Raw genomic sequence first — 102202 nt, 5'->3', positions numbered from 1 at the left:
GAGGGGGTGGTGGCGGGTGAGGTGGTGGAGGTGCCAGGCGCCGTCGATTTTGGGGGCCAGGACGGTGTGGAGGCGGTCTTCGGTGAGGTTGGTCAGGGTGGTGTCGTCGAGGGTGCCGGCGGTGTGGAGGACGGCGGTGAGGGGGTGGGTGGCGGGGAGGGTGTTGAGGAGGTGTTGAAGCTGGTCGGGGTTGGTGGTGTCGGTGGCGGTGATGGTGATGGTGGCGCCGAGGTTTTCGAGTTCGGTGCGCAGTTTCTGGGCGTGGGGGTGGTGGGGGCCGGTGCGGCTGGTGAGGTGGAGGTGGCGGGTGTGGTGGTGGGTGATGAGGTGGCGGGCGAGGTGTTGGGCGAGGGTGCCGAGGCCGCCGGTGATGAGGACGGTGCCGTCGGGGTCGAGGTTCCAGCCCGCCGGGTCGGCCGGGTCCGCCGGATGTGCCGGGTCGGTCGTGGCCGCCGGCTGCGGGTAGGTGGTGCCGGTCGGCTTTGCGCCGGTGGTGGCTGCGGCGCGAGCCAGGCGCGGGGCATGGGCGGTGCCGCGGCGCAGGGCGATCTGGTGTTCGCCGGTGGTCAGGGCGGTGGCGAGCGCGCTGGGGAGGCCGGCGGCCGACGCCGGGTCGCGGTCGGTGTCGAGCAGCAGGATGCGGTCGGGGTGCTCGTTCTGGGCGGTGCGCACCAGCCCCCACTGGGGGGCGGTGGTGAGGTCGACGTCCTCGCCGGCGATGCTGACCGCGCCCGCGGTGAGCACCGCGAGGGTCACCTCGGCCCAGCGGGGCTCGGCAAGCCAGCGTTGCAGGAGCGCTAGGGTGTCCGCGGCGGCGGCCCGCGCCAGTGCCGGAACCGCCGCGGGGTCCGCGGTCGTGTCGGTCGTGTCGGTGGGCGCCGCGGCGGGAGCGATGACGACCAGGCCGGGCACCGCGGAGCCGGCGTCGATCCGGGCGGCCAGCTCGTCGAGGTCGGCGACGAGCTCGACCCCGCGACCGGCCGAGCGTAGCGCCGCCGCGACCGGGGCCAGGTCCGGATCGGCGACCGGGCCGACGAGTGCCCAGGGACCAGCGGATGGCCCCGCGATCCCCGGGCCGACGCCGCCGGCTGTGGAGCCGCCGGCTGTGGAGCCGCTGGTCGAGGAACTGCTGGTCGAGGAACTGCCGGCCGGCACGGCTGGGAGTTCGGGCCAGGTCAGGGCGAACAGCGTGTCGCGCCGGGGCCCGGGCGCCGAGCGGATCTGCTCGGCGGTGACCGGGCGCAGCGCCAGGCCGGCGACGGACACCACCGCGGCGCCGGTGCCGTCCACCGCGGTGAGGGCGATCTGGTCGGGACCGCTGACCCGAAGCCGGACCCGAAGCCCGGTGGCGCCCGAGGCGTGCAGCCGCACTCCGCGCCACACGAAGGGCAGCCGGGTGCCGCCGGCGGCTCCGCTGGCGCCGTCACCGTCCGCGGAGCCCGCGGAATCCGTCGTGCCGTCGAGGGCCGCCGCGGCGTCGAGGGCCGTCGCGGCGTCCGGCAGGCCGGTCAGGTGCAGCGCGGCGTCCAGCAGCGCCGGGTGCAGCCCGAAGGCCCCGGCGTGGTCCACGGCGTCGGCGGGCAGGGTGACCTCGGCGAGCAGGTCCTCGCCGTCCCGCCAGGCCGCGCGCAGGCCCTGGAAAGTCGGGCCGTAGGCCAGCCCGGCGGCGGCGAACGAGGAGTAGAGATCACCGGTGTCGACCCGGACGGCGCCGGCGGGCGGCCACGCTGTCGCCCCCGCGGCGGCGTCCGTCCCGCCGTCCGCCGCCTCCGGGGCGCGCAGCACCCCGTGGGCGTGGCGGGTCCACTGCGCCTGCGCGGGCGCGTCCTCGGGCCGCGTGTGGACGCTGACCGGCCGGCGGCCACCGCCGTCGGCGGCGCCCACGGTGAGCTGCACCTGGATCCCGCCGCGTTCCGGCAGTACCAGCGGCGCCTCGACGATCAGCTCCTCGACGACCGGCACGCCCGTCTCGTCACCGGCACGCACCGCCAGCTCCACCAGGGCCGTGCCCGGCAGCACGACCGACCCGAACACCACGTGGTCGGCCAGCCAGGGGTGAGTGCGCAGCGACAACAGACCGGTGAACACCGCCCCGTCCGAGTTCGCGAGCCGCACGGTGGCGCCGAGCAGGGGATGGCCGGCGGAGCCCAACCCGAGCCCGGCGACGTCGCCGCTGGGCGAGGTGGACGAGGCGTCCAGCCAGAACCGCCGCCGCGCGAACGCGTAGGTCGGCAGGTCGACGTGCTCGTCGCCGGACCCGGCGTAGACCGTCGCGGCGTCGAGGCCGGCCCCGCGTACATACGCCTGCGCCAGCGAGGTGTGGAACCTGGTCAGTCCGCCGGTGTCGCGGCGCAGGGTTTCGGTGATGGCGACGGGGCCGGGGAGGTCGGGGGTGGTCTCGAGGGTCTCGGCGAGGGCGGTGGTGAGGACGGGGTGGGGGCTGATCTCGATGAACAGGTCGTGGCCGTCGCCGAGCAGGGCGCGGGTGGCCGCCTCGAACAGGACGGGCTGGCGCAGGTTGGTGTACCAGTAGTCGGCGGTGAGGGTGGTGGGGTCGATCCAGTCGGCGGTGACGGTGGACAGGATGGGGATGGCGGCCGGCTGGGGGCGGATGGGGGCGAGGGCGGTGAGCAGCTCGTCGCGGATCGCCTCCACCCGCGCCGAGTGCGAGGCGTAGCCCACCGGGACGTCCCTGGTGCGGATGCCCTCGGCCCGCAGGCCGGCGACGAACTCGGCCAGCGCCTCGTCGCTGCCGGCGATGGCGGTGCTGGTGGGGCTGTTGAGGACGGCGACGGACACCGGGGCGGCCCCGTCACGGAAACGGGCCAGCCGCTCGCGGATCTCCTCGGCGGGCAGGTTCACCCACACCACCGCCCCGGGGTCGGGCAGCGCGCCGAGGATCTTTCCACGCAGGGCGACGACGCGGGCGGCGTCGTCGAGGGTGAGGGCGCCGGCGATGTGCGCGGCGGCGATCTCGCCCTGGCTGTGCCCGACGACGGCGTGCGGGCGCACCCCGTGGTGCTGCCAGAGCCGGGCCAGCGCCACCAGCACCGCGAACACGGCGGGCTGCGAGACGTCGACGCGGTCGAGGGTGGGCGCGCCGGGCCGCTGGTGCAGGACGTCGAGCAGGTTCCAGTCGACGTACGGGGCCAGGGCCGCGGCGACGGCGTCGATGTGCTCGGCGAAGACCGGGCTGGCGGCGAGCAGCTCGCGGGCCATCGCCGGCCAGGCGGTGCCCGCCCCCGGGAAGACGAACACGGTGGTGGCGGTGGTGTCGGCGACGCCGCGCACGATGCGCGCGCCGGTGGTCGCGCCGTCCGGCGTCGCCACCCCGGCGATCACATCCACGCCGGCCGCCTCGGCCGGCTGGCCGGAACCGGTGGCCAGGGCGGCGAGGCCGGCCCGGAACCCGGCCGGGTCCTCGGCGACGACCACCGCGCGGTACTCCAGCGCGGCCCGGGTGGTGGCCAGCGCCCGGCCGACGTCGACCGGGACGAGCCCGGGATGCGCGTCGACGAACGCGCCCAGCCTGGCCGCCTGCCCGCCGAGGGCCTCGGCGGTGCGCGCCGACAGCACCCAGGGCAGCGCCCGGCCTCGGACGGCGGGGTCGCGGCCCGCGGCGTCGTCCTCGGCCGCCGTGTCGTCGGGCGCGGTCGCCGCCGGCGCGGTCTCTCGGGCCGCGGTCTCTCGGGCCGCGGTCTCTCGGGCCGCGATGTCTCGGGCCGCGATGTCTCGGGCCGGGAGGTCTCGGGCCGCGGTGTCGGGCGAGGCGGGCGCCGGGCCGGCGGCCGCGTCCCCGATCGTCGGGATCGGGCCCTGTTCGAGGATGAGGTGGGCGTTGGTGCCGCTGATGCCGAAGGCGGAGACGGCGGCGCGCCGCGGTCGGTCGGGGGTGGTGGGCCAGTCGACGGGTTCGGTGAGCAGGGCGACGGTGCCGCTGGACCAGTCGACGTGCGGGGTGGGCGCGTCCACGTGCAGCGTCTTCGGCAGCCGGCCGTGGCTCATCGCGCCGATCAGTTTGATGATGCCGCCGACGCCGGCGGCGGCCTGGGAGTGTCCGATGTTGGATTTCAGGCTGCCGAGCCAGAGGGGTCGGTCGGTGGGGCGGCCGGCGCCGTAGGTGGCGAGGATGGCCTGGGCTTCGATGGGGTCGCCGAGGGTGGTGCCGGTGCCGTGGGCCTCGACGGCGTCGACGTCGGCGGGGGTGAGGCCGGCGGCGGCCAGCGCGGCGCGGATGACCCGCTGCTGGGACGGCCCGTTCGGCGCCGTCAACTGACTGGACGTTCCGTCGGAGTTCACCGCGCTGCCGCGGACCACCGCGTGGATGCGGTGGCCCAGCCGTTGGGCGTCGGACAGCCGCTCCAACACGAGCAGACCGACGCCTTCGGCCCAGGCGGTGCCGTCGGCGGCGGCGGCGAACGGCTTGCACCGCCCGTCCGGGGCCAGCCCGCGCTGGCGGGAGAACTCCACGAACATGCCGGGGGACGACATGACGGTGACCCCGCCGGCCAGGGCCAGGGTGCACTCCCCGCCGCGCAGCGCCTGGGCGGCGAGGTGGATCGCGACCAGCGAGGACGAGCAGGCCGTGTCCACCGTCACCGCCGGGCCCTCCAACCCCAGCGCGTAGGCGACCCGGCCCGACGCGACCGAGGTCGTGCTGCCGGTGAGCACGTACCCGTCGACCCGCTCGGGGGTCGACTGGTGCAGCCGCGGGGTGTACTCCTGGGCGATCACCCCGGCGAACACCCCGGTCGCGGAGCCGCGCAGCGAGACCGGGTCGATCCCGGCGCGTTCCACGGCCTCCCAGGCGGTCTCCAGCAGCAGGCGCTGCTGCGGGTCGGTGGCGAGGGCCTCCCGAGGGGAGATCCCGAAGAAGTCGGCGTCGAACTCCGGGGCGTCGTGGAGGAACCCGCCGGAGCGGGCGTAGGTCCGCCCGGGCCGGTCGGGGTCGGCGTCGTAGAGCCCGTCGACGTCCCACCCGCGGTTCGTCGGGAACGGGCCGGTGACGTCGAGTCCCTCGTCGACGACGCGCCACAGGTCCTCCGGCGAGCCCACCCCACCCGGAAAACGGCAGCTCATCCCGACGATCGCGATCGGCTCGCGACGGGCCGCCTCCTGCTCGCGCAGCTGCTGGCGGGTCTGGTGCAGATCGGCGGCGACCCGGTTGAGGTAGTCGCGGAGCTTCGCTTCGTTCGCCATGTGCGGTATCAGCCTTCTCGATGCGCGGAGTCGGGGCGGACCGGAGAGCACGTGCTGCCGGGCGCGGTGCGGGGGGTCACGGCGGCGCGTGGCCGGCGGGGGACCGGGCGGCTCAAGAGATTCCGAGCTCCCGATCGATGAAGTCGAAGATCTCGTCGTCGGTGGCGCCGGCGATCTGCTCGGTCAGCAGGGCCGCGTCGGCCTCGTCGTCGTCCGCCGCGGTGCCGGCCGGCGCCGCGGCGTCCGGCACCGCCGCCAGCAGCGCCCGAAGCCGGGCCACCGCGTCGGCGCCCTGGGGCGTCGACGCCGCCGGGCCGGTCAGAGCCGCCTCCAGCCTGGAGATCTCGGCGTCCAGGTCGACCGGGGCGGACCGATCGTCTAGGGACCGCCCGTCTAGGGACCGATCGTCTAGGGACCGCTCGTCTAGGGACCGCTCGTCTGCGAACAGGGTGTCCCGCAGGTGAGCGGCCAGGATCGTCGGCGTCGGGTGGTCGAACAGCAGCGTCGTCGGCAGGTGCACGCCGGTCTCCCGCGCGAGCCGGTTGCGCAGCTCGATCGCGCTCAGCGAGTCGAAGGCGGACTCCAGGAAGCCGCGATCCGGCCGGATCGCCGCCGCCGAGGCGTGGCCGAGGATCTCGGCCGCGGTGGTCCGGACCAGGGTGAGCAGCGCCCGGCGCTGCTCGTCGGGGCCCTGCCCGCGCAGCCGTTCGACGAGGGCCGCCGCCCGGTCCGCCGCCGGCGTGCCCGCCGCGCCGGCCGGCGTCGCCGCGTCGGCCGCGGCGGCGCCCACCGTCCCGTCCGAGCGGGCGGTGGAACGCTGCGACGGCACGTGGACCAGCCCGCGCAGCAGTCCGCCGCCGGCCGGCCGGGCGGCGCCGGCCGGGTCCAACCGCGCCGGGACCAGCAGCGGTTGCGCGCCGGCGCCCGCCGTCGCCCCGCCGACGGCCAGGTCGAACAGGGCCAGGCCCTGCGCGGTGGACATCGGCGCGATGCCGGTGCGTGCCAGCCGCGCCAGGTCGGCCGGGGCGAGCTGCCCCGCCATCCCCCCGGCCTGCGCCCAGTGCCCCCAGGCCAGCGACACGGCCGGCAGCCCGGCCGCGCGCCGGTGGTGGGCCAGGGCGTCGGCGAACGCGTTCGCCGCGGCGTAGTTGCCCTGCCCGCCGTTGCCGAGCAGCCCGGCGACGGAGGAGAACAGCACGAACGCGGCCAGGTCCAGCCCGGCGGTGGCCTGGTGCAGCAACCAGGCCCCGTCCACCTTGGGGCGCAGCACCCGGTCCAGCGTCGGGTCGTCGAGCGAGGTCACCACCCCGTCGGCGAGTACCCCGGCGGTGTGCACGACGGCGGTGAGCGGATGGTCGGCCGGGACCGCCGCGACCAGCCGGCGCACGTCGTCGGGGTCGGCGACGTCGGCGGCGACGACGGTGGCCGTCGCGCCCGCAGCGACGAGCGCGGCCCGCACGGCCTCGGCGTCCGGGGTGCCCGGACCGCCGCGGCTGGCCAGCAGCAGGTGTCGCACGCCGTGGTGGGTGACCAGCCGGCGGGCGGCGAGCGCGGCGAGGGCGCCGGTGCCGGTGATCAGCACCGTGCCCGCCGGGTCGAGCGGCGCGGGCAGCGTCAGCACCAGCTTGCCGGTGTGCCGGGCGAGGCTGAGCTGGCGCAGCGCCTGCGGTGCGTGCCGGACGTCCCAGCTCGTCGTCGGCAGCGGGCGCAGCGCCCCCCGGGTGAACAGGTCCGCGAGGTCGGCGAGCATCTCGCCGATGCGCGCCGGGTCCACGTCGAACAGGTCGAACGCCTGGTAGGAGCCGCCGTGGAGGTCCGCGGCGACGGCCGCCGGGTCCCGCAGGTCGGTCTTGCCCATCTCGATGAACCGCCCGCCCGGCGCCAGCAGCCGCAGCGAGGCGTCGGTGAACGGCCCGGCCAGCGAGTTGAGCACGGCGTCGACCCCACGCCCGCCGGTCGCGGCGCGGATGCTGTCGGCGAAGTCGAGGGTGCGTGACGACGCGATGTGGGTGTCGTCGAGACCCTGCCCGCGCAGCACCGGCCACTTCGCCGGGCTCGCCGTGCCGAACACCTCGACGCCCCAGTGCCGGGCGAGCTGGACCGCCGCCTGCCCCACCCCGCCGGTGGCGGCGTGCACCAGCAGCGACTCGCCGCGGCGCAGCCGGGCCAGACCGGCCAGGCCGTGGTAGGCGGTGAGGAAGGCGACGGGGACACCGGCGGCCTGGCTGAACGACCAGCCCGGCGGGATCGCCGTCAGCAGCCGGCGGTCCGTGACCGCCAGCGGGCCGAGCGTGCCCTGGACCAGGCCCATCACCCGGTCGCCGGGTGCGAGGTCCGACACCTGCGCGCCGACCTCGACCACGACGCCGGCGCCCTCCGCGCCGATGCGCGCCCCGCCGGGATACATCCCCAGGCCGATCAGCACGTCGCGGAAGTTCAGCCCGGCGGCGCGCAGCGCGAGGCGGACCTCTGTCGGCGCCAGCGGCCGGTGCGCCGCCGGCTCGGCCAGCAGAGCGAGGTTGTCCAGCGAGCCGGCGGCGGTCACGTCGAGTCGCCAGGCGTCGGTGCCGGCCGGGGGGAGCAGCGCCGGCTGCGTGCCGAGCGGAGCCAGCACCGGCACGCGGATCTCCCCGTCGCGCACCGCGAGCTCGCTGTGCTCGGCGGGCCGCGCGGCGAGCAGGGTGAGCGCGGCGCGCACGGCGTCGCGCGAGGTCGCCCGGCCGTCGACGTCGAGCAGCGCCACCCGGTCGGGATTCTCCGTCCGCGCGCTGCGGACGAGCCCCCACACGCCGGCCGCGGCGAGGTCGGCGACGTCCTCCCCGGGGCCCGCCGCCACGGCCCGCTCGGTGATGATCACCAGGCGGGACTCGGCGAACCGCTCGTCGCGCAGCCAGTCCTGCAACAGGTGCAGGGCCGAGCGGACCGTGGCGTGCGCCGCCGGGACCGGATCGGGGTGCTCGGCCGCCGACGTCCCGGCCACGGTCGGCCGATGGATGACCAGGGCCGGCACCTGGCCGTCGGCGCCGATCGCCGCCCGCAGCGCGGCCAGGTCGGGGAGGATGTGCAGGTCTGCCAGCTCGGGTGGCGCCGCGCCCGCGCCGCCGTCGGGCGCCGCCAGGTCGACGGGTCGCCGCGCCCCGAGCACCACCCAGCCGGCATCGTCGCCGGGGGCGCGGTTCGCGTCGGTGTCGGCGTCGGCCGTGGGCACCGCCGGCCAGTCCAGCCGGAACATCGCGTCGCCCCCGCCGCGCCCGGCGACCGCCCGGCCGGCGTCGGCCAACACCTGCGTGGCCACCGGGCGCAGGGTCAGCCCCCCGATCGTCACCACCGGCGCGCCGGCCGCGTCGGCGACGGCCAGCCGCGCCGTGTCCGGGCCGGTCGGGGAGACCCGCACCCGAACCGACGTGGCGCCGCGCGCGGCCAGCGTCACGTCCTGCCAGGCGAACGGCAGCCGGATGCGGCCGGGGTCAGCGTCGGCCGCCCGGTCGTCGGCGCCGTCGGCGCCGGCCCCGGGCAGCAGTCCGACGACGGCGTGCAGCGCCGCGTCCAGCAGCGCGGGATGCACCTCGAACCGATCCCGCCCGCCGGCCGCGTCCGGCAGCGTGACCTCGGCGAGCACGTCGTCCCCGTGGCGCCAGGCCGCGTGCAGCCCACGGAAGGCCGGTCCGTACTGGTAGCCGTCGCCGGCCAGCCGCGGGTACAGGTCCGAGACGTCGAGCGCGACCGCGTCCGGCGGCGGCCATGCCCGCGCGGGTCGCCCGCCGCGGCGCCTCCGGCCGGTTCGGCGCCGCCCCCGCCGCGTCGCCGCCGTCGTCGGTGCGCAGGAAGCCGGTGGCGTGTCGCTGCCACGGGCCCGGGGGGTCGGTCTGGTCGGCGACCGGGCGGGCGTGGACCGTGACGGCCCGGCGCTCGGCCCCGTCCGCCGCGCCACCACCGGCCTCATCCGCCGGGGCCACCAGGACCTGGACGTCGACCGCCCCGGACGCGGACAGGGCCAGCGGGGCGGTGAGCGCGAGCTCCTCCACCCGGTGGGCGCCGCAGTGCCGGGCGGCGGCCAGCGCCAGGTCCAGCAGCGCGGTTCCCGGTAGCAGCACCGTGTCGCGCACGGCGTGGTCACCCAGCCAGGGCAGCGCGACCGGGTCCAGCCGGCCGGTCAGCGCCAGGCTGCCGTCGGCCAGGTCGACCGCGCCGGTCAACACCGGGTGCTCCGGGCCGCCCGCCGCCGTCTCGGTGCCCACGCGGGCCGACGTCCCGGTCGGGGTGTCCAGCCAGTAGCGCTGTCGCTGGAAGGGGTAGGTGGGCAGGGCCGTGCGGCGCGGCCGGCGGCCGGTGAACGCGGCCGACCAGTCGACGGTGACCCCGTCGGCGTGCAGCCGGGCCAGGGCGGTGGTGAACGAGCGGACCTCCGGGCGGTTCGCGCGCAGCAGCGCGACGACCCTCGGCGCCGGTTCGGCGACTGCGTCCGGGGCCGGTGCGGCGTCGGCGACGGTCTGTTCGGCCAGGGCCGAGAGCACCGCGTCCGGGCCCAGCTCCACGTAGTTGGTGACGCCCAGTTCGGCCAGCGTGCGGATCCCGTCGTGGAAGCGGACCGTCCCCCGCAGGTGGCGCACCCAGTAGTCCGGGTCGGTCAGCTCGGCGTCGGTCGCCACCCGTCCCGTGACGTTCGAGACGACGGGGATCGTCGGCGGTCGCAGGGTCACCCCCGCGACGACCTCGCGGTACTCGGCGAGGACCGGGTCCAGGTGGCCGGAGTGGAACGCGTGGCTGACCCGCAGGCCGCGCACCCGGTGGCCGGCGTCGCGCCAGTGCCGGCCGATCTCCTCGACGGCGTCGCGGTCGCCGGAGACGACCACCGAGCGCGGCCCGTTGACCGCCGCGATGCCGATGGTCCCGGCCGCGCCGGCGAGCAGCCGGCCGATCTCCTCCTCGGTGCCCTCCAGCGCGGCCATCGCGCCGGTCGCGGGCACGCTCTGCATGAGCCGGCCCCGCGCGGCGACCAGCGTGGCCGCATCCGGCAGGGAGAGCACCCCGGCGAGGTGGGCGGCGGTCAGCTCGCCGACGGAGTGGCCGATGAGGTGGTCGGGGCGCAGCCCGTAGGACTCCACCAGCCGGTACAGCGCGACCTCGAGCGCGAACAACGCGGGCTGGGTGAAGGCGGTGGCGTCCAGCTCGTCGGCCGCCGCCGACCCGGGCTCGGCGAACATGAGCTCCCGGACGGACCGACCGACCGCGACGTCGAGCTGCGCGGTGACCTCGTCGAGCGCGGCGGCGAAGACGCTCGACGCGGCGTACAGCTCCCGCCCCGCGCCGGCGCGCTGGCTGCCCTGCCCGGTGAACAGCAACGCCGTGCGGCCCGCCGGCCCGGCGACGCCCGACACGACGTGTGCGGCCGTGTCCCCGGCGGCGAGCGCCAGCAGTCCGGCGCGGTGGCGCTCCGGCCCGTCGCCGACGACGACGGCCCGGTGCGCCAGCAGGGTCCGGGTGGTGGCCAGGGCATGGCCGATGTCCGCCGCCGAGGGGCCGCCCGGCTCCCCGGCCGAGGCGGCGACGTACTCGGCGAGCTGCGTCGCCCGCGCCCGCAGCGCCGACTCGGAGTGCGCGGAGAGGACCCAGGGCAGCACGTCGGAGGCGGTCTCGGCGGTCTCGGCCGGTTCGCCGTCCGCCGGTCGCCCGTCCACCGGCGGGCCGGAGTCGGGCTCGGTGACCTCCTTGGCGACCTGCTCGGTGATCTCCTCAGGGGCCTGTTCGAGGATGAGGTGGGCGTTGGTGCCGCTGATGCCGAAGGCGGAGACGGCGGCGCGCCGCGGTCGGTCGGGGGTGGTGGGCCAGTCGACGGGTTCGGTGAGCAGGGCGACGGTGCCGCTGGACCAGTCGACGTGCGGGGTGGGCGCGTCCACGTGCAGCGTCGCGGGCAGGCGGCCGCGCCGCAACGCCTCCACCAGTTTGATCACGCCGGTGACCCCGGCGGCGGCCTGGGTGTGGCCGATGTTGGATTTCAGGCTGCCGAGCCAGAGGGGTCGGTCGGTGGGGCGGCCGACGCCGTAGGTGGCGAGGATGGCCTGGGCTTCGATGGGGTCGCCGAGGGTGGTGCCGGTGCCGTGGGCCTCGACGGCGTCGACGTCGGCGGGGGTGAGGCCGGCGGCGGCCAGCGCGGCGCGGATGACCCGCTGCTGGGACGGCCCGTTCGGCGCCGTCAGCCCGTTGGAGGCGCCGTCGGAGTTCACCGCGCTGCCGCGGATCACCGCGAGCACGTGATGCCCCAGCCGTCGCGCGTCGGACAACCGCTCGAGCACCACCACGCCGACGCCCTCCGCCCAGGCGGTGCCGTCGGCGGCGGCGGCGAACGGCTTGCACCGCCCGTCCGGGGCCAGCCCGCGCTGGCGGGAGAACTCGGTGAACATGCCCGGTGTCGGCATGACGGTGACCCCGCCGGCCAGGGCCAGGGAGCATTCCCCGCCACGCAGCGCCTGGGCGGCGAGGTGGATCGAGACCAGCGAGGACGAGCAGGCCGTGTCCACCGTCACCGCCGGGCCCTCCAACCCGAGGGTGTAGGCCACCCGGCCGGAGACGACCGAGGTCAGACTGCCGGTGAGCACGTAGCCCCCGTAGCCGTCCGGCGCCTCGACGAGCCGCGGGCCGTAGTCGTGCGGGGTGACGCCCGCGAACACGCCGGTCGCGGTCCCCCGCAGGGTGACCGGGTCGATCCCGGCCCGCTCCAGGGCCTCCCAGGACGTCTCCAGCAGCAGCCGCTGCTGGGGGTCCATCGCGGTCGCCTCCCGGGGGGAGATCCCGAAGAAGTCCGCGTCGAACTCGGCGGCGTCGGGCAGGAACCCGCCGTGCCGGGTGTAGGAGGTGCCCGGCCGGGTGAGGTCCGGATCGTGCAGGGCGGTGAGGTCCCACCCGCGGTCGGTCGGGAACGGCCCGATCGCGTCGACCCGGGCGGCCAGCAGGTCCCACAACTGCTCCGGCGAGCGCGCGCCGCCCGGCCAGCGGCCGGCGGCCGCCACGATCGCAATCGGCTCGTCGCCCGATCGGACCGGGCCGCCCGGCGCGGTCGCCACGGCCCCCGTGGCCTGCTGGCCGGTGCCGGTCAGCGCCGCGCGCAGGTAGCCGGCCAGCCGTCGCGGGGTCGGGTAGTCGAAGGTCAGCGTGGTCGGCAGCGCGACCCCGGTCGCCGCCGCCAGCCGGTCGCGGAACTCCACGGCGCTCACCGAGTCGAACCCGAGGTCGGCGAAGGTCCGGTCCGCCTGCACGCTGCCGGCGGCGTGGCCCAGCACGATCGCCAGGCTCGCGCCGATCGCGTCGAGCAGCACCCGGTCGGCCTCCGGCCCGGCCAGCCCGGCCACCCGGCGGGCGAGCGCCGAGCTCGGGGCCGCGTCGCTCGCCGCCGAACCCGCCGTGGCCGTCTCCGCCGCGGCCGATCCCGCGCCGGCCCGCGCGGCGGTGCCGTTCAGGGTGGAGCCGTCGTGCGCGCGCACCGGCGGTGTGCCGGGTCCGCCGTCCGCGTCCGCCGGCGCTTCGGGCGCCTCCACCTCGAAGGTCCGGCGCTGGAACGGGTAGGTGGGCAACGGGACGCGCCGCGCCCGCGCCGGGTACGCCGCCGCGAGGTCCACCGCCCCGCCGGCGACGTGGACCTCGGCCAGCGAGCGGACGAACCGGTGCAGCCCACCGTCGTCGCGGCGCAGCGTCCCGACCACCGCGGCCGGTCCCGCGGCGCTGCCCGAGGCCGAACGCGCCGCGTCCTCGACGATCGCCCGGATCCCGCCGGTCAGCACCGGATGCGGGCTGACCTCGATGAACGTCCGGTGGCCGGCGGCCAGCGCGGCGCGCACCGCCGCGTCGAAGCGCACCGTCCCGCGCAGGTTCGCGTACCAGTAGCCGGCGTCGAGCCGGGAGGTCTCCAACGCCTCGCCCGTGACCGTCGAATAGAACGTGACGTCGCCCGCCCGCGGCGTGATGTCGGCCAGCAGGTCCAGCAGCGGCGCCTGGACGGCCGCCACCTGCGGGGAGTGCGAGGCGTAGTCCACCGGGATGCGCCGCACGTCCACGCCGTCCGCGGCGTAGCCGGCGATCAGCTCGTCCAGCGCGGCGGGGTCACCGGAGACGACGGTCGACGACGGGCCGTTCACCGCCGCCACCGCCAGCACGCCGTCCGGGCCGCCCAGCCGCTCGAGCACGGCCGCCACCGGCAGCGGGATCGACGCCATCGCCCCGGTGCCGGCGAGCTCCGCCAGCACCCGGCTGCGCCGGGCGACCACGGCCGCAGCGTCCGCCAGCGTCAGCGCGCCGGCCAGGTGGGCGGCGGCGATCTCGCCCTGGGAGTGCCCGATCACCGCGTCGGGCCGCACCCCGTGCGAGCGCCACATCGCCGCCAGCGCCGTCATCACGGCGAACAGCGCCGGCTGCACCACGTCCACCCGGTCCAGCGGCGGCGCGCCCGCGGCCCCGGCGAGCACGTCGGGCAACGACCAGTCGACATGCGGGGCGAGCGCCTCGGCGCAGGCCGCGATCCGCTCGGCGAACACCGGCGAGGTCGCGAGCAGCTCGCGGGCCATGCCGGCCCACTGCGACCCCTGCCCGGGCAGGACGAGGACGACCCCGCCGCGATCGGCGGCGCCGTCGGGCGGGCCCGTGACGAGCCCGGCGTCCTGCTCGCCGTCGCGCAGCCGGCGCAGGGCGGTGAGGAACTCCGCCGGGCTGGTGCCGACCACGACCGCCCGCCGCTGGAAGGCCGTGCGGGTGGTGACCAGGGAGTGGCCGACGTCCACCGGGTCGAACGCCGGCTGCGGCGCGGCGGGGTCGGCGGCGTCCGTCCCGTCCACCGGCTCGGCGTGGCCGGTCAGCGGGTCGTGGCCGGTCAGCGGGTCGTGGCCGGTCAGCGGGTCGTGGCCGGTCAGCAGGTCGTACAGCCGCCCGGCCTGCGCGCGTAGCGCGGCCTCGTCGCGGCCCGACACCGGCCACGGCAGCGCCTGCGTCGGCTCGTCCGGGGCCACCGTGCCCGGGGCCTCGGCCGACGGCGGCTCGGTCGGCGCTGTATTGGTCGGCGCTGTAGTGGTCGGCGCGGTCTTGGCCGGCGGGGGCTCGGCGACGATGAGGTGGCAGTTCGTCCCGCCCATCCCGAACGAGCTCACGCCGGCGAGCAGCGGCCGGTCCCCGGCCGGCCAGGAACCGTGGTCGGTGTGCACCCGCAGCCGTAGCTCGTCGAACGCGATGTCGGGGTTGGGGGTGACGAAGTTGAGGCTCGGTGGCAGCTCGCGTCGCGAGATCGCGAGCACCGTCTTGAGCAGGCCGACGATCCCGCTGGCACCCTCGAGATGACCGACGTTCGTCTTCGCCGAGCCGACGAGCAGGGGCGCGTCGGCGGGCCGCCCGGCACCGAACGCGCGGCCCAACGCGGCGGCCTCGATCGGGTCCCCGACCGGGGTGCCCGTCCCGTGCAGCTCCACGTACTGGATGTCGCGGGTGTCGACGCCCGCCGCCCGCGCGGCCTGGCGCAGGACCCGCTCCTGGGCGTCCGCGCTGGGCAGGGTCAGCCCGTCGGTGGCGCCGTCGCTGTTGACCGCGCCGCCGCGGATCACCGCGTGGACGGTGTCGCCGTCCGCGAGGGCGGACGAGAGCCGCTTGAGCAGGACGATTCCGCCACCCTCGCCGCGCACGTACCCGTTCGCCCGCGCGTCGAAGGTGTAGCAGCGGCCCTCGGGGGACAGCGCGCCGAACCGGCCGGCGGCGTCGGTGCTCTCCGGCACCAGATTGAGCTGTACGCCGCCGGCGAGCGCGAGGTCGCACTCGCCCCGGCGCAGGCTGTCCGCCGCGAGATGCACGGCCACCAGCGACGACGCCTGGGCGGCGTCCACCGTCAGGCTCGGGCCGCGCAGGTCCAGGGTGTAGGAGACCCGGTTCGCGATGATCCCCCGGCTCTGCCCGGTGAGGGTGTGCCGGGTGACGGCGTCCGGACCGGCGCGCAGCACCCGGGTGGCGTAGTCGCTCGTGATCGCGCCGACGAAGACCCCGGTGCGGCTGCCGGCCAGCGCAGCCGGGGGCAGGCCGGCCTCCTCCACCGCCTCCCAGGCGAGTTCCAACACCAGTCGCTGCTGCGGATCGAGCTGCGCGGCCTCCCGCGGCGCGATGCCGAAGAACTCCGGCTCGAACCCGTAGACGTCGTCGAGGTGGGCACCGGAGGCGGCGCCGAGCCGGCGGGGGACGGCCGGGCCGCGGTCGACCGCGTCGCCGCCGGCGCGCAGCAGGCGCCAGAACGCCGCCGGGTCGGGCGCCGAGGGCAGCCGGCACGCCAGCCCCACCACCGCGATCGGGTCTCCCGCTCCCCGGGGGGTGTCGTCAGCGTTCGCGGACACGGCTGATCCACTGCTCATCGCTGGGGCGCTCCTCGTCGTGAACGTTCAGACCCCGACGCGCCGCCCTCGGACGGCACATTTCTCGGGAACGCCTGCCAGCGTAGGAGCACGGACTAACAACTGACTTTAGATCCGCTAAAGGTAATGTCCGTAGTCGATGCGGCGGATTTCCGGGCTGCCGTGAAAGCAGCTTGAGGCGACGGAAAATCATGGCGGACCGGACCCTATGCTCCGGAATCTGGCCGCGTCCTGGTCGCGATTCCGGCCGGCCTTCAAAAGAATTCCACGGCCGGTGTACCGCCGTTTTGCGGACGGTCGTCCGGCTGCTCGCGGTCAACGCAGGGCGGGGCGGCCGGCACCGTGCCGGTCGCCCCACCCGGGCGGGCGTGAAGCCTACCCGCTCAGCGCCCCCACCGTGTCCAGGGGTTTGCCGCCGTCGGACGTGCCGCCCAGCACGTACACCCGGCCGTCACCGCCGGTGGTCGCGGCGGCGTCCGCCCGCTTCGACGCCGCACCCGTGGGCCCGGAGGTCCACTGGTCGTCGTCCGGGGAGTAGACCTGCACCGCGTCCGTGACGTCGCCGCCGGCGTCCCGGCCGCCGACGACGTAGACCCGCCCGTCCGGCCCGGTCGCGCCGGCCGCCCGGGTCACCCCGGTCGGCAGGTCGGACACCTGGGTCCACGATCCGCTGCCACCCGTACCGGGCGTGTAGGCGTACACGTCGGACGAGGCGCGGGCCGCCGAGCCGCCGCCCGCCGCGCTGCCACCGGCGGCGAGGACGCGGCCGTCGGGCAGAGCGGTGAGGGCCGGCGCCTTGACGGGCGTCGGCGGCGCGTCGGCCGTGGTCCAGCTCGCGGCGTCGGGGTCGTAGATCGCCAGCGTGTCGCCGTCGAGGACGTAGATCTTCCCATCGGTCGCGCGGGCCGCCCGCGGCTCACCCATCGGCTTCGGCAGTGCCGTCCCGCTCGTCCAGCTGTCACTGGACGGCGTGTAGACCTCGACGGTGTCCGTCGGGTCGTCCGCGGCGCCGGAACGGCCACCGATCGCGTAGATCCGGCCGTCCGTGCCGGTCGCCGCGGCGAGATGCGTCCGCGGGGTCGGCAGGTCGGCCGCGTCCGTCCAGGCGTCCTTCTTCGGGTCGAAGACCTGGACGGTGCCTACCGGCGCGGCGGCGGCGCCGGGCGCCGCGGACGGCGAGCCGGTGCCGCTCGGCGTCACCGACGACTCGTTGGTGGGCGAGGTGGCGGTGGGTGAGTCGGCGGTGGGTGAGTCGGTGGAGGGCTGGGTGCCGTTGTCGCCGGGCGGGTCGTTCGGCGCGTTGGACGGCGGGCCGACCGTCGGTTCGTCGGTCAACGCGCCCGGAATGATCGTCGAGTTGGTGGTCGGACCGCCCGCGGGCGACGTGGTCGGCGCGGTCGGCGACCCCGTCGGCGTCGAGGTCGGCGTCGAGGTTGAGGGCGAGGTCGACGTCGAGGTCGGGGAAGGGGAGGTGCCCGCCGGGCTCGACGGGGAGGCGCTCTGGGTGGGCGAGCCGGTGGCCGAACCCGGCGCGCCGCCGGCGCCGCCCGCGCCACCGGCGGTCTCCTGCCCGCCGATCGCATAGATCCGGCCGTCACAGCCGGTGGTGGCCGCGAGGTGGGCGCGGGGCGCGGGCAGCGCGGTGACGGTCTCCCAGCTGCCCAGCGGGCCGGCCGTCGACGGGTAGGAGGGGCAGTAGCCGCCCGCGGGGCTCGCGGTGGTGGGGCTCGCGGTGGTGGGGTTCGCGGTGGTGGGGCTGCCCGTCGGCGCCGGGCTGCCCGGGGCGCCGGTCGGTGTCGCGGTGGCGCCCGTGCCGAGCAGACCGGGCGAGGCGAGCGCCGCCGTCAGGGTGGCGGCCAGGACGAAGGTGCGTGAAGTGCACCGACGTGACGTGCGGGACCAACTCATGGGTTCCCCCCTCTTCAGGCCCGCGTCCGCGGACCCGACCGACGGGTGGATCGCGTGGATGGCGTCGCGGGGCCGGACGGCCTGGGCGACCGGCGGATCGGGCTTGTCATGGCCGTGGGGACCAGCCGGGTGGGCAGGGGCGTCCGTGCACAGGATAAACACGTATTGTGTTCCCTCTGCTTCAGAATGTAATCTTCCTCTGCGGGTGGTTGTGGTGACGCCGCCTCGGGCAGCCCCAGGCCCGCCCCTGCCGCCCGCGTAGCCTCTCCCCGTGCCCAGCCAGCCGCCGCCCGTCCCGTCGAAGGTGACCCGCCTGCACGCGCGCGTGCTCGCCCGGCTGACCGGCGTCGTCGAGGCACGGCGAAGCGAGCGCTTCTTCGCCGACCAGGGGCGGGTCGTGGCCGCCCTCGTCGGCCTGTCCGTCCTCGGGTCGGCCGCGGTGGCCGCGGGGCCGTTCATCCTGCGCCACCTCATCGACACCTCGCTGCCGACCGGCCGGGTGCGCGACCTCGTCGTCCCCGTCCTGCTGCTGTGCGTGGTGCTGGTGTTCGAGTCGACCGTGCTGTCCGTGCGGATGGCGCTCATCGCCCGGCTCGGCGGGGTCGTGGCGGTGCGCATCCGCCAGGCCGTCAACGCCCACCTGCAGCGGCTGCCGTTCGCCTTCTTCCCCCGCAGCCAGCAGGGCGAGGTGATGACGGTGATGTCCTCGGACGTTCTGGCCGCCCAGAACGCGATCTCCGCGACCGTGCAGGCGGTGATCTGCCGGCTGGCGGACATCGTCGTCGGCACCGTCGTCGTCTTCGCGCTGGACTGGCGGCTCAGCCTCGCCGTGATGGTGTTCGCCCCGGCCACCCTGGTGATCATCCGTTCCGGGCGGCGTCGCCTGGCCGCGCTGTCGCAGCGTCAGCGCGAGCTTGACGGCCAGCTCATGGCCCAGGTCTCCGACACCTCGTCGGTGTCCGGGGCGCTGCACGTGCGGCTGTTCGACCGGGTCGACTACGAGCGGGAGCGGTTCGACGCGGCCGGCGCCGAGCTGCTGGCCGCCTCACGGGAGCAGGCCCGGCTCACCTCACGGGTCCGTTTCCTGGTCAATCTCGGCATCGTCGCGACGATGACCGCCGTGGTCTCCCTCGGCGCCTGGCTGGTCTCCTCCGAGCGGACGACGCTCGGCACGGTCGCCGCCCTCGGCGGCGCGCTGCTGGTGTCGTTCGGTCCGCTGTCCTCCGCGGTCGACCTGCGCTCCGAGCTGGCGGGCGCCGGCGCCTCCTTTCGGCGGATCTTCGCCCTGCTCGACGTGCCCGAGGACGAGGCCAGGGCGATGTCCGCCGGGTCGCCGGCGCCCGTCGCGGCGCCCGGCCCGGCGCCCGATCTCCTGGCGGCGGGTTCGCGGTCCCGGCCCGCTCCCGCGATCGCCGTGCCCCGGGCGCCGGCCACCGGGCCGGGTGCGGACGCGTCGCCGGCGGGCCTCGACCTGACGCTCGACGACGTGTGGTTCGCCTACGACCAGGCCGTGCCAGGGCCCGCGCGGGCGGCGGACGCCCCGTCCTCCGACTACCCCGCCCCCGCCGCCCCTGCCCCCGACTACCCCGACGCCCCCGCCCCCGACGACCCGTCCTGGAACCTGCGGGGGGTGACGCTGCGCGTCGCCGCGGGGACGACCACGGCCGTCGTCGGCGCCAGCGGAGCCGGCAAGACGACGATCGCCTACCTCGCCAGTGGGGTGCACCGCCCGCAGCGGGGCCGGGTCCTGCTCGGCGGCGTCCCGCTCGCCGCGATCCCGCCGGCCCGGCTGCACGCGGCGGTCGGCGTGGTCCCGCAGGACCCGCACCTGTTCCACGACACGATCGCGGCGAACCTCCGCTACGGCCGGCTGGACGCCACCGACGACGAGCTGCGGGCCGCCCTCGACGCGGCCAGCCTGTCCGCCCTGCTCGACCGGCTGCCCGACGGGCTGGCGACCCGGGTCGGCGCGCGGGGCTACCGGCTGTCCGGCGGCGAGCGCCAGCGGCTCGCCATCGCCCGTGTCCTGCTGCAGTCGCCGCAGGTGCTGGTGCTCGACGAGGCGACGTCCGCGCTGGACACGGTCTCCGAGGCCGCGGTGCGCACGGCGCTGGACCGGCTCGCCGTCGGCCGGACCTGCCTGGTGATCGCCCACCGGCTGTCCACGGTGATCGACGCCGACCGCATCTACGTCATGGATCATGGCCGCGTCGTCGAGGACGGCACCCACCATGGCCTGCTCGCCGACGGCGGCGCCTACGCCCGCCTCTACCGCCCGAGTGCCGGCTGACCGGCAACCGCAGCGCGGAGCCGGTCAGAGATGGCCACGGCGGACCATCAGCGCAAGCACGCAGGCCGAGGGCGCCATCGGCAGCCACACGGTGATCAGCCGGTAGCCCAGGACCGCGGCGAGCGCGACGGCGGCGGACTGGCCGGCGGCGATGATCGCCGCGGTCAGGGCCGCGTCGAGGGAGCCGAAGCCGCCCGGAGAGGGCACCAGGGCCGAGGCGGCGCTGGCGGCGAAGTACAGCGCGAAGACCGCTCCGACGCCGAGCGGGAGGTGCAGCGCGCGCATGATCGCCCACAGGGTCGCGGCGTGCAGCAGGGGGATGGCCGTCGAGCCACCCCACAGCATGGCCGCCCGGCTGGGCGAGCGGATCGTGGAGCGCATCGACCGCAGATGGTCGACGATTCGTGCCCAGACCCCGCGGGCGATCCGGCGGGCCGCCGGCACCAGCCAGCCCAGCAGCGCGGTGACGGCGACGGCCGCCGCGGCCACCGCGACGCCCAGGGCCACCGGGCCGCCGTCCGGCAGGTGGGCGGAGTCCATCGGCAGGAATCCCCCCGCCAGCAGGACGGCCAGCACGGCCAGATGGGTGGTGACCCCGGCGGTGGCATCGAGGCCGACCGCCGTCAGGGACTCCCGCAGGGAGAAGCCGTGCCGGTGCAGGAAACGCAGCTTCACCGCGCCGACCCCGAACCCGGCGGGCAGCACATGATTGGCGACGCTGCCCGCCACCTGGGCGGCGAGTAGCCGGCGGACCGGCAGCGACCGCGGCACCGTCCCCTGCTGGCAGGCCGCGCCGGCAACCCAGGTGAGCTGGGCGACGGCGACCGCGCCCAGCAGCCAGAACGGATGGGCGCTGGTCAGCGCGTCGATGCCGGTCCGCACCGTCGACCACGACCGCACCAGCCACACCGCCGCCACCAGCGGCGCCGCGCAGGCCAGCAGCGGGCGCACCAGCCAGAACCGGCCGCGGCGGGGCGCGGCGGCCACGGCCACGTCCCCGCTCGGGCCGGCGTCGAGGGCCGGCGCGAGCATCGCCCCGCCGCCCGCCGCCTCCGGTGCCTGGCGCCTCATGGTTCTCCCGTCCTGGCGTCTGCGTGCTCCCGGTACGGCCGCGGCCCCCGGTGCCGTCGCCGGTTCCGGTGCCGTTGACCTTGGTGCCGTCGTTGCGTCCACCTGGTTCCCGTCCGCCTGGTTCCCGTCCGCCTGGTCTGCGGTCGTCTCAGGGGCCTTGGCCCACGTCGACCCGGTCCGCTTCGATCCCGTTCGGGATGACGCCTTCGGAAGTGATGCTCCCCGGCATGTCCTCGTCGAGGACTCCGCGACGCGCTGGTGCCGGCTCACAGGAGTGTGCCGTGACCGGGTCGAGATCGGAACCCGAGCCCCCCGCGAGCAGCCCGGCGAGGCGTCCGGCGAGCCCGCCCCAGCTCCAGGCCTCGCGCATCCATTCCCGCCCGGCCAGGCCCATCCGAGCGGCCCGGTCGGGGTCGTCGAGCAGCTCCACCACGGCCCGGGCCACGGCGGGGGTGTCCCGGCCGTCGACGACCTCGCCGGTGCGGCCGGGCAGGACGACGTCCGGCGCGCCGCCCTGGGCGCCGGTGATGACGGGCAGCCCGCTGGCCGCCCCCTCCAGGGAGGACAGGCCGAGCCCCTCCAGATCCAGGCCGAGCCAGCGGGTGCGCGACGGCATGGCGAACACGTCGGCGGCGTCGAGGTAGGCGGGCAACTCCTCCTCGCCGACCGCGCCGGCGAAGTGCACCTCGTCCGCCACCCCGACCTGCCCGGCGAGGCGGCGCAGCCGGCCCTCGGCGGGGCCCTGCCCGACGAGCAGCAGGCGGGCCCCCGGGTGGCGGCGGCGCACGGTGGGCCAGCCGCGGATGAGGGTGTCCTGCCCCTTGCGCGGCACCATCCGGGCCACGCAGATCACGACCGGGCGGTCCGACCAGCCCAGGGTCCGGCGGATGTCGTCCCCGCCGGCCCCCGGCCGGAAGCGGCGGGTGTCGACGCCGCCGGTGAGCCGGGCGAGGGTGGTGCCCGGCGGGGACACGGCGACCAGCCGGCGCCGGGTGAACGAGGTGAGGTAGGTCAACACGTCGGCGCGGGCGGCGACGGAGCGCACGAGCGACCAGCCCACCGGCAGCCGGGACCAGGCGACCTCGTGCCCGTGGCTGGACGCCACCACCCGGGTGACGCCCGCGTCGCGCAGCGTCGGGGCGAGCAGCCCGTACGGCGCGGCGGTGGGGAACCAGGCGGCCTCGCAGCTCTCGGTGCGCACGAGCGAGCGCAGCAGCCGCCGGGACCGCGGCGAGGTGAGGATCCGCTCGCCGGCCCGGACCACCGGGAAGGGCAGCGTGCGATCGTACGCCTCGGCGCCGGGCGCCGTCGGCGCGACGACGACGACCCGGTCGGCGGGCAGGCCGGCGGTGAGGTGGCAGGCGAACGTCTGGATGCCGCCGAGGACCGGGGGGAACTTGTCCGCCACCACCAGCGTCCGCGGCAGGTCGACGGCACCCGCGGCGCCGGCCGGCCGGGAGCCGGGGGACGCCGCCGGTGCGGGCACGACGCCGGCCGGCGCCGCGGACTCGTCCGGCCCCGCCGGGCGGGGAGTACGACTCACGCGGCGTCCGGCCGGCGGAGGGGTACGGCGTGCGGCGGTGGGAGGCAGGCGTCGTCCCGTTCGACGGGCAACGACGGCAGTCGGCGACCATCCATGAGGGGAGATGATTGCAGGCGGCCGGTGTGAGCTGGATGAGTGCCGCGAATGGGATGCGCCCAGCGGCGGCTGACCGGCTGGCGGCGGCCGGCGGCGGTGGTCGGCGGCCCTGGTCGGCGGCCCTGGTCGGCGGTGGTGCGTCAGGCGATGCCGACGGGTCTGCTCAGCGCACGGCGAAGCCGGCGTCGATCGGCAGGGAGATCCCGGTGACGTACTTCGCGGCGTCGGAGACCAGCCAGGCGACCGCGTCGGCGATGTCCTCGGGCTGGAGGATCTCGATGGGCAGCGCGTTCTGCATCGCGGCGGTCGCGTTGTCCGATTCGGCGAGCAGCTTCGCCATCGCTTCGTTCATCGTCATCCCGGTCGCGACGCCGGTCGGGTGGATCGTGTTCACCCGGATCCAGTGCTTGGCCAGGTCGTTCGCGAGCACCTGCATGAGCCCGACCAGGCCGCGTTTGGCCGCCGTGTACGCCTGCGGGCCGGCGGCCGGGCTGCCCGTCCCCCTCAGGCCCGCGCTGGAGCTGGTCAGGATGATCGACCCGCCGCGGCCGCCCTCGATCAGCGCCGGTAACGCCGCCCGCACCGTCTTCCAGACGCCGGTCAGGTTCGTGTCGATGATGTCCTGCCACTCGGTGAACGGGTCCGCCTCCGGCGACAGCCGGATGATCCCGGCGTTCGCGATGACGATGTCCACCCGCCCGAACTCGGCCAACCCCTCCCCGAAGGCGGCGGAGAGCTCGGCGAAGTCCCGCACGTCCGCCCGGCGGGCGACGATCCGCCCGCCGAGCTTCTCGACGAGCCCGACGGTCTCGGCGAGATCCGCCTCGGAGGCGTTCGGATAGTCCATCGACGCGATGTCGGCGCAGATGTCCACGCCGATGATGTCGGCCCCTTCGCGGGCCAGCCGCACGGCGTGCGCCCGCCCCTGTCCGCGGGCGACTCCGGTGATGAAGGCGGTCCTGCCGTCGAGCGTGCCCATCCGGCACTCCTTCCGGAACCTGGATTTCGCGACCTGTCGGTGTATCGCAGATCACAAACGTTATTGCGGACACTGATCGTCCGCAAGGGCTGCCGCCGGCCGCCGCGCGATGATGGACCGCAGGCGGTGGGCGACACCGCAGGCGGAGGGCGACGAGGAGATCGATGGCGCAGACGACGACGAGGCAGGCCGTGCGCGGGCGGCCCCGGGACCCGGACCTGCAGGCGCGGGTCCTCGACGCGGCGCTGGCCGAGTACGCCCGGTCCGGCTGGGCGGGTTTCACCATGCATGCCGTCGCCGGGCGCGCCGGGGTCGGCAAGTCGTCGATGTACCTGCGCTGGCCGACCAAGGAACAGCTGCTGGCCGACGCGATCGACGCCTACACCCGCCCGCTCGTCGTCGACCACGACACCGGCTCGCTGCGCGGGGACGTGCTCGCCCTGGCCTCGAGCCTGCTGGCCCACTTCCTCGACCCGGTGGGCTGGATCACGGTGCGCATCGCCGTCGACGCCGCCGTCGAGGCCCTCGACCTGGGCGGCTTCCACGAACGGATCGTCACGAAGCACAACGACGCGGCCCAGCGCATCGTCGACCGGGCGATCGCCCGCGGCGAGCTGCCGGCGGGGGTTGACGGCCGGCCGCTGCTCGAAGGCCTGTTCGGCGGCGTGCTCATGCACGCGCTGGCGATGCCGCCGCACGAGCACGCCGCCGCCCGGTCCGATCTCGCCGCGCACGTCACGCCGCTGGTCGACCTGCTGCTGCGCGGAGTCGGCCCGGCGGCGCCCCCCGCGGCCGGCTGACCGCGCGGGCCGGGCCGCCGCGAATGCGCCACCCGATCCGCGCGGCGGCGCCCACCTGCCCCCTGGCACTCACCCCACCCCCCCGCGGGACCACCCGATCCGGACCGGGCGGGGTCGGTTGCGCGGCCTGACCGTCTGGGTAGGCACTGGACGGGGTAGCCGCGGCCGGGTGCATCGGCTCGGGGGCGATCGGCCACGCGGCGCGGAAGGAGCACGGCGATGGTGGGCACGCTTACCGTCACGGAACGTCGCAGCTGGCTTGACTGGGCGCTGGACACCTTCGACACGCAGGTGCGGGCCGTGCCGCCCGGTTCCTGGGAGGCGCCGACGCCGTGCCGGGACTGGGACGTGCGGGCGCTGGTCAACCACCTCACCGTCGAGCACCTGTGGGTCCCGCCGTTGCTGGCCGGCCTCACCCGGGAGGACATCGGTACCCGGTTCGACGGGGATCAGCTCGGGGAGGACCCGGGCGCGCGCTGGACGGTGACGGCCCGCCGTAGCCGTGACGCCTGGGACCGGCCGGAGGCCTGGTCGGCGATCCCGATGCTGTCGTTCGGACCCACCCCCGCGGACGAGTACGCCTTCCAGCTCACCGCCGACCTGCTCATCCACAGCTGGGACCTGGCCCGGGCGATCGACGCCTCCGGCCGGCTGCCCGGCGACACCACGTCGGCGCGGACCGTCGGCAACAACCGCGAGCTCGTGCGCTGGGTCCACGACAGCCTGCGCCGGCAGATCGACGCCTGGCGAGTCGTCGGCATCTTCGCCACCGAAGTCTCGGTGCCGGACGACGCCGACGAGTGGACCCGGCTGATCGCCCTCACCGGCCGCTCACCGGACTGGCAGCCCCGCCTCGACGGGCGTCAGCACAGGGGGTAGATGAGGATCGGCGCCCCTGCCCCGCCGGCCGCGGCGGTCGGCGGGGCCGAGCAGCTGCGCAACGGGGCCGGGGTCGTCGGCGTGGGGGAGTCGCCGGCACCGGGCGCCGGGTGTTTGACGGCTCCGGACGACGCGGTCGGCGTCGGTTCCGGCGACGCCGCGACGTCCGACGACGCGACGTCCGACGACGGCCGCGTCGCCACCCCCGAGCCGTCATCCGCGCCGAGGCGGCCGATGGCCGCCGACAACGCCCCCGCCGAGCCGGCCGAGCCGCCGCCGTCGCGCCCCCAGCTCACCTGCACGCCGGACACCGCGATCAGGCCGCCGACCGCGAACGCGGCCACCGCGCTCATCACGATGACCAGCACGACGAGCAGCCGCACGGTGCCGCGGTCGCCGGAGTCCGCCGCAGCGCTCACCCGCGCCCCCGGCGACCCGGGGCGTGGGCGGCCCGCGCGGGCCACCTCCCGCCGGCTGGGGGGCGTCGGCATCGGCTGGCGATCTCGACATCCCTGCGCATGGGCCGACCGTAACCGATCGAGTCGGCTCCGTGGGGCGGTGGGGCGCGGGCCGCCGATGTCGGCCGAAAGACGACTGGTCGCTCCTGTGTCGCTTGATGGTTAGGCCGGGGAATTCGGGAGACAAAGGCGATATCGGCGCCGCCGGTTCCTCGTACTGACCGAGGCTGCCCCATTCCGGAGGTTTGTGATGGGTCTGCGTTACACTCGCCGACCGCGGTACGGACCGTTTCACGTCAACATCAGCGAGCGGGGGGTGTCCTCCGTCACGCTGAAGCTCGGGCGGGTCTCCTGGCGGGTCTGGTCGCGCAACCGTCGCGGCGGCCTGTCCAGCGTCGACCTACCCGGGCCGTTCTCCTACCGGCGGGAGGGCCGCAGCCGCCGGCGGGCCGAGGGCTAGCCCCGGCCCCGGTGCAGGGGCGGCCCGCCCTCGACGTGGCAGCGGCGCGGTCAGTCGGCGGCGCGGTCGGTCGGCGGCGTGGTCAGTCGGCGGCGGTCCGTGCGGCCGGCGCGGTGACCGGGGCCGGTTGCCGTTCGGCCAGCAGGACCGCGAGGTCGTCGTGCAGAGCCCCCCCGGCATGGGCGCCGAGGGCGGCGATGAGCCGGTCGAGAGCCTGCTCCTGGCCGCTGCCCCGCAGCAGGTCCAGGTGATCGTCCAGCGGGAAGAACCGCCCCTGACCGTCCCTGGCCTCGATCAGCCCGTCGGTGAACAGCAGCAGCCGGTCGCCGACCTCCCAGTGCGCGGTCGTGACGGTGAACCGCTCGGCCAGCCCGAGCGGGGGGCTGGGCGAGCGCAACTCCAACGTCGCGGACCGGTCCGCCGAGACGAGCCGTGGCGGATGATGGCCCGCCGAGCACATGCCCAGCCGGCCGTCGGGATGGATGTCCAGGACGAGCGCGGTGACGAAGTCCTCGAGCCCCGCCTCCCGTCCCACCGCGCGGGCGCACGACGCCGCCACCTGCTCGGGGTCCAGCCAGGTCACCGCGGCCTCGCGGAAGGCGCCGAGCACCACCGAGGCCAGCCGGACCGCGGGCAACCCCTTGCCCCGCACGTCCCCGATGATCACTCTGATGCCGTTCGCGGTCGGCACGACCTCGTAGAGATCGCCGCCGACGGACGCCTCCCGCGCCGCGGACAGGTAGCGGGCGGCGAAGCCGGCCCCGTCGAGCCGGCTCGGAACCGCCGGCAGCAGTGCCCGCTGCGCGACCTCGGCGACGGCCTGGACGCGGTGCAGCTTCGAGCGCTGCCGATCCCGGTACACACAGATGTAGACCGCGATCGCGGACTGGACCAGGACCAGGATGATCGCGGCGATGTGCGGCTGCGTGCCGAAGCGGTGGTCCCAGAGCCCGGAGAGGACCGCCACGACCACCGTGAGGCCGCCGATCCCGGCGGTGATCAGGGGTGGGCAGGCGGCGGCGAGGATCAGCGGCCCCAGGCCGAAGTATCCCGTCAGCGCGACGCCGGGCCCCAGATCGACGACGAGGGCCAGGACGAGCACGGCCGCCCCGGCGACGAGCAGGCGCAGGTTCTCCGGACCGCTCACCCCGTCGGCTGCTGCGGGTGCGGCAGGGTCCGTACGGGCAGTTCGCATGGCTCATTCTCCCGAGCAGACCGGGCGTTCGACCACGCACCCTCGCAACCCGGCCGTCGGGTAACGGAAACCTTTCCAGAAGGTCAGGTGGCGTGGGCGGAGCGTTCGCCCGGGTGATGCAGGTGCCAGCGCTCGCTGTCCTCGACCTGCGCGGCCAGGGAGATCAGCAGGGCCTCGCTGCGCGCCGGCCCCATGAGTTGGGCGCCGACCGGCAGACCGGCGGCGGTGCGCCCGGCGGGCACGTTGACGGCTGGCCAGCCCAGCACGTTCCACGGCCAGGCGAACGGGCAGGCCGCCACGATCGCCTGGTCGGTGGCCCAGTTGGTCTCCCGGCTGAGCTCGCCGATGCGCGGCGGGGGCGTCGCCGTCGTCGGCGCGAGCACCACGTCGACCCGGCGGAAGATCCTGCCGATGTTGAGCCGGGCCAGCGGCTCGGCCGCGCGGGTGAGCGGCAGGAACGGGCGCAGCAGACGGCCGGTCCGGGCGTTGGCCACGGTCCGCGGGTCGAGCTGGGACGGGTCCGGTACCCGTCCGCTCCAGTCGCGGATGCCGTCCATGGACCGGGGGAGGAAGAGCGTGCCGAGCAGGCCGTAGGGCGGCTCCACCGCCACGACGTCGTGCCCGAGCCGGGCAAGCACCCCGGCCATCCGTTCCACCGCGGTGCGCACCGCGGGATCGAGGCTCGCCGGCATCCCGCTGTAGGGGCGGTGCAGCGACAGCCCGATCCGCAGCCGGGGCGGGGGATGCCCGGCCGCGGACAGGAACGGCTCGACCGGCGCCGGCGGCCGGTCCCGGTCGACGGGCAGGCTGCCGGCCAGGACGTCCAGCAGCAGGGCGCCGTCGGCGACGGTCCTGGTCAGTGGGCCGTAGACGGTGAGGCCGTTGAACTGCTCGCGTACGGGCGCGCTGGAGATGCGACCGCGCTGCGGCTTGATCCCGACCAGGTGCGTCCAGGCGGCCGGGATGCGCACCGAACCCGCGCCGTCCGAACCGATCGCGCCGGGCACCAGGCCCGCGGCCACCGCGGCCGCCGCCCCACCGGACGAGCCGCCGGGAGAGTGGTCCAGGTCCCACGGGTTGCGGGTCACCCCGAAAGCCCGGCCCTCGGTGAACGGCCACTGGCCGAACTCGGGCGTGTTCGTCTTGCCGACGATGATGGCCCCGGCGGCCTTCAGCCGCCGCACCATCTCGCTGTCCCGCGCCGCCGGGGGAAACTCGCCCACGGCGCCGAAGGCCGTCGGCAGGCCCGCGATGTCCGTGTCATCCTTGATCGCGATCGGGACGCCGAGCAAGGGGCGGTGACGGCCCGCCGCCGGCCTGTCGTGGCCGTGGCTCGCCGCGGCCGCGAGCTCCGCATCGGCCGCCGCCGCCTCCGCGAGCGCATCCTGGGCCCGGACCCGGCGGAAGGCGTTGAGGGTCGACTGGGTAGCCTCGATCCGGTCCAGCGCGGCCTCGACGAGTTCGCGGGAGGACACCTCGCCCCGCGCGAGGCGGGCGGCGAGGGTGGCGACGCCGTCGAGCGGACCGTCCCGCTCCGGCCCGACGAGCACCCCAGGCGCGTCCGACATCAGCCACCCCCCTGCCGCCTCGGGCCTGCTGCCCGCACCGTAACCGACCCCGGGCCGCTCGCCTCGCCTCTCGCGCGATACCTCCCATTGTCCGTCCCGACCACCGGTTTGGGAGAGACATGAGGAAGAAAACGGTTTAGCGCCCACCACTCCGAGATTTGGGTCATATCGTGCGTTGTCGGACAGGTCTTTGGGTCGCTGCCGTATCACGCACCCCACATCGTGTTATCAACATCGTGGACGGGGTACCGGCGTCGGCAGAACGGATCGTGAACATCTCGCGGCGGTACCGCGGGCGTCCCGGCGGCCACCACCGGGGTGCCGGGCCGCTGCGGGCCACCGCTGGCTTGATCGGGCGGCCGGCTCGGTGGCCGGATGGGGCGGGCCCCGGCGCCGGGTCGGCACGGCGATCGCCCTGCCGAGCTCGCCAGACCGCCGGGATCCGCAGGCTGTCGAGATCGGAAGACCTCGAGACGAAGAAAGACGATCAGGGAGGAACCACACGATGTCAGTGGACCCGAACCCGGCGACGCCGGACCCCGCGCCCATCACGCCGCCGAACGGAGCGGTGCCCTCCGCCTCCTCGCCCGCCACCGCCTCCCCGCCCGCCACCGCGGCCGCATCCTCTCCTGAGCCCTCCCGGCCCCTTCCGTCCTCGGCCACCACCGGGGCCCCGTCTGCGGCGGCCGCAGGCACGGCGGGCGAGGACGCGTCGAGCGAGGGCGCGTCGGACCAGGGGGGATCCGGATCGGGAGAGGCGCCGAGCGCCCGGGACCGGGTGGTGGTCGGCGCCACCGAGGTGCGCGAGCGCGTCAGCGGCGCGGCTGCGACCCTCGCCCCGCATGTCGCGGCGGCAACCGAGCGGACCCGCGGCGCGGCGGAGAAGGCCGCCGGGACCGTGCGGGAGAAGGTCGCCGAGAACCCCCGGTTGGCCGCCGCGACGGAGCGGACGCTCGGCGCTCGTGACCGGGCCGTCGGAACCGTGCGTGAGCGGCTCGCCCAGCATCCGCAGGTGAACGCCACGGCCGAGAAGACCCTCGCCACCAGCGGTAAGGCAGCCCGTTCCGCCGGGCAGCGGGCCCGGAACAACCCGCGGGCCACCGGTGGCGTGCTGGCCGGTACCGCGCTGTTGCTGCTGGTCCGGCGAGCCCGCCGGCGCCGCCGCCGCGCCGACTGAGCACCGCCTGCCCGAGGTGGTTGGGTCGCTACGTCCCCGCCCTCTTCCTCCGGCCTGTTCCCACTGGACCGGAAAAGAGAGTGCATAGCGGTGTTTATGCCGTTCGGGTGCGGGGACAGAAGACTCAACCACCTCGGCAGGGAGAATGAAATGGTCACATTCGTCGTCGTCATGATTCTGCTCGGTCTGGTTGCCGGCGCGGTCGCTCGCGTGGTGCTGCCCGGACCCGATCCGATCGGTATTCTCGGCACCATTGTCGTGGGCATCATCGGTTCATTCGTCGGTGGTTTCCTCGGCTACGTCCTGTTCAACAAGGACATTGGCGAGGGCGCTCTCCAGCCGTCCGGGATCCTCGGCTCCATCATCGGCGCCATCCTGGTGCTGCTGATCTGGCGCAACGTCGGTGGCCACAGCCACAGCCACAGCCACGGCCGGTCGCGTGGTCGCAGCCGCCGTTACGCCCGCCGGTGACCGGACCGACCGTCGGTCACGGCGACACCGACAGGTGATCTCCGGGACTGCCGAGAAGCCGACGGCCTCGAGGTCGGCGCGCAGCGGGATCGTGAACCCGTACCGCGCCGACCTCGCCCGCCGGTCCCGCCCGTCAACCGGCCCGGACGACCAACCTGCTCCGTCCGCCGCCAGCGCCTGCCCGTGCACCAAGTCCCTCCCGCACCGGTCCGCCCTCCACAGCCCTGCCGCCGGCACCTCGGTCCCGGCGGCTTTTCGCTGTTCTCGGCAGGCCGGGACGCCCCGCAGTCACTACGCCCCTGCGGCTTCTGCGCGCCGGCTCTGCCACGTCCGGCCTCTCGCCGTGGGCGCATGGCAGGCTGTTCTGCATGATGATCAGCGATTCGTCGCAGGCCAACGATGCGATGCTGGTGGTGCGTCCTGGTCTGACGGATGCTGAGCTCAACGAGTTGTTCGGTGCGTCTTGGCCGACTCATGGGCCGACCTCCTTCGCGCCGATGCTGTCCCGCGTGGCTGCATGTCGATTACGAGCCGCACCTGGAGACCTTCTCTGGGCAGTGCGGATTTCGGCCAACTGCCGCTGGACTCATGCGGCTTCGAGTGGAACCTGCGTCCTGACCGGCAGTTGGTCCTGACCGGCAGTTGGTCCTGACCGGCAGTTCGGTATGTTCGGCGGTTGGGCCCCGCCGCTACCTCCCCGTCACCGGCACCACAGAGGGTGCCGCCGGGCAACGTGACGGTAGCCAGAACCCCGAAAGCGTCGGATCCGACCGCGGGAGTCGGGCGAGGCAGTGCTGCCCGCGGTCTAGGCCGCCGTCTCAGCCATCTTGCGCGCCGGCTCCGCGGTCGGTACGGCCGGCGGCGTCCGGGTCCCACATGGCCCGCCTCCCGGCGCTCGAATCGTCGCGGCCGTCGTCGCCGTGGTGATCCGGGGGGTCGGCGGTGTCGTGGTCGGGGGTCTCACTGAAGTCGCGCGCCCGCTGGGCGGCGTCCGGGCTGGCGCCGGAGAACAGCCGCGCGTCGTCGGCGGCGTCGGCGTGGGGGGGATGCGGCCCGTCCGCGGCATTGCCGGTGCGGCCCGGGTCGGCCGGGTCGTCGGGAGTGCGGGGCGTCGGTGGCAGGTGGCTGCCGTGGCCGTCCCGGGTGGACAGGGTGATCGTGGTGATCGGCTCCCAGCCGCGCCGGGCCCCGTCGCGCTTGCGGAGCCGGTCGCTCGGCGCGCGGCCGCGGTCGTCCCGCTCGCGCAGCAGGGTGCCGACGGCGCCGCCGTCGCGGTCGCCGGCTCCGTCACGGCGGCTCTTGGCACCGTAAGGGCCGGCACCATTGTGCCGGTCTTCGTCGCGGTGGTCGTCGGCGAGGCCGAGGTGGCCGGGGCCGGAGAGGTGGGCGGCGGCGTCGAACTCGATGCGGGTCCGCGGCAGCGCGTGGGGGTGGTTGCGCTGAACCCACAGCACGAGCGCCTCCCGCACGTGGCAGCGCAGGTCGAAGGTGGTCGGGCCGTCCTTGCCACTGACCAGCACCCGGATCCGGATGTGGTCGCCGACGGCGTCGGTCACCTGCAGCACGCAGACCCGCTGGTCCCACAGGTCGGTGGCCTCCAGGACCCGGTGCATCTCGGCGCGCATCTCCTCGAGCGGGACCTCCCAGTCGAGGTCCAGCTCGACCGCGCCGAGCACCGCGGACTCCTTGCGGGTCCAGTTCTGGAACGGCGTCGTGGTGAAGTACGTCGACGGCAGGATCATCCGCCGGTCGTCCCAGATGTGGACGACGACGTAGGTCAGCGTGATCTCCTCGATCCGGCCCCACTCCTCCTCGACGACGACCACGTCGTCGACCCGGATGGCGTCGGTGAACGCGAGCTGCAGGCCCGCGAAGACGTTGGCCAGCGAGGTCTGGGCCGCCAGGCCCGCGACGATGCCGACGACGCCGGCGCTGGCGAAGATGCTGGCCCCGGCGACGCGCACGCTCGGGATCGTCATGAGCATCGACGCACCGGCGATGATCGAGATGATGGCGACGGTGATCCGCCGCATCAGCGTGACCTGGGTGCGCACCCGCCGGGCGTGCCGGTTGTCGACGACGTCGACCCGGTAGCGCGCGAGCGCCAGCTCCTCGAAGACGAACGCGAGCACGGCGATGCACCAGCCGATCCCGGCGATCAACAGGATGTCGCAGACGTGGACCGCCGGCTGTGTCCAGTCCTGTTCGTGGGTGGCGTTGAGGCCGATGAGCAGCGCGAGCAGGATCAGGGTCAGCCGGACGGGCCGCCGGCCGCGGTGCGCGAGGTCGGCGACGATCTGGGAATGCCGGCCGATGCGCAGTGCGACCCGGTGCAGCAGCATGGCGGCGGCCACGGCGACGACGACCGCGCCGACCAGGACCGTCAGCACGGCGATCGTCGACTGCATGTTGGAGAAGGACAGATCGGGCGCGGCGCTTACACGCACAGGCAGGCTCCTCGTCCCTGGGGGGCATGGTTCCCCGGGTGCCCTGCCCCTGATCCGGCGGCTCATGAAGTGATCCGCGCCATAGTCAGGCGGAGGTGTTAACCGCCCGAGGGCATTCGCGTCGGTCCAGGTACACCGGGAGACCACTTCGGGGTAACGGATCGCAGATTGTGTGCGGCTGTATGCGCTGCGGACGATGATGGAGGCGGAGCGCACGGATCACACGGATCGTGGACGCGATGGAGCCAGGCCGGCGACCGCGCCGGCGGACGGCGCCGGGCCGCGCCACGCTCACCGGAGGCGGGCATGGGTTCCTTCCCGACCATCATCAGGCAGGTACAGGAAAAGGATCTGGCGGCCCTCACCGCGCTGGATGAGATGATCTTCGGCCATCTTGCCTATCCCTACTTCGTCCTGAGACAGATCTTCGACGTGCACCGCGGCGAACTGCTCGTGCTGGAACAGGCGGGCGGGATGTGCGGATACTCCATCGCGGTCAACTCGACGACTCGCGGCCTGGCCTGGTTCCTGGGCCTGGGGGTCGAACCGGACAGCCGCGGCCGGGGGTTCGGCCGACGGCTCGCCGGCGCCTCCCTCGACCGCCTGCGTGCGCAGGGTCTAGATCGGGTCCGGCTCACCGTGGACGGTGAGAACGTCGCCGCGGTACGGCTCTACCGCCGGCTGGGTTTCGTGCGGCTCGGCGAGATCGCCGATTACCTCGGCCCCGACGAACACCGCCAGATCCATGAGCTGGCACTTCATGGCTCTGTCGAGCGGGGCGCACCTGGCTGACCGGAACGACCAGCGAGGCCGCGATGACTCGTTAGCAAGAAATCTTCGGAACCACCCGAGACCTCGAGATGAGGCCCGGCCGGCTCGACCCGATCAGAACACATACAAGGGGAGAAGCAGGCTATACTGCCGACATGGCTATGGGGCAAGAGGTCCTTGTGCTCGGCTCGGGCGTCAGCGGTATGACGACAGCGCTGTGCCTAGCCGAGGCGGGCGCCAAGGTCCGCATAGTCACCGCGGAACCGTACCAGCGCACCACCTCTGCTTTAGCAGGCGCCTTATGGGGCCCGTACGTCGTCAACGATCCTCGAGTGCTCGAATGGAGTATCCGCACATTAGAGGAAGTAAGGCCGCTTTGTTCTCTGGATCGCACGGGCGTTAAGTTTGTGCATGGTGGAGAAGCGACTCGCGTTCCAATGGAGCCGCCTGAATGGTTGCACCAGTTTGATGATTTTCGGCTCAGTTCAGCAGCCGAGACGCCGCCTGGATATATCGGATCCTGGACGTACTCTGCCCCCATTTTCGATATGCCCGTCTATCTTCGCTACCTTGACGAGAGACTGCGCAGTGCCGCAGTACAGGTCACAGTTCTATCGCAGCCCTTAAGATCCCTTCAGGAGGTAACACCGTACGCAAAGATTGTGGTGAACTGCACCGGTCTGGGAGCGCGGATCCTGGTACCAGATGAAACTCTACGTCCGAGCTGGGGGCAATTACTCGTAACTGAAAATCCGGGCCTCACGGGTTTCTTCTCCGACTACCCGGAGGTAGACGAGCCGACGTACTATATAGCACATGCGGACCATGTAATTCTCGGCGGATGTGTATTCGGGGAACACGTTGATGTAGCCACGGCAAACGCTGCGGCTGTCAAAATAAGGAAGCGTTGCTCTGCGATCGAGCCCCGGCTCTGCGGAGCCAAAATTTTGGCCAGTCGCTCTGCCTTCCGGCCGGTTCGACCCGAGGTGCGGCTGGATCGAACGATCGTCGACGAAACCGTGATTATCCACAACTACGGACACGGTGGATCCGGGATAACCCTATCCTGGGGATGCGCGAGGAGTGTTCAAGCGATGCTCTGATCGACGAAAAATGTTCGTGGTAACGGCCAAATAGATTACATGAAGACCGGCTCGTTGGGTGTGGCAAGGAGACCGCAAAACGTGACGAAGTAGGATTCTTTGTAGCCGAAGCCACATGGTGTCTTCTCGTTCTCGCGCAGCGCCGATATATTTCGGCGTCGCTGCCCACGCCTGCGTCGATGCTGGCTGCAAGGGTCGCGAACGACCGACCGACCACGGGTGGGAGGAAACAATCGAAGTGAAGCCGTTCGGGTTTCCGTCGTGTCTGGCGGAATACCTCCCCGATCCGTCGGAGCCCGTCGATCGGTGGTATCAGGCAGCGAACTCGTCCAATGTCTCCACCACCCTCCGCATCATCGAAGAACTCGGACTCTCGGCTCCTGCAGTATTAGTCGACCCTTTCGCTGGGGCTGGTAGCCTCGCCGTCGCCGCCCGAAGGCTTGGGGTGCCATTCCTTGGCATCGAATGCGACCCCGTACTCGTGTCGGTCTGCATGGCGAAGATCTTTTACGCTGGCAGTGACGGATCTGATCGATCGGCCCGCCACCACGAGTCCCTGGCCGACGAATCTCCCGGCCAGAGTGTGCTGCCCATGGGTATCGAACCACATGTCGCTCTAGTACGTGAACTTGCTGCGAAGCAAGGGCACAGGCTCACTCATCACGATATCGAGACTGACATCACGACCCTGCCAGGATCGGCCGCTGGTTCGTCGATGGTCTGGGGCGACGCCACCCAGGAAATGAGCTGGACGGATCTCCAGCGGATCAGCGGGCAGGTCGTCATCTATACGTCGCCACCCTTCGGGCCGGCGTCGCCCAGATCTGATGCCGAGCCGGACCTTGTTATTCAGGCAGTAGACGCGCTCTCAAACTCGGGTCTGCGCGGGCCAGAGCGTCCCCCTGATCGCAGGGTGCCCTACAACGATCTGGTGATTGCCGTGCTGAGGAACGCGGAGAAGCGATTCCCGGGAGCGCGTGCGATTATCGAGCACGAACCTGACGACGCCGGCCTCAGTCAACTTCCTGAACTCGTCGGCCGCATCGCTAATTCGACCGGTGCCAGGGTCGAGGCGTTGTTCGAGACGCGGCGATTCTCGGCTCGAGGCATGCTGTCGATTTTGGTGTGTGATCTATGACCAGAGTGGTCCCCAACCTCACGCTCCTAGAGTCGGTCGCCCTCAGGTCGACGGCAATAAATCTTTCTGATGGGCACGCCAGGCAGAGCCTTGGAGTCGGCACCTCGCTGCATATTCGCTCCCTTCTTTCCAGCCTTCTCGACGAGTCTCGCCGTGACCAATCGAGTGCTGAGCGGAAATTCTTGGACTCTCTTACCTCGCACACCGGACAGGCTTACAAGGAGCCGTCATTCATCTTCTACTCATCGTCCGTGGCATTGACAGTGGTCGGCGTCTTCCTGGCGTCAACTGGTCGCTCTGTCGGCGTCATCTGTCCGACGTTCGACAGCATTCCGGGCCTTTTGAGACTGCTGGGTCTGTCTCTTATACCCGTACCTGAGGCACGCCTCATGCCGTCTGTCGACTTTACCTACCTCGACTCGCTCGGCCTCGGTGCGTTGGTGGTTGTCACACCCAACAACCCGACTGGAGCGGGACTAGGGAGAACGGCGGTGCGAGGCTTGTTCGAATGGGCGGCTGAGCGACGGGTCCACCTTGTTTTCGATCTCGCCTTCAGATGGTTCGATGACGACATGAGATGGGACGTCATAGCCGAGGCGGACGAGTACGAGGTTACGGCCGCATCACTGGACGACACCGGGAAAGTGCTGTCACTGCTTGACACCAAGCTGAGCGTTCTCTCGGTCACACGGAATCTCGTTGACACTATCCGGGAGATACAGAGCGAATTCCTGCTGAATGTGTCCGAGCTCAGTCTGCGGCTACTCGGCGCCGCTCTGGATCCATTGCGTGCCGACAATGAAGTCGCGACTGCCAGAGAGATTGTAGCCGTGAACAGGCGTAGGCTCAATGACGTCCTCGCAGCAGCTCTGCCTGCGAGTCTGCTGTCTGGGTCGGACGATCACATCACCTCCCACCTGAGCATCGCCTGGGTCGCCGTCGGACCTCGCCGCGACGAGATCGTCCAGCAGTGCCGTTCCAGAAACCTGGAGATTCTGCCAGGCGACCGCTTCTCCTGGTGCGGATCGGCGCGATGTGCGGGCGGTCCAGATCGGATACGCATTGCCTTGCTCCGCGACGAGGAGTACTTCGCGAAGGGGGTCGGCGTCCTGGCTGACGTACTCGGTGAGGTTCGGTGATCCGAGGCGCGTCGAAGACTGTGCTCGTGACCGGGAGTGACCTGGTCACGCCGGCCGCTATGGAGTACCTGGAGAGTCAAGGGCACACGGTCCGACATGTCCGAAGCGATGACTTAGCCGAGGCAGAGCTGCACCGTGCGCTGATCGGCGCCGCGGGCTATATCATCGGAGGTAACGAGGCCGTATCCGCGGAGCACATCATCCGCGCGCACGAGCTGGAGGTCCTGGCATGGACCGGTGTGGACTATGCCAGTCGTGTTCCTGGCTGGCGTACCGCGTCTGATCATGGCATCGCGGTCGTGTACACCCCTGGTGCCAACGCGCCAGCGGTGGCCGAGTTCACCATGCTCCTGACGCTTGCGATGCTTCGACCGTTCACCACGCGGATTGCCGGCGGGCCGACTCCGACGATCGTCCCGCCTGCGGGCCGAGAACTCGCGACTAGAATGCTGGGAGTGATCGGCCTAGGGCGGATAGGTTCGCGCGTCGCATCCATCGCCAGTAATGGATTCGGCATGCAGGTGTGCTACTCGACGCCACGACGCGACCGACCTGCAGAGGAGTTGTTCGGCGTGGAGTACCGCCCGAGGAGCGCTTTGATGGCCGAGTCGGACGTGATTACTCTTCATCGACCGGGCCTGCTTCCAGGCGAGCCCCCCGAAATCGGGGCTCTCGAGTTGAGTCTCATGAAGAACGATGCGGTTATCGTGAACACCGGAAGCCCTGAACTGGTCGATCTCGAGGCGCTGGTAGGAGCGATGCGTGACAAAAATATTTCGGTCGCCTTCGACGGTATAGGCAGCGGGCCCTCGTGGGACCATCTGGTCGCACTCGGCCCCGACCGATTCCTGGCGGTTCCGGAGATGGGATTCAGCTCCCGGGAAAGCAACGACCGAGTTAGCTCGAACGTGGTGCGCGACGTTTCCGCCGTGCTGAATGGAACCCAGCCCGACTCGGTGGCCAACCCGGACTTCAGAGCTGTGCGGAGACATCTCAGGCCGTGATCGGCCTGGCCGAGTGTGGCCTTCTGGGTGGCTGGTCCCACAAGTGGTGGTTTCCGTCGAAGAGAGCATCGCAGGGCCAGCGCAAGGAGCCTTGGTGAGTTCTCGAGGTCCAGTTCTCAGCGAGGCATGGTCGCTCAACTCATGAGCCGGCAGCGTCTGAGCGCCGAGTCGGAGTCGGCTTCGCATCGGCACGGGGTGACTCCGGTTGTCTGGCTTGCGCACCGGAGAGTCCGCCCGCGGCCGACAGCAGGGCGGCTACCAGGGCGAACGGCCACGAGTCGAGGGGGACAACGTTGAGAGCCTCGACGGACGGTGGCGCGAGAGCAATAAGGTACGGCGCCCACGTCAGTACACGGGCGCGCCCCAACCGGCTGGCCCGCAGCCGAGCCGTTCTGTCTGCACGCGGGCGTCCGTCCGGCTGGACGTCGAGGTCGTCCTGATCGGTCATGTGAGCCTGCCTCCTTGGTGTTGATGGTCAGCGTCAAGGAGTCGTGTCAAGTTGGCAAACGGGTCCTGTCGGGCGCGCGAGCCGCGTTCACCTTTGCACGCGACGCGCGCAAACCGCGGTCCGCCTACTTCCATGCCCTGGCGGTTGGCAGTACTGTTTCCGTAACGCTTGTGGATTGCGAGGCGATGGGCTCTGCATTGCGTAGCATCCGCTCAGCAGCGGAGGGACAAGCCATGGGTGAGCGTCATAGTAGTTCATGCGGCCGTCGGATAGCGCTGGAGGCTCGCGCTCGAGGCGGGTCGGAGTATGAGGCGGCTGTGGCCGTCAGCCAACACTGCGGAGTTTCGCTGCTGCGCGGCCACAGGGTTGCTCACGGCTATACGCTGGCTGAGGTCACTACGCTACTGAAGGGCGAGCTGGAAAGGTCAGGGACTCCTAGCCCGGGCCTGGCGCACCAGACGGTGTCGCGCTGGGAGACGGGATCGGACTTTCCGACGATCGTCTATCTCGATGCCCTCTGTAGGCTCTATCGGTCGCGGCCGGACAGGCTCGGGTTCGGCCGCGACTACTCGTCGGACGGGCCGGTGGCCGCCGGGCATGTCGTCGCTGAGCCCTCGAATATTTCGAGCGTCGCTCCGAGAGAGGAAGGCGACGGTGAGGCGGTAAATACTATAAGGCGGCGTGAAGTGCTGCAGGCCGGCGCGTTGAGCCCGGCGCTGGTGGTCGCCGCCGCAACCGCCGGGTCACCTGAGTATCCGCTGGACGAGCTGGCGCCACCGGCAGCCGCCGAGTTTCTTGAGCGGCGAGCTGAGCGCAGCGGTTATGAGATGTATACTTCGGCTCCGGTCGACTTCGTTCCCGATCGCATGACAGACCTCGCCGCGATACGGCGGTTGCTGCTACGCGGCCAGCTGCCGCAGGTGCGGCGGAGACTCCACCGTGTCGCGGCGATCAACGCCGGATTCATAGGGATCAGGCTCACAGACGTCGCTGGAGTGCAGGAAACTCTGAACTGGTTCCGCACCGCCCGGCAGTGGGCCCGAAGTGCGGAGGATCTCAGCATTGAGGCCTGGGTAGCCGGACATCTGTGCGACGCGCACTCCTGCTACGGGTACGGACTTGTGCAGGGCCTGCAGGCCGCGCAGGCTGCGCAGCTTCTGAACGGTGGCCGTGCGAGCTCGGCGGCGCTGTTCGGCTTCCTGTCCGAGGCCGGCGTCCAAGCCCGCCTGGGCCGGCGGCACGAGACCCTCGAGGCGGTGCGCCGTGCGGAGCGGGTCTTCGACGCACTGTCTCCGGGCCACATCGCCGCCGATGGAATCAGGATTCCTGAGTACTTCTTGCGATGGCACCAGTCCAACGCGCTGAGCGTGATAGGCGAGGGTCGACTAGCCGACCCACTGCGTCGGCGCGCGTTGGAGCTCCCGCTGGGACGAGGTGATCTCGTGGGCCGTGCCCTGCTGCTACTGGACCAGGCCACGCTCGCGTTTCAGGCCGGTCACGTGGACGAAGGTGATGAGCTGGTCAGAAGTGCCTGGCAGCAGACTCCGCGTGAGCTGCAGGTGGGTCAGGTGTCGACGAGGACAGCGAGCATCCTGGGCTCGCTGGGACAGGCCCAGTCGGCGACCAGGACGGTTGCGGAACTGAAGGAGTACCTAGGCTCGCTGAACCGTGGGTGAGTCTGTCCTGGCGCACTGTTCTGCGGCAGCCGCGCGCTCCACCGGCTCTGGTCATGTTGCCGCCGCCTCTGAGTACCACTCTGGTCGAGCGGCCATCGGCAACGCGCACTGTCTGCGGTACGAGATCCGCGACTTCGCATGCCCCTGGGAAACCTTCTGGGGCGTGCTTTCCGGACAGCGACGTCGCCGAGCTCGCCGACGGCGTTTCTGTCGAGCAGGGTGACGTGATCGACCATCCCGCAGACGCGTAGGACGTCGACACCATGGCCTTCCTCGCGAAGTCCGACACAGCGTGTCCGGAAGAATTCGAGGCCGCGATGCTGCGGCTCCGCGGGTGCGGTACAAGGATGCCTGCTCGCTGCGACACTCATCGAGTGGTCGGAGGGTTAGGATGTCGGCGGGATCCGCTTTCCAGCGGTCTCGGCCAGGGCAGACGTCATCCTGACGAATCTCACGGCGACGGCCACCTCTCCGTAGCCGGAGCGGATCGGCACCGTGGCGACGTCCTGTACGACGGATGAGAAGGAACGATCGGCGTCTGTGGCCGGGCGCGTGACGCACGATCCGGGGGTGAGATGTGCAGATTCGGCCTCGGCAGTCGCTTCTCGAGCTGTGGCGAGCGACGGTCGACTACTCCTACCGTGACGGAGTATGGACGCCCGACGGGCAGGTCGAGCCGAACTCGACGAGCGACGCCGAGCAACTGCTCTGCCTGATGTATCCGTCGTCCCGGGTGGCCGCCTTCAGACTGGATCGGCCGGACGAGACGGCCCGGGACCTCCATGAGGCGCTCGCCAAACTCGGGGGTGCGACGGATGCTCCGCTCCGGCTGATCGCTGCGCTTCGCGGATACATGGAGAGGTACACCACCGAATCCAACACGCCGGTCTTTGCGGGCGGCAGCTACCTGGAGCCGAGGGTGGGAGGAGAGCTGCTCACCCCGGAGCAGCGGCGGCTTGAAACTGTCGACTCCTTCTCGATGTCGATCACCCTTTCACTAGCCACGCTGGGTTTTCTCAAAGTGTTCGGGCGGGTCGTGCGGCGCCCTGCGGTGCAGGCCCAGATCGACGAGCTGGAGGAGCTGGCCAGCCGTCGACTCACGGCGGCGATGGTCGGCCTGCTGCGCAGTTTCACGGTGCACTCGTTCGCGCCGGACTCGCCCGCGGGCCGCGTACTGTGTCAGACGGTCAACCAACGTGGCCTGCCGTCCAAGAAGATCGTCGGCGAGCTGCGCGAGGCGCTCGCCCAGATCCGCGCGGGGCTTGCCGAGGTCACCCTCGGCTCCGGGGGTGCCGAGGAGCTCGACGACGAGAAGTACCTTTTCGAGTGTGGCTGGTCGTGGGGCGTAGTCAGGGACGCGCCAGAGGTATCCACTACGGAGCATCTGGACCAGCCGGTCGGCGTCGCCGTCCGGCAGCCGTTCCTCTACTTCACGGCAGTCGCCCTTGATGGCATCCTCGACCTGTTTTCCGAGCGGACCCGTCTCCTCGACCTGCTGACCGAGGAGCAGCAGGGCTTCGTGCGAGCTCTGCAGATCCGCTGGGACCTGACCCAGCGGTACTGGTCCACCCTTGCCGGCTTCGGCGGGGAGCGCTGGCCGCTGGAAGACATTCCCTGGCGGACGACCGATGGGCGCGAGTCGGACTATTACAGCTTGCTCGTGACCTCCGTTACGGTCGAGGCACTGGTCCAGAGCCGGGCTGTCGAACCCGACCTGGCCCGGGTCGGTCGGGTGCTGGAGGAACTAGCGATACGGGGCCGCGTCACCAGGCGGCCGCTCGAGGACGACCCGGCGGTCGAGATGCACGTTCCCGGGGTGCGGCTGAACCTCCACGGTGCCGAGGACTTGCCTTCCGGAGAGCTTGGCCCCGAGGTCGTCTGGCCGGTGGCTGACTTCGCCACCGCGCTGCTGAAGCGGACCATCCGCGTCGCCTCGCTCGCAGGCGGGACAACCCTGCGGGACCGGCTGCTGCGTCTGTCGGACAGCATCTGGGACCATCTGCACCTGCGCAGGCTGACCAGCGGCCCCTCAGCCGGACTCTGGGACAACGCGAGCGCCGCATTCTCGCAGCTCACATCGGACGAACAGGCACCGTCGTGGCATTTCACCGAGCGGGTGATGGAGTGCCTCGTCGCTGCGGCGAACATGATCAACGAGGCGCCGCTGCGTGACGACCGCCTGATGCTCATGGCCCAGGACCTCGCCATCGAGGCCGATCATCTCTATAGCCAGGAACTGCTGCGCGGCGACGCGGACGCCGGCCCCGCGCTGCGCGGACAGCTTGCCCACCTGGGCCGGCGGCTCGAACGGGCCCGCGCCGTCGAGGACAGTACGCCCGGGACGGCGATCGCGATCCTGTTCGAGGTGCTGGGGGCACTCGACGAACTGGCTGCGGCCCGCCGATCCAGGCAGGACGATCCCGAATGATCCTTTTCGCCACCTCCGACAAGGGTGGCACCGGTCGATCGGTGACGAGCTGCAACGTAGCGCTGCGCTGCGCGTTGCGGGGCAGCGACGTCTGCTATCTCGATTTCGACTTCGGCTCACCGACCGCGGGCGCGATCCTCCACGTGGGGTCGGCCGCCCGTGGCATCGCCGGCGGCCGCGGCCTGCACAGCTACCTCGAGGGTTCCGTCGCCGCACCGGCTGAGCTTGACCTGTGGCGGCATATCGAGCGGGCCGAGCTGCGGCCCCGGCCGGCGGGCGCGGGACGGCTGGTTCTGTTGCCCGGGGACGAGGGAGGCGGTGAGTTTCCGATCGACGACGAGATGATCATTCGGTGTCAGCGGCTCCTGCGCCGCCTGGCTGAGGAGTTCGAACTCGTCATCGTCGATCTGAGCGCCGGGCGTTCCTACGCGTTGCAGCTCGTCCTCGAGGTCACCGCCCGGCCCGCCCTGCAGGCGATGATCACCCGCTGGCTGGTGTTCCACCGGTGGACCCGGCAGCACATCATCGCGGCGGCGGGTCTCGCCTACGGCGAGCACGGCATCGTGGACACCGGCGCGGCCAAGGGGCACGATCGCGACCGGCTGTACGACTCGATCCGGTTCGTCCGCACCGCCGTTCCCGACCCCGAGTCGTCCCAGTTCGCCGGTCTGCTGCCCACCCAGGCGGCGTGGCTGCAGGAGATCGACGCGGAGCTGCAGAAGCTCGCCGCGCGGCAGCGGGTCGGGCGCAGCGTCCTGCTCGGCTCGGTCCCGCTGGATCCGGTCCTGCAGTGGCGTGAACAGCTCATCATCGACAGCGACGTCTGGACGCTGCGGATCGCGAACCTGGAGACCAACGCGGCCCTCGACGCCCTCGCCAAGGACGTCCTGGACGAGGACTCCTGGGAAGGGCTGTGACCGGCGTGGACGTCGTCTTCGGGGAGACGAGCGCCACCGATCGGACGGTGGAGATCCCCCTGTCCCACCTGTCCGTCGAGCTCGGCCACCTGTACATGGAGGATCTGGCCGACGGCAGCGTCGATCTGTCCGCCTACTTCGGGCGGATAGCGTCGTGGACGGGCCCGGACCAGCTGGCGGACCTCGCCCGCGTTGCGCGATCCCGGCTACGGGCGAGCACCTGCGTCCTCGTGGACGACTACGCCGCCGCGCCGCTCGGGCCCGACGTCGTGGTGCCCCGGCTGATCGCGGCCGCCCGGTCCGCGGGCCTGACCATCGACTACATCGCACGTGAATCGGGCTGCGCGGCGCCCCTGGGCGGCGCCGGTCCGCTGGCCGGGCTCCAGCCGGCCGCGTCCCTCGCCGACCTGGTCGAAAGCTTGATCGTGGCCGACCCGGCGGCGGGCTTCAACGGCAGCCGCCCGCCCGCGCACGAGAACGGCTGGCTGTGCAACGGCGTCCGATCGCCGGCCGGTGGCGCCCGGCAGGCCATGCGGGCACCTGCGGCCTGGCAGCCGCCGGTGGAGAACCGGGCGCACCGGCACTCCATCTTCCTCGACGTGGAGATCTGGCGGGAGCAGGGGCCCGGCCGGCTGTGGTCGTGCCCGTTCCTCGCCACCGTGTGGCAGCTTCTCCGGCTCGGCCAGCTACGCGTCCTCGGCCAGCCCGCGGTGACCCCGGTCGGCATCGACCCGGACGACCTGCCGGCCACCTGGGCGCAGTTCCCGACGATCGCCCGGTTACCAGGCCGCGCGGCGCCGTTCGCCGCCTACCGCACCCTGTCCGTGCTCGACGGCCGCTTCCTCCCCGTCGAGCATGCGGTCCGGATGACCCTCGGCCAGGTCGCCGTCGACCCGATCGTGGCCGAACAGACCCTGCGCCGGGCCGGCCGGGAGAACGTGCCGCTGCCGGCCGAGCTGCCCGACCGGGTCGGCCATGTCTTCCTCGGCGGCTGAGGTGGCGGCTGAGACGGCGGCTGAGGTGGGGGTCGAGGACGGCGGGGGCGCCGAGCCGGGGGACGCCCCGCCCGCCGGCGCCGCCGGCGGCGGGTCGCGTGTCCTCGTGGGCGAGGTGCGCACCGGCCTGCTCGCCCACTCCCGGGCGCTCACGGAGCCGGAGGCCACGGCGGTCGTGGCGCTACGGCCCGGGTTCCAGGTGCGGGTCTCGGCGCGGCCCGTTCCTCACACCGTCTCACCGGACCTGACCCTCGGGGTGCACTGCCCCGTGCCCAGTGCCTCCGGGGCCCGCCGCGACGGCCTGGGCACGGTGCTGAGTCGAGCCTCGGTGACCGGTGGTCGGCTGGTGCAGGCCAGCACCCATGCCCGGATCATCCTGGGCGGTCCGCGGTCGGTCGGGCGACGCCGACCCTGGGCCCACCATCTCGCCCACCCCGGGGGGATCGAGGTGGGTGGCCGGCTGTCCGCCGATGATCTGGCCGACGGTTTCCTGCTGGCCGAGACCGGCGACGGCCCCGGGACCACCCTCGACCTGGGGGCGGTCTGCGGACGGCTGCTCGACCAGGTGCAGGAAAGCCCGATTCTCGACCAGAAACCACCTTTTCGGGCACGGCGGACGCGGTTCAGGTTCGTCCTCCTCCCCTGCGGCCCTCCCTCGGCCGGCGAACCGGTCTGTCATTCAGGATCCGCCGACACCGACACCACTTCTGACCGTTCGCCGGCGCCGGGTCACGTCTGCCGCGTTGGTTTCGTCGTCGCGGGCGAAACCGTACGCACACTGCGTATTCATGGATCCGGGCTGGACCTTGTGAGCGTCGTCGGACTATGCGAGGATCTCGCTCTCCATGATTGGCTTCTCACCACGGTCCAGCATGTGGTTGCTGGCAGTCGGGTACGGGCAGGCGGAGGAGGTCGGTTGCCGTCGCAGCTGAAGCCGGTAATAGATCATCTGCTGCACGTGTGGATGCCAGCCGCGCGGATCGGCGAAGAGCTGCTTCCGGTATGGACAGGTCTCGAACAGCGGCCCGGCTTCTCCCGCCAGTGGGAAAGCCTGGTCGCCTGGATCCGCGATCAGCTCGCCCTCTCGCTCCTCGCCGGCCTCGGCGATGGAGCCCGCTAGGTTCGGGGGAACCGTGAACGACCAGATCCGGGTCCACCCCGGTACGACATCCGAGGTGTTGCGAAAGTCGACGATCAGCGTCCTCACCGGTGGTCTCACCTGGGTTATCGCCAATCTGACGGGACAGCAGAAGGAACGGGCGCTGCTGTTCTCCGCCTTCGTCGGGGCCGTCGTCCTCATCGTGCAGTTCCTCGTCGAATTCGAGCGGCGCATCAAGCTGGTCGAATCCTCGATCGCGGCGCACCACACGAGCATAGAATCCATCGTGCAGCGCCGGTTCACCGAGATCAGTGAGATTGCGGAGCTGTTCAGCCTCGTCGAGACGTCGGCGATGCGCACCGATGTCGTCGTCCAGTTCCTCCGCAACGCGGTCGCGATCGGGGAGTCGCCGCGGCTGCGCTACGAGTTCGCCCACGCGGAGATCCATCGGATGTCCGAGTTCCTGCGTGAGCTGGAGAGCGGGAACGCGACCTACTTCGGCGAGGACCGGGACTGGCTGCTCGGCCTGACCCGGGAGGCCACGAAATCCATCGACGCCATCAGCCTGCCCTCGGTCGACGGCGGCGTGCACGGCTTTGCCGACGGTTTCTGGGAGAGCGACCTCGGTCACCGCTACCTGGAATGCCAGCGCGAGGCGGCGGAACGGCGTGGCGTCCGGATTCGACGCATCCTTGTGCTGGAGCGGGAGAACGTGATGGCCGAGGACAACCTGCACAGCCTGTGCGCCCGCCAGTCCAGCCACGGCATCGAGGTGCGCACCCTGCACCCGGAGTCGATCCCGCTGGGTGCCAGCCGCGCCCTGCTCGACTTCATCGTCTTCGATGACGTCATCGGGTACGAGGTCACGCCCGGAGCCCATGCGGGCACCGCCATGCCGCCGACGATCGTCAACACCCGCCTCGTGCTGCGCTCGGACGTGGTGCAGGCCCACCGGCTCCATTTCGACGAGCTGTGGAAGGTGGCCGAACCCTTCGACCCGTCCGCCCCGCGGGCCGCCTGAGTCGCTTTAGCCGGCTGAGTCGCCTTAGCCGCCCGAGTCGCCCGAGTCGCCCGAGTCGGCGTCCCGGCGGAGTCAGCGCTCGCGCGGGGGCAGGAAGCGGTACATGACGTAGAGGTCGACGTTGCCGAGCCAGGGGTGGCGGAACGCGGCGGGCAGCGTGCCTACCTGGCGGAACGCCAGCGACCGCCACAGCGAGACCAGTCTCGGGTTGGCGGCGACGACGTGGACCTGCATCGCCTGGTAACCCAGGTCGGTGGCGTAGTCGATCATCTCCTCGGCGGCCTGGCGGCTCACGCTCTCCCAGTGACCGCCGGCACGCCCACGGGTGGGGGACGCCGGGCCACCGTAGGGCCCGTGGTCCTCGTACTGGCCGATGCCGGCGCGCGGCCCCCCCTGGTCGATCCGCTTCGGGTCGACCAGCAGCATGGCCTGTACGACGTGGTCGCCGAGGCCCGGCAGGCTCGGGGTCAGCAGCGCGGTCGCGACGACGGTCGTCGCACCCGGGTCCTCGTCCTGCGCGGCGTCCTCCGCCACGTCCTGCTCCATGACCAGCACCTCGGCCGGCGGCGGGAGCATCCAGACGGCTCGGGCGGTCTCCTCGCCGGTGTCGGGCTCCCAGGGGCAGGTTTCGCCCTCGACCACGACGGCCCGCCAGACTGGCCAGATCGTGTCCCAGTCCTCCTCGGACGCCCGGCGTATGCGCACCTGTCCGATCCTGCCCGTTCGCCGCATCGCACGGGTAACGGCGATGCGACACCGACGCGGGCGGCACGGCGTGAGCGCGGCGAGATCAGCCCGTGGACGGGACGAAACAGACCGGAGCCAAAGTCCCCGCATCGTGCCGGGACCATCGGCCGGACGGCGGCGGACGGCGAGCTGGTCTCCCAGGCGCACGCCGCCGCGTCGGAGGCGATCCGCGCGGGCGACTCCCGCGGGCACCACCGGGAGAGCCGGCGGTTCCGCCTCGCGCTCGTCCACGCGGGCGGCATGCCGCGTCTGGCGCGCATGTTCGAGTCCGCCTGGAACAGGACGGAACCCGCCCGGCCGATGGACTACGCCTCACGGGACGCCGTGGACCTGCTCAACGACGATCACGAACGGATGCTGCACGCCTTCCGGGCCCGCGACGCGGCCGCGCTGCTGGAGGTCTCGCGTGACGTGCGGCGGGCCGGTGTCCCGGCCGACGCCGCACGCCCGCGAGGTTCGGTCAGGCGAGCTTGACCCAGTAGGTGCCGCACACCCGCAGGTACACCACGTTCTTGAGGACCTGGCGCACCTTGCCCAGCCAGATCTCGGTCGTCGTCACCGTCCGGTAGAGGACCGAGATGGGCGCGGAGCCCGTCACCAGGACCCCGTTGGGGTTGAACAGGCCGCGGTAGGTGCCGTCGAACCAGAAGTTGACGTAGGTCACCCCGCCGCTGACCTGGCCCCGGAACTGGGCGGAGTGCCGGCGGTCCACGCCCAGGTAGGCCGCTGCCGACGAGACCGGTAGCTGCCGGTCGGTGCAGGTGGCGGCGCTAGCCGGGCTGCTCGACCCGGCGACGACCAGGACGGTCAGCGCCAGGGCGAGGGTGAGCAGGAGCGCGGCCAGGTTGCGTGGCAGCGCGCGCGAAAACGACATCTGTTCCATCCCCCCGATGGAGCCGTCCATGACTCCCCGGGTCACGGATCGGCCGTTGATCGACATAACGGTAGCAGCAGGGGCGGATTCTCCGGGGCCAGAAGGGTCGACCGGTGCCGATGCCGGCCGCGATGCCGGCGACCCGTCGGTGCTTCGGTGCGTCGGTACGACGCCTGATCACTCCATTCGGAGCGCGCAGCCAATCGAGGGAGAAACAATGACCGAGTCCGCGACCTCCGCGGCGCGATCTCCGGGCCTGGCAACGGCTCATGACGACCTGGCCGAGGCCGCCGGCCAACCGGTCGGGGTGGGTGCGGTGAAGGCGGGTTACGGCCCCAGGCCGGCCAATGAGGACCTGGCACCGCTGAAGGAACAGAGCTGGTCCGCCTACAACATCTTCGCCTTCTGGATGTCGGACGTGCACAGCGTCGGCGGATACGTGACCGCCGGCAGCCTGTTCGCGCTCGGGCTGACGAGCTGGCAGGTCCTGGTCGCGCTGCTCGTGGGCATCACCATCGTCTATTTCTTCTGTAACCTCGTCGCCCGGCCGAGTCAGCAGGGCGCGGTGCCCTACCCGGTGATGTGCCGGGCGGCTTTCGGTGTCCTCGGGGCGAACGTGCCTGCCGTGATCCGTGGACTGATCGCCGTCGCCTGGTACGGCATCCAGACGTATCTGGCTTCGGCTGCGCTCGACGTCGTGCTGCTGAAGCTCTTTTCCGGGCTCACCCCCTACGCCGACGTCGACAGGTACGGCTTCCTGGGCCTTCCGCCTACGTCGTCATGTTCGCGCTCACCGGCTATCTCATCTACAAGGCTGGCTGGGGCGTGATGAGCCTCAACATCGGCAACGGGGACCACCACGGCTCGGCGATCTCCCTGATGCTCGGGGCGATCGCGCCGGGCGTCTCCTACTTCTCCGGCCCGATGCTGAACTTCGGCGACTTCGCCCGGTACGGGAAATCGTTCGGCGCGGTCCGCAAGGGCAACCTGCTCGGCCTGCCGGTGAACTTCCTCGTCTTCTCCCTGCTGGTGGTGCTCACCTCGGCGCTGACGATTCCGTTCTTCGGTGAACTCACCACCGACCCGGTGGAGACGGTCGCCCGTATCGACAGCACCTTCGCCATTGTCCTCGGCGCACTGACCTTCACGACCGTCACCATCGGCACCAACATCGTCGCGAACTTCATCTCGCCGGCCTTCGATTTCTCGAACGTCAGCCCGCAGCGGATCAGCTGGCGCGCCGGCGGCATGATCGCCGCCGTTGGATCGGTGCTCATCACCCCGTGGAACCTGTACAACAACCCGGACGTCATCCAATGCACGCTGGAGACGCTGGCGCCTTCCTCGGCCCGTTGTTCGGGGTGCTGATCACGGACGGGAGCCGCGCGGCGGGGCGGCCTTGCGAGGGTCGGCCTTGCCGCGGTTCGGTCGGTACCGGGTCGGTCGGTACCGGGTCGGTCAGCCGCGGGGGACGTCCCGCCAGGGCTTTCCGGTGTCGACGCGGACGTCGCCGGGCAGCCGAAGCACCCGCTCGCCCAGGACGTTGCGCAGGATCTGCGACGTACCGCCCTCGATGGTGTTCGCCCGGGCCCGCAGGAACCGGCGCTGCAGGCTGTCGGCGGGGTCGTCGTAGGAGTCATAGAGGGTGCCCTCGGGGCCGAGCATGTCCATGCAGAAGTCATAGATCTTCTGGTTCAGCTCGGCGCCGACGAGCTTGCCGATGGACGCCTCCGGCCCCGGCGGCCCGGCGGTGCGGGCGACCCGGGCGCGCTCCCCGGTGAGCCGGTGGGCCTCGGCCTGGGTCCACAGGCCGGCCAGCCGCAGCCGCAGCGCCGGGGTGTGCAGGTCGGGCCGGTCCCGCCACAGCCCCAGCGCGTCGGCGATCGTGCCGGAGCCGCGGTCGAGGGCGGAGTCGCCGATCGCGGACCGCTCGTTCATCAGCGTCGTCATCGCGACGTTCCAGCCCTGGCCGACGTCGCCCAGGCGGTGGGCGTCCGGGACGCGCACGCCGGTCAGGTAGACCTCGTTGAACTCGGCCTGGCCGGTCGCCTGCCGCAGCGGCCGGACCTCGACGCCGGGGGCGTGCATGTCGACGATGAAGTACGTCAGGCCGCGGTGCTTGGGCAGGTCCGGGTCGGTCCGGGCCAGCAGCAGCGCCCAGCTCGCCAGGTGCGCGAGGCTCGTCCACACCTTCTGGCCGTCGACGACCCACCCGTCGCCGTCGCGCACCGCACGGGTCGACAGCCCGGCGAGGTCGGAGCCCGCGCCCGGCTCGCTGAACAGCTGGGCCCACATGTTCTCGCCGGTGTACAGCGGCCGCAGCAGCCTCGCCCGCAGTTGTTCGTCGGCGTGACCATGCAGGGTCGGCCCGGCCATCCCGACGCCGATCGGGTTGTTCAGGAACGGGTCGGGCCGCCCGCCGGCCGCCAGGATCGCGTCGGCGACCGCCTGCAGACCCGCGGGCACGCCGAGGCCGCCGAAGCCGACGGGGAAGTGCACCCAGGCCAGACCCGCGTCGTAGCAGGCGCCGAGGAACTCCGCCGTCGTGGCGGTGGCCGGGTCGATGCCGGCGAGCACCTCGCGGGCGGCCCGTTCGACGCGCGCCCGGTCGTCGTCCTGCGAAGCCCCCGCCGCAGCCAGGGCGTCGGCCGTCTCGGCGCTCATCGCCGTCTCCCGCCTGTCGTCATCACGTCGTCCTGCCGGTGGTTCGTGGTCTGAGGTGGTTCGTGGTCTGAGGTGGTTCGTGGTCTGAGGTGGTTCGTGGTCTGCGGGTGGTTCGTGCTCTGGCGGCCTCAGAGTCCGCCGGCGTCGTCGAGGACGAGCTGGGCCAGCCGTTCCTGGTGCGCCTCGGCGCTGCCCAACAGGGCCGCGTCGGTGTAGGCCCGCTTGAGGTACAGGTGCGCGGGATGCTCCCAGGTGAAGCCGATCCCGCCGTGCACCTGCACGGCCATCGCCGCGACCTGGGTGAAGGCCGTCGAGCACACCGACTGCGCGAGGCTCGCCGCGATCCGCGGGTCGTCGGTGCCCTCGTCGAGCGCCCACGCTCCGTGGTAGGCGACCGAGCGAGCCTGCTCGACCAGCACCAGCATGTCGGCGCACAGGTGCTTGACCGCCTGGAACGATCCGATCGGCCGGCCGAACTGCAGCCGGGTCCTGGCGTACTCGACGGAGAGATCGAGCAGGTACTGGGCGGCGCCGATCTGCTCGGCGGCCAGCAGCACCGCGGCGGTCTCCGCGGTGGTGGCGAGAACGGTCGCGGCCTCCGGCGCCGCGGCGAGCAGCCGGGCCGGGGCGTCGTTGAAACTGACGGTGGCCTGCCGGCGGGTGAGGTCCATCGTCGGCGTCGACTCCCGGACCAGGCCGGTCGCGTCGGCGCTCACCGCGAACAGCCCGACGGTGTCGCCGTCCCCGTCCTCGCCGCCGTCCGTGCCGCCGATCGCCGCGGCCACCAGCAGCAGGTCCGCCGCGGCGCCGTCCAGCACGTGCGCGACGGACCCGCGCAGCGTGTGCCCGGTGGTCTCGGTGCCGCCCGGCGAGGTGGTGCCGCCCGGCGAGGTGGTGCCGCCCGGTGAGGTGGCGCTGTGACGCGCGGTGGCGGTCACGGTGACGGCGGCCGGGTCGAACCCGCCCCGATGCAGCGGCGCTGCCAACGCGGCGGACGTGCGGCCCGCGACGAGCCCCGGCAGCAGCTCCGCCCGTGCCGCCTTGTCGCTCAAGCCCCCGAGGGCCGTGGCGCCGAGGATGACCGACCCGAGCAGCGGCCCGCACACGAGCGCCCGGCCCAGCTCCTCGATGACCACCGCCTGGGAGACCAGCCCGTCGCCGGCGCCGCCGTACTCCTCGTCCGCGGCGAGGCCGAGCACGCCGAGTTCCTCGCCGAGCCGGGACCAGACGGCCGGATCGTGGCCGAGCGGCGACGCCATCAGCCGCCGGACCTCCTCCTGCGGGGAGACCTCCGCGGCGAACGCACGCACCGTCCGGCGCAGCTCGACCTGCTCAGCGGACCAGGCGAACTCCGAGCTCATGGGCCCTCCTCGCGCGGGGCGGAAGCAGTGGGTGAAGTCACGCGGTGTGTCATCCGTCACTGACTCAAACAGGTGATGTGGCGCTCGGTCAAACAAATGCCATGGATGTTCGGTTTTCGTGGGACGGGCCGCTGTCCTGCGGCGGCGGGTCGTCGGCGGCGGGTGGCGACGCGATCCGGACCTCGGTCACCGGGATGTCGCCGACGGTCGCCAAAACCGGGGGTTGCAGACTCGGGTGCGCCGACGAGGGCCGGCTGGAGATGACCCGACTGGAGGGGGCACCGGATGGCGCTGCACGGGAAGGCGCGTGGGCGGCGGGCGGAGCAGACGGTCGATGTGCGGCCGCAGCTGGTCCGGTCGGGGGAGGACGTCGTCGTGCCGCGGTATCGGATCCCACGGGAGTCAATCTCGCCCGAGACCGCCTACCAGATCGTGCACGACGAGCTGATGCTCGACGGCAACGCGCGGCTGAACCTGGCGACCTTCGTGACCACCTGGATGGACCCCCAGGCCGACCGGCTGATGGCCGAGTGCGCGCCGAAGAACATGATCGACAAGGACGAGTACCCGCAGACGGCGGAGCTGGAGGAGCGCTGCGTCAGCATCCTCGCGGACCTGTGGCACGCCCCCGACGCGGAGCACGCGGTCGGTTGCTCGACCACCGGCTCGTCCGAGGCGTGCATGCTCGCCGGCCTGGCGCTGCTGCGCCGCTGGCGGGCCCGGCGGCGGGCGGCGGGCGCCCCGGCCGACCGGCCCAACCTCGTCATGGGCGTCAACGTCCAGGTGTGCTGGGAGAAGTTCGCCCGCTACTGGGACGTGGAGCCACGGCTGGTACCGATGGCGCCGGGCCGCACGCATCTGACCGCCGACGAGGCCGCCGCGCGCTGCGACGAGAACACGATCGGCGTCGTGGCGATCCTCGGCTCGACGTTCGACGGCAGCTACGAGCCGGTCGCCGAGATCGCTGCCGCGCTCGACCGCCTGGCCGCGGCGGGTGGCCCGGACGTGCCGGTGCACGTCGATGCCGCGTCGGGCGGGTTCATCGCCCCGTTCTGCGACCCGGAGCTGGTCTGGGACTTCCAGCTCGACCGGGTGGTGTCGATCAACGCGTCGGGGCACAAGTACGGGCTGGTTTATCCGGGGGTCGGCTGGGTGCTGTGGCGCGACCGCGCACATCTGCCGGACGAGCTCGTGTTCGAGGTGGACTACCTCGGCGGGACGATGCCGACGTTCTCGCTGAACTTCTCCCGCCCGGGGGCTCAGGTCGTCACGCAGTACTACACGCTGCTCCAGCTGGGCTTCTCCGGCTACCGCCGGGTGGCCCAGGCGTGCCGGGACAACGCCCGGTGGCTCGCCGACGAGGTGGCCCGGATGGGCCCCTTCGAACTCGTCTCGGACGGCAGCGGGATCCCCGCGTTCGCGTTCCGGCTGCGCGACGAGATCACCGACTACACCGTCTTCGACGTCTCCGAGCTGCTGCGCACCCGCGGCTGGCTGGTGCCCGCCTACCGGTTCCCGCCGGACCTGACCGACCTCGCCGTGCTGCGAATCGTGGTGCGGCACGAGTTCAGCCGCGATCTGGCCGGCCTGCTCGTCGCCGACCTGCGCCGGGTCGTCGACAGGCTGACCGGCGATGGGCGGCCCATCCCGCCGCCCCCGCCGGACGGCGAGGAGTCCTTCCACCACTGACCCCGTGGGACGCCGGCGACCCCGTGGCGTGCCGGTGACCCCGTGGCGTGCCGGATCGGTGCCGCTGCCCCGCCTGCTTGTCCGGAGGGTTTCGGCGTCCGATTTATCCCTCCGGACAAGCAGGAGCCGTCGCCGGTGGATTGTCAGGGGGAGGCGGTGAGGACCGGGCGGAGGGCGTCGAGGACGGTGGCGTCCTCGATGGTCGGTGGGACGGCGGGGGAGCGGCCGTCGGCGATCTCGCGCATGGTCCGGCGCAGGATCTTGCCGGATCGGGTCTTGGGCAGTGCCGCCACCACGTCGACCCGCTGGAACGCCGCCACCGGCCCGATCTCCGCGCGGACCCGGGCGACCAGCTCCGCGGCGAGGGCGTCCGGCCCGATCTCGACCCCGGTCTTCACCACCACCAGCCCGCGCGGGACCTGGCCCTTCAGCGCGTCCGCGACGCCGACGACGGCGCACTCGGCCACGGCCGGGTGCGCGGCGAGGACGGCTTCCATCGACCCGGTGGACAGCCGGTGCCCGGCCACGTTGATCACGTCGTCGGTGCGGCCCAGCACGAACAGGTACCCGTCGGCGTCGAGGTAGCCGCCGTCGCCGGTCAGGTAGTACCCGTCGAAGGCGGACAGATAGGACGCGACATACCGGTCGTCGTCCTCCCACAGGGTCGGCAGGTTGCCGGGCGGCAACGGCAGGCGCAGGCAGATCGCGCCCTCCGTGCCGGCGGGGACGGGCTGGCCCGCCGGGTCCAGCACCCGCACGTCGTAGCCCGGCATCGGCACGGTGGGAGAGCCCGCGCGGGCGGGGAGCGGTTCCAGGCCCATCGGGTTGGCGCAGATGGGCCAGCCCGTCTCCGTCTGCCAGTAGTTGTCGATCACCGGGATGCCCAGGGTGGCGGCGGCCCAGTCGTAGGTCGCCGGATCGAGTCGTTCGCCGGCCAGGAACAGCGCCCGCAACGACGAGCGGTCGTACCCGCGCAGCAGGGCGCCCGCCGGGTCCTCCTTCTTGATCGCCCGGATCGCGGTCGGCGCGGTGAACAGCACGTTCACCCCGTGCTCGGCGATCACCCGCCAGAACGCGCCGGCGTCCGGCGTGCCCACCGGCTTGCCCTCGTAGAGCACGGTCGCCGCGCCGGCGAGCAGCGGGGCGTAGACCGTGTACGAGTGCCCGACCGCCCAACCCACGTCGGAGGCCGCCCACATGACGTCCCCCGCCCGGATTCCGAAGATGTTGCCCATCGACCAGGTCAGGGCGACGGCGTGCCCGCCGTTGTCGCGCACGATCCCCTTCGGCCGGCCGGTGGTGCCCGACGTGTAGAGGATGTAGAGCGGGTCGGTGGCGGCGACCGGCACCGGCGGCAGCGGTGCGGCCGCGGCCAGCGCCGCGTCCCAGTCATGGTCACGGCCGGCGACCATCGAGCAGCGCTGCTGGTCACGCTGCACGATGAGGGTCGCGGCGGGAGCGTGGGCGGTCAGCGCGATCGCCTCGTCGAGGATCGGCTTGTACGGCACCAGCCGCGTCGGCTCGATCCCGCAGGAGGCGCTGACGACGACCTTCGCCCGGGCGTCGTCCATCCGGGCGGCGAGTTCGGCGGCGGCGAACCCGCCGAAGACCACGGAGTGCACCGCGCCGAGGCGGGCGCAGGCGAGCATGCTCACCACCGCCGTGGGGATCATCGGCAGGTAGATGATGACCCGGTCGCCGCGGCCCACCCCGAGTTCGGCCAGCGCCCCGGCGGCCCGCGCCACCTCGTCGGTCAGCTCGGCGAAGGTGAAGCGACGGACCGTCGCGGTGACCGGCGAGTCGTAGATCAGCGCGAGCTCGTCGCCCCGGCCCGCGGCGACGTGCCGGTCAAGGGCGTTGGCGCAGGTGTTGAGCTCGGCGTCGGGGAACCAGCGGGCGAACGGCGCCTTGGTGCTCGCGTCGAGGATCCGCCGCGGTGGCCGGGTCCAGTCGAGTGCCTGCGCGGCGGCTGCCCAGAACTCCTCGGGATCGTTCGCGGCCCGTTCGTACTCCCGCTGGTATGCGCCCATGGTCGTCATCCTCCCGCGCCCGGCGACCGCCGGAGCGAATTCCCGGCCCCTGGGCGCCTCGGCCTCACGCAGCGACACGATGGGCCCCCGCTTTGTCCGGGAGGTCCGCGCACGTAGCCCTGAGTAAGAAAGACGATCTGTGCCGATGGCGTCATGAAGGTGGGAGACGCGCAGCGGCGGTGGCAGGGATGATTCGTGAGCTGTGCCCGGGACATGTGGGAGTTCCCGGCGTTCGGGTCGTTCGCGGCCGCGGCCCGAGCGGCCGTCCAACGCTGTGGTGGCGTGCCGGTGCACGCGGCGTCCTCACCGCGGCGTCCTCACCGCGGCGTCCTCACCGCGGAGGACTACCCGCCGGCGCAGGTAGTGGCGCAGACGGGTCTCGAGCTGCGACGTCTACGTGGGGATCGTCGGGCTTCGGGCCGGCCTGCCGGTCCGGGAAGAGCCGGGGATCTCCTATCCCGAGCTGGAGTACGAGGCGGCCGCCGCGGCGCGGATACCCCGGCTGGTGAACAGGTCGACGAGGCGGTCGGCGAGGCCACGCGCCGCGTCGTCCCCGGTGGCGGCCAGGACCTGCAGTGCGCCGTCGCGGATCAGCGTCACCAGCCCGTGCACGAACGCCCAGGCGATGAGCGACGTCGGGTGGCCGGCACCAGGATGCGGGGATCCGGGGCGGGTACGCCTTGGTCACGGGCGTTCCGTGCCGGTGCGCTGCCAGGGCCGGCGGCCCCGTCGCAGGGTCCGGACCGTGTTCCCGTCGTGACCACCGGACGGCGTCCCGCCAAGCGGCGAGGAAAAACTGTCGGTGGTGGGGTCCAAGGTGAGGGCACGGTCCGCAGCACAGCGAACCCGCAGCACAGCGAACCCGCAGCACGTGAAGGAGTCACCATGCCCACGCGAGAGAACATCCCGGCCGGCGCCCCCTGTTGGGTCGACCTGATGACCTCCGACGCCGCTGGCGCCAAGGCGTTCTACGGCGAGCTGTTCGGCTGGGAGGCCGAGGAGTCCGCCCCGGAGTTCGGCGGCTACACCAACCTCACCAGGGACGGCGTCCGGGTCGGTGGGCTGATGCCCAAGCAGCCCGGCATGGACGCGCCCGACGGCTGGTCGGTCTACCTGTCCACGCCGGACGCGGAGAAGACCGTCGCCGCCGCGACCGAGCATGGCGGCGGGGTGATCGTGGGGCCGATGGCCGTGGCCGATCTCGGTGTCATGGCCGTGGTGACCGACCCGAGCGGCGCGGCCATCGGCATGTGGCAGCCGGGCCTGCACTCGGGCTTCGGTGTCGTCGCCGAGCCGGGCGCGCCGGGCTGGTTCGAGTTGCTCACCCGGAACTACGCCGCCGTCGTCCCCTTCTACCGCGACGTCTTCGGCTGGGATGTCCACGTCGTCGGCGACACCCCGGAGTTCCGCTACTCGACCTTCGGGGAGGGCGATGCCGCCTACGCCGGGATCATGGACGCGAGCGGTTTCCTGCCGGACGGCGTGCCGGCGCACTGGTCGGTGTATTTCGCCACGGCGGACACGGACGCGACGCTCGAGCGGGCCGCCGCGCTCGGCGGCTCGGTGGTCCTGCCGGCGGAGGACACCCCGTACGGCCGCCTCGCCGCGGCCGCCGACCCCACCGGCGCCGTGTTCAAACTGCTCGGGCCGAACGTCTCGGCGTCTGCCGCGAGCTGACGCCTGCCGCAGGTCAGGCGGCGGTCGGCTCTGCGCGCAGAAGGCCGGCGAGGACCGATCCGGCGTGGTGGATGCCCGCGTCGTCGATGTCGAGATGGGTGACGATCCGCAGGGTGGTCGGGCTGATCGCGCCGATCAGCACGCCCTGCTCCGCGGCGTGGCGAGCGAACCGCCCGGCGTCGGCGACCTCGACGAGCACCATGTTGGTCTCGACCTGCTTCGGGTCCACGTGGCCGGGCGCGGCGTCGGCGAGCAGCGCGGCGAGTTCGGCTGCCCGCCGGTGGTCCTCGGCGAGGCGTTCGACGTGGTGGCGCAGCGCGTGCAGGCCCGCCGCGGCCAGCACGCCGGACTGGCGCATCGCCCCGCCGAGCCGCCGACGCCAGTCCCGAACCTCGCCGACCCGCCCGGCGTCACAGATCACCAGCGATCCGACCGGTGCGCCCAGCCCCTTGGACAGGCAGACCGACAGGGTCGTGAACGGTTCCGCGAGCCGGCGCGGTTCGACGGCGCCGGCGACGGCCGCGTTCCACAGGCGGGCGCCGTCGCAGTGCATCGCGACTCCGGCGGCGGTGGCGAGGTCGCGGAACTGGTCCAGGCGAGCCGGTGACCAGACCCGGCCCCCGGCACGGGCGGCGGTGTTCTCCACGGCCAGCACGCTGGTGCGGACCATGTTGTAATTGCCGCCGATGCTGTGCGCGCGGATCGCCGCGGCGACGTCCGCCGGGTCCGCCGTGTCGGCGAGGCCGGGCAGCGTGCGGGTCTGGACCCCGCCGAGCGCGGCCAGGCCGCCCATCTCGTAGGTCACGATGTGGGCTTCGGTGTCGGCGATGATCTCGGTTCCGACCGGCGCGCTGGCGCGCAGCGCGACGAAGTTGCCCATGGTCCCGCTGGGGACGAACACGGCCGCCTCGTGGCCGAGCAGGTCCGCGGCGTACTCCTCCAGGGCCCGCACCGACGGGTCCTCGCCGTAGTGGTCGTCGCCGACCTCCGCGTCCGCCATCGCCCGGCGCATCGCCGCGGTCGGCCGGGTCACCGTGTCGCTGCGCAGGTCGACCGGCCCGGCCGGAGTGGCGGCCGGTCGACCTGCCGACCGCGAGGCCGGAGTGGCGATCTGGGCGCCGGTGGCCGCCGTGTCGTCCGTGGGGGTGCCGTCACGGGAAGCGTCGATGGTCATGCTTGGCGATGGTATTGGCCCTTAGCCATCCGGCCGACCACCTCGACCACCTTGACCACCTTGACCACCTTGACCACCTCGGTGACTCGACCACCTCGGTGACCTCGGCCTCCGCCCCCGGCGACGTTCCCCGGCGGTGGCGCCCGTGCTCCGACGGACGTCAGGTCGCGCCAGGGGTGAGGGTCTGCGCCAGGCGGGAGAAGCCGTCGGCGCCATGGCCGGCGTCGATGGCGCGGCGGGCGAGCGCTTCGGCGGCGTCGAGCACGCCGGTGTCCAGGTCGCGGGCCCGGGCGGTGTGGATGATGTGCCTCATCCCGGCGGCCGCGGACAGGACGGTGGACTGCGCGGTGTCGTGGCGTCCCTCGTCGATGCGGCCCGCGAAGTCGTCGATGATGCTCGCCAGCAGGCCGCTGACGCCCTGTGCAAACGGCGAGAGGTCACCGGCTCGGATCCCCTCCGCGCCGGCGAGGGCGAAAGCGTGCACCACGCCGCTCATCGCCGTCCAGAACACGTCGAGCAGCGCCATGTCGTACGCCGCCGCACGGCCCGGGTCCGGGCCGAGGAACGTGGCCGAACCGCCGATCGCGGCAAGTGTGCCCGCCTGGGCGCGGTACAGGGATTCCGGCCCGCTGTAGAGCACGGAGGCGGCCGGCCCGCCGATGGTCGAGGCCGGCGTCATGACGGAACCCTCGAGATGGGCGATCCCGTCGGCGGCGCTGCGGGCGGCCAGCGTCCGGGACCGGTCGGGGGAGTCCGAGGTCAGGTTGACGAGAACGCGGCCGCGAAGCGCGTCGCCCACCGCCGCGAGGATCGTCTCGACCGCCTGGTGGTCGAGAACGCACACGACCGTGAGCGGGCTGGCCGCCACGGCCTCGGCCGGGGAGGCGGCCAGCGCCGCGCCACGCGCGACCAGCGGCTCGGCTTTCCCCGGCGATCGGTTCCACACCGTGGTGGGATGCCCTGCCGTCAGGAACGCGGCGGCCAGGGCGCTCCCCATCGGACCCAGGCCGAGAACCGTCACCGCGCCGGCGCCGCCCGGATTCGGGCGACCGTGCGCAAGAAGTGGTTGATCTGTCACGGTGGCTACGCTAAAGCTTCACGTTGACGTCAAGGTCAAGCCCTGTCCGGCGCTGAGCGAGGGAGGCCCCGTGCGCATTGGTGAGCTTGCCCGGCGGGCCCAGGTCAGCGGACGGGCGCTGCGTTACTACGAGGAACAGGGGCTGCTGACCCCGGACCGCCAGCCGAGTGGTTATCGCGACTACGGCGAGGCCGACGTCGAGACCGTGCGACGCATCCGCGTCCTGCTCGCCGCCGGCCTCCCCACGTCGATCATCGCCGAGGTGCTGCCCTGCATGGTCGACGCCGCGGGACCCGGTGGAGCGCTCGCCCCGGGCTGCCCCGAACTGCTGCCGCATCTGGAAGGCGAACGCGACCGGATTGCCGCGGCCATCGCCGATCTCACTGCCGCGCACCGCCTGCTCGCCGCCGTCATCGCCGCGACGCCGGCCATGGGAGCGACCCCTGGCGCCTGCGCTCCCGCCGACGGCACCTAGGACGCGTATCGGGTTGTGATCTGTTTGTGGAAGGTTGCTCTCGCGGCGGGATCTGATCCGGTGGCATGCTGCCTCGGGTGGTGAACCGCGGTGACGCGGTGGCGGCGGGAGCGCGAAGATCGTGGTGCGGTTCCGCGGAACATCAAGATCGTCAGGCTGGGTGCCGGGCAGTCCGTGGCCGCTGATCACTGAGTAGGTCAAGCGACGCCGCGGCCCCGATCCCCCGGCGGATCGGTGGCCCAGACGAAGGAGGGGAGCTCGGCGCGCAGGGTGGGGGCGACCTCGGCGAAGAAGCGTTCCAGGTGGGCGCGGGTGGTGGCGGGGTCGGTGAGGAAGAAGCCCTCCACGCCGACGCCGAGGACCTGGTTGCCGAAGCGCCGGTGCAGGTCGAGCAGCTTTTCGGTGATCTGGTCGGCGGTGCCGACGAGGGCCGAGCCGTTGTCGATGAAGTCCTCCAGCGAGTCGAACGGGAAGTGGTTCTGCCGGGCCACCGGGAGGTTGCGGAACGCGGCGAAGGCGGGGCGGGCGAGCGCGAGGGCGTCCTGCGAGCGGTCGGTGATGATCGGGGAGTGCACGCCGAGGGCGAGCGGCGTGGCGGCCGGGTCGTGACCGTGGTGGGCGAGCCGGTCGCGGTAGCGTTGGACGAGCGCGAGGGAATGGTCGGTGCGGCGGAAGCCGTTCGCCGAGTACAACGGGTCGCCCCAGCGGGCGGCGAGCTCGGTCGACCGCTCGCTGGACGCCGAGCCGTGCCAGACCCGCGGCGCCGGCTGCTGCAACGGCCGCGGCCGGGTGGTCGCCCCCCGCAGCGGCGGGCGGAAGCGACCCGTCCAGGTCACGTCCTCCTCGCGCCACAGCCGGCGGAACAGCTCGTAGTTCTCCGCCAACCGGTCCCAGAGCTCGGCGGCGTCGACGCCGAACATGCCCGGTGAGACCGGATCGTTGCCCTTGCCGATGATCAGGTCGAGGCGGCCGTCGCTGAGATGGTCGAGCGTGGCGTACTCCTCGGCGGCGCGGACCGGGTCGGCCAGCGAGAGCACGGCGACGGTGGTGACCAGCCGGATCCGGCTGGTCCGAGCGGCGATGTGGGCGAGCAGCACGGCGGGGGCGGACGACAGGAACGCGGGGTTGTGCCGCTCGCCGACGCCGAACGCGTCGTAACCGACGCCCTCGGCCCAGATCGCGAGGTCGACCAGAGCCCGCAGCCGCTCCCGCTCGTGCTCCGCCGCCTGCGATGACCTCGCCGCCGCTGTCGTCGCCGTCGTCGCCGCCACTGTCGTCGTCGCTGCTGTCGCCGCTGTCACGGCGGCGCCGACATCGCGCGCCGCCAGCGTGCTGGCCAGGAATTTCATGCCGCTTCACCACCGTTGCGCACGTGGGGCGACGCCGGTCAGAAGCCCAGGGCCGCACGGACCAGGACGACGGTGGCGCGGTCCGGGAAGGCCTCCCGCTCCACGATGAGGATCTTGCCGATGAACGAGCTCTGGCCGTAGAGGTCCTGCAACCGCTGCCACTCCCGGGGCAGGCTGTAGGCATGCACGCGGCGGATGCCGGTCGCCAGGTCCGGCACCACCTTCTGCGCGCCGACCACCCAGATCGCCCGGCGGGCGCCCGAGGCGTACGGCGCGAGCTGGCTGCCGCTGGCCGAGCCGACGACGAGCTGGCCCTCCTCGGTCACCGCGTGCACGCTGCCGACGACCACGTCGGGCAGGGCCCCGAGCCGGATCTGGGCAATCACGTCGGCCCCCGGCGAGGGGGCGTCACGGCGCACGGACCGGAACTCGCCAGACTCGTCGATGTCCGCCGCGATGCCGGACAGGCGCAGCGTCTCGCTGGACGCGGTGAAGATCTCCTCGTCCCGGGGGAGCAGCTCCCGGACGAGCCGGCGGGCCTGTTCGGCGGTGTCCACGAGGTGGACGAGGTAGCCGCGCTCGCGCAGGTTCGCGGCCGTCCGGTCGAGCCGCGCCGCGTCGGCCGGGACTGCGAACGCCTCGTCGAGCGGGGGTGCCAGGGTGGTCATGACGGTCACTCCGATGCGGGTTGATGGTTCCTTCTGGTAACTGAGCCGATTCTGCGGAACCATCGAGTGCCTCGGAAGACGGCACTATTTTCTGCCTCGGTGACGTGGAGGTAACCATGCGCGCGAAGTCCGCCGTCGGCGACGAGGGTGGCCCGAGTGGTGATGGCCCGAACGGCGTGGTCGGCCTGAACGGCGTGGTCGGCCCGATCGGCGGCGGGCCGGCGGACACGCGGGCGGCGGCGGTCCTGGCGGTCCGCGACGACGCGACGTGCCGGGTCCGCGAGATCCTCGACCGGGTCGGAGACAAGTGGACACTGACGGTGGTCAGCGAGCTCGGCCGGGGCAGCCAGCGGTTCACCGAGCTTCGGCGGGCTGTGCCGGGCATCAGCCAACGCATGCTCACCGCGACCCTGCGCGGGCTCGAACGCGATGGTCTGGTCCGCCGGACCGTGCATCCGGTCGTCCCGCCGCGGGTCGACTACGAGCTGACCGAGCTCGGCCGGACGTTGCTCGACACGGCCTGGGCGCTGATGAGCTGGGCTCTGGAACACATGGACCAGATCGACGTTGCACGCCAGGAGTACGACGGGCGTTGATCTAGACGAGTGAGCCCAAATCTTTCTTGCCGCCCCGGGTGGTCGTCCGCTAGCCCGGTCGGCGCCGCACGGGCCACTGCCGCCCGCCTGGTCTCCGGTCACGTTGCGGCCACATCATGCCAAGGTTTGGTCACGGTTCTCGGGCCAGAAACCGTGACTACCCCTCGGCACGATTCTGCGCACAGTTGGCGACGGAGCGGTACGAAGGATGCGGCGGTCAGGGGCACACCGAGCCTCGAGGCGCCCCGTCGTCAGACCAGATCCCCCAGGCCACTGGACCATGAAAACTTACTTGTCTAGGCGCCGGTCAGCAGCGGGGCCAGCCGTTCGAGCTGGTCGACGGCTGCCGGCAGGTCGGCGGCGAACGGGTGCACAAGCACGTGGTCGGCGCCGGCCGCCAGGTGGGCGGCCAGCCGCGCCGCCACGGCATCGGCGTCTCCCCAGGCGAGGATGTCGTCGATCAACCGGTCGCTGCGCCCGCCGGACAGGTCCGCGTCGCTGTAGCCGAGGCGCCGGTAATTTCTGGCGTATGGGGATTGCGGGCTCCTCACCCCGGCGTCGAAGATGGCCCGCAGTCGCCCGCGCGCGGCTACCGGATCGGTGGTGAGCACCACGGCCTGGTGCGGGATGACGAGCCGGTCCGGACCGACGGCGGCGCGGGCCGCGGCGGTGTGCGCCACCGGCTGCAGGAAGGGGTGCACCCCGTCGGCGTGGTCGCGGGCCAGCCGGTGGGCGCGCGGCCCCAGGGCGGCGAGCACCCGTGGGTAGCGCGGCGCGGGCAGTAGCCAGGCCGCGACGTCGTCCACCGCGTGCAGGTAGTCGGCGAGCGCGGTCAGGGGACGTGACCCCTGCTGCCCGCCGAGCCCGAGCACGAACCGGTTCGGGTATGCCTCGGCGAGGGTGGCGGCGCCGGTGTGCATGGCGGCCGGCTCGCGGACGGTCACGTTGGCGATGCCGGTGCCGACGACGATCCGCTCGGTGGCGGCGAGCATCAGGCCGTGCTGGGTGAACGCCTCCCGGCCGCTGACCGGCGCGCCGGCGGGCGGCTCGGCGCCCCACAGCGAGCCGTAGCCCAGGCGCTCGATGCGGTCGAACTGGCGGCGCTGGACCGCCACCGGCGTGGCGAGCAGGGTGGCCGCCGCCAGCCACACGCCGTACCGGCCGAGCCGTCGGCGCGTGTCCGCGACCACCTGGGCCGTCATCACTTCCTGGGCCGTCATCACTTCCTGGGCCGTCGGCGCCTGCGGGTCCGCCGCCGTTTCTGTCGCCGCGTCCACCGTCGTCATCATCGCTCCCTCGTCTGCTGATGAGCTAACCGGAGGCTGCCTCCGCTCCGTGACTCATCACCATAGTGGAGGTAGGCTCCGGTTAGCCATCTCGACACGACATCGAACCGGGGGTTAGGAACGTGGGCGGTGTGACCGGGACGCGCACCATGCGCGCCGACGCTCGCCGCAACTACGAGCGGCTGCTGGCTGAGGCCCGCGTCGCCTTCGCCGAGCACGGCACCGGCGCCTCGCTGGAGGACATCGCCCGCCGGGCCGGCGTCGGCACGGGCACGTTCTACCGGCATTTCCCGGCCCGGGAGGCGCTGCTGGAGGCGGTGTTGCGCGAGGAGTTCCAGCGCCTGACCGCGTCCGCCGGCGAGGCGGCGGCCGCCCGGCCCGCCGGACCCGCGCTGCTCGCCTGGCTGCGCGAACTCGTCGCGTTCAACGGCACCTACCGCGGGCTCACCGCGGCCCTCATGCAGACCCTGCTCGACCCCGCCAGCGAGCTGCACGCCGCCTGCGAGGTGATGCGCACCGCCGGTGGCGACCTGCTCCGCGGTGCCCAGCAGGCCGGGCAGATCCGGCCCGATGTCACCGTCCTCGAGCTGTTCACCCTGGTCAGCGGGCTGTCCTGGGCGCATGAGCAGACCTCCGCCGCCCTGCCCGGCAGCCTCGCCCTCGACCGCCTGCTGCACCTGACCGTCGAGGGGTTGGCTCCCCGCCCCGCGCAGTCCGGCCCCGCGTAGTCCGACGCCGGGCAGTTCGAGGCCGGGCAGTTCGAGGCCGGGCAGTTCGACGCAGGGCGGTAGGCACCCGAGGCCCTGCGGCCTCACCCTCCCTCTTCCGCCGTCCGGACCCGAGAGGTCACGCCCGGCGGCGCGGCATTACCCCGCGCGTAATCGACGGGATGTGCGGGTCGCCGGACGATCGGGCGCGGCGGGGAGGTTTCCCCGCCACCGATCCGATCCGTCCTCGGCATCACCGGCTGGCCGCCCGCGCGGGTGGCGCCGCGGGGATGCCGGCGGCTCAGGGAGATCCGTGCCGTCGTCTACGCCTGCTCCGTCGCGCACCGACGGAGCGCCGCTGATCGACCTCACCCTGTTCCGCCGTCGCGCCTTCGCCGCCGGCACGTGCGTCGCACTGGTGTTCGCCCTGATCCCGGGCTCGTTCTTCTTCGTCCTCGCGCTCTACCTCCAGCAGGGACGCGGCTACAGCGCGATGTTCTCCGGGATCGTCTTCATCGCCGTCGGCGCCGGCTACTTCCTGGCGATGTTCCTGGCCGGGCCGTTCGGCGCCCGGCTCGGCCACCGGGTCCTCGCGGTGGGCGCCCTCGGCGTCACGGCGGGCTGCGCGCTGCGGCGCGTTCACGGCGAGCCTGTGGGTGCTGGTCGGGGTCGGCGTCGCCACGGCCGGTCTCATCCGGCTGCTGCGCCCGGCTGCTGCGCCCGGGCGCGGGCCTGGGCGGCGGCCGCCGCGGGCAGGCGCCGGAGGCGGGGCAGGGCCCGGCACCGACCGGACGGCTGGGGGAGGTGCGGGATCAGCCGCCGAACAGACTGGCCGAGTCCACCGTCCGGTAATCGGTCGCCCTGGTGCCCCTGACCGTGGCGACGACCGAGCCCGTCGAGCACAGCGCCTTCAGGTTCGGGATCGCGGTGCCGTCGCAGGTGAACGTCAGCCCGTCGCCGGCTGGTAGGACGACGTCCCTGGCGGCCTTGAGGGTGATGGTCACGGAGGCGGGGGAGACGTCCCCGGTGAGGCCCTTGAGCGCGCGGACGAGGCCCAGCAGGTTCTGGTAGCCGGTCACCGCGTAGCCGTCGAGGGCCGTTTTCGGCGCGTACCTGCCCATCACCGTCCGGTAGAGCTTGGCCTCGGCGTCGTCGCTGTCGGTGTCGCCCGGGGTGAACAGCGTCGCGCCGTCCAGCGCGCCGGGCGCGGCGTCCTCGACGGTCCTCGACAGGCACGGCTGGATGACGAACCTCGGCTGGGTGGCGTTGACCGCGACCAGGCCCTTGAGCACCGAGGTGCAGAAGGTCCCGTCACCGACGAGGATCACCGCGCCGGGCTTCTTGTTGATCGCGGAGGTGACCTGGGTCGTGGCGTCCGGCGTACCGAGCGGGATCGCGACGATGTCGAGGCCGACGCCGGCCTTGGCGAACACCGGCTTGCCCAGCGCGTTCGCGCCGGCGGTCACGGCGGGGGCGTCCGTGACGAACAGGGAGACGCTCTTGTAGCCCTTGTCCTTGGCGGTCCGCGCCATGACACCGAGCGTCGCCGGGAAGCCGCCGGTCCAGGAGAAGGCGCCGTCGGTGACGAACTCGGCGCCGCTGGCCGCCACACCCGTCGTGTAGGGGATCCTGGCGCCGGTGATGACCGGGACCATCGAGTCGGCGAAGGCCGTGGTGCCGATGTTCACGGCGGTGACCTTCTGCTCGACCATCTGGTTGGCACAGTTGCGGGCGGAGGCCGCGTCCTCCTGCGACTTGCAGACGACGAGCTGGATGGGTCGCCCGCCGATGCCGCCGAGGTAGTCGTTGGCGTAGGCGGCAGCCGCCTGGGCGCCTTCGCGGACTTCGGGCAGGGAGATCGCGCTGCCGCCCTCCGCGGTGATGAAACCGATCTTCACCGGCGCGCCGGTCGCCTTCGTGCCCGGGGGGAGCGTCACGGTCGAGCCGGCCGCCGGGGTCGCTGCCGCGCCCCCGCCGCCACCGCTCCCGTCACTGCCGCACGCGGCCGGTAACAGGCCCAGGCCGACGGCCAGGAGCGCCGCTCCCACCCGCGCCCGGCGCGGACCCCTCCCCCACACACCTGTGCTGCCCACAGCCCCTCCATCTCGTCCCGCTTAGCCCCGCGACCCTCACCGGACGCGAGGGCGGCCCCGCCCTGCCGATCTCCGATCCCGGTCGATCCGCGGTCGGAAGGTGCTCAGCGGAGGAAGCCGGGTGTGTTACCCAGCTCACATGGTGAGCTATGTTAGCCAGGTCACAGGTCCGGTCAAGGGGTGGGATGCAGGGTGACCCGAAGCAGTGCGTCCCCGTCCGCCACCGTCGGCGGGCTGGCGGGCTGGCGGGTCGACGGGGTCGACGGGTGGCGGACGGGCGGGCACCCCGTCGGAGGCTCACCCGGCGGGGATGCCGTCCTCCAGGTAGACGGGCAGGCGCGGGGCGGTCAGGCAGGCGGCGACCCGACGGGCCAGGCGCGCCGAGGCCCGCTCGGCGACCTCGGCGGGTGTGCAGTACCGGGCCGAGCGGATCTCCGAGGCCTGCAGGACGAACGCGTCCACCGGGATCGGCGGGCCGTCCACGGCGAACAGGAACCGCAGCGCGTCCGCCCGCTGCGGGGTGGCGGCGAGATGGTCGACGCACATCAGCCGGCCGACCGGCAGGTCGAGCCCGAGCTCCTCGCCCAGCTCGCGCTGCGCGGTCCGCCGCGGGGACTCGCCGGGCTCGGCGATCCCGCCCGGGACCTCCCAGTTCGGCTTGTACGTCGGCTCCACCAGCAGCACGCGCCCGGCGGCGTCGCGCAGCAGGCAGCCGGCCGCCACCGCCTTCCTCGACCGGGCCACGTAGTCGTCCAGCAACGCCGCCATGGCCGGCACGTTACCGGTCGCGGTCGGGGCATCCGGCTCGAACTACATCGGTGCACACCGTATGGCTAGAGTCATTCTCTGTTGATGCTCCGCTGTCGGAACAGGGGGCGCTCGTGCGGGTCATGATTGTGTCGGCGCCGCTGCTCGGCCATCTGCTGCCCATGGTGCCGACCGCGCAGGCCCTGCGCGCCGCCGGGCACGAGGTGTTGCTGGCTGCCGGCGGGGATGCGCTGGCGGTCCGGCAGTCCGGATTCGCGGTCGACGACGTGGCGCCGGGCATCCGCATCGGCCGCCTCGCCGGCGGGGTGCTGCTGCGACATCCGCTGCTGGGCCGGGCGGAGCTCGCCGGCCGGGCGGGCACCCGCATGGTGGCGCGGCTGTTCGCGGAGGTCAACCGGCGGATGGCGCCTGCCGTCCGGGATCGCATGGACCGGTTCCGGCCGGATCTCGTGCTCTACGAGCCGCTGGCGGTCGCCGGCGCGCTCGCCGCCGGCCGCGGCGGCGAGCCGGCCGTCCTGCACGAGAACTCCCTGTTCGACGGACCCGAGCTGGTCCGGGCGACGGCGGCCCGGCTCGGGGTGGACCCCCCCGGCGGGCTGCCCGGGGCTGGGGTGGTCACCATCGCCCCACCGCGCGTGGTGGGGGTGCGCGCCGGCTGGCCGATGAGCGGCGTCCCGCACCCGGGCCTGGGCACCCTGCCGGACTGGCTGCGTGAGCCGCCCGCCGCTGCGCGCATCCTGGTCAGCCGCAGCACCGTCGCCGGGCCGGGCGGCAGCGACGTCATGCGCGCGGTGGTGCGGGTGGCCGCCCGGGCCGACGCCGAGATCGTCCTGGTCCGGCCGGAGCGGGCGGTGCTGCGTCGGCCGCTGCCCGCCCGCGTGCGCGCCGTCGACTGGATCCCGATCAACCAGGCGCTGCCCGGCTGCGCGGGGGTCGTGCATCACGGCGGCGCGGGATCGGTGCTGGGCGCGCTCGCCGCCGGTGTCCCGCAGCTCGTGGTGCCCGGAAGCGGCGACCGGCGGCACAACGCCGAGCTCGTCGCGGCGAGCGGTGCCGGCCTGGCGGTGGCTGCCCGCGACATCACCGCGGACGTGCTGGCCCGGCTCGTCACCGACCCGCGGCTCGCCACCACCGCGCGGGAGGTGCGCCGCGAGATGCTGGCCATGCCGGCGCCGGCCGAGCTCGTCCCCCGGCTGGCGGCGCTCGCCGGTTGACCCGGCCGCCGCGGCGGCGGTGGCTTGTCGGCCTGGCCGGCCAGGCACGGTCGAGGACGGTCGAGGACGGGGCCCGACGGCCATTCCCGGTGGCCCTTTCGTGTCACCGCCGCGCCGGCGTCGCCCGGCGGGTGGAACGGCCCGGGGAGGTAGCCGGCACGGTTCCGATCCGGCTGCCGGTGGTGTGCATCCTTTCCCGCAGAGGACGGCCGGGCTGCTCGCGGGACTCGTTCCCGGTGCGCGCCTCCCCGGCGTGCGCCTCCCCGGCGTGCGGCTGTTCCCAGGCCCCGCTGCCCGCGCGTGGCCTGCGGCCGGCCCTCGGGTCGATGACCCCGCCACGGTCGAGCACGATGAGCGCGTCGGCCTGGGCCACCAGTCGCATGTCGTGGGTGATCACCAGCACGGTCCGGTGGGCGGCGAGCCGGCGCAGGGAGCGCACCACGAGCCCGGCGACGTCGTCGTCGAGTCCCGCGGTCGGCTCGTCGAGGATCAGGACGGGCGAGTCGCGCAGCAGCGCCCGCGCGATCGAGACCCTTCGCCGCTGGCCGCCGGACAGCCGTCGGCCGCCCTGACCGAGCGGCGTTTCGTAGCCGTCGGGCAGTCGGAGCCCGAAGCCGTGCACCCCGGCGGCGCGCGCGGCCGCGACGACCCGGTCGGGGTCGGCGTCCGGGATGCCCCAGGTGAGGTTCTCCCACAGCGTGCCATCGACGAGCTGGCTGTCCTGGGCCACCACCGTCACCGCCCGGCGCAGCGACGCCAGGGTGACGTCACGCAGGTCGTGCCCGTCGAGCAGCACGCGCCCCGCCGACGGGTCGTGCAGCCGCACCATGAGCTTCGTCAACGTCGACTTCCCCACGCCGCTGGAGCCGGTGAGCACGGACAACTCGCCGGGGCGCAGAGTGAACGAGACGTCGTCGAGGGCCGGGCGGATCGCCTCCGAGTAGGTCAGGCCGACCCGCTCGAAGCAGATGTGCCCGCGCACCCGCTGCAGCGGCCGGGCGTCCGGGTGATCCTCGACCTCCGCGGGATGGTCGAGCAGCTCGATGATCCGCTCGCCGGAGCTCACCGCGGTGCTGATCGACACGACGAGTTCGCCGAGCTCCTGCACCGGGCCGTACAGGTAGCCGAGGAAGCCGGCAAAGGACAGCAGGCCACCGATGGTCAGCCGGCCCTCGGAGATTTCCCAGGTGCCCATGTACAGCACGGCCAGCACGAAGACCGTCTCCAGCAGCGTGGCCAGCACGGCGTTCGCCGTCGCCATCCGGTAGGCGACCAGCCGGGCCTCGAACCAGGCCATGCTGTGATGGCGCAACCGCCGCCGTTCGGGCTTCGCCATCCCGTGCGTCTGGATGAGGGCGTTGGCGGTGATGTTCTCCTCGACCACGGCGGCGATGCGGCCCTCGGCGGCCCGCTCCTCCTGCGAGACCTCGTGCACCCGGCCCGCGAGCCGGCGGGTGAGCAGCCAGTACAACGGTGCCGCGGCGCAGGCCAGCAGCGCCAGGTCCCAGCGCAGCACGAAGGCGGCCGCGGTGAAGCACACCACGCCGCAACCGGCCGTGGTCGCTCCCACCAGCCCGCTGGCGGCGAGCTCGTCGACGGCGTCGACGTCCGAGCCGAACCGGGTCATCAGATCGCCGGCCGGCCGCTGCGCGAAGAAGGTCGGCGACATGGCATGCAGGCGGTCGAGCATCAGCTCGCGCAGCCGGGCCAGCAACCGGCCCGACGCTTTCGCCTGCAGGCAGTGGCCCACGTAGGAGCAGACACCGCCGGCGACGGCGACGGCGAGCCACAGGACCGCCGGCGTGAGGAAGGCATGCGGCGAGGCCTGGACGAGCGCGGAGTCGGTGAGCCGGCCGAACAGCCAGACTGTCGCGGTCTCGCCGGCCGTGCTGGCCAGCACCAGTGCCGTCGCCCCGAGCAGCAGGCCGCGCTCGGGTCGGACCAGCGGGAGCAGCCGCCGCAGCACCCGGCGGGCCGCAGCGGTTCCGCTTTCGTCCGCGGCCGCGCCGGCCGCGGTACGCGCCGCGTGTCGCGCGGACATCTATACCGCCCTTCCCGGCGGACCCGGGGTGCGGCGGCCACGGTCGCCGCACCCCGAGCTGACACCGCTGAATCGCTCTTACTTGTGGATCGGCTTCTTCGGCAGCGGGGGAGGCAGCGGCTTCTTGTGCTTCTTCGGCTTCGGCGGCGGCGGAAGAATCTTCTTGAGTGGCATTGTTTAATTCCCTTCCGATTTGTCGGCTGTATTGCCGACCGGAATCCACGATAGTGCGTCGGAGGGGATTTCTCCTGTGGATTTCCTGGGTGTTCCTGTGGCTTCGCTGTGATGGCGGAAATCACGGTGGTGATTTTCGGGGGAGTTTTGATCTCGTGTTTGTGGAGGGTTTCCGTTTCGCCTGGGCGGTCCTTCCGGTGCTGAGCGTTGCGAGGTCTGTACGGTGTGCGGTCAATTGGTTTCGAATCGTGAGAGGAGTGGCGGCTGCGATCGGTGGCGGTGGCGATCGGTGGCGGTGGCGGATCGGCGCAGGCGGCGGCGAGGGTCGGGAGGCATGCGCAGTGGCGCCGGGGGGACGGGGCCCGGGTGGGGTGGGCCGAACCGGGGAGGGGGCGGGAGCGGGCGGAGTCCGGGCGGCCGGGCGTGAGACGGGCGTCGGCGGCCGGTTGCTGGTAGGTCTGTCAGGACAAGCCCGGCGCGGCCGGCGGTCCGCCGTCGGCCGCGCCGGGCGCCCACGGGTCGCCGCCGGCCCGTGGAACCGCCGCGTGCGACCCGGGCGTCGGCGGAGACCGGCGTCCGTGGGCCGCGTGCCCAGGAGTTCCGGTGAAGGCAGGACCTGCGGACGCAGGCAACCCGTGAAGGCTCGACCCGTGGAACGGAGACACCGATGAGTCCGCAGTTCCGGACGCTGAAGTTCGAGCGTGACGGCGGGGTGGTCCGGATCACCCTGGACCGCCCGGACGCCGCGAACGGCGTCAACCAGGAGATGGCCGCGGAACTGGCCCGGGCGGCGGCTGTCTGCGACGGCGACCCGTCGGTCCGGGCTGTCCTGCTGACCGCGACCGGCCGTTTCTTCACCGCCGGCGGCGACGTGAAGGAGATGGCGGACCACGGCGATCGCATCGGCGTGGAAATCAAAAAGCTCGCCGACGACCTGCACCGCGCGGTGTCGATCTTCGCGCGGATGAACGCACCGCTGATCGTCGCCGTCAACGGCGTCACCGCGGGCGCGGGGGTCAGCATCGCGGCCGCCGGCGACCTGGTCCTCGCGGCCGATTCCGCCACCTTCACCATGGCCTACACCAACGTGGGGCTCAGCCCGGACGGCAGTTCCTCCTACACGCTGCCCCGACTGCTGGGGCTGCGCCGCACGCAGGAGTTCATGTTCCTCAACCGCCGGCTGTCCGCCGCCGAGGCGCTCGAATGGGGGCTGGTCACCCGGGTCGTGCCCGCCGAGGAGCTCGCCGGTGAGGCGGCGGCGCTGGCGCAGCGGATCGCGGCCGGTCCGGCCGACTCGCACGGGGCCATCAAGCGACTGCTGGTGCAGACCTTCGCCAACGGCCTGGAGACGCAGATGGAGCTGGAGGCGCGCGAGATCGCGCGCAGCGCGGTCGGCGACGGCCGGGAGGGCATCACGGCCTTCGTCGAGAAGCGCGCCCCGAAGTTCACCTGACCGCCGCGTCGCCGAGGCCGTCCGGGTCGTCTATGTCAGTGCCGTCCTGATATGACTTCTCCCCACCCGAAATCACCGCTGGTGGGTGGTCGGATGCGAGGAGCGCACGTTGAAGAGCCTGCGACGGTGCGCCGGTGAGCGGGTCGGAGCGTCCGGTCGCTCCCGTGGGCAGCGGAGGCGCCGGCTGCGGCGGGTCGCGGCCGCGGCCGGGCTGGCCGGTCTCGTCCTCGGCGCCTGCTCCGACGGAGCCGGTTCCGACGGAGCAGGCGCCGGCGAGGCTCCCGACGCGGCCGCTACCGACGCCGATGCCGGCGACGGGTCGTGGCGCGGCGCCGCACCTGTCGCCGGGCGGTGGAAGAGCGGCATCCGCGCGGTGGAGTCGCCACTCGCCGCCGACGACTCGGTCGTCTTCCAGGCGCTGACGGCGGTGGGCACCTTCGAGATGGTCAGCCTCGATCCGAGCTCGGGCCGGCCGCGGTGGACTGCCCCGGCAAGCCCGTCGCGGGTGGCGCCGGGCGTGGGGCTCAGCACCATGACGCTGTCCGGCGGCAGGATCGTCGTCTGGATGGAGCCCGGGCAACCATTCTCGGCCGGCGCGGTGGCGACGGGAGGCGTGTCCGTGGTCGCCGCGGAGGCGAGGTCCGGCCATCGGGTATGGTCCTATGGGGACGGTCGTCTCCAACCGCCGTCCGCGCCGGAGATCTGCGGGGATGGTGACATCTGCGTGCCGGCCGGCAACGGCTCGGGTCCCGTCATCCTGGACGGCCGGACCGGTGCGCCGCGCAACTCCGAGGCGGAACCCGCGAACGCCGCGGGCCCCGGCCAGATCCGGCGACCGCTGCACCACCCCGATCCGGCGACGCCGACCACGCCCTCGATCCTGACCGCCCCGTCCCCGGTGCGGGCGGCGGCGGAGGCGCCGTCGTCCGTGCGGGCGTCGTCCGTGCGCGCGTCGACGGTGCGGGCGTCGACGGTGCGGGCGTCGACGGTGCGCGCGTCGACGGTGCGGGCCTCGATCGTCGAGGTCGATACCGCGCCGAGCCCGGGATACTCCCGCTCCATCGGCGCCCGACTCTACGACAACGGGCGCGACCTGATCGCCTACACCGAGACCGGCGCCGAGCGCTGGCGACGGCCCTACGCGACCCTGTTCCGAGGCTTGGACGTGAGCCCCGACTATGGCTGGAAGGTCGGCCTGAGCAACGACCTCTACGTCGTGTCGCTGGGCTACGTCCCGCCGCCCGAACAGCGCGCCGCGCAGCTTTCCGGCGCCCCGCTGACCCGGGACGCGGCCAGGCTGTGGGCAACCGCCGCCTTCGACGCGCAGACCGGCGAGACGCTGTGGGTCTCGCCGGCGGCCACGACGTACTGCGGCGGCCTGAGTACCGACATCCGCAACCCGATCAGGTGCACGTACGCGGGTACCGTCCGGTACAGCTCCCAGGACTCCTCGGCCGAGGGCGTGCAGGTCACGGTGGAGGGCTTCGGGGCCGAGAGCGGGCGGACGACCTGGCGGTGGGTGGCCGGGGCGGTCCCGGGCCTCGTCTTCGGCACCGCGGCGGGCTCGCCGGACATCCTGCGGGTCGACGACACCCGCTACGCCGTCCGGACGCCGCAGCGGACCGTTCTGCTCGACATCGCCAACGGCCCGCTGGACGAGTCGCCCCCGGCATCCGGGTGGTGTTTCACGGGCGCGGTGGCGAAGCCCGGCTTCACCGTCGAGGGCACCGGCGATGCCCAGTACAAGGACGAGCGCTGGTATCCGTGCGTCGAGGGCGGACCAGTCGATGTTCCCAGCACGACCCCGCGGTTCGCCGGCGCGCTCGTCGGCAACATGTACGCCTGGCGTGACGCCGACGGCCAGGTCCGCGGCGGCCACGTGGGCTGACCGTCACCGGCGTTGCGCGTCGTACCGGGGGAGGTCCGCTGCCGCCGGGTCGGACCAGCCAGCGCAGTCGGGGGCGGGGAGTCGGCGTCGGTGCCGGCATACCGTGAACGTGCACGCGGCTTGTACTGGAGGATGCAACACTGTGACTGATTTCGGGCTGGTTCGGCCGCCTGTCCTGGCGGGAGCCGCCCTGCTTCGGGACGAGCCGTTGCGGCAGGACACCGGGCGACAGAAGGAGGGCTGGGCCACGGCCCGGGTCCTCCTCGTCGACGAGGAGGGCCGCAGCCCCGTGCTGTGGGGGCCGCCGGTCGACAGGTCCAGCGCCGGTGAGGTGCCCGGCGCCGCCGACAGGGTGGACGACACCGGTGCGGTGCCCGGCGTGGACGACGCGGGCGGCGGCCCCCGGCTGTGGACGCGGGCGGCGAGCGAGGTCGCCGGCTCCCCGCCGGCGGACGCGCTGCTGCTCGGCGAGGCCGACGGGGTCGCGTACTGGGCGGTGCGCGGCGGCCGGGAGCAGGCCGCGGCCGGCGACGAGGTCCGGTGGCTCAACCTGTTCTCGGTCGGCGCGGAGCTCGGTGGGCGCGACGCGGCGCTGCTGGCCGCGGCGGTCGCCCTGCTGAACTGGCACGGCCGGGCCCTGTTCTGCGCCCGGGACGGTTCGCCGACCCGGCTGGCCAACGCCGGCTGGGCGCGCGTCTGCGAGGCGCAGCACCACGAGGAGTACCCGCGGACGGACCCGGCGGTGATCTGCCTGGTGCACGACGGCGCGGATCGGATGCTGCTCGGCCGCCACCGGGCCTGGCCGGCGGGCCGCTTCTCGGTGCTCGCCGGCTTCGTCGAGGCGGGCGAGTCGCTGGAGGCGTGCGTGGCGCGCGAGATCGGCGAGGAGGTCGGGCTCGACGTCACCGACATCCGCTACCTCGGCAGCCAGGCCTGGCCGTTCCCGCGGTCCCTGATGCTCGGCTTCCACGCGGTGGCCGATCCCGCCCAGCCGCTGCGCCTGGACGAGGCGGAGATCAGCGAGGCGCTGTGGGTGACCCGCGACGAGGTGCGCCAGGCTCTGGCCCGCGGCGACGACTGGGCCGCCGCCGACGACCCGCCTGCGACCGGCACCCCGCCGATCCGCCTGCCCGGCCGGATGTCCATCGCCCGCACCATGATCGACTCCTGGTCCGCCGCCGGCTGACGCGGCGGGTAGCCGCCGCACCCATGATGCGGTCAGGGGGCTGCGGCTGGCCGCCGGCTCTGGCGCATCACGGCTTTCGGGCGATGGCGCCGTACACGCTGACCTGCGCGTCGGTGAGGTCCTCGGTGGTGTCGTCGGGGCGCCAGCGGTGGACGACCTGCACGCCGGGATCGATCAGCTCCAGGCCGTCGAAGAAGCGCTCGACCTCGGCGCGGTTGCGCAGGCGCATCGTGACGCCGCGGCGCCGGTAGGTCTCCGCGGCCGGTTCGAACGTCGGGTCGTGGTCGCCGGTCGCGTTCGTGAGCGCGAGGTAGCTGCCGGCGGGCAGCTCGTCGACGAGCCGGCGGACGATGCCGTACGGGTCGTCCGCGTCGTCGATGAAGTGGAAGATCGCGATGAGGGAGAGCGCGACGGGCTTCGTCAGGTCGAGGGTGCCGCGCAGCTCGGCGGAGGCCAGGATGCGTTCGGGGTCGCGGATGTCGGCGTCGAGGTAGGCGGTGCGGCCCTGCGGCGTGCTGGTCAGCAGCGCGCGGGCATGGGCGAGCACGATCGGGTCGTTGTCCGCGTACACGACGCGGGTGTCCGGCGCGATGCCCTGCGCGACCTCGTGCAGGTTCGGCGAGGTGGGGATGCCGGTGCAGATATTTCGCGAAGTACACCGAATATTGTGAGCCACATCACATGACCTGAGCCACTGCTTCGGCCGTGATCACTCGGGGGGGTCCGGTGGGTGGAGGTCGGTTCGGGCGCCACGTCCTGGGCGGCTGGCTAGCCATGCCGTGATGGTGCTGGTCCGCCAGCGTGGGCGGTCGGGTACCGATGCGTCGTCGGGCTCGGGTAGGCGTCCCTGGGCGCGGTAGCTGCGCAAGGTCGACGTCTTGATGCCGGCCATCTCGGCTATGCCGGCATAGCCGATCAGGGGGTCGTCAACCACCAGGGAATACTAGCGTTCACCCCAACTTTGCAGCGCAACGCGCTATTGTTGTGGGTGTTAGCGGTGTCGGGCGAGTGGGCCAACACGCACCCGACACCTAGATCACCACTCGGGTAGACAGAGGTGACCTGTGTCTAGTATTCCGCCTTCCGGTCGTGGCTGGCGTAACCCCTACGAAGGTCGACCGTTCGTGACCCTGGCGTACTCGGGAGACGATCTGTATGACCTGACGATGACCTCGGGCGCTTCGTTGCGGGATCTTGTCGACGTGACGGCTACCCTTCCCCCGGTCCTCTACGTGGATCATTGGGCGGCGGGTCCGGGGGGTTCGGCGGTGGTCCTGCGGTTCCGGGCTCTGCCGGACCTTGGCTCCACGCTCGGTGGCATCTGATGGCGGCGGGATGGGTGCCGTGTGAAGTCCAGCCCGGTGCGGGGGTCTGGAACTCCTACGAAGAGTCGCTACATCTCATTCTGGCGGGCGCTCCCGCGGGACCGTCCGGGAAACGCCTGCTGGGGTGCCTGCTGCGCTGCGACCCTCGATCAGTCGTCGTTCTGGCAGACATGATCCGGAAGGCGGGTGCCGGGCGCTGACTGCGGCTCGGGCGGCCGGTGACCTCAACGGGGTTACCGGCCGTTCGGCGTATCTGCGCTGGTTAAACAACGTATAGGAATCTTGCGATGATGTAGGTACAGGGATGAAGACGGCCCGGACGGTGCGCCAACACCAACCCGGGCCTGAGTCCCACCACCTGAAGCAGACAGGGGCAGGACCTATGAGCAGCATGCCACACGATCCGGTACGGGAAAGCGCGGATCGGGTTGACGGTCTTCTTGCGGCGGCGCGGGAGGCGCTGGTGAAGGCGGCGGTGGAGCTGGAAGACGGTTCGCTCGCGACTCCCACCACTGATCTTTTCACCCGCTCGGTTGCCGCTGCTCTGCGTAGCCTTTCCGGCCTGATCGGGATCGCGGGCGCCACGGAACAGGTCGACGTACTGGATGCGCTGGCGTACGGGATGCACGTCGCCCTGGAGGGCGTGCGTGAGGTAGCTCCGCACGTGCGGGCGTTGACCTTCGTCCGGGATGACGTCGACGCTTCCGAGCGTGCTGCCCAACGGGCGGTGTGCGCTGAGGTGTGCGCGGCGCGGGGCTGGTCGGCGGGGCCGGTGATCTACCAGGGGAAAGACGGGCTCCGGGGCTGGTGGACTGCGCTGCGGCTGGTGCACGCGGGCTGGGACGTCGTCGTCGTCGACTCGCTGGACCGGCTGGGGTCGACGGAAGACGCGCGAATGTCGGTCCTGGCGCTCCTGGTCCGCCGTAACCTTCGCATCGTGGCGGCACGTGACGGTGTCGACACCGGTGACCCGGTCGGGCGGGCGCTGGTCGAATCCCTCATCGCCTGACGTAAAGCAAGCATGAGTGAGCCCGGGTTCGGAGGTCGACAACGACACCGGGCCCGGGTTTTGCTCTTCACAGAGTTCGGGCTGAGCTGATCTCCTCCGTCGGTCGGGCGGCGTAGCCCTACCCCGGGTTCTCTCGTCCGTGCAAGGGCGCCAACGGCGCGGGCGTCCCTGCTGGGCGCTGTGCGTCCCTTGCGCGGGCGGGAGGTTCCGGGGTAGCCCTCGGGGGTCCGGGCGGCGGAGGCGATCAGCGGACCTGCCGCGCCCTTCCCCCTCCTCCAGAGAGAGGGCCGGGGTTTGGGGCGGAGCCCCGACAAGCCAACGCGGGCCCGTTGTCGCTGACGTCCTGGTGCTCGTCGTTCCACTGGCGTGGGGCGTGACGCTCCGACGGGGCCGACGGGCCGACACTCCCGCGGGGCCGACGCTCCGGCGGGGTGCCGACCGAAGGGAGGCGGGGCCCCGCCGGGTGCGGCGAGTCCCGCGGGAGTGGCGCGCACGGCGGGCACGGCGTGTGCGGCAGGTCACACGCGCGCGCCGCAGGCGCGCCTTGAAACCGTAAGGAATTTTGGCGATGACCTCAGATGAGTTCGGTACGGCCGATCAGGAGCGCCCAGCCGTGTGTGTCGTGCTGCGTGGCTGAGCTGGCCATTCGTGAGTCAGGACAGAGTAGAGGAGGCTGTCGCGCCAGATGCCGCCCGTGTACACGTGGTCGCGAATGCGTCCTTCGAGGGTGAAGCCGAGGTGCTCGACGACGGCGATGGAGGCCGTGTTGTTTGGGCCGATCGCGGCGCTGATGCGGTGAAGCCCCAAGACGCCGAAGCCGAACTGGATGGCGGTACGGACGGCGTCGGTGGCGTGTCCGTGTCCCCATAGGTCAGCGTGGATGGCGTAGCCGAGCTTCGCGGCCTGCACGCCGTTGAGCCCGAGTCGGGCGAAGCCGATCAGTGATCCGGCGAGGTCGACGGCAAGGTAGAACTCCGTCCGGGGCTCCTGCCGCGCACGGTCGACGATGCCGGCGAGCATGGTGTCGGACTGCTCGCGGGTCTTGGCGTCGAAGGACAGGTAGTCGGTGACGCGCGTATCCCCGACAAGGGCGTGTACGGCTTTGGTGTCGTCCTCGCTGAACTCGCGGAGCGTGACAGCGGTGCCGGCCAGGTGGAGGGGGTAGAGGAGGGTCACGGTCCTACCGTGGCAGAGCGGCGGCCGGAGTGCGGGTGAAGGTCTCGATCTGCTCTTGCAGGCTGCGGGCGGCGGGGTCCGCGCCCAACTCTGAGTGGGCGATGGCGGCATGCAACCGTTGCACACTGTGCACAATCCCGTTGATCCGCTGTTCGGGGACGAGACCGAGTACGGGCGTGATGGCGTCGGTGGCACCGTCGAGGTCACCGCGGGCGATGCGGGCGAGGGCAAGCCCGGTGTGGCTACCGGCCTGGTCACCGAACGCCCATTCGGGTCGGTTGGTGTCGCTGTAGGCGTCGACGGCCCGCGTGGAGTAGGTCTCTGCCGCGTCGGCCTCGGTGGGATGCCAGTTCAGCGCGTCGGCAGCGTAGTAGGACTGGCGTGCGTGGGAGAAAGTGCACATGCCGCCGATCTCGTCGAGCTCGTCGACGGTGACCTGCTCCCAGGCGCGTTCGGCCTTGTCGATGGCTGCTCGGGTTTCCTCAACGTTGCGCAGAGCGGCCCACGCTCGTGCCTCGTTGAGGGGAAGCCAGACAGCAACTGTGCCTCCGCTGGAGGCGGCGAACGTGGCGCCGGTCTGGGCGTAGCGGAGGGCTTCGCGTGGTCGACCGCCCCAGTAGGCGATGAGGGATTGCAGTCCGCGTATCCAGGCGCGTAGGCCGTCGTGGTCGGCCTGTTCGGCGCAGACGAACGCGGTCCGGGCGTGAGTCATGGCGGCGTGGGGGACGCTAAGGTCGTGGGCGGCTTTGCCTAGCAGTCCGCCGGTCACGCCGGCGAGTAGATAGAGCTGCTGCGCCTGTGCAGGCTTCTGTCGCTGTTCGAGAAGACTGAAAAGGGTGTCTTGGACCTCGGCGAGTGGTCCGAGGAGGTCCGCGAGGGGCTGTTTCGGGTAGGCGACGGCGAGTGTCCGCACGTCGTCGTAGACCTGTTCGATCGTCTCGGTAGTCAGCGTCGCCTGATGGGACAGGACGAATTCGCGGGCACGGTGGGCGGCCACAGTGACCATCTCCTTCTGTTTCCGGGAATGCGCGTCGTGGTGTGCGCCCGGCTCGGCGTGGGTCTCCTGGCAGTGCAGGTCGACCAGGTCACCTCCGGCGTGCAGCGCATCGTCGAGCGCCTTCAACAGGCGAGGTGACGGCGCCTTCACGCCCGTCTCAATCTTGGAGATCAGACCCTGGTCGGCTTCGACGCGCGCCGCGAGGCGCTGCTGTGAAAGTCCGGCGGCGGTCCGGCGGCGCCGGATCTCGGGGCCGAGCAACGCGGGCATGTCGTCATCGTGGCCCCGGGGGCGCATGGGGGAGGCCATGACCTCGACATCAGCATATGTGCGAGGACCAGTCATACATTCCTCCGACCTGCGATGGCGACCACGATCGGTGTAGCGGTTCCGGTCGGGCTGACATGAGGTCCCCGGCCGGCGCCGAAGGTCAACGGGAAGGGATGTCGAGATGGCCACGGCGTTGGAAACGAAGATCGAGGTGGAGACGGGGCAGCCGTTCACCCCCGCGTGGGAGCGTATCCCGGGGGTTGAGGTGGACGGCTCGACGTTGAGAATCGACCCGGCCGTGTACTTCTTCCGTCGCAGCGATCGGCCGGTGTGGATGCTGGTGGATTGGGACCTGGTCACCGATCGGCTGCTGTCGCAGACGGAGACGGAGACGGCGGCGGTGGAGCAGCAGGCGTTGGAGTTCGTCCGCGCCTTCGGTCAACGCACCGACGATCCGGCCGCGGTGCTGCGGACGGCGGACAAGGTATACAGCTACCTGTTTTCCCGGGATGTCGTCGATGATCCGGACCTGGACGTCTCCGCGTGGGACCTGCGGATTCTGCGGGAGTCGGCGACGCTGGCGGCGTTGAACCGGGTGGAGCTGTCCGGGGACATCTCCGACATTGGGCCGGCGTGGTTCTTCGCTGCCACGGCGGAGGTCGTGTTCGGCCTCGACACCGCGGAGTCTGAGCGGATCGATGACCTGTACCACGGCGGGTTCTTCAACGAGTATCGGCGGGTCGCCTCCGTCCGGGCGCATGCGGCGCTCGGCGGCCGGCTCGTCCACGGCTGCCAGTCGTCACCCAACTTGTCCGGCGGCGTGGTCGCGCCTTACGGGGTCGACCTGGCGGGGTTCCGAACGGAGCTGGGCACGATGAAGGCGGAGTGGATCGCGTCGATTCGCGCCTTGCCCGGCGTGGCCTCCACCGCCTGATGCTCTGGGGCCGGCCGGTGACCGCACCCCGCCTTCACCGGCCGGCCCGTGTCCTCGTGGCGGGAACGTCGTCGGAGATCGAAAATGGATGACACACCACAGTCCGTGTCCGTGCTCTTGGCGGATTTGGTCGGCCAGGCCGGGCGGGAGATGCCGCTTGTCCGCACGCAGGTCCGGGTTTGGGAGATGTCCGGGGTGGAGCGGCTTGGCTTCACCGACGGTCCCGGCCTGATCTTCAAATGGGCGCGGGAGCCGTTCACGGCGGAGGCTGATGTTCTCCGGCACGTCCACGGGCAGGGGGTGCGCGTCCCGGACGTGGTGGCCTCCAGCCGGCGCGGCGGGCTGCTCGGGATGCTGATGCAGGATCTCGGGCAGGCGGACCGCGACGCGACCGAAGACGACGCGGTCACTGCGGCGATTGCGGTTCATGAGGCGAAGGCGCCCGACGGGTTGCCGGTCCTTGACCGGGCGGCATTGACCGCGCTTCCTGGTAACGCGCTGGCGCGGCTCACGGAGCTACGGGCGGCAAAGCGGTGGGAACAGACGGCCGACCTGGACCGCACGTTGACGGCGCTGCGCGCGCACGCGGATCGGCTCGCGGACGGGACGGACCTTGCCCCGTACGGGTTGTGTCACAGTGAGTTCCACCCAACCAGCCTGCACATTCGCGAGGACGGGTGGTGGCTGCTGGACTGGGCCCGGTCGTTCATCGGCCCGGGGCTGCTGGACCTGGCGTCCTGGCAGGGAACGCAGCAACCGGCGAACCCGGCGAGCCTGCGGCGGATGATCTGGGCGTACATCCGGGCGGGCGGTGCGGCGGAGACGTCCCGGCCTCGTGCGGGCTTGCCTGCTGAGGTGTGGGCGCTCGGCTGGCACCGGCTGTGGATCATCGCGTGGTATCTCGAACAGGCCGTGGTATGGATGCCGGACCCGGATCGGGACGGCATGGTGATCTCAGTGGTACGGCGACACTTGCGGGAAGCGGCGGGGTTCCTGTGGGTGCCGGCCCGGTGAACGTGACGGTGTGGGAACGCCACGCTCGTGCCCGCATAGCCGCTGGCGATCTTCTCCGTCCGCCTGGCCCGCCGCGTTTTTCCTGGACGCGAACCGGTACCGGCGATCCCGGCGCCGCGCTTCTCGGGGACGTCACGGGTAAGCGGGTGGTGGAACTCGGGTGCGGCACCGGGGACAACCTTGCCTACGTTGTCGACCAGGGCGGGGCCCGCGGTGTCGGGGTCGATGAGTCCCCCTCTCAGATCCGCCGGGCTCGGGCCCGGTGGCCGGGCTTTGACCTACGGTGCGCGGGTGCGGCTCGTTTCCTGCTCACCGACTCCGAACCGATCCACGTGTGTTACTCGGTGTTCGGTGCCGTTGGACTGATGCCCGCGGTGCCGCTGGTGACGTTGATCCGACGGCGGCTTACCGTCCCCGGGCTGCTGGCCTTCTCCGTCCGTGCGCCCGGCCGCGTCCGGGCAACGCCGACCCTTCGGGGGACGCGTGGCCGGTGGTATCTCCACTCACCGCAGGCGTGGACTCGCTTGCTATGCAACGCCGGCTTCTCCGACGTCCAGACCCGAGATGCCGACACCGCCGAAACCCCGACCACGCTGATCGTCACAGCACGGACGTAGACGCTCGGCCCCTCTGCCGGGGCACGTCGATACGGCGGCGCCTGCGGTCCTCCCGCGGCGTGTCCCCGTGCCTGCGCCACGTCCCGCGCAGCAAACCGCGAGCGGTACCCAATCCTGGAGCCGAAATGAACATCACGCTGACCGACTCGGAAGGGGTGGCGGTCCTGTGAGTCTGATCGAGGGCGACGGCCCGGACGACAACCGGTACCGCTGGCTGCCCGAAGTGGCGTTACCGGACGCCGATGGTCTGCTGGTCTGTCAGGAACCGGCGCGGGAGGGCCGTCTGAAGATGGAGGCCGATTTCTGGCCGATGGCCGCGGGGCTTCTGGTTGAGGCTGCGTTCGGCGCCGCGGTGCCGCCGGGGGTGCTGGCGGTGGTCGTGCACCGTCGGGGGGCGGATCGGACGGCGTCGCGGCTGGCGGTGCTGGTGGGCCTGCGCCTCGCGGTGCACTCCGGCCGGCGGGGGCTGGTGGTCGGCGGGTCCCTGGACGGGTTGGATGCGACGTTTGGGGGGCGGCGGCCGGTGGCGCACGAGGTGCTGGTGTGGGATTCGGGGGATATGTGGGTGCCCCGGCGGGTGTGGGAGGTCATGGCGCCGGGCCGGTACGAGCAGTGGATCAGCCGCCGGCAGATACTCGGTTTGGGTGGGGCGGCATGACCGGGATTCGGCCGATGCCCGGCGACGGGTCGGCTGATCTGGGGGGCGGGTTCGTGACCCGTCTCGGTCTGGCCCTCACGGCGCGTATCGGCGGTGAGATGCCAGGGGTGGACCGGGACCTTGTCGGCGCGGTGGTCGAGCGGGTGTTGGAGTTGCTGGCGGGCTCGGCGGCGACCAGCAGAATGCATCCGCTGGCGGATCCCACGGTGTGGCTGACGGCCCACGCGTTGGCGAACCCCTCTCTACATCGGTCGTTGGCTGGCATCCGGCTGAATCTCCCCGGTCTCACCGCGAGTGGGGAGGATTTCGAGCGGGAGGCAGTGTTTTTCCGCCGGGCCAGTGAGCAGCAGGGACCAGAACGGCCCGCCGACCCGTCGTAGAGACGACGGCGGTGCCGGTGACGGGTAGGCGCCACTCCTGCCCGTCGCCGTGGGAGGGCTCCGTTCGCTTCGTCGACGGGCGGGGCCCTTCCGCTCTCGGTGACCGGCGTTTGCGGCGGTCACCATCGTGGGCCCTGGGCCGGTATGGGCCCCTCGCCACCGGTCCGGGGCCCACGTTCTATGTATGTGCTATCCGCTGGATGTCCGGGCGGCGCCATATCTGGGCGCGGCACTGGTTGAGCGGGTATAAGACTGTGAAGGACACGCTGTGATCGGTGATGCAGACGAACAGGCCCGTCTCAACGAGGAGCACAACGAGAAGATCCGGAATTTTACGGGTTTCTCCGAGGAAACAGTGGCGAAGATCCGGGAGGAGGAACGAGAAGAGATTGAGGAGGAACGGCGACGGCTTTTCGGTGACGATGAGCCGTCAGTGTGGTTTGATCGCTATCTCGATGACTGGTGAGGCGGGGCCGACTGTCGGGGTCGCGGTTGCGGCTTGCCCTTTTCGCAGTCTGGAGAGCTCTTTCGGTGGGGTGTGGTCTGTCGCTTCGGCGTACTGCGTATGGTCGTTGTGGCTGCCGAAAGCGGCGGTGTGGTTCGACATCTCGCGACGATGCTTCATTCACGAGGGGGTAGAAGGTTCTCCTGCTGGTGGTGAGGTGGTGCCGGGGGTTGGGGGGCATGGGGGCTGATAGGTGGTGTGGGGGAGGTATCGGTTCCATTCAACCGGAGTGAGCTGGTTTGTCGTGCAGGCCCGTTGGTAGAGGCTGGTGGGGTTGAGGTCCCAGAGTCGTGCGGTGCTGTCGTCGCCTGCGGTGAGGATGTGGGTGCTGTCGGGGGTGAACGTGACATCGCGAATGGTGCCGGCGTGTGTTTTGAGGGTGGCGAGTGGGCGTGGGTTGTGTGGATCGGTGAGGGTCCACAGGTGCAGAGCACCGGTGGCGTCGGCGGTGGCGAGCAGAGTGCCGGCCTGGTTGAAGGCGACGGCGCTGGCGGCGTCGGTGAGCCCGGTGAGGTCGGTAAGGCTGCTGGTTCGTCGGGGGGTGGGGGTGAGGGTGGTGAGGGGTTCGGGGGTGGTGGGGTGGCTGATGTTCCACAGGCTGATGGTGCCGTCGACGCCCGCGGTGGCGAGGGTGTGTCCGTCGGGGCTGATGGCGAGGTTGATGGGGGTGCTGGTGGGGGTGATGTGGGTGAGGGGCTGGGGGGTGTGGGGGTTGGTGAGGTCCCAGAGGCGGGCGGTGCCGTCGGTGCTGGCGGTCGCAATGAAGTTGCTGTTCAGGATGGGTTGGGCGGTGGCGGCGTCGTCGTGGGCGTGGACGGTGGCGACGGTGGCGAGGGTGGTGAGGTGCGCGGGGTCGGTGATGTCGAGGGTGAACAGGTCCCCGGTGCTGGTGGTGAGGGCGAAGGTGCTGGTGGGGGTGAAGACGGCGGCGATGGGATGGCCGGCACCGTTGAGGGTGTAGGTGCCGGCGGGGGTCGGGTTGGCTCGGTCGCGGATGTTCCACAGGTGAAGGGTGTTGTCGTCGCTGGTGGTGGCGGCGAGGGTGCCGGGCGGGTTGATGCTGATGGCGGTGACGGCGGCGGCATGCGGGAGGGTCGCGAGGAGGGTGGGGTGGGTGCCTGGGGTGGTGAGGTCCCAGAGGCGGGCGGTGTGGTCTTTGCTGCTGGTGGCGAGCGTGCGTCCGTCGGCGGTGATGACGGCGGTGGTGATGGGTCCGGCGTGTCCGGTTGTGCTGAGTGGTGGTAGCCGTCCGGCGGTGGTGGACAGTAGGGCGTTGGCGCTGGCGCTGGCGGCGGGGTTGAGGTGCCAGGCGGCGACGGCGAGTCGTTCGGCGAGGGCCGGGTCGGTGTCCTGCGCGGTGGCTGCGGCGGCGAGGGTGCGGGCGGCGGTGGTGCGCTGGGCGGCGGTGAGCGTGCCGCTTCCGGTGTGGTGCTCGGCGCCCAGGGTGAACGCGGTGGCGGCGAGCACGGCGATAGCGGCGGCGAGCGACCCGGCGATGAGGGTGCGGCGTCGGCGGGGTGGTGGTGTGTTGGCGGGGGCGTGCGGGCTCGGGGGTGTGGGCGGTCGGGTCAGGACCGCGGGGTTCTGGGGTCGGGTGACGTCGGGCACCCATCGGCCGGTGCCGTCCGGGCCTGGGGGACGGGGAAGCGTGGGCGGGACTGTTCCGGTAAGCAGGCGGTAGAGCTGTTCGGCGGTCGGCCGGTTCTCCGGCTGTTTGGCCATGGCGGCGGTGACGGTGCTGCGAAGCGGTTCGGGGAGCCGGTAGAGGTGGGCGGGGTGTTCGTGGCGGATGCGATGTGGGAGGAGCGCGGCGGGTTCGCTCGGGAACGGTGGTGTGCGGGTGGCGGCGTAGAGGACGACTCCACCCCAGGCGAAGACGTCCATGGCTGGGCTGGGTGGGGCCGCGTCGAACGCCTCGGGCGCCATGAATTCGGGAGTACCGATCTGTTCGACGGTGAGCATGGTCATGTCGCGGGCGATGGCGATCCCGAAGTCGATGACGCGTGCCCCGGTCGGGGAGAGGATGACGTTGCTGGGTTTGAGGTCGCGGTGGACGACTCCGGCGCCGTGGATGACGGCGAGCGCGGTGGCGATGTTGACGGCGACCTGTTCTAGTTCGGCGCCCTTGAGCGGGGTGGTGCGCACGGCTCTGCTGAGCGTGGGGCCGGGGACGTAGTCGGTCACCAGGTAGGGCGGGTTGCCGTCGGGGTCGGCGTCGCGGACGGCGGCGGTGCAGAACCGGGGCACGCGCCGTGCGGCGGTCACCTCGCGGCGGAAGCGGTCCCGGAACATCGGATTGCCGGTGACCTCGGGGCGGATGACCTTCACCGCCACCGGGTCGCCGGTGGGGTCGCTGGCGAGGTAGACCATTCCCATCCCCCCGAACCCAAGACGTCCCCGAAGCGTGTAGCGGCCGATGCGCGTGGGGTCTTCGACGCGCAACGGCTCGGGGCTGGTCACGACTGTTCAGCGGGGGGACGGCGGCGGGGCGGTATCGGAACGGCCGGTGGCGGTGGGGGCATGGCTGCGGGACGAGGGCGGAAGCTGGTGGCCGGTGGTGGTGGGGGCAGGGTGGAGGGGTCACGGTACCGGTAGGGGTCGGTGACAGTGCGCCCTTCGGTGCGGCGTAGCTGCTGGTCCAGTTCCATCGCCAGGGCGAGGGTCATGGGTTCCAGCTCGCTGCGGGTGAACCAGTCGGCGGAGATGCCGTGCTGCTGGGCGGCGGCTTCCTTGCGCGCGGTGATCCCCCTGTCCCGGCCGGGTGGCGCGGACACCAGGCCAAGCATGATCGCGGCGGCGTCCGCGCGGGGGCTGGTGAGCGCGTCCACCGCGGTGACGATCATCCGGTGGGCGGTGCGGGCACGCTGATGCTCACTGGCCCGTCCGTCGGCGGGGACCAGCAGATCGAGCAACGGCCGGACCTCGCCATTCGACGCGAGATCAGCGGCGTGCGGGATGCCGCGCTTGTAGGCCGGGACAAGACTGGCACGTAGCGCCTCGGTGCGATCACCTTCGGTGGCCATCGGCGGGTGGGTCCTTCCTGGTTGTCCCTGACCCGCGACTCCGGTTCCACTCCGGGTGTGGTCCGGTGTGGCTGCGCCGGGTGTGCTCCGGGTCGGGTCCGTGCTGAGTCCGGTTCTGCTCCGCATCCACATGGTCACCCGTGATCGGACGGTGACACTGTGCCGGCTATGGCCGGTTGGGTGGGTGTTGAGGCGCCCGGTCCGGGTGTACTCCGTGCCCGGTCCGGTGCTGCACCGTTCTGGGTACTCCGTGTGCACTCCGGGTCTGGTCCGGTTCGGCGTGACGTGTACACCGCTTCTCATGCCGGGTAATTCCGCGGAATAACCGGCTGTGGAACCTTCTCGACAGGCGGCGCGCGGGGCAGAGTGGGCGGCGTCGGAGCGTTTCCGCTTCCCGGCCTTCCCGTTTCCACCCGCGTTGTGTTCTGGGGGTTGTCTGTCGTGCCTCGATACTACGTGCGCCGCTCGTATGGTTTCACGTTCTGGGTGTTCAACTTCTGGGCGCTCTACCTGGGCCTGTTCTTCCTGTCGTCGGCGGGTACCTGGGCGGCTGTCATCACGGTCGCGCTGATCGTCGTCTTCGTGTTCTGGCTCGTGGCGAAGGTGACCCGCGGTGGATGACGACATGCCGGGTCATCACATGAGCATGCTGGCGGTCCTCGCGCTGGGCGCGTGGATGGCGGCGCTGTTCTCGCTGGGGTTCACGGTCGCCGTTGCTCTGCTTGACCGCACCTCTACCCCTCCGGCGACGGTGTCGTGTCCGTCGGCTGACTATCACCCGACCATTTTCGGAACCGTGCGCCCGTGCGGTTCTCGCAGCTAAGGAGGAACTTTTATGCGTGTGATTCCGGTGAACGAGACGCTGTTGACGAACGTGGTGGCCGTGTCGACGGCAACGCCGGATGTGGACCTGGACGGTAAGCCGAAAGCGAACCGGGACGGCCTGCCGGTGCACGTCGTGCAGGTCGCGGTGACCTACAACGGCGACGCGTCCCTGCTCAAGGTGAAGGTGGCCGGTGAGCCGCCGAAGGTGAGCGTGGGCGTGCCGGTGGCGCTGGTCGGCCTGACAGGCACGCAGTGGGCGATGACGGACCGCCATGGCATCTCGTGGAGCGCGCGGGAAATCCGGCCCCTGCCGGCGGCCCCGCCCCCGGCGGCACCGCCGGCCGGCAAGAACTAGACCCCTTTCCGCAGGTCCGGGGGGTGGTGGTGTCGTGACCTCGCACCACCACCCCCCCTTTTTTGTCGTGCTCCCTGTCGTCTGGTGAGATCGGAAAGGGGGACGGTCACGATGGCCGTGCTCAAGATTCGTCGGGGTCGGTTTCGGCCCGATCAGTACCGGCTCGCTCTTCGCCCCTCGGTGGCCGAACTGCTGGTGCGTCATGTCGGCCGGCATGTGTGGGGCTGGCGGCGTGAGGCCGTCACGCTCGTCGCGGTGCTGCTGGTGTACCGGCGGTGCGTCGCGCTGGTCGGGCCGACCGGCGGCCGGTGGCTGTTCCTCGCGCTGCTGGTCGTCGTCGCGGTGGTGCCGGCGGCGCGGCGGGCGGCGTTGGGCTGGCTGCTCGGTGGGCGGTTGCGGCGGCGGTGGGCGGCGGCGTGCCGGGCGTGCCGGCTGGAAACCCCAGGTCGGATCGTCGGGCGCACTCCGCGTATTCGGCGGGCCCGGCGCGGCGCGGCCGGCTGGCACATGTGGATCACCCTGCCCCCTGGCGGGTCGGTCGTGGAGCTGCATCAGGCGGCGGGCCGGTTGACCGCCACTTTGAAACTGCGGGAACTGCGTATCTCTCCTGATCTGGACCGCGCTGATCGGGTCGGGCTGGTCCTGGTCCGCCGGGAAGTCCTCGGTCGCCCGGTCCGTGCGGACCTGCTGCCGCCGGGTGATCCTGGGGACCTGGACCGGCTGCCGGTCGGCGCGCGGGAGGACGGTACGGCGTGGCTGTTGCCGTTGCGGGGCTCGCATGTCCTCGTCGCCGGGGCGACCGGCGCAGGTAAGGGAAGCGTGTTGTGGTCGATCGTGCGGGCGTTGGCCCCGGCGATCCGCGCGGGCCTGGTCGAGGTGTGGGCCGTCGATCCGAAAGGCGGCATGGAACTCGGCTTCGGGGAACCGTTGTTCGAGCGGTTCGCCTGCGACGTCGACAGCATCAACGATCTTCTCTCCGACGCTGTGCAGACCATGAACCGGCGGACTGGGCGGCTACGCGGGGTGTCCCGGCTGCATACGCCTTCGCCCGGTGACCCGCTGGTGGTCGTGCTCGTCGACGAAATCGCCTCGCTGACTGCCTACGTGTCTGATCCGGAGCGCAAGAAGCAAATCGGCGCGTCGCTGTCCCTGCTACTGAGTCAGGGGCGGGCCCCCGGTGTCGTCGTGGTCGGCGCGGTGCAGGACCCCCGGAAAGAGGTGCTGCCGCTGCGCGACCTGTTCCCCGTGCGGGTCGCGCTGCGCATGACGGAAAAAGCGCAGTCGGACATGGTCCTGGGCGGCGGCGCCCACGATCGCGGGGCGGCGTGTGAACGAATTCCCCGCGGCCTTCCCGGCGTCGGCTATGTCCTGGTCGATGGCGACCCGACCCCGGTACGGGTGCGGGCTGGGTGGCTGACGGACGACGACATCCGGGCCATGGCCACCCAGCAGCGGCCATCCGCCGCCCCACCCCCGCCGGCGTCGTCCGCGGTGCCCCCGCCGGCGCCACGGGTCCCCGGCTGGACCCCTTCCCTGCCGCCGGCCGCGGGCCCGGCTGCGCCACCCACCCCGCCTCGCGCAAGTCGCCCCCGGCCGGTGGCGACCGAACGGTACGGCGACGGGGATGGGCCGACTATTCCGCTGCGCGGTTGGCCGTTGCCTCCGCCCGTCGCGCCGCGGGCGATCCCGTTGCCGCCTGCGCTCGATGACGGTAGTCCGGCTGCTGAGGCGGCCTGGCGCGCCTGGGAAAGCCGCGTCCGCCGCCCCTGACGTCGCGATACCGCGCTGCCTGCCAGGTCGCCCCGCCCCCTGCTGCCTCTGTTCGCTCTCGGTCTGACCTCATCGGGGACCGGGCGCTGAACCCTGCCCCCGCGAGGTACTCACATTGACTGTCGAACTACTTTCCGACGAGCGGCGGGTGGCGGGTGGCTGCTCGTCACCGATCCGACTCAAGGGCCATACCGACCATGTGGATCGGGCGTCGGGTGAGGTGCGCCGGGCGTTCTCCTCCGCGGCCCAGCCAGGCCGTGTGGTGCATGTGCGGTGTAACAACCGGCGGGAGTCGGTGTGTCCGGCCTGCTCGCAGACCTACAAGCGGGACGCGCGGCGCCTCGTCCTGGCCGGGTTGACTGGCGGTGACGGCCTACCCGCCCACATCGGCGACCATCCGGCGCTGTTCGTCACGTTGACCGCGCCGAGTTTCGGGCCGGTGCACTCCCGGCGGAGCAAAGGAAAGAACGGGCAGGCGCGGGCGTGCCGGCCCCGGCGGGGAACTTGTCCGCATGGCCGCCCGGCGGGCTGCCACGCCCGGCATGGGGACGGTGATCGGCTGCTGGGCAAGCCGCTGTGCGGGGACTGCTTCGACTATGCGGGCGCGGTCGTGTGGAATGCGATGCTGCCGATGTTGTGGAAGGTCACACGTGACCGGCTGGAATCGGCGTTGGCGGCGGCGTCCGGCCGGTCGGTCGCTGCGTTGCGCCGTGAGCTGCGGGTGACGTTCGTGAAGGCGGCGGAAATGCAGGCCCGGGGCTTGGTGCACCTGCACGTGGTCATCCGGGTGGACGGGCGCGGCGCGGCCACGGACGACATCGTGCCCCCACCCGGCTGGGCTTCCCTCGACCTGGTGGCGGACTGCCTGCGGGAGGTTGCGGCCGGCGTCACGGTCGACGCACCGGACCCGGCGGACCCGGCGGGCGTGGTTCCGGTCCGTTGGGGTGCGCAGATGGATGTGCGGGCGCTCGCAACCGACGGGCCCGACACCTCCGGCAAGATCGCGAACTATTTGGCGAAGTACCTGACGAAGAGTGTGACCGGCTCTGGGTTGCTGGATCGGCCGGTGCGTAGCCTCGCGCACCTCGCCCGGCTGGCCCTGGATGGCCACGCCCGGCGGATGGTGGAGACGTGCTGGACTCTCGGCTCGGTCGAGGGTTTCGCGGCGGCCTTGGACGATGCGGCCGGTCGTAAGCCTGGGCGGCTGCCGGGGCTGCATCGCTGGTCCCACGGTTTCGGCTTCGGCGGCCACTGGATCACCAAGTCGAGGCGGTACAGCACGACGTTCGGGGCGTTGCGCGGTGCCCGGCGGGTCTACGCGCGGACGATGGCGGCGGTCATGTCCGGCGGGCTGCCGGTCGATGCCTTCGGTCGGCCGGACGGCGATTCTCGAACGATTGTCGTCGGGGCCTGGTCGTACGCGGGTCGGGGTTCGCCAGGTGAGTCCGATACCGGCGGGCCGCCCCCGGCCGGTCCGCTACGGGCGGCTGTCCGGGTGCCTGGCTCGTGGCGGGCCGGTCAATGAGCGGCGTAGCCACGATGCTTCCGTTTGACGACTGGCAAGCGGACTGCGGCCAGGTGGACGCATCCCCGGTGTTGGCCGTGCCGGAACTGAGCACCGAAGGTTCCGATGTATCCGCGCACGACGCGGCCGAAAGGATCATGCCGGGTACGGTAAGGGTGGGTGGGCAGGCTGCCGTGGAGCCACGTACCCCCACTGTCGGCTACGGCGAGTCATCGGATGGTGATGGTTCACCGTGTGCGGTGGTCGATGATCGGCAAGGGGTGCTGTCCCCTGATGCGTGGGGGCGAGTGCAGGCGGCTCGGGCTCCTCGCTGGTCGGCGCGCCAACGCGCGCATGCCGCGGGAATGTTCGGCCTGTCACTGCCTGCCACGGGCCGTCGCGCGGACGATGGCGGCTCGTGAAGTGACGGCCGTCCCTTCCCCTGCTGGTCGGGGGCGGCCGTCCGGTGCGCTAGGCGGCTTCGGCTTCGGGGGCGACGTCGGCGTCGGCCTCGCCCTTCCACGTGATGTCGAGTAGATCGGGGTCAAAGCGGGCGCCCTTGTACCGCGCCTTGTTGACGACGACGGCGTGGATGTAGTCCTCGATGATCGCTCGCTTCCACGACAATGGGCAGCCGTCGCTGTTCCATTCGGCGCGCACGTTCGCGGGACGCGCCTTGGTGGCCCGGACGGCGGCGGTGTGCTTCCGGCGCTCGGCCAGTAGCTCCCTTTCCTGCCCTTCCAAATGGGCCAGCAGATCGTAGTACCGGCCACTGCTGATCGTCTTCGCCTTGAAACGCGCGGTGAGCTCGGCAATCTCCTTCTCCGTGTCGGCAAGCTCGGTCTCCCTCGACCACGTGGTGTCCACGACGGCAACGGCCTGGCTGAGTTCCATCTCGACTTTCGCGAGTAGGGCGGCGGTCACGTAGGCGTCCACCTTGATCCCGTCCCGTACGATCTTGGAACAGCCGAGATTCTGCGGGTTGCACCGGTAGGCGTAGCCACGCCCATCCGGCCGGGGCATGCCGGACATTTTCCGGCCGCACTCTCCGCATCGGGTGATACCGCTGAGCAGATAGCGGCGGGCGTTGTGGCCGTTACCGGGCTGCTTCCGCGTTCCGATCTTCTCCACGACCGTTTCCCACTGCTCCGGCGTGATGATCGGCTGCCACTGTCCGACGACCGGATTTCCGGCGGCGTCGCGGACGATTTCGACGTGCCGGCACGTCTCTCCGGTCTGCGGGTTGACCGTGCCCACCGTCCGGCCACGCCACCCGCACAGACGCGGGTTGCGTAGATACGGCTTCAAGGTGCTCACCCGCCAGGGCTTCCCGCGGGTACCGGTGATCCCCTGCTTGTTGAGGTCACGCACGATTGCGTCGATCGGGATGCCCTCGCCCACCTGGCGGCAGACCCGTTGCACGATCGGGGCCTCCGTCGGGTGCAACGTGGCGTGATCATCGGCCCATCCGAACGGACGCGGTCCGCTGCCGGTCGACCCCTCGGCCTGCAAGTCCACATGCTTGCGGCGTACGCGGCGCGCGGTGTCGGCGGAGGCTTTGTTGGCGCAAGCGACCAGGATCCGGGCGGCGAACTTGCCGCTGTCGGTCAGCAGATCAAAACCGCCGGTCAGACCCACGACCGGCCGGCGGTGATGCTCCACGATCTCAATGGCGTCTTCGAGGTCGCGCGGATCGCGCGCCAACCTGTCCAGGTCGTAGACGACGACACCCTGAATCACACCGGACCGAAGATCTTTCAACATCTCTTCCCAGAGCGGACGGACCACCCGCCACACCACCGTGCCGTCCGGCAAAACGACCTTCCGCTTCTTGTACGCGGACGTGTCGTTCTCCGTATAGACCTTCTCCACAATGCCGCTGACCTGCTCCACCCACGCGCGCTCGTCCGCCTCCTGGCGCGCCACGCCCTTCTCGTCCTTCTTGGCGTCGTCTGAGATCCGTAGGTACAGCCCCCACTTCCGACCACTGAACGTGGTGAGGGTCAGGGGAAAGTCAATGCCCGACGGCGGGAGGGCAGGGGTCGGAAGAGTGCGACCGGTACCGCCATGCTCGATCAATGCCATACACAAAGTATATTTCGCGAAACATCTTCGTGCCGATGTCGAGGAACTGGCGGATGCCGACCTCGCCCACGAGGTGGCGCACGGCCCGGATCAGGAACGCGCGGTTCTGCCGGGCGGCGTTGCGGGTGTTCGGGAACGCGGCGATGGCCTGCTCGGCGGTCTCCCGATCGGCGGGGAAGTTCTCCTTCCCGCCGAGGTAGTAGTCGTACATCCGGGCCGGGTGCGGCACCCCGGTGTTGAGGTCCACCGGGCTGACCCCCGCCGCCACCGGTGTGAACCAGCCCGTCCCGCTCGTGCCCGCCTCGGCATCGCTCATCGCCACAGACCCCCTACGCTTTGGATCGTTCCGTATCACCCTAAATGGTGAGCAAGGGCAATTAGCTGGGCGCGCGCAGCCAGGGCTCCCTGTTGTCCCGACTCTGCCACGGGCTTACGCGCCGAGCTCCGGCCACGGGCCTGGTCCCCGGCGCCTCGCCTTGGCCTGCTGCCGCCCGAGCGCCGGCTCCATGAGGTTCGAGCATCCTTTGGCCTTGGCGACCAGCCAGCCGCCGGGGCCAGGGCGGAGAGGTCGGGCCGCCTCCGGCGTGGGTCGGGTCTGGGGGGAGGTCGACGCGGGCTGGGGGTCGGCCTGGGCGCGGTGCTGGTTCCGCGGAACATCGTGATCGTAAAGCTCGGTTCCGCGGAACATCATGCCCGGACGCGAGACCGGCCGCGAAACACCATGATCACCGATGCTCGGATGTCCATCGCCCGCACCATGATCGACTTTCGGTTCGGCGCCGGTTGACGGACCGCGACGGCGGTCCGTCAGCGTGACGGCCTTGCGACCGAACGTGCTCGACCGCAGTCACGATCACCACTGGCGGGGCCGTTCGCCGCGTTCGTGCTACTGCTGAGGTCGGCAACGACGGGACGGACGGGGAATCCGTCCCATCACGGATCGGTGTACTTCTTCGAGGTGAGCAGCACCTGGCCATCGGTGCCGATGACCGTTCCGGGTGCGGGGGCCTGCGCGACGACGTGCCAGTTGCGGTCCCAGACGAGCGCGCGTCCCTGGCCGGTGCTGTCCTGCTCGGCGAGGTTGTAGAAGCCGGCGGCCTGCAGAGTGTCCTGCGCGGTCTGGTGATTCAGCCCGACGACGTTCGGAACAGCCCGGTGAGGGGGCGGGGTGGACGGTGCGACGGGGGCGACCGCGCCGGCGGTGGAGCCGCCGCCGCCGAACGCGGCCCCGATGCCCAGCAGGACCATCACCGCCGCGGAGCCGATGCCGATCTTCGCGTTGCGGGACAGGCCGGTCTTCCCTGGCGGGGGTGACGGCGACGGTGCGGCCTGCCTCGATGGGAAATCGTCTCTGGGAAGTTAACGATTGCTGGCTGGCAAAGACATCCGGGGGCAACGCCTACGCGGAGCCGCTTATGGCGGCGACGGGGCGTCCTCGTGCGCGGTCAGGACGGTGTCCATCAGGCGCTCCTCGTGCACGATGGCGCGTTCGGCGGTGAAGGCGGCCGCGAGGTCGGGGTCCCAGGGGGTCGGCGGTGCCGGCGCCGGGTCCCGGGGAAGCTCCACGCCCTCGGCCCGCGCCGCCTCGACGGCGGTGCGGTAGTCGGCGGCCGACATGCGGAACGGCACGCAGCCCGCCGCACCCGCCCGGGCGGTCATCGCGAGTCCCGCGGCGTCGAAGTCGCCGTGGTAGCGCAGCGCGGCGCCGCTCGCGGACAGTTTGGCGATCGCCTCCGTGGGGGCGGTCGCCGGGTTGCCGCCCGTGCACAGCACGGCCGCCGGCAGCCGGCGCCGCGCCGCCGCCTCGACCAGCCGGGGGTTCTCGACGACGAGCACCGGCGTGCCCGCGGCGATGGTGAGCGGCGCGGCCCGCAGCGCCAGCACGGTCAGGTGCAGCGGCAGGCCGGCGGCGGTCATCGCCCGGGCGGCGCGGGCCACGGCCGAGTCGCCGAGTAGCGGCAGCGCCCAGGTCAGCACGGGTGCGGAGACGAGGTCGAGCGGCATGCCGGCGCGTTCCCAGGCGGCCCGCTCGCCGGCCGGGCCGTCCCGGGCGACCAGCGCCCGGGTGATCAGGGCGGCCAGCCGGGTCGAGCCGTCCAGCGCGTGCGCGTCGCCGCACTCCCGGGCGGCGATCTCCCCGCGGCTCAGGCCCGAACCGGTGTGCGCCAGCACCGCAGCCACGGTGCGGACCAGGCCCGCGACCTCCTCCGGTGTTCGGCCCGCGAACAGCCCGTCGGACCAGGCCGCGTCCCGCCAGCCGGCAGACCACCCGGCGTCCCGGCCCACGCCGTCGGCGTCGGGGGAGTCGGGTTGCGCGAGGCCGGCGAGGTAGGTCTCGACGGCGCGGTCAAGGGTGACGCGGCGGTGTTGGGACTCCGCCCGGCGGGCCTGCGCCGCCTCGCGACGTCCGCGCGGCGCGCAGTCGAGGGCGACGAGCGCCTCGACCAGACCGCCGCCGGTCAGCCGCTCCACCGCCGCCGCCACGTCCGCGAGCGGCAGCGCCCGGCGTCCCACGGGGACGGGACGTTCCACGAGGACGCCGAGGCGGCGCCGGCCCTCCGCCGGCAGCACGGGCAGCGTGAGCCGTCCGCGCCAGTCCAGACCGTTGCGGTCCAGCGCGGCCGCGACCGCCTGCCACAACGGGCGCAGCGCCGGATCGGCCAGGAACGGGTGCGCCTCGGCTGCGGGCCGGGCCGGGGCTTCGTCGTCGGGAAGGCTCATAGCAGGGTCGGCTGTTCCGGCTCGCCTGCGGGCTGCTCGCGGCGTGGCTCGTTGACGGTGACGCTCGTGGCGAACCGGGCGGCGGCGGGCCGGGGGCACAGCCGGCCGTCGGGCTGCCAGCGGACCAGGCTCATCGACGCCAGCAGCGCCACGGCGTCGTCGCGCAGCCGGGCCGGGTCGGCGGTGGCGTCCTTGCGCCAGTACCGGCCGTAGCGCTCGAGCAGGTCGGCGAGCTCGGCGTCGACCTGCTCGACGGTGGCGCCGTCGCGGTGGCGGGCGGCGAGCGCCTCGACGAGCAGCAGGGCGGCGTGCGCGGTGGTCCCGGTGGCGGGGAACGGCGTGTCACTGCATCCCCCGTCGACGTCGATGGCGGCGACGCCCTCGGCTCGGGCCTCGACGAGCAGGCCGAACATCTCCTCGCAGTAGCGGGCCTCCTCGCCGAAGCGGCGGCGTAGCTGCGCCCAGTCCTCGGGCACCACGTCCTCGGCGTGCAGCACCGGGTCCTCCACCAGCCGCCGGCGCAGCGCCGCCCGGCCGCGGCCCTCGCCGGCGGCCCGCTCCAGCAGATCGGTGGCGCTGCGCGCGCCCACCAGCGCCGGCGCGGGCAGCATCGCGAGCCGGTCGTTGCGGATCTCCAGCAGCGCGTCCACGCCCTCGTCCGACTCGTAGCCGCCGATCGACCGGTCGAGCTCACGCACCACGCCGTGGCCGATGAGGAAGCGCAGCGCGGTGACGAGCGCCCGGCGTTCCCCGGCGGCGCCGTCCAGGGAGATGTCCGCGTCGGCGGCGGCGGACCGCACCTGCAGGACGAGATCGCGCAGGCTGATCCGGTCGGGGCCGGCTGCCGTGGCCGCCAGCACCAGCGCCAGCATGACGTACTGGCGGGCGGTGAACGGATGGTCGGTGTGGGTACGCAGCGGCCGGTCGGGCGGGACGTACCCGGACTTGACCAGCCGGGCCGTGTCGGCGGTGACGACGAGCCGGTAGCCCAGCCGCTGGGTGAACCAGCGGTCGAGCACGTCGGCATGCCGACGGATCAGGACGAACAGCGACCGGTCGGCCTCGGCTGTCCGCCACGGGCGCACCAGCAGGGCCCGGCCGGCCGCCACCAGCTCGCCGGGACGCTGCGGGTCGCCGGACTCCGGATCGTCGCCGATCCTTGGGCCTTCTGGCATCAGGCCTCCTGCACCGGCAGCAGGGTCAGCGCCAGGTCGTGCACCGTCAGGGTGCCTGCGGGGGTGTGCAGCCTGGTCGGCTGACCGGGTCGACGCTCCACGACGCAGCGCAGCCCGTCGGCCTCCGCCTCGCCCTTCGCCCGGCCGGGGCCCATCGCCGCGACGGCCGGGCCGAGCAGGCGTTGCAGGCGGGCCAGCGCCTGCTCGGACAGCCGGGTGCCGTCGCCGAGCGCGCCGTCCGGGCCGGTGGTCGAGGCCAGCAGCTCGGCGCGGGCGGCGGTGGCGAGCTCCTCGGCGCGCCGGCGGCGCTCCAGCAGGTGCGCCCGCTCCCGGGACCGGTCGAGGAGCTGGCCGGAGCGTCCCCGGTTGGTCGTGTCCCCGCGTTGGCGCAGGCTCACCGGGACCCGCGCCCTCGGCGCGTCCCACCAGGACGTGGCGGAGGGCACCGGGTCGGTCTCGTCGCCGGCCGCCGCGCCGAGATGCCGGGCGCCGAACAAGCCGAACGCGGCGGCGGCGAGCTGGTGGGCCGCCTCGGGATCGTCGTGGCCGGCCTGCTCGAACCAGCCGGCGAGGCGCAGGTAGTCGGCGCGCCGCGAGGTGCTGCCGACGCCGGAGCGGGACAGCCGGGTGAGGTTCTGGGTGAGCGTGCGCACCGCGTTCACCGCGTCACGGCCGAGGGTCGCGATCCGGCTCGGGGCACCCGGGCGGCCGAGGAACCAGGCGTTGAGGTTCTCCCAGTCCGCCGCGCTGCTGCCGTGCTCGGCCCGCACCCGCACCCCGGTCAGCCCCGCGTCGGCGACCCGGGCGGCCAGGCCGTCGCGGGCCCGGGCGACCAGCACCGGCACGTCCGGCTCCAACGCGCCGAGCAGCGCGGCGATCGGCCGGGCCCGCCGCTCCATCGCGTCCAACCGCTCGCCGACATAACCGACGAGCACCTCGGAGAAGAACGCGAACTCGGTCTCGTCGAGGTCGAACCGCGACTGCCACTGGTTGATCGCGGCGAAGAACTGGGTGATCTCGGCGGAGAACGCCCGGTGCGGGTCGAAGACGGCGCGGACGTGATCGGCCAGCACCGCCGGGTCGGCGCGTTCGAGGTCGAGGCGCAGCAGCGCCTCGAGCGCGGCGGCGAGCGCGTCGAGCCGGCTGAGGGAGACGTCGCGGACGTCGTCGACCTGGGCGAGCACCCCCTCGACGAGCTCGTGGACCTCCTGCCCGATCCGGGTGATCAGATAGCGGTTGCGGCGGCGGTAGTAGTCGGCGACGGTGCTGACCGAGCCGACCGACGCCGAGACGTCGAGGTTGCCCCAGCCCCGCAGGCTCTCCAGCCGGCTGGCGACCGTCTCGACCGGCAGGACCACGCCCGCCTCGGCGAGCCGGGCCGTGACGTCGTCCGGGGTGAGCTCCGCGAAGAACGTACCGGCGAAGACGCCGAGGATCACCCGGTAGTCGGCGCTCTCGGTGACGTAGGCGAACACCGACGTGTTCACCTCGCCCCGGCCCGCGCCCGGGGCGTCGCCCGGCTCGGCGGCCCTCACCGGGACGCGCCCGCCAGCTCGGTGCGCTGCCGGCCGTCCCAGTGATAGTGGACCAGGGCGATCGTCCGCAGGTCCGGGTCGCGCAACACCTCGATGATCGACAGCTCCGGCACGTCCGCGTGGGTGCCGAACAGCCGCTCGCTCGTCACGACGAAGTCGAGATCCAGGCTCACCAGCAGGCCGAACAGCCGGGCGTGGTTGTCCTCCGACACCTTCGCGAAGGCGTCGTCGAGCAGGATCAGCCGCGGCGCGCCCACCCCGTGCGGGTCGTGGGCGGCAGCGGAGGCGGAGGCCGCCGCCGCCATCGGCAGGTAGGTGACGAGCTTCTTCTCGCCTTCCGACAGGCGGGAGCGACGGGTGAGCAGCTCGTCGGGGCGGCCCGGCCGGCACAGGTAGATCCGCAGCTCGTGCCAGTCACGGTAGTCCAGCACCTCGCCGATGACATCGCGGTACGAGGCGTCCGGCCGGTGGTCGCGGGCATCGTCCATGAGGCCGGCGACGGCGGCGCGCACGGACGCGTCCTCCTCGGCGGTGCGCGCGTCCGGGTCCTTGGCGAGCAGGCGCAGCGCGGTGGCCGTGGCCGGTTCGAGGTCGCCGCGGGTCCGCCAGTCCAGCCGGACGCCGATGCCCTGGCTGGTCGTCACCCGACCGAGGACGGCGTTCATCCGCTCGACGAGCTCCCGGGCGTCGAACAGCGCGCGGGCGACTTCCTGGGCGACCCGGCCGTGCAACAGGTTGCGCAGCGCCTGATCCTGCTGGGCGGTGAGCAGCCCCCGGGCGCGGCGCAGGTCGGCCGCGACCTGGACGGTGGCGTCGGGCAGCACCCGCCGCCCGTAGGGACCGGAGACCTCCACGGCCAGCGGCGCACCGTCCGTGCCCCGACGGGACTCGGCGTCCCAGCCGGCGCCGAGACTGTCGCGGATCGCACGCAGCGAGCGGTGCAGCGCGTCCTCGCTGACCTCGCGTTCCGGCTTGGACACCAGCTCGCGCAGCGCCGCGACCAGCCGGGATGTCCCGTCCACCGTGTCCGCGGTCAGCGGGAGTCGCACCTGCCCGAACTGTGCCGTCCCGTGCTCGTCCGTCCCGTGCTCGGCTGCTCCGTGCTCGGCTGCTCCGTGCTCGGCTGCTCCCTGCTCCGGCGGCCCGGCCTGGGGCGGGAGCTGGCCGGACGCCGCCAGCAGGCCGTCGACCGAAGTCACGGCCAGCAGCGCGCCGCGCTGGTCCCGGCATGCCCGCTCGGCCCGCTCGGCGACGTCCGCCGCGTTGTCGGCGGCCGAGCGGGCTGTCGCCGCCACCCCGACCGACTCGGTGTGCTCGCGACGGGTCGCGGTCAGCTCGCCGTCGCTCCGGATGCTGCGGGTATCGAGCTCGGTGATCTGTTCGGCGACCCGGCGCGGCTCCTCGCCGAGCGCCGCCCGGGCGGCGGCGAGCTCCTCTGCGGCCGTGTCGGCGGCCAGCCGCGCTTCGGCTGCGTCCTCGGCGGCCCGCGCCAGCGCGTCGGCGTCCGCCTGGAGAGTCTCGACGGCCCCCGCCCAGTCGTCGAGGGAACGCCGGGCCGCCTCGACTCGGCCGGACAACCGGTCCAGCTCGCCGCCGGCGTCGTTCACGGCGGCGGATGCGGTGGCCAGCGCGTCGCCGTCGAGCGGCAGCCGGGCCGACGCGGCGCCCGTCTGCGCCCGGGCCCAGGTCTGTTCCGCCGCGCTCTGCGCGCGCACCGCCGCCTCGCGGGCTTTGGCGGCCCGTTCGGCGGCGCGCTGGGCGTCGCGGGTGGCGGCGAGGGCGGCCGCGACCGATTCGTCGACCGGAGCGGCGGACGGCACCTCGCCGGTCAGGGCCCGCAGCGCATCGGCGTGCCCGCGCAACGCCTGGTGCGTCTGCCGCTGGATGTCCCGCTGCCGTTCGGCGACCTCCAGCGCCGCGGCAAGCTCGCCGATCCGGCGTGCCCGCGCCGCCGCTCGCGCACCCGCGCCGACATGCTCGGCGCCCGCCTTGGCGTGCCGGCCGCGCAGCGCTCCCGCGCCGAATGCGCCGTCGACGTCGACCCACAGCGCGGCGCCGGCCGCGGCACCCAGCCCGACGTGTTCGAGGACCCGCCGCACCACGCCCTGGGCGACCGTCGCTCCAACCGGCAACGAGGCGACGAGCACGGAGGTGAGGTTCGGCGTCGCCACGGGTCCCGCGACGACGAGCAGCTCGCCGGTGGCCGCCCTCGCCGTGCCGTCGTCGAGCACCTGCGCGGTCAGCAGCCCGACCGCCTCGCAGGCAGCCTCGAGACCGGCGCGGTCGGCGTCGACGAGGTCCGGGGCGAAGTCGACCAGCGAGGCGAACAGGGCCGTGTCGGGCGGGTCGGTGGCCCGCCAGTCGCCGCGCGGCAGCGGCAGCTCGGCCGCTGCGCGCACCGCGGCCAGCTCCCGCGTCAACCGGGTGGCCTCAGCGGCGCCGGCGTCGGCGCGGACCCCGGCCGCTGCCACGGCCGTCGCCA

76 protein-coding genes and 3 pseudogenes are annotated in these 102202 nt (G+C 72.5%); 42 read left to right on the top strand and 37 right to left on the bottom strand.

The annotated features are described in order from the left end of the window. The 4 genes and pseudogenes from FRAQA3DRAFT_RS21545 to FRAQA3DRAFT_RS21535 all read right to left on the bottom strand — a co-directional run. Positions 1–5250: type I polyketide synthase (locus tag FRAQA3DRAFT_RS21545; protein WP_157468639.1), on the bottom strand; the 5250-nt coding region annotated here is incomplete at its 3' end. Positions 5251–5311: 61 nt separating this feature from the next. Further along, on the bottom strand, positions 5312–9142 hold the full coding sequence (locus tag FRAQA3DRAFT_RS38140) for an SDR family NAD(P)-dependent oxidoreductase (RefSeq protein WP_255346964.1): 3831 nt from the start codon (positions 9140–9142) through the stop codon (positions 5312–5314). A 28-nt stretch (positions 9143–9170) separates the two neighbouring features. Next, positions 9171–15569: pseudogene (locus tag FRAQA3DRAFT_RS37515) on the bottom strand (type I polyketide synthase); the annotation flags it as partial. Positions 15570–15944: 375 nt separating this feature from the next. Continuing rightward, positions 15945–17477 (bottom strand): kelch repeat-containing protein, encoded by a 1533-nt coding sequence (locus tag FRAQA3DRAFT_RS21535; RefSeq protein WP_035923267.1) that lies wholly within the window; start codon positions 17475–17477, stop codon positions 15945–15947. Between the two features lie 271 nt (positions 17478–17748). On the opposite strand from FRAQA3DRAFT_RS21535, the gene FRAQA3DRAFT_RS21530 reads away from it, so the two are divergent. Beyond that, the gene (locus FRAQA3DRAFT_RS21530) at positions 17749–19767 is read left to right on the top strand and encodes an ABC transporter ATP-binding protein (protein WP_009741166.1); all 2019 of its coding nucleotides are present in this window, start codon (positions 17749–17751) and stop codon (positions 19765–19767) included. Positions 19768–19791: 24 nt separating this feature from the next. On the opposite strand, the gene FRAQA3DRAFT_RS21525 is transcribed toward FRAQA3DRAFT_RS21530, so the two are convergent. From FRAQA3DRAFT_RS21525 to FRAQA3DRAFT_RS21515, 3 genes are all read right to left on the bottom strand, one after another. Then, on the bottom strand, positions 19792–20838 hold the full coding sequence (locus FRAQA3DRAFT_RS21525) for a lysylphosphatidylglycerol synthase transmembrane domain-containing protein (RefSeq protein ID WP_009741165.1): 1047 nt from the start codon (positions 20836–20838) through the stop codon (positions 19792–19794). Positions 20839–20986: 148 nt separating this feature from the next. Continuing rightward, entirely contained in the window at positions 20987–22381 is a 1395-nt protein-coding gene (locus FRAQA3DRAFT_RS21520; RefSeq protein WP_009741164.1) for a glycosyltransferase family 4 protein, read from the bottom strand. 259 nt (positions 22382–22640) lie between these two features. Beyond that, on the bottom strand, positions 22641–23456 hold the full coding sequence (locus FRAQA3DRAFT_RS21515) for a mycofactocin-coupled SDR family oxidoreductase (RefSeq protein ID WP_009741163.1): 816 nt from the start codon (positions 23454–23456) through the stop codon (positions 22641–22643). Positions 23457–23620: 164 nt separating this feature from the next. On the opposite strand from FRAQA3DRAFT_RS21515, the gene FRAQA3DRAFT_RS21510 reads away from it, so the two are divergent. Beyond that, a complete protein-coding gene (locus FRAQA3DRAFT_RS21510) occupies positions 23621–24256 on the top strand; it encodes a TetR/AcrR family transcriptional regulator (protein WP_009741162.1) in 636 nt (211 codons plus the stop codon). A 219-nt stretch (positions 24257–24475) separates the two neighbouring features. Next, positions 24476–25135, top strand: coding sequence for a TIGR03086 family metal-binding protein (locus tag FRAQA3DRAFT_RS21505; RefSeq protein WP_009741161.1), 660 nt, complete (start codon positions 24476–24478; stop codon positions 25133–25135). On the opposite strand, the gene FRAQA3DRAFT_RS21500 is transcribed toward FRAQA3DRAFT_RS21505, so the two are convergent. Continuing rightward, positions 25120–25554, bottom strand: coding sequence for a hypothetical protein (locus FRAQA3DRAFT_RS21500; RefSeq protein WP_035923259.1), 435 nt, complete (start codon positions 25552–25554; stop codon positions 25120–25122). The genes FRAQA3DRAFT_RS21505 and FRAQA3DRAFT_RS21500 overlap by 16 nt on opposite strands. A gap of 289 nt (positions 25555–25843) precedes the next feature. Between FRAQA3DRAFT_RS21500 and FRAQA3DRAFT_RS21495 the strand changes: the two genes are divergently transcribed. Next, positions 25844–26053: a DUF4236 domain-containing protein gene (locus FRAQA3DRAFT_RS21495; protein ID WP_009741159.1), complete on the top strand. Its 210-nt coding sequence runs from the start codon at positions 25844–25846 to the stop codon at positions 26051–26053. An 82-nt stretch (positions 26054–26135) separates the two neighbouring features. Here FRAQA3DRAFT_RS21495 and FRAQA3DRAFT_RS21490 read toward each other — a convergent pair whose 3' ends face one another. Continuing rightward, positions 26136–27248 (bottom strand): PP2C family protein-serine/threonine phosphatase, encoded by a 1113-nt coding sequence (locus FRAQA3DRAFT_RS21490; RefSeq protein WP_009741158.1) that lies wholly within the window; start codon positions 27246–27248, stop codon positions 26136–26138. 83 nt (positions 27249–27331) lie between these two features. Further along, entirely contained in the window at positions 27332–28816 is a 1485-nt protein-coding gene (locus tag FRAQA3DRAFT_RS21485; protein ID WP_009741157.1) for an amidase, read from the bottom strand. 505 nt (positions 28817–29321) lie between these two features. Here FRAQA3DRAFT_RS21485 and FRAQA3DRAFT_RS21480 point away from each other — a divergent pair. Both FRAQA3DRAFT_RS21480 and FRAQA3DRAFT_RS21475 read left to right on the top strand, forming a co-directional pair. Further along, a complete protein-coding gene (locus FRAQA3DRAFT_RS21480) occupies positions 29322–29993 on the top strand; it encodes a hypothetical protein (RefSeq protein WP_009741156.1) in 672 nt (223 codons plus the stop codon). 150 nt (positions 29994–30143) lie between these two features. Further along, positions 30144–30464: a GlsB/YeaQ/YmgE family stress response membrane protein gene (locus FRAQA3DRAFT_RS21475; RefSeq protein WP_009741155.1), complete on the top strand. Its 321-nt coding sequence runs from the start codon at positions 30144–30146 to the stop codon at positions 30462–30464. Between the two features lie 818 nt (positions 30465–31282). On the opposite strand, the gene FRAQA3DRAFT_RS21470 is transcribed toward FRAQA3DRAFT_RS21475, so the two are convergent. Further along, positions 31283–32911: a mechanosensitive ion channel family protein gene (locus FRAQA3DRAFT_RS21470; RefSeq protein WP_009741154.1), complete on the bottom strand. Its 1629-nt coding sequence runs from the start codon at positions 32909–32911 to the stop codon at positions 31283–31285. A gap of 306 nt (positions 32912–33217) precedes the next feature. Between FRAQA3DRAFT_RS21470 and FRAQA3DRAFT_RS21465 the strand changes: the two genes are divergently transcribed. The 11 genes from FRAQA3DRAFT_RS21465 (at position 33218) to FRAQA3DRAFT_RS21420 (ending at position 46650) form a co-directional block, all read left to right on the top strand. Then, positions 33218–33703 carry a GNAT family N-acetyltransferase gene (locus FRAQA3DRAFT_RS21465; protein WP_009741153.1) on the top strand — a complete coding sequence of 162 codons (486 nt, stop codon included), beginning with the start codon at positions 33218–33220 and terminating at the stop codon, positions 33701–33703. 68 nt (positions 33704–33771) lie between these two features. After that, positions 33772–34785 carry an FAD-dependent oxidoreductase gene (locus FRAQA3DRAFT_RS38875; protein WP_009741152.1) on the top strand — a complete coding sequence of 338 codons (1014 nt, stop codon included), beginning with the start codon at positions 33772–33774 and terminating at the stop codon, positions 34783–34785. Between the two features lie 238 nt (positions 34786–35023). Beyond that, complete coding sequence (locus FRAQA3DRAFT_RS35310) at positions 35024–35923, top strand: hypothetical protein (RefSeq protein WP_009741151.1); 900 nt, start codon at positions 35024–35026, stop codon at positions 35921–35923. Then, positions 35920–37062 (top strand): aminotransferase class I/II-fold pyridoxal phosphate-dependent enzyme, encoded by a 1143-nt coding sequence (locus tag FRAQA3DRAFT_RS33455; RefSeq protein ID WP_009741150.1) that lies wholly within the window; start codon positions 35920–35922, stop codon positions 37060–37062. The genes FRAQA3DRAFT_RS35310 and FRAQA3DRAFT_RS33455 overlap by 4 nt, the downstream gene beginning before the upstream one ends. 26 nt (positions 37063–37088) lie before the next feature. Continuing rightward, on the top strand, positions 37089–38066 hold the full coding sequence (locus FRAQA3DRAFT_RS31730) for an NAD(P)-dependent oxidoreductase (protein ID WP_157467557.1): 978 nt from the start codon (positions 37089–37091) through the stop codon (positions 38064–38066). A gap of 765 nt (positions 38067–38831) precedes the next feature. After that, positions 38832–40190, top strand: coding sequence for a helix-turn-helix transcriptional regulator (locus FRAQA3DRAFT_RS21445; protein ID WP_035921287.1), 1359 nt, complete (start codon positions 38832–38834; stop codon positions 40188–40190). A 577-nt stretch (positions 40191–40767) separates the two neighbouring features. Beyond that, a complete protein-coding gene (locus FRAQA3DRAFT_RS21440) occupies positions 40768–42618 on the top strand; it encodes an SCO2524 family protein (protein WP_009741146.1) in 1851 nt (616 codons plus the stop codon). Continuing rightward, complete coding sequence (locus FRAQA3DRAFT_RS21435; RefSeq protein WP_009741145.1) at positions 42615–43535, top strand: SCO2523 family variant P-loop protein; 921 nt, start codon at positions 42615–42617, stop codon at positions 43533–43535. Before FRAQA3DRAFT_RS21440 ends, FRAQA3DRAFT_RS21435 begins: the two co-directional genes overlap by 4 nt. Continuing rightward, entirely contained in the window at positions 43532–44530 is a 999-nt protein-coding gene (locus FRAQA3DRAFT_RS21430; protein ID WP_009741144.1) for an SCO2522 family protein, read from the top strand. The genes FRAQA3DRAFT_RS21435 and FRAQA3DRAFT_RS21430 overlap by 4 nt, the downstream gene beginning before the upstream one ends. 1 nt (position 44531) lies before the next feature. Continuing rightward, entirely contained in the window at positions 44532–45650 is a 1119-nt protein-coding gene (locus FRAQA3DRAFT_RS21425; protein WP_051054426.1) for an SCO2521 family protein, read from the top strand. Between the two features lie 13 nt (positions 45651–45663). Then, complete coding sequence (locus FRAQA3DRAFT_RS21420; RefSeq protein ID WP_051054425.1) at positions 45664–46650, top strand: hypothetical protein; 987 nt, start codon at positions 45664–45666, stop codon at positions 46648–46650. A gap of 72 nt (positions 46651–46722) precedes the next feature. Here FRAQA3DRAFT_RS21420 and FRAQA3DRAFT_RS21415 read toward each other — a convergent pair whose 3' ends face one another. Beyond that, on the bottom strand, positions 46723–47355 hold the full coding sequence (locus tag FRAQA3DRAFT_RS21415) for a GNAT family N-acetyltransferase (RefSeq protein ID WP_009741141.1): 633 nt from the start codon (positions 47353–47355) through the stop codon (positions 46723–46725). On the opposite strand from FRAQA3DRAFT_RS21415, the gene FRAQA3DRAFT_RS37510 reads away from it, so the two are divergent. Continuing rightward, on the top strand, positions 47356–47871 hold the full coding sequence (locus FRAQA3DRAFT_RS37510; protein WP_232292146.1) for an FCD domain-containing protein: 516 nt from the start codon (positions 47356–47358) through the stop codon (positions 47869–47871). On the opposite strand, the gene FRAQA3DRAFT_RS21405 is transcribed toward FRAQA3DRAFT_RS37510, so the two are convergent. Next, positions 47858–48271 (bottom strand): hypothetical protein, encoded by a 414-nt coding sequence (locus FRAQA3DRAFT_RS21405; RefSeq protein WP_035923250.1) that lies wholly within the window; start codon positions 48269–48271, stop codon positions 47858–47860. The two genes, FRAQA3DRAFT_RS37510 and FRAQA3DRAFT_RS21405, sit on opposite strands and share 14 nt — an antisense overlap. A gap of 217 nt (positions 48272–48488) precedes the next feature. On the opposite strand from FRAQA3DRAFT_RS21405, the pseudogene FRAQA3DRAFT_RS38870 reads away from it, so the two are divergent. Continuing rightward, a pseudogene (locus FRAQA3DRAFT_RS38870) lies at positions 48489–49647 on the top strand (NCS1 family nucleobase:cation symporter-1); the annotation flags it as partial. Positions 49648–49729: 82 nt separating this feature from the next. Here FRAQA3DRAFT_RS38870 and FRAQA3DRAFT_RS21395 read toward each other — a convergent pair. Next, positions 49730–50935: an acyl-CoA dehydrogenase family protein gene (locus FRAQA3DRAFT_RS21395; RefSeq protein ID WP_009741139.1), complete on the bottom strand. Its 1206-nt coding sequence runs from the start codon at positions 50933–50935 to the stop codon at positions 49730–49732. A gap of 128 nt (positions 50936–51063) precedes the next feature. Then, entirely contained in the window at positions 51064–52296 is a 1233-nt protein-coding gene (locus FRAQA3DRAFT_RS21390; protein ID WP_009741138.1) for an acyl-CoA dehydrogenase family protein, read from the bottom strand. Positions 52297–52581: 285 nt separating this feature from the next. Here FRAQA3DRAFT_RS21390 and FRAQA3DRAFT_RS21385 point away from each other — a divergent pair, with 285 nt between their 5' ends. Beyond that, the gene (locus tag FRAQA3DRAFT_RS21385; protein ID WP_009741137.1) at positions 52582–53985 is read left to right on the top strand and encodes a glutamate decarboxylase; all 1404 of its coding nucleotides are present in this window, start codon (positions 52582–52584) and stop codon (positions 53983–53985) included. Positions 53986–54128: 143 nt separating this feature from the next. Here FRAQA3DRAFT_RS21385 and FRAQA3DRAFT_RS21380 read toward each other — a convergent pair whose 3' ends face one another. Together FRAQA3DRAFT_RS21380 and FRAQA3DRAFT_RS36205 are read right to left on the bottom strand one after the other, a co-directional pair. Next, positions 54129–56015, bottom strand: a complete 1887-nt coding sequence (locus tag FRAQA3DRAFT_RS21380; RefSeq protein WP_009741136.1) for an AMP-binding protein — start codon at positions 56013–56015, stop codon at positions 54129–54131. A 453-nt stretch (positions 56016–56468) separates the two neighbouring features. Further along, entirely contained in the window at positions 56469–56627 is a 159-nt protein-coding gene (locus tag FRAQA3DRAFT_RS36205; protein WP_198286951.1) for a hypothetical protein, read from the bottom strand. Between the two features lie 273 nt (positions 56628–56900). Here FRAQA3DRAFT_RS36205 and FRAQA3DRAFT_RS21375 point away from each other — a divergent pair, with 273 nt between their 5' ends. After that, complete coding sequence (locus FRAQA3DRAFT_RS21375) at positions 56901–57692, top strand: VOC family protein (RefSeq protein WP_009741135.1); 792 nt, start codon at positions 56901–56903, stop codon at positions 57690–57692. Positions 57693–57705: 13 nt separating this feature from the next. Here FRAQA3DRAFT_RS21375 and FRAQA3DRAFT_RS21370 read toward each other — a convergent pair whose 3' ends face one another. Both FRAQA3DRAFT_RS21370 and FRAQA3DRAFT_RS21365 read right to left on the bottom strand, forming a co-directional pair. Next, entirely contained in the window at positions 57706–58866 is a 1161-nt protein-coding gene (locus tag FRAQA3DRAFT_RS21370; protein WP_009741134.1) for a GntG family PLP-dependent aldolase, read from the bottom strand. 160 nt (positions 58867–59026) lie between these two features. After that, positions 59027–59863 (bottom strand): NAD(P)-binding domain-containing protein, encoded by an 837-nt coding sequence (locus FRAQA3DRAFT_RS21365; protein ID WP_157468630.1) that lies wholly within the window; start codon positions 59861–59863, stop codon positions 59027–59029. Positions 59864–60014: 151 nt separating this feature from the next. Here FRAQA3DRAFT_RS21365 and FRAQA3DRAFT_RS21360 point away from each other — a divergent pair, with 151 nt between their 5' ends. Beyond that, on the top strand, positions 60015–60419 hold the full coding sequence (locus tag FRAQA3DRAFT_RS21360; protein ID WP_009741132.1) for a MerR family transcriptional regulator: 405 nt from the start codon (positions 60015–60017) through the stop codon (positions 60417–60419). Between the two features lie 197 nt (positions 60420–60616). On the opposite strand, the gene FRAQA3DRAFT_RS21355 is transcribed toward FRAQA3DRAFT_RS21360, so the two are convergent. Together FRAQA3DRAFT_RS21355 and FRAQA3DRAFT_RS21350 are read right to left on the bottom strand one after the other, a co-directional pair. After that, positions 60617–61768, bottom strand: coding sequence for an LLM class flavin-dependent oxidoreductase (locus FRAQA3DRAFT_RS21355; RefSeq protein WP_009741131.1), 1152 nt, complete (start codon positions 61766–61768; stop codon positions 60617–60619). A gap of 38 nt (positions 61769–61806) precedes the next feature. Continuing rightward, entirely contained in the window at positions 61807–62436 is a 630-nt protein-coding gene (locus tag FRAQA3DRAFT_RS21350) for an LUD domain-containing protein (protein WP_035923244.1), read from the bottom strand. Between the two features lie 116 nt (positions 62437–62552). On the opposite strand from FRAQA3DRAFT_RS21350, the gene FRAQA3DRAFT_RS21345 reads away from it, so the two are divergent. Beyond that, a complete protein-coding gene (locus FRAQA3DRAFT_RS21345; RefSeq protein ID WP_009741129.1) occupies positions 62553–63032 on the top strand; it encodes a helix-turn-helix domain-containing protein in 480 nt (159 codons plus the stop codon). 296 nt (positions 63033–63328) lie between these two features. Here FRAQA3DRAFT_RS21345 and FRAQA3DRAFT_RS21340 read toward each other — a convergent pair whose 3' ends face one another. Further along, entirely contained in the window at positions 63329–64321 is a 993-nt protein-coding gene (locus FRAQA3DRAFT_RS21340; RefSeq protein WP_009741128.1) for a TIGR03620 family F420-dependent LLM class oxidoreductase, read from the bottom strand. Between the two features lie 146 nt (positions 64322–64467). Between FRAQA3DRAFT_RS21340 and FRAQA3DRAFT_RS21335 the strand changes: the two genes are divergently transcribed. Then, positions 64468–65046 carry a TetR/AcrR family transcriptional regulator gene (locus FRAQA3DRAFT_RS21335; protein ID WP_009741127.1) on the top strand — a complete coding sequence of 193 codons (579 nt, stop codon included), beginning with the start codon at positions 64468–64470 and terminating at the stop codon, positions 65044–65046. Positions 65047–65338: 292 nt separating this feature from the next. Further along, the gene (locus FRAQA3DRAFT_RS21330) at positions 65339–65899 is read left to right on the top strand and encodes an MFS transporter (protein ID WP_009741126.1); all 561 of its coding nucleotides are present in this window, start codon (positions 65339–65341) and stop codon (positions 65897–65899) included. Here FRAQA3DRAFT_RS21330 and FRAQA3DRAFT_RS21325 read toward each other — a convergent pair. Together FRAQA3DRAFT_RS21325 and FRAQA3DRAFT_RS21320 are read right to left on the bottom strand one after the other, a co-directional pair. Then, complete coding sequence (locus FRAQA3DRAFT_RS21325) at positions 65838–66962, bottom strand: ABC transporter substrate-binding protein (RefSeq protein WP_232291694.1); 1125 nt, start codon at positions 66960–66962, stop codon at positions 65838–65840. The genes FRAQA3DRAFT_RS21330 and FRAQA3DRAFT_RS21325 overlap by 62 nt on opposite strands. Before the next feature lie 453 nt (positions 66963–67415). Beyond that, complete coding sequence (locus FRAQA3DRAFT_RS21320) at positions 67416–67886, bottom strand: NUDIX hydrolase (protein ID WP_009741124.1); 471 nt, start codon at positions 67884–67886, stop codon at positions 67416–67418. Between the two features lie 122 nt (positions 67887–68008). Here FRAQA3DRAFT_RS21320 and FRAQA3DRAFT_RS21315 point away from each other — a divergent pair, with 122 nt between their 5' ends. Then, positions 68009–69100 carry a glycosyltransferase gene (locus FRAQA3DRAFT_RS21315; protein WP_232292145.1) on the top strand — a complete coding sequence of 364 codons (1092 nt, stop codon included), beginning with the start codon at positions 68009–68011 and terminating at the stop codon, positions 69098–69100. A 103-nt stretch (positions 69101–69203) separates the two neighbouring features. Here the strand turns inward: FRAQA3DRAFT_RS21315 and FRAQA3DRAFT_RS21310 are convergent, their stop codons facing one another. After that, positions 69204–71141, bottom strand: a complete 1938-nt coding sequence (locus tag FRAQA3DRAFT_RS21310) for an ABC transporter ATP-binding protein (protein WP_009741122.1) — start codon at positions 71139–71141, stop codon at positions 69204–69206. 841 nt (positions 71142–71982) lie between these two features. Between FRAQA3DRAFT_RS21310 and FRAQA3DRAFT_RS21305 the strand changes: the two genes are divergently transcribed. From FRAQA3DRAFT_RS21305 to nudC, 3 genes are all read left to right on the top strand, one after another. Next, the gene (locus tag FRAQA3DRAFT_RS21305) at positions 71983–72768 is read left to right on the top strand and encodes an enoyl-CoA hydratase/isomerase family protein (RefSeq protein ID WP_009741120.1); all 786 of its coding nucleotides are present in this window, start codon (positions 71983–71985) and stop codon (positions 72766–72768) included. A gap of 109 nt (positions 72769–72877) precedes the next feature. After that, positions 72878–74656, top strand: coding sequence for a hypothetical protein (locus tag FRAQA3DRAFT_RS21300; protein WP_009741119.1), 1779 nt, complete (start codon positions 72878–72880; stop codon positions 74654–74656). Positions 74657–74798: 142 nt separating this feature from the next. After that, entirely contained in the window at positions 74799–75842 is a 1044-nt protein-coding gene (gene nudC / locus FRAQA3DRAFT_RS21295) for an NAD(+) diphosphatase (RefSeq protein ID WP_009741118.1), read from the top strand. 67 nt (positions 75843–75909) lie between these two features. On the opposite strand, the pseudogene FRAQA3DRAFT_RS21290 reads toward nudC, so the two are convergent. After that, positions 75910–76488 (bottom strand): annotated as a pseudogene (locus FRAQA3DRAFT_RS21290) (SAM-dependent methyltransferase); the annotation flags it as partial. A 478-nt stretch (positions 76489–76966) separates the two neighbouring features. On the opposite strand from FRAQA3DRAFT_RS21290, the gene FRAQA3DRAFT_RS21280 reads away from it, so the two are divergent. Both FRAQA3DRAFT_RS21280 and FRAQA3DRAFT_RS21275 read left to right on the top strand, forming a co-directional pair. Beyond that, positions 76967–77167, top strand: coding sequence for a hypothetical protein (locus tag FRAQA3DRAFT_RS21280; RefSeq protein WP_232291693.1), 201 nt, complete (start codon positions 76967–76969; stop codon positions 77165–77167). Between the two features lie 304 nt (positions 77168–77471). Beyond that, the gene (locus tag FRAQA3DRAFT_RS21275) at positions 77472–78176 is read left to right on the top strand and encodes a recombinase family protein (RefSeq protein ID WP_232291692.1); all 705 of its coding nucleotides are present in this window, start codon (positions 77472–77474) and stop codon (positions 78174–78176) included. A gap of 597 nt (positions 78177–78773) precedes the next feature. On the opposite strand, the gene FRAQA3DRAFT_RS21270 is transcribed toward FRAQA3DRAFT_RS21275, so the two are convergent. Both FRAQA3DRAFT_RS21270 and FRAQA3DRAFT_RS21265 read right to left on the bottom strand, forming a co-directional pair. Next, positions 78774–79352 carry a GNAT family N-acetyltransferase gene (locus tag FRAQA3DRAFT_RS21270; protein ID WP_009741112.1) on the bottom strand — a complete coding sequence of 193 codons (579 nt, stop codon included), beginning with the start codon at positions 79350–79352 and terminating at the stop codon, positions 78774–78776. A 4-nt stretch (positions 79353–79356) separates the two neighbouring features. Continuing rightward, entirely contained in the window at positions 79357–80619 is a 1263-nt protein-coding gene (locus FRAQA3DRAFT_RS21265) for a helix-turn-helix domain-containing protein (RefSeq protein ID WP_198286950.1), read from the bottom strand. A gap of 181 nt (positions 80620–80800) precedes the next feature. On the opposite strand from FRAQA3DRAFT_RS21265, the gene FRAQA3DRAFT_RS21260 reads away from it, so the two are divergent. From FRAQA3DRAFT_RS21260 to FRAQA3DRAFT_RS21235, 6 genes are all read left to right on the top strand, one after another. Then, complete coding sequence (locus tag FRAQA3DRAFT_RS21260) at positions 80801–81553, top strand: hypothetical protein (protein ID WP_009741110.1); 753 nt, start codon at positions 80801–80803, stop codon at positions 81551–81553. Between the two features lie 84 nt (positions 81554–81637). Next, positions 81638–82567 (top strand): phosphotransferase, encoded by a 930-nt coding sequence (locus tag FRAQA3DRAFT_RS21255; protein ID WP_009741109.1) that lies wholly within the window; start codon positions 81638–81640, stop codon positions 82565–82567. After that, on the top strand, positions 82471–83184 hold the full coding sequence (locus tag FRAQA3DRAFT_RS21250) for a trans-aconitate 2-methyltransferase (RefSeq protein WP_232291691.1): 714 nt from the start codon (positions 82471–82473) through the stop codon (positions 83182–83184). The genes FRAQA3DRAFT_RS21255 and FRAQA3DRAFT_RS21250 overlap by 97 nt, the downstream gene beginning before the upstream one ends. Before the next feature lie 166 nt (positions 83185–83350). Next, positions 83351–83842, top strand: coding sequence for a hypothetical protein (locus tag FRAQA3DRAFT_RS21245; RefSeq protein WP_009741107.1), 492 nt, complete (start codon positions 83351–83353; stop codon positions 83840–83842). Continuing rightward, entirely contained in the window at positions 83839–84222 is a 384-nt protein-coding gene (locus FRAQA3DRAFT_RS21240) for a hypothetical protein (RefSeq protein ID WP_232291690.1), read from the top strand. The genes FRAQA3DRAFT_RS21245 and FRAQA3DRAFT_RS21240 overlap by 4 nt, the downstream gene beginning before the upstream one ends. A gap of 268 nt (positions 84223–84490) precedes the next feature. Next, complete coding sequence (locus FRAQA3DRAFT_RS21235) at positions 84491–84688, top strand: hypothetical protein (protein ID WP_009741105.1); 198 nt, start codon at positions 84491–84493, stop codon at positions 84686–84688. Between the two features lie 159 nt (positions 84689–84847). Here the strand turns inward: FRAQA3DRAFT_RS21235 and FRAQA3DRAFT_RS21230 are convergent, their stop codons facing one another. Both FRAQA3DRAFT_RS21230 and FRAQA3DRAFT_RS21225 read right to left on the bottom strand, forming a co-directional pair. Next, a complete protein-coding gene (locus FRAQA3DRAFT_RS21230; protein ID WP_157467545.1) occupies positions 84848–87103 on the bottom strand; it encodes a serine/threonine-protein kinase in 2256 nt (751 codons plus the stop codon). An 80-nt stretch (positions 87104–87183) separates the two neighbouring features. Continuing rightward, positions 87184–87750: a hypothetical protein gene (locus tag FRAQA3DRAFT_RS21225; RefSeq protein WP_009741103.1), complete on the bottom strand. Its 567-nt coding sequence runs from the start codon at positions 87748–87750 to the stop codon at positions 87184–87186. Positions 87751–88191: 441 nt separating this feature from the next. Here FRAQA3DRAFT_RS21225 and FRAQA3DRAFT_RS21220 point away from each other — a divergent pair, with 441 nt between their 5' ends. From FRAQA3DRAFT_RS21220 to FRAQA3DRAFT_RS21200, 5 genes are all read left to right on the top strand, one after another. Next, positions 88192–88371, top strand: coding sequence for a hypothetical protein (locus FRAQA3DRAFT_RS21220; protein WP_009741102.1), 180 nt, complete (start codon positions 88192–88194; stop codon positions 88369–88371). Beyond that, a complete protein-coding gene (locus FRAQA3DRAFT_RS21215; protein ID WP_157467543.1) occupies positions 88364–88573 on the top strand; it encodes a hypothetical protein in 210 nt (69 codons plus the stop codon). Before FRAQA3DRAFT_RS21220 ends, FRAQA3DRAFT_RS21215 begins: the two co-directional genes overlap by 8 nt. Before the next feature lie 27 nt (positions 88574–88600). After that, entirely contained in the window at positions 88601–88930 is a 330-nt protein-coding gene (locus tag FRAQA3DRAFT_RS21210) for a hypothetical protein (RefSeq protein WP_232291689.1), read from the top strand. 111 nt (positions 88931–89041) lie between these two features. Beyond that, positions 89042–90700 carry an FtsK/SpoIIIE domain-containing protein gene (locus FRAQA3DRAFT_RS21205; protein WP_009741099.1) on the top strand — a complete coding sequence of 553 codons (1659 nt, stop codon included), beginning with the start codon at positions 89042–89044 and terminating at the stop codon, positions 90698–90700. A gap of 115 nt (positions 90701–90815) precedes the next feature. Next, positions 90816–92225, top strand: coding sequence for a replication initiator (locus FRAQA3DRAFT_RS21200; protein WP_009741098.1), 1410 nt, complete (start codon positions 90816–90818; stop codon positions 92223–92225). Between the two features lie 450 nt (positions 92226–92675). Here the strand turns inward: FRAQA3DRAFT_RS21200 and FRAQA3DRAFT_RS21195 are convergent, their stop codons facing one another. From FRAQA3DRAFT_RS21195 to FRAQA3DRAFT_RS21165, 7 genes are all read right to left on the bottom strand, one after another. Beyond that, complete coding sequence (locus FRAQA3DRAFT_RS21195) at positions 92676–94130, bottom strand: recombinase family protein (RefSeq protein ID WP_009741097.1); 1455 nt, start codon at positions 94128–94130, stop codon at positions 92676–92678. 88 nt (positions 94131–94218) lie between these two features. Then, positions 94219–94605: an SAM-dependent methyltransferase gene (locus FRAQA3DRAFT_RS21190; protein WP_009741096.1), complete on the bottom strand. Its 387-nt coding sequence runs from the start codon at positions 94603–94605 to the stop codon at positions 94219–94221. Positions 94606–95222: 617 nt separating this feature from the next. Further along, positions 95223–95537 (bottom strand): PASTA domain-containing protein, encoded by a 315-nt coding sequence (locus tag FRAQA3DRAFT_RS21185; protein WP_009741095.1) that lies wholly within the window; start codon positions 95535–95537, stop codon positions 95223–95225. 165 nt (positions 95538–95702) lie between these two features. Continuing rightward, positions 95703–97010 carry a DUF2399 domain-containing protein gene (locus FRAQA3DRAFT_RS21180; RefSeq protein ID WP_009741094.1) on the bottom strand — a complete coding sequence of 436 codons (1308 nt, stop codon included), beginning with the start codon at positions 97008–97010 and terminating at the stop codon, positions 95703–95705. Then, complete coding sequence (locus tag FRAQA3DRAFT_RS21175) at positions 97007–98185, bottom strand: TIGR02678 family protein (protein WP_009741093.1); 1179 nt, start codon at positions 98183–98185, stop codon at positions 97007–97009. Before FRAQA3DRAFT_RS21175 ends, FRAQA3DRAFT_RS21180 begins: the two co-directional genes overlap by 4 nt. After that, the gene (locus tag FRAQA3DRAFT_RS21170; RefSeq protein WP_009741092.1) at positions 98185–99720 is read right to left on the bottom strand and encodes a TIGR02677 family protein; all 1536 of its coding nucleotides are present in this window, start codon (positions 99718–99720) and stop codon (positions 98185–98187) included. The genes FRAQA3DRAFT_RS21175 and FRAQA3DRAFT_RS21170 overlap by 1 nt, the downstream gene beginning before the upstream one ends. Continuing rightward, positions 99717–102202: SbcC/MukB-like Walker B domain-containing protein (locus tag FRAQA3DRAFT_RS21165; protein WP_009741091.1), on the bottom strand; the 2486-nt coding region annotated here is incomplete at its 5' end. The genes FRAQA3DRAFT_RS21170 and FRAQA3DRAFT_RS21165, both read right to left, overlap by 4 nt.

The organism is Frankia sp. QA3, from assembly GCF_000262465.1.
GTDB lineage: Bacteria > Actinomycetota > Actinomycetes > Frankiales > Frankiaceae > Frankia.
This window is presented reverse-complemented; position numbering and strand designations above follow the sequence as displayed.

What these genes read in the sequence shown, in the direction of transcription:
- FRAQA3DRAFT_RS38140 (WP_255346964.1), bottom strand. Translation starts at nt 9,142, where the DNA reads ATGAGGCCGGTGGTGGCGCGGCGGACGGGGCCGAGCGCCGGGCCGTCA.
- FRAQA3DRAFT_RS21535 (WP_035923267.1), bottom strand. Translation starts at nt 17,477, where the DNA reads ATGAGTTGGTCCCGCACGTCACGTCGGTGCACTTCACGCACCTTCGTC.
- FRAQA3DRAFT_RS21525 (WP_009741165.1), bottom strand. Translation starts at nt 20,838, where the DNA reads ATGAGGCGCCAGGCACCGGAGGCGGCGGGCGGCGGGGCGATGCTCGCG.
- FRAQA3DRAFT_RS21515 (WP_009741163.1), bottom strand. Translation starts at nt 23,456, where the DNA reads ATGGGCACGCTCGACGGCAGGACCGCCTTCATCACCGGAGTCGCCCGC.
- FRAQA3DRAFT_RS21510 (WP_009741162.1), top strand. Translation starts at nt 23,621, where the DNA reads ATGGCGCAGACGACGACGAGGCAGGCCGTGCGCGGGCGGCCCCGGGAC.
- FRAQA3DRAFT_RS21505 (WP_009741161.1), top strand. Translation starts at nt 24,476, where the DNA reads ATGGTGGGCACGCTTACCGTCACGGAACGTCGCAGCTGGCTTGACTGG.
- FRAQA3DRAFT_RS21495 (WP_009741159.1), top strand. Translation starts at nt 25,844, where the DNA reads ATGGGTCTGCGTTACACTCGCCGACCGCGGTACGGACCGTTTCACGTC.
- FRAQA3DRAFT_RS21490 (WP_009741158.1), bottom strand. Translation starts at nt 27,248, where the DNA reads ATGCGAACTGCCCGTACGGACCCTGCCGCACCCGCAGCAGCCGACGGG.
- FRAQA3DRAFT_RS21485 (WP_009741157.1), bottom strand. Translation starts at nt 28,816, where the DNA reads ATGTCGGACGCGCCTGGGGTGCTCGTCGGGCCGGAGCGGGACGGTCCG.
- FRAQA3DRAFT_RS21480 (WP_009741156.1), top strand. Translation starts at nt 29,322, where the DNA reads ATGTCAGTGGACCCGAACCCGGCGACGCCGGACCCCGCGCCCATCACG.
- FRAQA3DRAFT_RS21475 (WP_009741155.1), top strand. Translation starts at nt 30,144, where the DNA reads ATGGTCACATTCGTCGTCGTCATGATTCTGCTCGGTCTGGTTGCCGGC.
- FRAQA3DRAFT_RS21465 (WP_009741153.1), top strand. Translation starts at nt 33,218, where the DNA reads ATGGGTTCCTTCCCGACCATCATCAGGCAGGTACAGGAAAAGGATCTG.
- FRAQA3DRAFT_RS38875 (WP_009741152.1), top strand. Translation starts at nt 33,772, where the DNA reads ATGAGGCCCGGCCGGCTCGACCCGATCAGAACACATACAAGGGGAGAA.
- FRAQA3DRAFT_RS33455 (WP_009741150.1), top strand. Translation starts at nt 35,920, where the DNA reads ATGACCAGAGTGGTCCCCAACCTCACGCTCCTAGAGTCGGTCGCCCTC.
- FRAQA3DRAFT_RS21435 (WP_009741145.1), top strand. Translation starts at nt 42,615, where the DNA reads ATGATCCTTTTCGCCACCTCCGACAAGGGTGGCACCGGTCGATCGGTG.
- FRAQA3DRAFT_RS21405 (WP_035923250.1), bottom strand. Translation starts at nt 48,271, where the DNA reads ATGTCGTTTTCGCGCGCGCTGCCACGCAACCTGGCCGCGCTCCTGCTC.
- FRAQA3DRAFT_RS21395 (WP_009741139.1), bottom strand. Translation starts at nt 50,935, where the DNA reads ATGAGCGCCGAGACGGCCGACGCCCTGGCTGCGGCGGGGGCTTCGCAG.
- FRAQA3DRAFT_RS21390 (WP_009741138.1), bottom strand. Translation starts at nt 52,296, where the DNA reads ATGAGCTCGGAGTTCGCCTGGTCCGCTGAGCAGGTCGAGCTGCGCCGG.
- FRAQA3DRAFT_RS21385 (WP_009741137.1), top strand. Translation starts at nt 52,582, where the DNA reads ATGGCGCTGCACGGGAAGGCGCGTGGGCGGCGGGCGGAGCAGACGGTC.
- FRAQA3DRAFT_RS21380 (WP_009741136.1), bottom strand. Translation starts at nt 56,015, where the DNA reads ATGGGCGCATACCAGCGGGAGTACGAACGGGCCGCGAACGATCCCGAG.
- FRAQA3DRAFT_RS21375 (WP_009741135.1), top strand. Translation starts at nt 56,901, where the DNA reads ATGCCCACGCGAGAGAACATCCCGGCCGGCGCCCCCTGTTGGGTCGAC.
- FRAQA3DRAFT_RS21370 (WP_009741134.1), bottom strand. Translation starts at nt 58,866, where the DNA reads ATGACCATCGACGCTTCCCGTGACGGCACCCCCACGGACGACACGGCG.
- FRAQA3DRAFT_RS21365 (WP_157468630.1), bottom strand. Translation starts at nt 59,863, where the DNA reads ATGGGGAGCGCCCTGGCCGCCGCGTTCCTGACGGCAGGGCATCCCACC.
- FRAQA3DRAFT_RS21355 (WP_009741131.1), bottom strand. Translation starts at nt 61,768, where the DNA reads ATGAAATTCCTGGCCAGCACGCTGGCGGCGCGCGATGTCGGCGCCGCC.
- FRAQA3DRAFT_RS21350 (WP_035923244.1), bottom strand. Translation starts at nt 62,436, where the DNA reads ATGACCACCCTGGCACCCCCGCTCGACGAGGCGTTCGCAGTCCCGGCC.
- FRAQA3DRAFT_RS21345 (WP_009741129.1), top strand. Translation starts at nt 62,553, where the DNA reads ATGCGCGCGAAGTCCGCCGTCGGCGACGAGGGTGGCCCGAGTGGTGAT.
- FRAQA3DRAFT_RS21340 (WP_009741128.1), bottom strand. Translation starts at nt 64,321, where the DNA reads ATGATGACGACGGTGGACGCGGCGACAGAAACGGCGGCGGACCCGCAG.
- FRAQA3DRAFT_RS21335 (WP_009741127.1), top strand. Translation starts at nt 64,468, where the DNA reads ATGCGCGCCGACGCTCGCCGCAACTACGAGCGGCTGCTGGCTGAGGCC.
- FRAQA3DRAFT_RS21320 (WP_009741124.1), bottom strand. Translation starts at nt 67,886, where the DNA reads ATGGCGGCGTTGCTGGACGACTACGTGGCCCGGTCGAGGAAGGCGGTG.
- FRAQA3DRAFT_RS21315 (WP_232292145.1), top strand. Translation starts at nt 68,009, where the DNA reads ATGATTGTGTCGGCGCCGCTGCTCGGCCATCTGCTGCCCATGGTGCCG.
- FRAQA3DRAFT_RS21310 (WP_009741122.1), bottom strand. Translation starts at nt 71,141, where the DNA reads ATGTCCGCGCGACACGCGGCGCGTACCGCGGCCGGCGCGGCCGCGGAC.
- FRAQA3DRAFT_RS21305 (WP_009741120.1), top strand. Translation starts at nt 71,983, where the DNA reads ATGAGTCCGCAGTTCCGGACGCTGAAGTTCGAGCGTGACGGCGGGGTG.
- FRAQA3DRAFT_RS21275 (WP_232291692.1), top strand. Translation starts at nt 77,472, where the DNA reads ATGAAGACGGCCCGGACGGTGCGCCAACACCAACCCGGGCCTGAGTCC.
- FRAQA3DRAFT_RS21265 (WP_198286950.1), bottom strand. Translation starts at nt 80,619, where the DNA reads ATGCCCGCGTTGCTCGGCCCCGAGATCCGGCGCCGCCGGACCGCCGCC.
- FRAQA3DRAFT_RS21260 (WP_009741110.1), top strand. Translation starts at nt 80,801, where the DNA reads ATGGCCACGGCGTTGGAAACGAAGATCGAGGTGGAGACGGGGCAGCCG.
- FRAQA3DRAFT_RS21255 (WP_009741109.1), top strand. Translation starts at nt 81,638, where the DNA reads ATGGATGACACACCACAGTCCGTGTCCGTGCTCTTGGCGGATTTGGTC.
- FRAQA3DRAFT_RS21250 (WP_232291691.1), top strand. Translation starts at nt 82,471, where the DNA reads ATGGATGCCGGACCCGGATCGGGACGGCATGGTGATCTCAGTGGTACG.
- FRAQA3DRAFT_RS21240 (WP_232291690.1), top strand. Translation starts at nt 83,839, where the DNA reads ATGACCGGGATTCGGCCGATGCCCGGCGACGGGTCGGCTGATCTGGGG.
- FRAQA3DRAFT_RS21230 (WP_157467545.1), bottom strand. Translation starts at nt 87,103, where the DNA reads ATGGGAATGGTCTACCTCGCCAGCGACCCCACCGGCGACCCGGTGGCG.
- FRAQA3DRAFT_RS21225 (WP_009741103.1), bottom strand. Translation starts at nt 87,750, where the DNA reads ATGGCCACCGAAGGTGATCGCACCGAGGCGCTACGTGCCAGTCTTGTC.
- FRAQA3DRAFT_RS21205 (WP_009741099.1), top strand. Translation starts at nt 89,042, where the DNA reads ATGGCCGTGCTCAAGATTCGTCGGGGTCGGTTTCGGCCCGATCAGTAC.
- FRAQA3DRAFT_RS21190 (WP_009741096.1), bottom strand. Translation starts at nt 94,605, where the DNA reads ATGAGCGATGCCGAGGCGGGCACGAGCGGGACGGGCTGGTTCACACCG.
- FRAQA3DRAFT_RS21185 (WP_009741095.1), bottom strand. Translation starts at nt 95,537, where the DNA reads ATGGTCCTGCTGGGCATCGGGGCCGCGTTCGGCGGCGGCGGCTCCACC.
- FRAQA3DRAFT_RS21180 (WP_009741094.1), bottom strand. Translation starts at nt 97,010, where the DNA reads ATGAGCCTTCCCGACGACGAAGCCCCGGCCCGGCCCGCAGCCGAGGCG.
- FRAQA3DRAFT_RS21175 (WP_009741093.1), bottom strand. Translation starts at nt 98,185, where the DNA reads ATGCCAGAAGGCCCAAGGATCGGCGACGATCCGGAGTCCGGCGACCCG.